Consider the following 115,343-nt stretch of genomic DNA (forward strand, 5'->3'; position numbering starts at 1 on the left):
TCTCTCTTATGAATTCGGGCAATTCTAGTATTAACAGATGCAGTAATATGTATAGCTAAATCAAATAATGGAACAAAGGGCTGATTAAAACTATCCATTGAACCTGCCATCACAAAATGAGTTCTTTTTGATATATCTGTCATTAATCTGTTAATCTTTTCTTCATGAGTATGCATAACAGTAAAAGGTTTATCTGTATCTTTTCTCCAAATATAATCATCTATATCAAAATACGGAAAGCCAAGCTTTTTTGCTGCCAATTTTCCTAATGTCGTTTTTCCAGAACCGGCTGAACCAAAAATAATAATTCCTCTTGACATTTCTTTTAACCTCCATAACTCAAATTTATTATTTACACTTTAGTTAATTCCAGGATATTTTGTAAATATTGCATTATTAAATTTTCAAAGAATACTACTATTAGTTAATTCGTTAAATCTACATATTCAGAATTATCTTCTCCTCTGACAATAATGTTAGTAGATTTACAATTATTTAATGCTTGAGGAATACAGGGTTTATAATATGGTATTTACGGATAAACTATATTTTAATAAAGGAGGTGTAGTATTGGATATTAAGAAAATTCTTGAAATCCTTATAATAGTTTTACAAGGTTTATCTATAACAATCATAGTTTGGGGCGTTTTTCTTTGCCTGATAAATTTTATTAAAGTGGAAATATCCATTAATAATAGATCAAATATAGTTCAAAAGATTACATCTGCAAAAAATTATTTAGGCTCTTATATATTATTAGGTCTGGAGATTTTAATAAGTGCAGATATTATAGATTCTATATTAAACCCTACTATGCATGATATTTTGAGACTAGCCGCTATAGTTATAATTAGAACAGTAATATCTTATTTCCTAAATAAAGAAATGAAAGCTACTGCAAATAATCAATCAAGTTAATTACTACGACCTAAAAATAAGCTATAGCATAATAAATCGAGTAGGATGAAAACAATTATTTTGTTTTCTGTCCTCTCGCACCATCGTACATACTGTTGGGCATACAGGTTCATTAGCATTTGTAATTCGCTTTTTAAATTATTATTCCTTCAAAGTGTCCTACTTCATATGTAATCAGCCCTTTTTCCTCTAGACTCTTAAGAGTCGCTGCACCCCTGGCAGAAGTAACTCCCAGTGCATTACTGATATTACTTGGAATCACATTTTCTTAATGCTTAGAAATATATTACAGAACAAAATTTTTACCATGCATGGAATCATTAACCTGCTTCTGCACATTTCTTTCGCGCGACTTATGCATTACATCCATAAAATCACTGGCTAAACTTTTGAAATCCACTAAAATATTACTTCTTCTATTGCTTCTTTACATATTGAAACTGCTTTATCTATTTGTTCTTCATTAATTATTAATGGCGGATTGAAATATAATACATTACCAAGTGGCCTTAATATTAATCCTTTATTTAATGCTCTCTTATATACTTCGTAACCCACCCTAAGTTCAGGATCATAAGATTCTTTTGTCTTTTTATCTTTTACAAGTTCCATTGCATTAATAAGTCCAATGTTTCTTATTTCGCCTATCTGTGGATGTTCCAGTAAAGCCTCCTTTAACTTTTTGTTTAAGTAACTTGCTCTTAAATTTGCTTTTTCTAAAATAGCTTCTTCCCTTAGAATTTTCTGAACTGCCAGTGCTGCTGAACATCCAAGAGGATTTCCACTGTACGTATGACTATGCATAAATGCTTTTCCTTTATTATAGTCATCATAAAATGCATTATAGATTTCATCTGTTGTAATTGTTATTGCCATAGGCATATAGCCTCCTGTCAATCCTTTTGATATACACATAATATCTGGACTGACACCTGCATGCTCAAATGCAAACATTTTCCCTGTCCTTCCAAAGCCAGTAGCAATTTCGTCTGAAATTAGAAGAACTTTATATTCATCGCATAATTTTCTCAATTTCTTTAAATATACAGGTGGATAAATTCTCATTCCTGCACTTCCCTGTAATAATGGTTCAACAATTATTGCGCAAGTTTCTTCTCCATATTTCTCAAAAGATTTTTCTGCATGTTCAAAACATTCTGCATTGCAACAATCTCTCGTTTTACCATATGGGCATCTATAGCAATCAGGCGCTTCCACACGAATTGTATCCATTAACATAGGCTTATAAATTTTTGCATATAAATCCATACTTCCAACAGACAATGCTCCAATAGTTTCTCCGTGGTATCCTTCACTTAAACACATAAATCTTGTTTTCTTTTTATTCCCTGTTTGATATTGGTATTGAAAACTCATTTTTAAGGCACACTCAACTGAAGCAGAACCATTATCTGAAAAATTAAATTTTGTAAGGCCCTTTGGAATAATTTTACTTAACTCTTCACAAAGTTTTATTGCTGGTTCATGAGAAAAATTAGCAAAAATAACATGTTCTAAATCCTCAAGCTGATTCTTAATATATTCATTTATTGTTGGATTGCAATGCCCAAGTAAATTACACCACCATGAGCTTACTATATCTATATATTCCTTGCCATCCTTATCATATAAATAAATGCCTTTTCCATGATCAATTATAATTGGCTTTAATTCTTCATAATCCTTCATCTGGGAGCATGGGTGCCAGATATATTTCAAATCTTTTTCAACTAAATTCATATTCATTCTCTTTTCTCTTTTATTTTTTATAATATACAAGTCCTAATTGATTTTCTGCATTAAATTAATGGACAATAAATAATTATATATAGCTTGTTCATTGCAACATATATAGTTTACTTTTCATATGTGATGCTTAATTACAGCTATGATTATGAAATAGTAGAATCCAGTCAACTATACGCAATTGTAAATCATACAAAAGTTTACTCATATATTTCTAATAATTTATTTATATCAATATTTAACTCTTCATCATTTTCTTTTACTAGTGCAATTACTGAAATTTCAGTAATTGCCTCTATCATTTTTTTATTATCTTCATGAAGTATATTACCTTCACTATAGCGGTTTAATATAATTCCTTTTATTGATATATTCCTGTTTTTCAAATATTCCACAGTAAGAACCACATGATTAATTGTGCCAAGTCCTGAATCTGCAATAATTAAAGTTGAAAGGCCTAATTCCTTTACTATATCTTCAAGCATGATTTTTTTATCATCATATCTTATAGGGCATACTATTCCACCACTACCCTCCATAGTTAAATAATCATACTTTGATAAAGAATTATTGAAATCTTCTATAACCTTATTCATTTCAACTGGATTTCCTTCTATTTGGGAAGCCAAATGTGGCGATACTGCTTCTTTATACACATATGATACTAGGTTGTCCATAGTTTCATTAATGTTAGCAATTTTATTTACATAATAAGCATCCCCTGGTATAAGCGCATTTTCTGTAACTTCTGCCCCACTCAATGCTGCTTTATAATACCCCGCATTATATCCTGCATCTCTTAATTTTTTTACTATAAGTCCTGTTACAAAAGTTTTTCCTATATCTGTTCCTGTTGCAGTAATAAAAATATTGTTACCCATTACAAATTTTCACCTCATATTCAAGTTTTTTAATTATTTTCCAGCATTTCTGCTAATAAAACTCAATATATACCTTTACTTTAGTATTGTCAACTATAATAACCATATAGGTTGACAATAATTCTATATTAGTTTATCTTTTAAGTTAAACATAGTAAATTATATCTTTAGTCTGTAGGAGAATTAAATTATGAATTATGTAATAGAAAAACTGCAAAAAATAAAAACAAAAGAATTATATAGAAAACTTAAATATATTGAAACAGCTCAATCTCCTAGAGTTAAAATGGGCGGAAAAGATTTTATACTTTTAGGTTCTAACAATTATTTAGGTCTTTGCGATGATTATAGATTAAAAAAAGCAGCCATTGATGCAATACATAAATATGGTGTTGGATCTGGAGGTTCTAGGCTAACTACGGGGAGTTATGATATACATAAAGAATTAGAAAAAAAAATTGCATCCTTTAAAGGTACTGAAGCAAGTTTAATTTTTAATACGGGTTATATGGCTAATGTAGGTATTATTTCAGCTATTTGTGATAGGAATTGGGTTATCTTTTGTGACAAACTGAATCATGCCAGTATTATTGATGGTTGTCGTTTAAGTGATGCAAAGCTTATTAGGTACAAACATTGTGATATGACTGATTTGTTATATAAAGTAAATAAGTACAAAAAAAATAATAGTTTGATTGTAACAGATGGTGTATTTAGTATGGATGGAGATATCGCTCCTCTTCCAGATATCGTAAAAATTGCAAAAGAAAATGATATTATAACGATGGTTGATGATGCTCATGCTACAGGTATTTTAGGTAAAAATGGATCAGGTACAGCCTCATATTTTAACTGTGATAATCAAATTAATATTATGATGGGAACATTAAGCAAATCTATTGCTTCTGAAGGTGGTTATGCAGCTGGCAGTAAAGATTTGATTGATTATCTAAAAAATTCTGCAAGAAGCTTTATTTATTCTACCGCTTTATCACCTGCTACAATTGCAGTTTCTATAAAATCGTTAGAAATTATTGAAAATGATGAAAAAAGAAGATCTAATTTATTAAAAATGTCAAATTGGCTTCAAAATGAACTTAGTATAGCAGGATTTAATGTATTAAAAACAAAAACTCCTATTATTCCAATTATGGTTGGACCTGCATATAAAGCTGTTGAATTTAGCAAAAACTTATTGAGAGAAGGTATATACATACCAGCTATCAGACCACCTTCTGTTCCTGAGGGTACAAGTCGTTTAAGAATTTCTCTAATGGCAACACATACACCCCAAGATTTAGAAGAAGCCTTGACAAAAATCAAATTAATTGGTAAAGATTTAAATATTATTGGAGGTCAAAATGACTAAACCTTATTTAATTATGCTGCCTGGCTGGGGAATGAACAGTCTTGTTTGGAATGAATTTGATAAATTACTATCTAATGATTTCGAATTAGTATTTATTGAATGGGATAATGTTTTTTCATTAAATCAATTTAAAGAAAAAGTAATAAACGTTATAGAACAAAAACAAATATCCACTTTTTCAATACTAGGATGGTCTTTAGGTTCATTAGTTGCTCAAGATATTGCATCAGATAACCTATTCAATATTAAAAACTTAATTTTAGTTGGCTGTACAAGCTCCTTTATTCAACATAACGAAAATGGATACAATATTGGATTGAATAAAAAAATTGTAGAAAGAATGAAATCCAAACTTTATAAAAATCCACAAGAAACACTGTATGATTTTTATGATGCTATGTTTTCAAAAGAAGAAAAACTAAAGAACTATAACAACGAATTTTTGCAAACAATGAAAAGTAATACTAAAAATCAATCAATAGATTCTTTATCATTAGGATTGGATTATTTAATACAAAAAGATTTAAGAACTAAATTATTCCGGATAAATGTTCCTTTATTAATAATCCAAGGTGAAGATGATAATATATGTCCTTTGAAGGGGGCTGAATATATAAAAAACATGTCAGCAAATTCAAATATAGAGATTATAAGAGCGGCTGGACATATTCCCTTTTTTACAAACCCTAATGTTTGTTACAATATCATATCCGAGTTCACATCAAAAAATATTTAATTATGGAAGGTATATATATGATTGATAAACAACAAGTAAAATTTCATTTTAGCAAAAACGCTTCAAATTATAATCAATATGCTCATATACAAAAAGAGATGAAAGATATTTTAATAAAGTTCATGCTGCAAAACAATAAAGATAATATTGAAATTAAAAATATTTTAGAGATTGGTTGTGGAACAGGATACCTAACATATGCTTTAACTGAGATTTTTCCTTCTGCACATATAACTGCTGTTGATATTGCACCAGGAATGATTGCTGAAATAAAATCCAAGTTCACAAATAATTCTGTAGATTTTATTTGTATTGATATAGAAGAAATGGAACTTAACAACACTTATGACATAGTCATTTCTAATGCTACATTTCAATGGTTTAATCACATGCCCACAACTATAAAAAAGCTATATACTGCATTAAATCCAAATGGTATGCTCTGCTTTTCTACATTTGGTGAATATACTTTTCGTGAATTGAATGAATGTTTTAATAAGGCAAAGCAAGCATTGTGCATAAAAGAGTCTATATATTCTGGACAACCTTTTTATAGTTTGAATGAGTTGACTACTTTATGCAAAAACGCAATAGAAACTAAGGCGAATAATAATGAGATTTTAATTGAAAGCAGAGAAATATTAAAATATGAGTACTTTAATAATTGTAAGAATTTTTTTTACTCCATTAAGAAAACTGGTGCTAACAATAGTAATAAAAGCAATAGAAGCACCTCACCAACTTTTATCAAAAAAGTAATTGATCTTTATAATGAAAATTTTCTAGAGAATAATAAAGTAAAATCTACTTATCATTGCTTGTTTTACAAAATTATAAAAAAATAATATATGTAAAGATAACGCTTTTATTCAGTAGTCACTTTCTTTAAGAACTGTACCTTTCTTATTTTTTGCCTGCTGCATTACAGTTATGTATAGATGATAAGATCGAAATAGAGTAACTTACGACAACACTACATAAGCATTGCCGTGAGTTTCATTGTGAAGACGAGCCACTTCGGACCACCATATAAAAACTGCACTTACTACTGATATAGTTCGCGTATCAGTAGTAAGTGCAAGTCTATTTTAGAAGTCTATTTTCCGTGGCCTATCCATTTAAATCTCCCTTTTACAATGAGATTTATGATTTGTAAATCAAATAACACATTCTGTAATACTGTATTATTTGACTTACAAAGATCATCCGCTATACTTCAGCAATCACCCTGCAATGAAACCCTGAAAATCTGCTTATATTTAATGGGAAAGTATATACTGTAAATGGTTTGTCATTGAACTAAGTTACCTCTAAAAGCTATTACATTCTACGCTATTAAAAAGTCGCCAAAGTTGTTCTACTATTATTGGTGCAGGGTATGGCTTTGAATTATATATCCACCATTCTAACACACCTACACCAGCTGATATTAAAAATTCTACTGAAATTTCTTTATTAGCTTTTTGTTCAGATAAATCTATACGGTTAATCAATCCCTCTTTAAATATTTCCTTCATACGCTTTCGAAAAACAGTACTTTCTTTAGTTGATAACATAGAGAAATAAAATTCATAATTGACTTCAATATGCTCAAAAATACGTATCAGGCTAGACTTAGATGTTATTTGTTCTACCTTATGGTCTTGGATACATGCCTTTGTTAATTGTGTTAAATAATAGTCCAAACACTTGTCCCTTAAATCATACTTATCAGTAAAATGGAGGTAAATTGTTCCTCGATTAACATTGGCTTTTTCTGCGATTTCACCAATAGTAATACTTTCTAAATCTTTTTCTAAAATAAGTATCATAAAAGCATCCATGATTGCCTGTTTAGATTTTTGAATTCGTCTATCCATCTTAATACTTCCTTTCACCATAATAATTAACATATTGAACGTAATTGTTGATTTTTCAACAAATCCCATACTATTACTTATTGAACTACCTAATTGTATCTGATAACATAAAATTACTCAACACACGTTGAATAAAAAACAATGTTAAGAAGGAGATAAATTATGAAAGCAATCGGTTTAACAGTTTTCGGTAACCCAGGTACATTTGAAGAAATAGATGTGAATTTACCAGATTTAAAAGACAATCAAGTACTTGTTGAAGTGAAGGCTTCATCAATTAATCCGGGTGATGAACCTCTACGTACGGGAGAAATATTTAAAAGCTCTGTTGGAGTACAATGGTCTGAGAAATTACCAATATTCCTTGGAAGTGATGTTGCTGGTATCGTAAAATCTATTGGAAAAAAGGTTACTCGGTTTAAAGTCAATGACCGTGTTATGGGATTAAATATCCATTCAGGGGCATATCAAGATTTCGTTGCAATAGATGAGGATCACCTTGCAAAATTTTCAGAAAATATATCATATGAAATCGCAGGTGCTGCGCCTACAATTACGTTAACGGCAAAACAAGCATTATTTGATCAGGGGAACCTTTTAAAAGGACAAAGAGTTTTAATTCAAGGTGGTGCTGGCGGTGTCGGTCATGTGGCTGTACAATTAGCCAAAAATCATGGTGCTTATGTTATAACGACTGCAAGAAAAAATAATCATGATTTTGTAAAAGCTTTAGGAGCAGATGAAATATACGATTACACTGAATTTGATATTGCAGATATAATCCACGAAAAAGTTGATTTGGTGATTGATACTGTTATGGAGGCATCCATTATTGAGAATAATGGTACGTTGGGTGAAGTTGGAAAAAAGAGTCTCTCAGTTATTAAAGATAATGGGAAATATGTATCAATCGTTTCCTTTGGAATAAATAGTTATCCAATGGAACGTAACATCAAAGCACACTTCTTCCAATCTAAACCAAACCACTCAGACTTTGAAAAAATCATGAATTGGATTGAACTGAAAGAACTACAAATTCATATAGATAAAATTTTTTCCCTATCTCCTCAAGGAATTAAAGAAGCATACATCAATAGTAAAAAGCAACCTAAAAAGGGAAGAATTTCAGTATTAAAAGTTCAAAAATAAGTAAAATGAGATAAGGGTGCAGATGAATAAAATTAAAATAGGATACCTTTTAATTAGATATCATGTTTTTCACTATATTTATATATAAATATATGAAATTAAAAAACTATTTTGAAATAACTTCTACCCCATCTTCTGTTACAAGAACTGTATGCTCCCATTGTGCTGAAAGAGATCCATCATCAGTCAATGCAGTCCATCCGTTATCTTCATCTATAAATATTTCATGGCTTCCAGCGTTTATCATCGGTTCAATTGTGAACACCATTCCAGGCGCCAAAACCATATCTGTTCCTCTTTTTCCAAAATGAAAAACAAATGGATCTTCATGAATATCTAACCCAACTCCATGTCCTCCAAATTCTCTAACTACTGAATAACCGTTACTTTCTGCATGTTCCTGAATTGCTGCTCCAATGTCTCCTAAAAATGCCCAAGGTTTAACTGCTTCAAGTCCTTTATTTAAACATTCTTTAGTTACTTGAACCAATTTCCTAGCTTCTTCACTTACTTCACCAATCATAAACATTCTTGATGCATCTGAATAATATCCATTTAATATAGTGGTTGCATCTACATTTACAATATCCCCATTTTTAAGGACAACATCATCACTTGGTATTCCATGACAGACCTCATTATTTATTGATACACAAATACTTTTTGGAAAGCCATCATAATTAAGATCAGCTGGAATTCCACCCTTTGATATTGTATAGTCATATGCTAATTTATCTATCTCCTCTGTTGTCATGCCTTCTTTGATGTTTTCGCCAATTAAGTCTAAAAGGCCATTATTAACCTCTGCACTCTTTCTTATTCCTTCAATCTGCTCTTTTGTTTTTATAAGATCTTTTGTTGGTACTATATGTCCTTTTCTTTTTAAGTCACTTAACTTTTTGTCAAATTCTAAATGACAATTTTTATATTTCAATCCGCTTTTACACCAACATAAATCATTTCTGTTTAATATCATAATATTACTCCTTGTTTTAACTATTTAATTGATCCTCCATGAAAATAACATTCATAAACTTTAATATTATCAAAATATATTTCCTCATGCCCTTGAAACCACTTAAATTCTCCATTTATAATGCAATGATATTTATACTGTCCATTTTGATAAATAATAGGACCTCTATATGGATTATCCTTAGTGACTAAACTCAAAGCTTCCTTTAAAAAATTGCCTGAAAATCTGTCATCCAAAACCCTTCCAGTATAATTCATTGACCAAAATGGAATATCATTTTGCCACAAACCTTCTTCCCCTGAAAATCTTTCTCCACCTAAATAGGTATCAATATATTTTAAGTTTTCTTCTACATATTCTAAATCATGAGAATTTGGCCTTGAAGATTTACACTCTGCCCCATTTCCAGCATATGTAGCTTTTTTAGCCCTACATAGAAAATCGATTATACTTTCATTTATATTATTAACTTTATTTTCTTCTATTGACAACCTACAATTTTCTTCATAATCATTGACCAATTTATCAATGCTTACTTTAAAGAACTCACTTAATGCAATTAATCTAGCTATATCTGGATAGGATTGCCCTACTTCCCATTTTGCAACTGATTGTCTTGATATGCCTAAAAATTCAGCTAATTTTTCTTGCGATAGACCTTTTGCTTTTCTAAGTGTTTGCAATTGTTCCTGAAAACTCATAGTTTAATCCCTCCTGGTATTAGTATACTTACAATATTATCATATTTCTACCACCTAAATATAACACAGTTGACAACTAAAAGTTGCATTTAGTAAAAAAGAACCTCATCCATTCGGACTTGATTCTTCAACCTTTTCTTTATTATCTATACTGACCTTTAAAGTATTATGTTATAATTTTCGTGCCTAATTCAATAAGTCTTTGTGGCTACAGACACTACCAACATATTTGTTAGCATGCATAGTTATTTTAAACTCTTATATACTAATTTTCCATTGTTGTCCATAATAGCTATAAATTCATCTTTAATTTTAATAAGCTTCCCTTCATATTCGGTTTTTTTACCGGTTGTAATATTCCTTACCTCTCCCTTAAGATTATCGTTAATTAATATTTCGCTTTCATCGCTAAAATACAAATCTTTTTTATCTACACTTAAATCAAGTGTTACTTTATTCCAAGTAGATGTATCTTCATCAACTTTACCATAAAATATACTTGATATTTTATCTCCATTAATTTCACCTATATATATTACATCTTTTTTATCAATGCCTAGAAGCGCTAATTTCTTATTCGAATTAAATATTAACTGTTTATTTGGACTTGTAATAAAGAATTTATCATTTATTTTATCTTCATATATTAGTCTATCTTCATGCGGTATTACTTGCATATTGCCTAAACTACTAGCTTTTATATCTATATTTGTAATATCATCATTCCTATCTATTCTATAGACTTTATTTTCTGAATTGCCATTATTCATATTTATATAAAACACATTTGTAAGTACTGATGTTGTCATATTATTTACCACCATATTTTTTTCATACTTACAGATTTCTTTCACCAAAGTCTTGGAAAAACTTGAAGGATTGTATGTTATAAGTTGTACTTTTTCTTTTCCATCTTTTTTTATATTTTCAACTACTGCAATTAAATCTCTGCCCTCTAACCATTTATAGTACATAATCGTTTCATTCTCTTTAGTATTTATTTCACTTACTTTCCCAGTTTTAGTATCTTGAATATACAGTTTTTTTTCCTTAAAATATGTTAAATACTTACCTCCATATGATAAATCAATATTCTCTGTATCACTTGGAATAGTTACATTAATACTATCTATACTATTTTTCTTTACTTCAACCTTTTTACTATTAAATTCTGATGAATTTTTAAATACAAAATTGTTTAATATATATAGTAAACTTATTTCTAACATTAAAGCCAACATTGCCCAAACAATTAATTTTTTCATTCCATTTTAAATCTCCTTAAATTTACTTAACAATAACTGCTGTCGGAATTGTTCTTTCACCCATACTGTTGGACGGTGTATTTCTAACTTCCCCATCATAATATAGTGTTGTAGACTTTCCACCATCTAAATTAATTGCATTAATGGCACCTAATTTATATATAACTTCCTGTACTTCCTTATATGTTGCTCCCAAACTAGTTAAACTTCGTCCATCTATAACCATAAGAATTATTGCACCATCTTCTCGCTGACCAATAGCTGTTCTTGGTGCTATTCCTCCATCTACTGTAATATTTGTCTCTTTTCCATTTACTACAAGTGTAGGTCCAAAACTTAACGCTTCTTGAACACCTAATTCTTTAAGTTGATTTTCTGAATACTTGCCTACAATTAATACCCCTTCTTTGGTTATTCCAAATAAATCTGTTTTACCATCCTTCTCCAGGCTATTCCATACTCTTTTCCCATCACTCATTACTATTCCATCTGGAAATGCCCCTGTACCCGTCCACTGAACTGAAGACTTGTCCACAAATGCACCTCCATTAACAGATGCAATCGCATCATTATTTTGGGCAATTTGAGATGTTGTTTCACCTTCTGTTTGCAATTTTGAGCTAACACCTATTTTTACTCTTGTTGGATCCTTTACAATAAGATAATATCCTTTATATTTAGGATTATCAGCTATCTCATAAAATTCAATACTATCATCTCTAATCTTTGATATCTTAACGTTGCTAATATTAGTTGTTTCATTTTCTGTGTCAGATGACGATTTACCTATAATACTGTTTATTTTCTCCTCTGATAAAAACAAAGTAGCCAAATATTGAGTATTCATTGTACCCATTGCTGACCCAACGAATGTTCTTTTTGCATTTTCAAAAGGTCCATATAAAAGTAAAAAAGGAAATGTGCATACAATAAAAACAAGTTCAAATATCGTAAAAAAAATCATGTTAGTAAAGCGTAACTTTTTCTTATTTTTTCTATTACTATTTGGTTTTGATATTACCCTTTCAGAATTCTTTTTATGTATTCCATATTTATTCATAATTAAGTATCCTTTCTATAAAATACACATATACTTTTAGTTTATTGCAAGTTAAGCAAATCAAAATAAAAATGTACAATAAAATTTGAATAGCTAATATAGCAAAAATTCTCTCTTTGGCATTCTGCATGTTAATATAATTAATGATTATATTAGATCTTAAATCTATTTCAATTCAAAAAGATATTCTGAGTCTATTGTATCTATTTCACTATTAGATGAATCATCTTTCCATTTATTTATTTCAACTCCAGTAATAAATTTATTATGGTCAGGGCTAAAAATAAATTGTCTTGAAACATTACATCCATCATCTTCATTATTTTTAAATATCTTATCTTTAATAACTATCTTATTTCCTTCTAACTTTCCATACATAGCTATATTTTCATTTCTTTCTTTTCCATCGCCAAGATACGTGAATGCTATAAACTCATTTTTTAAATCAACTGCATCAATTGATAAATTCTTATTATCAAAATTTATATCATATTTAGTTATCTCTTTATTATCAAAATCTAGCTTGTACCATCTTTCACTAAGATTACCACTTTTATTTTTTTCAACACACTCAACTAGTAATGACCCATCTTCAAACACCTTTTCAATTTTGGGCTCACTTAATTTCATTGATGATTTTTCTCCTGTTTCTAAATTTAACTTAGTGATTTGCTCTTCTTCTTGTATATAAATATTTTTACCTGTTAAATCAAACTTACAATCAAGTCCTATCCCATAGAAACTTGATTCGGTAGTATATTTTTTATTTTCTTTATAATTTAATATTGTATACTCTGCTGTACCCGACATCTCTTCTATCCCTTTTGCTGGCTTTAGATTAACTTTACTAATATACGATATATACTCTCCATTAATTAACCTTAAGTGAGCTTGAGATAATAAATCCGGCCTATATTTTATAGATTCCATACCTGGAATTTCGCCTTGAAATTCTTTACTAAAATCTAAAACCTCTTCAAGTTTTTCTTCCTTAGCATCATATATAAAAGCCTTTTCATCATTTCCAAGCAAGACTACTCCACTATCATCAAAGCCGCATATTCTAGTTATATTGCTATCATCTAATATTTCTATATTCTCTCCACTCTCCAAGTTATATTTGTACAAAATCACTTTTTTGTTTTTTATATTGTAAGCATCTTTATTAACTGTTAAAATATTCTCATCATCAATCCAAAATAATATTATTTTATTATCAAGCCCCTCTAATCTCTTCTGTAATACTGGTTCACTTCTAATTTTATTATCCTCACTTTTAACGAGAATATCATTTTTAACATTTTCTGAAAGCTTAATTTCTTTTGTATTAGTGCATGCACTTAATATTGTGGCTAAAGTAATTAATCCTATTAGAGTTGTTTTTGTTATATATTTCACTGTAATTCCTCCTAATAAAATTTAGGTCTTTCAAATATCAGCTAAATATTTTACTTTTAATTAAAATCTCTACTATGTAATACATACTAAAATATCTATTAGTTAATTCTAAAATATTTTTTACATATACATATATTACATACTAAATGTTTCAAACTTTGTGTAAGTTGTTACAAACATGTTAACTTTACTTTAATCTTCACGGTATTATCTGAAATATTCATTGTTATGTCTCCATTATGCTCCTCTACAATTAACTTACATATATACAATCCCAAGCCATTCCCCTCCAGGTCTGTAGAATTTTCACCCCTTATAAATGGTTCAAAGGCTTTTCCTTTAAAATCTGAATTTAGGTTACAGCTTTTATTTGAAATTTCTATGTTATAGAAACTATTCTTTTTATAGCCTGCAATCTCAATATCTCCATTTTCAATTGAATATTTATAAGCATTTTCAAGTAAATTTAATAAAAGACTTTTTATCTCGTCATATATGCCAAGAATAATACCTTCTTCAATATTTATTTTAACTCTTATACTATTATTATTTCTGATTTTCATTTCATCTGAAATTTCATTTAACATTTTCCCTATATTAAATTCACTTTTTTCTCTACTTAAAATTTGACCTCTTGATACCTCTAATATACTTGAAATCATGCTATTTAACTTGGCACTTTCTTTTTCAATTGAACTTACTGCTTGCTTTCTAAACTTTTCATTATGAAAATTTGTTTGAAGTAATTCTGCATACCCTGATATTGATGTTAAAGGCGTTTTTAATTCATGAGTAATGTTACAAAAAAAATCTCTCCTAGTTTTTTCTAAATGATGAGTTAGTTCTATCTGCTTTTTAATCTTTTTTCTCATTTTGTTGTATTCATAAGCTAAATCACTAATTTCATCTTTATTTTCATGTTCTAATACTTCATATCCATAATTACCATTGCATATTTCCCTAACCCCTTTTAATAGATTTTCTATAGGTCTTGTTGATTTTCCCATTATAAGATAAGTTAACATTAAAATTATAAGAAAGAAAAAGCTCTCTACTAATGTAAAGAGTAAATATATGTTTCTATTATTTGTTATTATCTCTTTATAGTCTCTAATAATTTCAACAATTCCAATGAATTCATCGTTTGAATAAAACGGATATGCAAAATATCCTTTATAATCATTATTTTCCTCACTAAAAAATATATATGCCTTATTTTCCTTCGCCTTATCAATATGCTCAATAATCTTTTTGTTAACTTCACCTTTTACATTTTGATATTGAAGCTGCCCCTTATCGTCATAAATACCTATTGTATAATTATTATTTTCAGATAAACTTATTGCTATTTTGGCACTATTACTTATGAAAGTTTTCTTATCTAAATTTTTACTATTAATCATAAAATATTCGTTAATAAAATTTGTAGTATTACTTTGCTGCATAGCCATATCATTTTTTATGGTATTATTACTACTATAATCAATAATATTTTTTACAACTATATTTAAAGTAACACCACCTAAAACTAATAAAGCACCTACTCTTATGGTTATTTTAGTTCTTAGTTTTTTATTTTTCATATAGCTACCTCATTTTATATCCAACACCAAATATTGTTTCTATGTATTTATTTCTATCGTCCTCAATCTTAGCTCTAAGTCTTCTAACATGTACATCTACAGTTCTAAGTTCTCCAAAATAGTCATAACTCCATATTTTATCTAGGAGCTCTTCTCTTGAGAAGACCTTTCCTTTATTAGTTGCTAGCAAATATAGAAGCTCATACTCCTTAGGTCTTAAACCTATTTCTGTATCATTCTTTATTACAGTTCGTCCATCTTGATCTATGTATATATCTTTTCCTATTTCTATTAAATTCTTTTCTTTTTCTAAATTTATTACTTTCTCTATTCTTTGAAGAGACTTATTAACTCTTGCAATTACCTCTTTTATATGAAACGGCTTAGTAATATAATCATCAGCACCTATTTCTAATCCTAATACCTTATCAACAATATCATTTTTAGCTGTAACCATAATTACTGGTATATCTCTTTCCTGTTGAATTTTTTTGCATACTTCAAATCCATTTATATCTGGTAGCATCAAATCTAAAAGTACTAAGTTAGGTTTAATTTCGCTATTTTTTTTTAAACCTTCTGTTCCATTCTTCCCGCTCTCTACTATAAATCCCTCTGCTTCAAGAGCAAAAATTAACATTTCCCTTATACTTTTATCATCTTCAATAACTAATATCTTGTTATTCTCCATATTTTCACCTCAGATTTAAATTATATTTTCATTTTACCATTAATTTGTCATAAAAGTATTTCCCTCTAAAATAAAATTGTCAATTATATATAAATTCTTACAATAAATACTTTTAAATTAACATTTTTCAAATTTTCATACATTAGCTTAGATTCATTTATACATCCTTATATACCATAAAACAATATAAAAAAGAATGTAGTGGATTTGTTTTACACAAATCTAGCTACATTCCTGAATTTTTATAAATTTTATATTGATTTCCTATACTATCCATAAAGCTTTTCTAGGATTTTATCCAACTAGATTTTCCCCATCCTTAAATGCTCTTAAAAACAACTCCTCTAACGCTTTTGAATCTGGAACAAGCTCAGCTCCACAAACGTGAATATTATCCTCTAATTTCCAGCCATATGTATTGAAGACATTAGTAACATATTTAATACCTTCTTCACCTACTTCAGGATTTGAATTAGCTTGAGTAAATATTGTTACTACCTTTTTACCTGGGTGTCTAGGTGTAATGGTATTTCCATCATGGTCAATCAATGGAAATGTACGGTCTAACCAAACTTTTGCTTGACCTGTAATTTGATAGTAGTAGATTGGACATCCAAATACAATAGCATCTGCTTCATTAATAGCCTCATACATTGGTTTAAGATAATCATTAATAGCACAACCATCATGGGTACGACAATAGAAGCAGCTTTGACATCCACGAATCCCAGCATCGTTTAAATCAAATTCTATAATTTCAGCACCTTTAGACTCAGCACCTTTTGCCACTTGTTCTAATAATTTTGAATTATATCCGTTCTTTCTTGGACTAGCATTAAAAATAACTACTTTTGACATTTAATATCTCTCCTTTTAAATACAAATATTCCTTAAGTTAGATTAACTCTCTACTTACCACATTTATTCTCCTTCATTTGATATTTACTCAAATAAAAGTACTTGGTATAATTATTGTACCTAAATAATTTTATATTAACAAGAACGCAGAATTTAATGATTAGGTATTATTTTTCTTACCTAGGGAGGAATAGATATGGCAAGCAAACAAGAATTAGAGAAATATTTAAATATAATAAAAGAATCAAATTTTAATGAAAAATGCCCTATAAAAGATGCATTGGAAGTAATCGGAGGCAAATGGAAACTGAATATATTAGGGCAGTTACTAAGAAAGGAAGTGTGTCGTTTTAATCAATTAAAAAGAGACATATCAGGAATAACAAATACAATGCTATCAAATTCATTACGTGAACTTGAGAATGATGAATTAATTATTAGAAATCAATATAATGAAATGCCTGTAAGAGTAGAATACACTTTAACTGATAGAGGAAGAAATCTGTTGCCATTACTTTATGAATTAACTATTTGGTGGGATGATTATAAAAATAATAAAGAAAATTCAAAATAATATATTGAAATAAAACAGGCTACATTTTGGAATTTATATCCGCAATGTAGCCTATCTTTACACATTCACTAAATAAAGCAGTCGTGTAATTCCTCAGATCTTATTTTTATCCTATAACTTCCTTTGCCATATTAATCATATCATCCTTGCTTAGTTCAGTATAATCCATATTAATAATGCAATAAGATATTCCATCTTCATACCACATAACTGATTGATCTTGACTAACCTTTATTTCATCTTTTTCACTTCCATATCCAATTTCAAGAAGCCCTTTATCTTGTAAGTCTTTTTCTTCATCTGTTGGTTTATACCCTTCTGGAACTGATTTGTATTGACTACTAGTATATATGATTTTAACTCCATTATATTCTACTTCAGAAGCATTTTTTCGCGTGCTTTCATAAAAAGATTTCTCATCTGTTTTTTCAGCTGACATATATAAAATCTGTCCTTTTTTAGAACCATCTTTTTTATAATCAAAATCTGCGCTCTTGTATTTTTCAGTAGCATCTCCTTTTTCATTACGAACTTCATTGTTTACATAATTAAATGTATCAAATTTAAATCCATTGTTAAAGGATTCAACATATTTAGGGGTAAAGCCAACAGACTCTTTTACTTTATCTTTACTTGGAAAAGTTTTAGTCTCAGTTAAACGAGATGATGAACTAAATATTCCAGAAAGATTAGTTGCTGCAACACATGTTACAGTTGTTGCAATAATGACCATTCCTGCAATTATGAATGTCTTTGGTTTTAATAATTTATGTTTCATAGTAAAAACTCCTTTATTATCTTTTTCTTTTAATATTTCATTTTTAATTTTGAAAAACATATTTTCAGGTAATGAAGCATCATCTGCTTTATGAATTAAGGCCTCTTTAATTTTTTGATCTATATTTTCATCAAAATTTTTATCCATCAAGTCCCACCCTCTTTAAATTTCTATGATTATATTCATCGTCACATTTAATTAAACTGCTTTTTAATTTTTTTCTTGCACTATGAAGCCTCGATTTGACTGTTCCTTCAAAGCACCCCATTACTTTTGCAATTTCGCTAACTGTAAGACCATTAAAATAATATAGAACTATTACTGTTTTTTGTTTTAAATCAAGTTTTTCAATTTCTGCATAAAGATTATTGTTTTGCTCTTTTCTTAAATATTGCTCTATAGAAGTATCAATACTTTTTTCATCTACCTTTTCAAAAATGTTATCAACTGGCAGTGATTTTTTATCCTTTTTCGCATATCTCCACGCAATTCTCGTAAGCATTTTAAAAAACCATGATTTAAAAAATTCAGGATTCTTAAGACTTTTTATATTGTTATAACAGCTTATGAATGCTTCTTGTACAATATCTTCACTTGTATACTTGCTACCTGTAATAAGATATGAGTATTTGAATGATTCATTTTTATATATTTCAAATAATTCACCTAATGCGTTCATATCACCAGACTGGATTTTTATGACAAGTTCTTCTTCAGACACTCTGCTCTCTCCCTTCGATTCTTATCGATGCATCTATATATTAGAGACATTAAGTTATCAATTGGTTCATTTTTAGAAAAAATTTTTATCGCTTCAATTTATACCATTGATATTCGTAATTTTATCAGGATTAACATCTTGCTATAAATAATAAATAGAGTAGCATATTGATCTATTATTTTCTAGTTGCCACTGTAGAAATTATGGTAAATTTAAGATGAAAAATTTGAAGAAATGGTATACAATACCATTGAGGACAAAATTACTTACAAAGTTTTACATACAAACTATAGTAAAGGAGATAGATATTTATGATAAATAAAAAATTGATCAAAACCCTCGGTCCTATATTTGGGATCATGACATTTATGTTAGCTTCCGGTATAACTTATACTCCAGCTTTTGCTGATGATACTATAGCAGCAACGGCACCTGCTACTACTTCAACCACTAGTGCCAGTGCTACTTATACTGATAATACAGCTACAACAATTAAAGATTATTCTATAGCTATAAATAAAAGTTCGGAAGAAAATGGGATTAAGGTGACTGTTAATAGTGCACTAGCTACAAAACATAATTTAAAAGTAACTCTTAAAATTGAAGGAATCACTGATCCTAAAGCAATTGAACATAATAATTCGCTTTTTGAAGTATCATATGGGGACAAAGATTACGGATTTAACTCTACCTCTTCTAGACAATATGCAGATGATAAAACTATGTTTTTAACCTTAGAAAAAACTAATTATGAAGGTGAATATCCTGAAAGTGGAAACTTAAGAGTTGATGTGGTCCTTTCAAACTATAAAGTTAATATTGGCATGGATGTACCTGTAGATTTCACTAATTCTATTAATAAAGTATTTACTAAAAATATTTCAGGAACAATACCTGAAATTAATTATACTTTAAAACAATTAGACTCAGATTCCATGGGGACAACCATAAGTTATACTCGTCCTAAACACTCTGAGGATAATATTGATGACAATAATGATTTTTGGCATTCACAAATATTAGTAAAAGTTGATAACAATTTTTATAAATTAGATTCTAGAGGCAGTAGCATTGGTGACGACGGAACAATTATTGGGCATTATGTATCTAAATTGCCAGCTTATGATACTGTTAAAAACGGAAAGGATATAAGTGTAATTCCAATACTTTATAAAGTGTCAATGGATCACCATGGCATCATATCCAATAGTAGTAATAAAAACACTACTACAGACTCTGTAAACAACTTAACTTATGAAAAAGAATTCAGCTCTTCTAAAGGATTGAAAGGTACAATATATAATGTTGAAAGAAATGATAATAGTGTAAAGGTATATTGCAAAGGCCAGTCTGAGTTAGAAAGTTTAATTATAGCAAGCAATATTTCTTTGAACTACAATCATGTTAAAGGACAAAATGATACTACTATTTATAATTACAATAGGTTTATAAGCTTTTATAAGGATCCAAAAGATTCCCTTGGCTACATTGTAGAATTTGATAATGTTGATAAAGATAAAGCTGCTGCTTTAAATATCAGTCCTATGATAAAAGAAATTAGTACGTACAAAATGAGTGATGAAATAAAACTATCAAATTAATGAACCCCATATTAAATTTATGAAAAATTGTATCAATATAAAAAATTATTAAAGTGAGGAGATTTTATGATAAACAAAAAAACAAATAGGTTATTAAGTTCAATGCTGGGAGCTGCTTTAATTGTTGGACTTATTCAAATGCCTGCTTTTGCTGTTGATAATGTACAAGCTCAATCAGCCTATGCAGTTAACTCTGGATTAATTGGAAATAACAATTCTGTTGAGCAGAATGGAGTCAAGATAACTCTAAACAGTGTGGCTGGAACAAAAAATGACCTCAAAGCTACAATCACAATACAAACCCCAACGCCTTTTGATAAAGATGACAGAGAAACAGCACGAGTTTTATTAAATTATGGCGACAATAAATTTAATGGTGGAGGTACGTCATTTAAACGTACAGATGACAAAACATTAGTTATAACCATTGAAGAGAAATTAAATAAATCTGTATTACCCGAAAAGGGTCCTTTAAGAATTGATGTAGTAATGCAAAAATACAAGGTTAATGTTGGATTAGATGCAAACGTTGATTTTTCAGACTCACTAAAAAATTCAATGGAAAAGGATTATTCAATTAAAATTCCTCAATTTGATTCTACATTTAATAAGTTAGAATCCGATATTTTGGGGACTCATCTTTCTTTCACTGAACCGGAAGAAACTTCTTTAACGGGAAATAATGATGTATTAACCGAACATTCCTTTATCTTAAAAGCTGGAGATAAAATGTATTCGTTGAGAAATTCTGATAGCTACTCATCTGACAGTGATAAAGATAACATGTCAATAGTAACTACTTATGAAGCAGAAGGAGCAACTTATGAAAAGATCAAAGATCAGACAGCTATAAGCTTAATCCCTGTAAGTTTGACTATTAACTTAAAGGATGAAAAAAACTTATATACAGAAGAACATAATGATAAAAACATGCAAACTATCAATAATGTAAGTTATGCAAAGACCTTTGATTTTTCTGATGGAAGTAAAGGCGAAATCTATAATATTCAAAGAGACGATAATAGCGTAAAAGTTTATCTAAAAGGAGTAAATGAAAAAGAAAGTTTATTAATGGCAAGCAGTTTGTTTATGGATTATAAAGATGAGAATAGTAAAAAAGATTATTATGATCGTGATTATTACGACGGTAACGAACGCACTACTTTCTATAAAGACTCTAATGATTCTTTAGGTTATATTGTTGAATTTAGTAATGTAAAAAAGGACGTAAATACTCAAATAAACTACGACCCAACTATAAGTTTGATTAATGCATTTACTGTTGGAGATGAGATCCAATTATCTAAGTAACTATATTAAAATTATAGTCTAAACTTAGGGACATGACAATTATTAAAACAGATAAAGCATCACTATAGATATTAAATTTATAGTGGTGCTTTATTTTATGAAGAATATTAAATTATTATTAAACACATAACTTCTTGTGTCTATCACTTTAAGAGACTCAAGAACAGCTTAATGATTCATTCCATGAACAAAGTGTTTAAAACTTTAGAAATAGATTTCTCAAATTTAGATTCTATTATATCTTATTAGAATTCTTTATTCTAAACTTTAAATTTATTTGCTTCCTCTATCATTTCATTAGTCATATCACTAAGAATTTGTGCAGAAGAAGCCACTTCTTCTGTTGAAGCATTCACTTCCTCTGATGATGCTGAAATTTCTTCTGCTGCTGCAGAAACTTCTACTGAAATTGAAGATAATCCATTTATTCTATTCAAAATGGCATTCTTATCATTTTCTATATTATCAGCAGAACTTTTAACTGTTTCAATTTTAGGAATTACTTCATCAACTGCTTGTATTATTTTCTTGAAAGATGCTATTGAATTATCTATAATTTTACCTTGATTTCTCATTTCATCATCCATAGTAGTCGATTCCTGAACTATAATATCAGCATTGTTAGATATTAAACTTATTAATTTACTAATATTTTCAGATGATTCTTTTGATTGTTCAGCAAGCTTTCTTATTTCATCAGCAACTACAGAAAATCCTCTTCCTGCTTCTCCTGCCCTAGCCGCTTCAATAGCAGCATTTAGTGCCAATAAATCTGTTTGTTCTGCAATACTATTTATAAGGCTTGTAATCTCATTTATTTCATTTATGTCTTTTCCAAGTGATATAACTTTACTATAAAACTCTTTAAATGAATTACTCACATTTATTACTGATTGATTTAATCCTTTCATTTCACTACTGCTATCATTTGCCATTAAACTTATTTCTCTAGAATTCGAATCTACAACTTGTATCTCTTTAACCATTCTTGATAACTTATTGCTAAATTCATCAAGAATATCTGTTATATTTATTAACTCTTCAGATTCATTACTTGTCCCTTTCGCAACTTCAGATATTGCTTCTGAGACATTTTGTGATACGCTTGCTATCTCTTCTGATATAGACGCTAAATTTTCTGATTGTGAATTAATATTTGAAGAATTTTCTTTTATTTTCTTAATCATTGTTCCTAAAGATTCTTGCATTGATTTCATTGCATTAGTCATAACACCAATTTCATCTTTTGAATTCAAATACCTAGTAGAAACTTCTTCACATAGATTACCTTCTGCTAGTAATTCCAAGTGCTTTGATGTAGACTTTATTCCCTTAGATATACTATTTGAAATTATGTATATTATACCAAGTCCAATTAATATGAATACTATAGATGATAATGCAACTGAAATCTCCAAAGTGCTTAATTCTGATAATATTTCATTTCTTGCTATTGTAACTGCTACAGACCAATTAGTTTCTTTTACTGGAGCATAACTTACAAATTTATCTACACCTTCATATTGATATTCACCCAACCCTGTTTCTCCAGAGATCATTTTCTTTTCAATATTTGCTAACCCCTGTAAATTAGCATCCTTTTCTGCTGCCTCAATTCCATTATACATTTGAGTAACTAAGTCCCTATTTTTATGGGCTATTACTACTCCACTGTTATTTATCATAAATGAAGCGCCTGTTTGCCCAAACTTAACTTGATCTGTTAAATCACTTAAGTCATTACCATCTTGTGATTCCGCTAATACTCCTACAATCTCATTATTGTATTTAATGGGAACTGCATATATAACTAGAAGAGTTCCATCAGTTTTATTTATTAACGGATCTGATACGCTCCTTGTACCACTCATAGCTTTCTTGAAATATTCCCTATCTTTTACATTGGCTGTTAATCCCAATGTATTTATAAGATTTCCATCTTTATCTATATAACTTAGTCTATTGCAGCCAGTCCTCTTAACTTCACCTGAAAGAATCGATAATTTGTCTTGTAATAAGCTATTAGGATTATTTATATCCGGTCTTGCAGCAATAGCCTCTAGTGAATTTAATTCTCCCTCAATTCTTCCTTGAATATTACTTGCAGTCTGCTCTGCAATTCTAGGTAAAGTCTTGTTTAAATTTGACTTTAATCCATTTAGCGAGCTTATAACAGAAACTATGCCTAATCCAATACATGCAATTCCTATTATCAGCCCAAAGAATACCGTTAATTTTGTTTTTATACTTCTCATAATATACCCCTTTACTAAAATTAATACTTAAATTTAAGATGATTAATCCTCTTTCATATCGATCTTAAATTCATATTTTATACAATTTTTGACCTAATAATATTATTGTAACATATTTTCATCAAAATTCGTATTATTATTATCATTGGTTTTCATGAAATATTTTGTTAATTTAAAACCACTCTCTATATTATGGGAAAAATATCTCTATACATGGTCGAATTCGCTCCCGCAAGTCATATTTCTTTAAATATTCTGTAGCAAGTCCTAAGATTTCTTATTATTTTTTAATAAAATTCATCATTACTGTTTTGATTTAATTCTAATTTACAGTTTTGATATGTATAGGGTTAAAATAAAAAGACTCTAGGTTTAAATCCCTGAGCCTTTTTGCTTATCTTTATATTTAATATTTTTATAACATTTGCATTCTTCTATTAATCATTATCATATGTATCTATAACTACACCTAATCCAATTTTTAATGTAATAAAATATTTATTGATCACTCAAACTTTATTCTTTTCCATTCACTTTCTCCTTAGTATCATAATTTCGAAATCCAACTTTCAGCTTCTGCAATATTCTTAAAAGTTCTAAAATTGTTTCCTTTGTTAGATTCCATTATCATTTCTTTAAATCTATCATTAAGTTTTTCTTCATCCTCTATAATAACTGCAACTTTTACATGATAGTTTATAAATTTTTGTAACGCCATACCTGCAAGTCTAGTCTTAAGATTGAAGAAATCTTCAGATAATACATTTGAATTAAGCATGATTGTATAAATGTCTTTTTCCATACAAATAGATATACAATCCACCACATCTTGCTCTGAAGAAAGTTTCCATACTTCAGAAGCAAATTCAATATACTTAACATTCTCTTTATTTACTACTCTATAATTCAAAACGTTCACTCTCCTCTACATATTAGTTTGTTCCACAAGCATAGAAATAGATTTTAGCATTTCTTCAATGAAGCTCACATTCCCCCATAATAAAACCCTTAACCTGTTTTCTTTTTCATCATATTTCATATTAATTGTTGATTTTCCCATTTTAGGGTCTTTACAATTCATTACTGCTATAAGAGTATTGGATATTCTAAAGTATTGTTCTTTATCCACATCATTTATATCAACAACAGTAGATACATTTATTTTTTGTTTTTCAGTTTCTTTAACGTCTCCATTAGTAAGAAAATCAATACTTGATTCATCACTAGTTTTTTTATTATTTATATTAACATTATTCTTTTCCATAAAAAGACTTAAATCATGACCAGAAATTCTCCATTGCTTTCCCACTTTACTTGCAGCAAGTTTTCCTTCTGTTATAAACTTTCTAATAGTTTTGTGATGCATACCTAATATTTCTGCTACTTTATCTATTGTATAAAATTGATTCTCCATAAAAAATCTACCCTTTCAAAATTAATCTATGGTCAAATTATAATAACTCTTTTTACTTACGTCAAGTATTTTATTATACTTTGTTATACTTTATTGCACTTTATTGAACTATCATATAAGAATCTCACTACATTCATGGCTTTTCTCAACTACAATTTAGTAAAATTTATATATACTGCAATTCACGATGCACATTTTACAATTACGGCTAAAATTCTTGTAATATTTTTATAATTATGATGAAGAATTAGTTTTGCAACATATACATAACTCTTTATATTCACAACATTTATCATAAACTTTCTTCTATAAACAAAATAATAAGAAGGAGAACCACATCCATAATCCGGACTTGGTTCTCCTCCATTACTTAAATATATTATTAAATTATCATTTATAAAATAACTAAATCTATATGCACTCGCTAAATCCTCACAAAGTAAGTAACCATAATTAAACTACTTTTTTGATTTTAAAAAATTGCTTATTTTAAGTTCAATTTTTCAATCGCCCACTCTGCCATTTCTCGTACCTTTGAATTACTATCATTACAAGCATACATTATATGTTCTCTATATTGCTCTTTATAGTCATTTACCATTACATTAATAGCATTAACTTTCCATTTCCAAACACTTGATTTATCTATATACCAAAACTTAGGCTGCATAACTTCTTCTAAAAATTTATAATCCATTCTAATTATTTTTTCTAGAGATATCTGTTCGCTTAACTCCTGCAAATTAGGAAATTCTTCTGTTTCCTGCCAACGATTTTTATTCATAGGACATGCATCTTGGCAGGCATCACAACCATAAACCCAATTTCCTATTTGTTCTCTATATTTTTCGCTAGTCATATCTCTTCCCATAAATGTAGTTACACAAGATACACATGCTATAGGATTCATTGTGTATGGTTTTGATAAAGAGGCTGAAGGGCAAGCTTTCATGCATAGATTACACTTATCAGAACAAGGTCTTACATTTGGTGTTTCTATAGCTTCTAATTCCTTATCAATAAGCCATGCCTCCAAATACACTGATGAGCCACTTTCAGTATAAAAGAAATTATTCTTTCGAACTATTCCAAGTCCAGCTTTCATAGCTGCAAAACGTAATGGTACAAGACCAAACCCTCTTTCAGTTTCCGCTCTAAGCCCTAAATCTTGCATATATTTTTCGAATTTTAAACTATCTTGAAAATCTTTAGAATTCTTATCTTTTCTTGCATCAACCAAATAGTATTTTGCAATCATGCCTTTTAAATGTTCTTGAATATGATATTTGCCATACCTTCTCACACATATTACAATTGATTTTGCCCAAGGATAAGTATCCTTCAATTGTGTAAAACGATATTGACCCTGATAAAAACCTTTAGACTCTGGAACACGTTCAACCCGTTCATCAAGTCTTTCTTTATAGCCATCTATATCAGATATTTTAATGATTCCACACTTTTCATATCCTAAATTTAATGCTGCACTTTTTATTTTATCTGCTAATAAAGTCATTTTCTCTACACCCTTTCTTAGGTTAGATAAAAGAATAATAAATTATATATGTTGCAATTGAATTTCTATATTTAACTCTTTATTGAGCTCTTTGTTTACTAGAATAATAAATGTAAGTTTATTATTGCAACATATATAGCATGCTTGTTTGTTATTTATTTCACATAACCTAATTAATGATTATAATTATTCTCTTTCAACTATTAAGGCAGTCCCTTGACCTCCACCAATGCACAATGTTGCAAGTCCTTTTTTTGCATCTCTTTTTTCCATAGCATGTAGCAAAGTTACTAAAATACGTGCTCCAGATGCACCAATAGGATGTCCAAGAGCTATGGCTCCCCCATTAACATTAACTTTATTCATGTCTAAATTTAAATCTCTAGCTATTGCTATACTTTGTGATGCATAAGCTTCATTTGCTTCGATTAAATCTAAATCCTCAGCTTTTAAATTGATTTTATCTAAAGCAGCTTTTGTTGCATAAAATGCACCATATCCCATTATTGCTGGGTCTAATCCTGCTGATCCATAAGAAGTGATTTTAGCAAGTGGTTTTATTCCTAGAGCTTTAGCTTTATCTGTACTCATAATTACTAATGCTGCTGCTCCATCATTTAATCCAGATGCATTTCCTGCTGTAACTGTACCATTTTCCTTAAAAATAGGTTTAAGCTTTTTTAATGCTTCTATAGTATTACCGAACCTAGGGAATTCATCTTGGTAAAATATTATTTCACCTTTTTTAGTTTTAATTACTACAGGAACTATTTCATCTTTAAATTCTCCACTCTTAATGGCTTTTTCAGCTTTTTGTTGTGATAAAAGTGAAAATTCATCTTGTTCTTCTCTTGTTACATTCCATTTCTCAGCCACGTTTTCTGCAGTTACTCCCATATGATAATCATTGAATGCATCCCATAAACCATCTTTTATCATTTCATCAATGAATTCTCCATGTCCCATTCTTTGGCCCCACCTTGCATTATCAAGTAAAAATGGTGCACTAGACATGTTTTCCATGCCACCAACTACGATAGCATCAGCGTCACCAGCTTTTATGATTTGAGCCGCTAAACTTATAGCTCTTAATCCTGAGCCGCAGACCTTATTAATTGTAAATGCAGGTATTTCTGCAGGTAGTCCAGCTTTCACAGCTGCTTGCCTTGCTGGGTTTTGTCCAAGGCCTGCTTGAAGCACATTTCCAAAGATAACTTCATTAATTTCCTCTGGTTTGATATTTGCTCTTTTAACAGCTTCTTTTATTACTATTGAACCTAATTCAACTGCTGGTACATCTTTTAAAGTCTTTCCATAAGCTCCTATTGCAGTTCTTACTGCACTTACTATTACTACATCTTTCATTTCTTATTCCTCCTATAATGAAAAGTTTACTTGTTATTTTTTTAACAAATTTTGATATAAAAATTCATTCTTATTAATGATTTAACAATGTTCATAAAACTTAATAATTTAATTTGCAGCTGCTCTATGACTTTATATTATCAGATGGTTATATATTTGTAAAATTGATATATTCGAATTGACAATTCGATTTTTTCAATATATCATTAAATTAATATAAAGATTGGAGTGAGATTAATGGATATCAGACATTTTAGAACCTTTAAAAGCATTATAGAAGAAGGTAATTTTTCAAATGCAGCGATGAAATTAGGATATACTCAATCTACTGTTACCTCACAAATTCAGCAGCTAGAGCAGGAACTATCAATCAAGTTATTCGAAAAAATTGGACGTAATATGGTATTAACTACTTTAGGAAAAGAATTAATACCATACGCCGATGAATTACTTAATACAGTTAAAAAGATTGAAAGCATTGGTAAATATGGTGATAACATTACAGGCGAATTAAAAATTGCTGTTGCAGAATCTTTAATGTCTTATAAATTACAAAATGTATTAGCTATGTTTAAAGAAAAAGCTCCTAATGTAAAACTTTCTATGGTTTCGCTCAATTGCTATGACATAAAAAATATGTTAGCTAGTGGTGAAGCAGATCTCGGTTTAATGTATAATGTTGGAAATAAAAATGAAATCTTAAATGCTGTTAGACTTTCTGATTTTGGTGTAGCTTTAGTATGTTCACCTCAATTTGAACACGAAAAATTAGATTTCAATACTCCTAACCAAAAAATAAATACAAGCCTTATCATTAATGAAGTTGAATCCATCTATAGAATAATACTTGAAAGTTATTTTTTTGATAAAAATATATCATTAGACAACACAATCGAACTTGGCAGCATTGAAGCAATAAAGAAATGTGTTGCAAGTAATCTTGGAATTTCGTTTTTGCCTCGTTTTACAGTAGAAGAGGAGCTTAATAATGGCAAATTGAAAGAACTCAAAGTAGGCGATTTAGATGCTAAAATCACAGCAATATATGCTTATCACAAGAATAAGTGGATTAGCCCTGCAATGTCTTTATTTATTGAATTGGTGAGAAAAGATTTTAATATTAAATAACTATTTCAATATAAAATTTTACCCACCAGAATATATGACTTTTCTGGTGGGTTCATTTCATCACTTAGGTGACACTTCAACTACGCATCGATTTTTTGATTCTTACAAATTTTATATTTTTCTTCTACTATATTATTTAAATCCTTTAGATACTTCCCCTAAATAGAGCCTATCATTATTAATAGTCGATCTAATTTACCATTCACGTTTTTTATTTTCTAGGTAGGTAATAATATCTTCTACATATCCATCATTAAACTCTTTTTCCGTTAATATATAATAATTATTTTTACTTATACCACCTATATCAACCTTGTCTTTTATATATGGAGATATTAAGAGTAATGTATCTTCATCCTGAATTAAATTTTTTAGGCTATCATATGTAGAATCAACATGAACTGCATAATCCATATTTTTTTCTTTCAATTTTTGATTTAACTTTTCCTTCAGAGTTTCCGAAAGAGATTTTTTAAAAATATTTAATCCTCTATCCATTCCAAAAGGATTAGGTCTAGCCCCTACTATTACTTTGGCGATGATAATAATATTTTTCAATTTTATTCCCCCGATATTTTCATATATACTATATAATACCATAAATTAAATTTAATTACATTATATTGATTTTTGATTAAGGGAAGACAACTCAAAAACTTAATAATTGCCTGATATTTAGAGAAACTTAATATAATTTTAATGTCTATTTATCAATTAATCCAAGTTCAATCATACTTTTTGCAGTTGCCACGATTGCCTCTTCTGCTGATCTTGGCTGCCAACCAAGTAACTTTTTAGCTTTTGCATTGCTGCAAGCTGTGTTTTGTCCTAAAAACGTTGCTGGCATGCGCAAATCCTTTTTAAAAATCGCCATAAATTTAATCATAAAATCCGGCAGCGCCTTAGTCGATACTTTTTTTGCTGTACTTCCTAAGTATCTCTGCAAAATTTTCGCTTCTTCTTTATATGTCAGATTTTCACCCGTAGTAGCAATAAATCGCTCTCCAGCAGCCTCTGGACATGTCATCGCAAGCAAATGTAATTCTGCAACGTCTCTCACATCAACGTAATCAAATCCGATATTTAAGAGGAATGGCATATCCCCCCTGAGCATCGCACGAATAATCTGATTGGAGTGAGAAAAATCCTGTCCAAGTACAGGTCCCATGACCGCCACAGGATTAACCGCAGAGAGTTCCATATTCTCTTTCTTTGCAAACTCCCAAGCCGCAAGCTCTGCCATAGTTTTTGAACGTTGGTATGCATCAATATTGCCTGACAAGTCAGTCCAATCTTCCTCTGTGAAAATCTCTGGATGAGATTTATGGCCTGCAAGCACTGCTCCTGAAGCAGAAGTTAGGACTACACGTTTAACACCTACCGCTTTCGCTGCCTTCATCACTCGCAATGTACCATCAACTGCCATTTTCACCATTTCATCATCATCATCAGGACGTGTGGCTGGTGTTGGTGATGCAACATGAATAACGTAAGTCGCATCAGTTGCAGCCTTCATCCAGTTTATATCACTTGTCAAATCTGTCTGTATAAACTCCAAATTTTCAAAATCAACTGCTCCACCTTGTGCAAGCATTAACTTAACCTCATCCTGACGTGACAATGTGCGAAGTGTTGTACGAACTCGATACCCCCGTTTCAGAAGCTTTAATATTATGTGTACGGCAATAAAGCCGCTTCCGCCTGTTACTAAAACTAATTCCTTTTCCATAATGAATTCCTCCTCACTAAGGTTTCACTTGTAACCTCTGTGCAATTAGAATATACTATTATCAAGATGAAATCAACACAAAAACGATCATATGTGACAATAAGGGAGGTATTGTAATGGCAGCAACAAATCACTCTCAAGCCATCAAAAAAGATACAAAGGATTTTATAACGACAGCTATTCTGCAATTGCTTGCAACAGAGAAGTTGTCAGAATTGACAGTTTCACAAGTTTGTAAACGGGCAGGGGTAAGCCGAATGGCTTTTTACCGAAACTTTAACGATCTCGAGCAGATTTTGTATGAATATTATCAGCCAAAGATTGCTGCTGTATTTTATACGATTCATCAGAATCCATCTTTCTCTGATAAATTTGATATCCAATTAAAGTTTTTCAACACCTTTAGTGATGATTTACTCTCATCTGTTGATCGTGGATATGAACCAATTATTCAACAGATTTTCATAGAAGAAATAAACAAATTTTATGCTCCTGATAGTGGTGAATACTGGACAACTTTCATGTCAGCAGGCGTTTATGCTGTTTGGCGAAAATGGTTTCTAGGTGGACAGCAAAAATCGCTCCAGGAAATAATGGAATTTTTTAAGCAATTTGATACATTAAAAAAGACTTTTTAAGGTTTCCGCTTTTATCACTTGTCGTACATTTTTATTAATTGTTGAGTAAATGACTTTTAGTGCTCAATCTTTTTATCAGATATAAATGCTAATTATTAATTTTTATCCATTTGCACAACATTGGAGTAATTATCCATAAATTTCTGCTATATTTAACCAATTATCAAAATTTTCATTATTATCTGTTTTACACAAAGATACTTATCACAAAAAGAAGAAGGATTCCCTCTGATGGGTTGTTCCTCCTTCTTCCTTATTATCCAAATCTCATTCACTTATTGTACGGTTCACCGTATCAGTAGTAAGCGATAACTCTTTAATTCTAATATTGTATTCATTCCTTTGTATGTTCTATCTATTATTTTAAGGAATATCAAAAAATCCTTAATGAGTTATCATCTCTTTAGTTACTTTTCAAGTTCTACCTCTCCTATTGATGATATTATTAATTTTAACTTATTAACATTATCATAAGAACTTAAAGAAAAGTTTGTAGCTATTATTGTCTTATTATCCTTTAATTCCATACTATAACCACTTGATTGATACTCTTTTCCGTTTTCATCTATTAACTTCATGTTTTTCGGACTAAATATATTTTCATCTTTATATTCCCCACCTACAGCAAAAGTTACATTAAAAGATGTTGAACTTGACTTAGCTGATATTATTTCTATTTTAGATGTATTGAATGGTTTTCTGTATAAATGTACAATTCAACATATAGCTAATATAGCCAGAGTGCTATCGCACCTTTTGGGGATTCTCCTCTTTTATTTCACTACACAACGTTATAAAGTTATCTATATATTCTGTTAGGTTCTTGTTTTTATGGTAAGAAACATAGAACTTCCTTGTAAAGTTACACTCTTCTAAATTTATTTTTGCGATTTTTCCGGTTTTCAATTCATCTTGTATTAAGTATTGAGACAAAAGTGCTATTCCTTTATTATGAATTACAGCTTCTTTTATAGAATCAATACTCTTGCAAATCCATGTAACATTAGGAATAATATGCGATTCATCAAAAATATCTTGAAGCATTTTTTGAGTTCTACTTCCAGGTTCACGGGATATTATTGGTTCTGAACGTAATTGCTTAATTCTAATTGTTTGTTCAGCAAGGGGATTTTCTGGGTAGCAAACAAGCATTAGTTTATCATCTAAAAAATCAATATATGTTAACTCGCTGCAAGGAGATTCCATTTGAATAATGGCTATATCCAAATCATATGATAATATCTTTTGTTCTATGTAGGAGCTATTTCCAATTTCAACTTGAATATTAACAGAAGGATAAAGGTTCTGGAATTTCTCTAATATTGGGTAAATCAATTTATGAGCAATTGTGGTACAAACCCCAATTCGTACTAGTCCTTGATAGGAAAGATTCCTCATTTTTAAGTTCATTTGCTCTAAATCATATAATAATTGTTTTGCATGGAAAAGTAATTCCTTTCCATTAGAAGTCAAATATAGTTTTTTAGATAATCGCTCAAATAACTTTGTATTGTATTCATTCTCCAGCGCTGATATTGACTGACTGATGGATGATGGCGATATATATAAATTTTGAGCTGCTTTACTCATGCTCATTTGAGTACAAACTTCTACAAATATTTCTAAATCACGAATTGTCAATTAAAGTCCCTCATTTCATATAGTTAAGTATTTACTAATCATTATATAATATTATTCATATTTTACAAAGTATTATAGAGGTGATAACCTAAAGACAAATAAGTGTCTTGATTAAAGGAGATGTAAATTATGCAAAAAATAATGATTGTTGTCATTGATGGGTGCTCTCCAGAATATTTTACTTTGGAAAATGCACCAAATATTTACGGTTTGTGTGAGCAAAAAGGATTCATAAAAAATATTTATGGTTCAGTTCCTACGGTAACCAACGTTAATCATGCTTCTATTCTGTCAGGACTTTGGCCAAATGAGACACAAATGGTAGGAAATTTCTTTTATAATCACATAACAGGAAAGTCTGGATTTATACAAGAGAAAGGCTTTATGAAATCTACTACAATATTACAGCACTTTAAAAGAATTGGTGGTAAAACTGCCTTATTGACGGTAAAAGGAAAAGTTCTTGAAGTATATGGAGAAGATGTTGATTTAGGTATAAGTGCTGAAAAGCCTGACCTCAACCTTTTAGAGCAGCTAGGCATTTCTATGCCGCCAAAAATACAAAGTGTAGAAAGTAGTAAATGGATTTTAGATGCAGCCTATACATGCATACAAAAAGAATCTCCTGAGATAGTGTACTGCACTACTAACGACTATATTATGCATCATTATGGCCCAAACTCTGAACAGGCTAAAAAGCAAATAAACGATATTGATAACTGCATCAAAAGAATATACGAATTAGACCCGACACGCCAGATTTATATTACTGCTGATCATGGAATGAATAAAAAAACTACTCTTGTAAATTTTCAAAATTTATCAGAACAAGCAGGTTTTCATGTTGTTTGCGTACCTCCAATGAAAGATAGATATATTGAAAACCACGCGTATCAGGAAGGTGGAACACTTTATGTATATTTGAAAAATGCAGATGATATGGAAAAGTATCTTCAATTTGTATCTGCTCAAATATCAGTTGACAAAATTTTGAACAAAAAAGAAGCTGCTGAACTTTATCATTTGCCAATAAATAGTATAGGAGACTACGTCATTTTTGCCTCTGAAGATTATGCATTTGCTGAAATTGAAGGTATTTATTTAAATGCTAAAGACATACGAACTCACGGCTCCCTTTATGAAAGGGAAATACCTTTAGCGGCAATTAACCCTGTTATGTCAAAAGAAAAGTATCAATTTAGTAAAGATATAACTTCAAATATTTTGCAATTGTTATCTAGGTAGCAGTGTAGACATTTTGCAAAGATTACTGGTATTGGAACCTTTGCATCAATAATATGCTTATATCTAAAAATGTATGCAGTGGAAAGTGCGTAGTAAATACACCTTTTACCTATTTTTATAGAGAAAATTAATACTAAATAGATCTTAACTTACTTTGACATTAAGAAGGACTATGTATATTATAACAATAAGCAAAATATGAAAATTTCTGAGATTTCTCCCGTAATATATGACGGAGAAGATGCCGGGATTGTAATTGCAAATATCAAACGGATTTTCTTCGAACAGGGTATAGAGCATGAAAGGTGGTTTAACAATGAAGATTCTTATAGTCGGATATTTTACTGAGACCTCAAAATCAAATATTGTAAGGCATTTTCCGGAAGACTGGGACATTGTAATTGTCCAGCCCGGAAAAGAAATGTTGCATCATATTGAAGATTGTCAGGTACTCATACCTGAACATATTAAAGTGGACCGCAGTCTGCTTTCTATAGCAAAAAAATTAAAGTTGGTACAGACAGGTGCAGGATTTGATAATGTAGATATCGATGCTTGCACGCAGTACGGCATTTGGGCCGCCAATGCTGCAGGAGTGAATGCACAAGCAGTTTCCGAGCACGTAATGGCGCTGATATTGTCTTATTATAAAAACATACCGTTTCTTGATGCTTTCATGAAGAATAAAATAGCTGAAAATGAATTGCAGTATACAGGAAGTGAATTAAAAGGCAAAACCATCGGGATTATAGGCTTTGGCGCCATCGGTAAAAAAGTAGCTGAGTTTTGTAGCGTTTTTGATATGAATGTTCTGGTTTATGCTAGAAATCCCGTTGTACAGCCTGACAGTTTTGTGGAAATGACGGATTTCGATACTCTTGTAGGCGCATCGGACATAGTAAGTGTACATGTAGCCTTGAATCAGCAAACAAAACAGCTGATCAACAAAGAGGTATTCAAGAAAATGAAGAATACTGCACTTTTTATCAATACAGCCCGCGGCGGGATTGTCAATGAAAGAGACTTGATAGATGCATTAAAAAACAAGGACATTTCAGGAGCATGCCTGGATGTGTTTGAATCTGAACCCCTTCCAATTGACAGTGAACTCCGAAATCTGAGAAATGTTATACTTACTCCTCATACAGCAGGCTTGCCTGATGGTCTCAAATTTCATAAAAAAAGATATGATTTCTTCGTAAATAATATAAAGCGTGTAGAGAATGGTGAAGAGCCTGTAAGCAAGCTAAATCAGTTATAGTTTTGATACAATAAAAATAAGAGCCCTCTATTCTACTTTGTATATGAGTGTTATATACTGAAAAGTAGATAGAATTATATAGCGTGATAGTTATAAAAGCTATAAAGCATTGATACTTTATAGCTTTTAAGACGTGAAATTCGTATAATGTTCACCAACTATTATGATATAATATCATAATATTCAGAGCTATCTGCTTTTTATCAAAAGTTTCTCTCTTTTCAGATTTTATTTTTATACTGGTTTTGTCCAATGCCATATCAAATAATAGGAATGTTTGTAAACTTTGTAATAAACAAAGAAAATGTAACCATAAACAGCACTAAGATATCAGTAAAAGACTCTAACGCTACTATGAATCATTAATTCCTAGTTTGATTAGATTTCTTTGTTTAGTGCTAATCTTCTTCCATTGCTTCCACCGTTTACATTAGTCAAATCTATTAACCTGAAAAAGTTTCAAATCTTCAGAAGCTGTTCCTAAATACAATTGACTAAGCATAATTCCGCCCAGTATAGCAAATAAAATACCATTTGCACCATAACCTAAGCAATACCATAATTTTTTATTGTTTGGATCCTTTCCTAAAAAGCCTAAATTATCTTGTGTTGATGCAAATGCTCCACAATACCTATAATCTATTTCTATATTCAAGTCCGGAAATAAATTTTTAAGTTTTTGTTCTAATTTATCATATTGTATTTCACATAATTTCTCATTAAATATGTCTGGCATAAAATTTATATCTTTTCCTCCAATTATTATCCGATTGTCATTAGTAGTCCTAAAATAATTGTATGGAACCTCATTATCTCTAATTACTACACCCTTATAGATTTCTCTAAGATTTTCTATTGGTTTTGTTACTATATTGAATGCTGTGGTTTTGATTCCAAATGCTCTTTTTGTAAAAAGTTGAGTATTATATCCTGCTGCGACTAATAAAATTTTACCTCTAACTTTATGCCCATACACGGTTTGTGATATAACTTCATTTTCAATGTAATTAATACATGTTACTTCTGAGTTTTCATATACTCTTAATCCTTTTTTACAACTTGAATCAAGTAATGCATGAGTAAATTTATATGGATCAAATTGCGCTCCTCCACCTTTGCTAAGCACTCCAGCCTTTACATCAAAAGAAAAAGGATTATTAGTTTCATCAATAAATTCTACCGGAAATCCAGCCTCATATCTAATCTTATATTCCTGCTCAATTTCCTTTCTCTCAATCTTTTTATCTGTATACAAGAAACTATCAGTTTTCTTAAAATCGCAGGTATTTCCATACTTATTTATAAATTCCTCTATTTCATCTAATGCTTTTATTCCTAATTTATATGACTTTATAACATTATCTATAGACGTATAGGCTTTTAATTCCATAGCCTTACTATCGAGTTCATATTGAAGAAGTGAAGTAGTTATACTAGTACTGCCATGAGCTATTCTTGATTTCTCTAGAATAACAGCATCAATATTATTTTTAGCAAAATAATACCCTAAAATTGCTCCAGTAACTCCCCCTCCAACTATTATAACCTCTGTATTAATATCTTCTGTTAGATACTCATATTGTTTTTTAAGTTTATTAATTCTTCTAAAGAAACATTCTCCCTGTACATACTGTATATTCATAATAACTATCTACTCCCTTAAGTTTTAACTAAATTATAATGAAATTATTATTTGCCAAAATACTTTTAATATGTATAACAATAAATTGATACACATGACGTCCAGCATCAGAAGTCATATTTCAAGCGATACTCATTTATATGCTCTTTTTAATGGAGTAGGTAGTTTTTTATAAAGAGTATGTCAATATAATATCCATTGAGGAGTAGAAGCATCGTCTCCCCAAAAAAACAAATAGCCTTAAACATTTTATATCAATGTGTAAGGCTATTTTAGCATTTGTTTTATATATCATTTAGTAAAACTCTCTATCGAAAGTAACGATACTCCTATAAGAAGGATTAATACTATATATAATATCTTGTATTTGAGCTTGCAGTTCTTTTTTTTCATTATCTTTAAAACTGGTCTTGTCCAATACCACATCAAATAATATGGTTTTTTCTTCATTTCCTCCAACAACTCTAAAATCATGCATAGATACTATACCATTTATTCCTTTAATCTTTTTATAAACTTCTTGTTTTAAGGCCACGATCTCAGGGCTGTCTGTATTAATTGGGTCCATATGAATAGAAAGATATACATTCATTCGTTTACCAATTTCCTTTTCAGCATCATCTATAACATCATGAAGTTCCATAATGGATATATTACTTGGAACCTCAGCATGCAAGGAAGCAATGTATCTACCTGGACCATAATTATGAATTACAAGATCGTGCACTCCGCATATATATTTATAACTTATTACACTGCTTTTTAATTCTTCTACAAATTCTTTTTCTGGTGCCTTACCAATTAAAGTACCAAGCATTTCTCTTCCAAGTTCTATACCTGAATGGAAAATAAAAAGAGATACAATGACTCCTATATATCCATCAATAGGAAAGGTTGTAAATCTTGTAATAAGCAACGAAAATGTAACCATAGACAGCACTAAGATATCAGTAAAGGATTCTAACGCTGATGCCTTAAGTGCAGATGAATCAATAGCATCACCTATATAATTTGTAAACCTGTTAAGAAAAACTTGTAATGGTATCGCACACAGCATGCAAATAAAACTTACTTTATTAAAAGGTATATTTACAGGATGTAAAACACGTAAAAATGAACTTCTTAAAAATTCAAATCCTACTACAAGTATGGCACCAGAAAATAAGAGCGCAGTTATATACTCTATTCTTCCATAACCAAAAGGATGCTTATCATCTGCCGGACGATTTGCAAGTTTAAAACTAAATATTGTAACTAACGAAGATAGTGCATCAGTCAGATTATGAAAAGCATCTGCTGTAATGGCTATACTGTTTAGAAATAAACCAATAACAATTTCTAAAACAAGAATAGAAGAATTTATTATTATCCCAACATTTCCTCCAAGAGTCCCGTAGGATTGTCTGACTGATTGACAATTTACATTTTTGTGGTCTTTCACAAATTTTCTTATTAAAAAATCGAAAATAAATTTCATATATTTCGCCTTCCATCATGTTATCTTATTTATTCCACGTATGTTTATATATGCGTTTAATCAATAAATTAACACTATAAACTAACTCCATAATCCAGCGTATTATTAAATTTTATACAACAAACTTACTTGTATGGGATTTTATATTAATAATAGTTATCAGCTTACTAACATTAAGAAGAATCTCTTAGTGATGCATATTAACTTTATTTAGTTTTATCAATTTCGTCGTTAAATGGGCGGCAAAAACCTCATTTATTACTGATGTGGTTCACCCTTAATTATCCTAAACCTTGTTTAGAAGTTTGTATCTTATTAAGTCGCATCAGCAACTTCCGATTATAGACATTATGAGTATCTCAAAATTCTACTTTCCTATTTTCTTTTCAAAGTATAATAAGGATAGCCTATCTATCTCCTCATAAATAGTCTATCCTCATTATACTGCAATTTTTTCAAATTACCCCCAATACATGTATAATATATTAATACAATTATTCATAGCTCTTGCTAGCATATGTAAGAATTAGTTATTGATTTGATTATTTAGTTTACAATAGTAATTTATTCCGCAATATGTTGAATATCAGATCAAACTAAAAGTTAATACAGAAGAAAAATATTATGATTTTGATCATTTGTAATATATATACATAAAAATACCGTAACTGAGAGAAACCTAATTTAAAATTGTTATATAATGTTTTACTTTTTTATTGTAATTATCGTTCAATGATTTCAAGTGTTAGAGTGAATCTATTCCACCTCATACCGTATCAAAACCCGAATAACTTTTCAGCATTCCCGTGAGCTATCTTTTGCATTCAGCCGCAGATTCACTCATATCTTTTACAGTTACAAGAGGATTTGTATACCGTTTTTTACGCAAGGTTATATTTTTATATTCAATTGCATTTTTCGGACACCAATTGATGCACGCAAGACATTGCTGGCATCGATCATTCCATTTCGGTCTCCCGTTGACGATTTCAATATTGTTTACTGGACATACCGATTTACAGCGTTCACAGCTTATGCAACGATTGTCAACCTGAAAGTTTTTTGCTTCGTTAATCAATTTGGAAGCCAATTTTTCTTTTTTGAAAAAAGAATATGGATGTACATGTTTCAATAAGGGTTTTTTCTCAATTCCTATCCGTTTACGTACTTTTATTATTCCAGCGATCTCTTTTACCTTTAGTTTTTCCTGTCTAAACAAATCGTCTCTCTTTGAATCGCTTGGAGGCTTTATCCCCAAAGGGTTGATGATATAGTTATACGGTAATAAAAGGTGAAAACCGGCAGCCAATTCAGTTCCCTGCTCGGACAAAAGATTTGAAAGTTGAGTTAAAGCATAACCTTGAAATGATCTACTGTTAACAACAGCAAAAATATACTTCGATTTGTTAAGTTGTAATTTTTTTATGAAATCCTGTACGATAACAGGCATAACCTGGTAATATAAAGGAAATACGAAACCTACGCATTCACCCGATACATCAATCTCAGATTCTTGTATCGCTTTAGGAATGGATATTATCCTAGCATCCCCTATTTCATCAGCAAGATCACGTGAAAGCATCAGACTGTTTCCAGTACCTGTAAAATAGAATATTGTTGTTCTCATGTTTTTAATCCCCTTCCTTGATTGTTTTAAACTTCAAAAACTAACGAATTATAAAATAGGAATTACATTTTTTATGTCTGCAGATTCAATAATTTAGTTACTTCATTCACAATCTCTTCATTAACTTTACAGAACAAAAACTTACCCCTTTTCTCGGTATAAATTAACTCAGCATTAGCCAATTCCTTAAGATGATGTGAAATAGTAGGAGCACCAATGTTAAAGCACTTCATGAAATGCGAAGCAAAGCATCCTTTTTCTTTTAACAAAGCATTTGCTTGAGGAATGGCATTACCAGTTATACCGAGACAGGTTGCAACAGCAAATAGGTATGTGTTGTCCTATTTCAACAGACTAGATTTGCTTAAAAAATCTGAAACCATGATCAGCAACCCCCACCCATAGGTCGGAAATACAAATCCTATACGTTCATAGCCGACAGGTAATTCAGTATCAACGCCTTTCTGAATCGCTGTAATTTCACAATCAGATAATTTCCGCCGCAATATGCATGCTGTTTCCCGTGCCAGTAAAAAAGTATATTCTATTCACTATTGTTACCTCCTGTCATCGTTTGATAGACATCTGTAACAAATTTATCAATTTTAGCCATGTCAGACGGACTTTTTTTATTTTTCATTAGCACTCCTGCTTGATCAATAAATCCAACCATTGAATGATAAAGTTCGATCCTTTTTAACAAATCCGCTTTCTTCTCACTCATAATATGCAATAACAATGGGCAATTGCTAATATTACGCTCACGTTTGAAATCTAATACCTCCTTTATTTCCAGCAAAGTGAAACCACTGAATTTCAAAACTTCTGTGTATTGAAGGTGGAGGACATCCTGCTCTGTATAGTAGCGGTATCTATTATTTGCCCGTTGAGGTACGACTAATCCAATTTGGTCATAATAACGCAAGGTAGCTTTGGGCAGTATAAGCATTTTTGATACTTCTTTAATGGTATATTCCTTCATACAAACCCTCCTTGTGACAATAATAACATTAAAGTATACTTGAATGTCAATAGCTGTTTCTATCAAAGGTGTAAAAATGCACCCCCTAAAATTCGGAAGAATAAATGAGTTATTCTGAGTCCAAGCTTAATATTGTTTCAGCTTCACTTAATTTTGTTAATTCAACACTTGTCCTCCATAAATTTTTCCTATTTTCTTTGTTATATAGGAGAGCTCTGAAGATTTTATTTCTCTTGTACCTTCAAAATATCTGCCTGTAGTAACTTTAAATTCAGAATTAATTACCAGCAATGCTAATGCTTTACCTGATATATTACATCATTAACATTTAGTAAAATTAAAGTTAAAATTGGAAAATAAATAATTATATCTAGATGTGCAGTTTATGTATATTTTATAAATAAGGACGATTTACCTGCAGTCATTACGACTGAAAATAAGGTAGTTTTTTCAGTATCCCATCTTTCTAAGCACGCAAGTACATATTGATTTATTACTTCTATCTCCCTTAACTTTTCCACTACATCCGGTAAATTCTCATCTATATTTTTAAGCCAACTACTTACTGCCATAGCCATTCCTCTTCAAGCAAATTCCCTTCGCTCATAAAAACCCCCGGAGTTTTTGTGGATTTAATAAGCTTTTATAATTCCAGCTTAATATCAATGCGGTTCCAGCCAAATAGCATAATATATCTTTCCAGTCACATGTAGAACCAATGATAACTCCAAGCACAGACTTCCTTCCAATTTTAAGAATATCAATCAGGTTAGCACCCTGTAAAAGCTCTATACAAACTCCAAATAAGAACAATCCCAATGGAAGATATAATATTGTAACTTTGTTGTCCTCCACCCAAAACATCCGTATAAATGTGTATAATAAAGGAATTATTAGCACATCTCCTCCATAATCACGAATAAAACCGTGATGCATAAATACTCCAATAAATATCTCAATTATCAGCAACATGACAAACATAATTATATATTTTATATGCTTTTTTATTATTCTCACCACTCTTTCATATTTACTGTAAACCAATTTTTATTCCTTATTTTTGTGGCAGATACTGCACTGCAATCCGATTTTCAGGATTCACATCACAGAAATACAGTACTATCAAAAACAGCCATTCTAATGGCTTCACAATAAAATACACCATATCTGCCATACATGAACAATGTATCATCTTCGCAATCGGAAATCCATAAGTATCATAAAAATGCCGGATATTCTTATGAAACATTGGTGTCCTCTCTTCCAGAATCTGCTCAAATGCATTATTACAGCCATCTGAAGTGGCTAAGTTTTCTATAATTTTAATGTTATCTAAATTATTAGATGATATGAATTGTAATATTAATGATTGGAAAAACCTTGGAAAAATTTTATTTTATGCTGCACTTCCTATGGGGTTAATTTTAATTCAAAAAGATATGGGAATGACAATGGTATGTTTCTTTATTATTTTAGGTATGATGTATATAGCTGGATTAGATGCGAAAATAATATTAAGTGGATTTACTACCATGGTATTGACCATTGCTCTTTTATATTCTAAACATTATGTACCGGTTGTGAAAAAAAATAGGTAGGCAAAATAATTACCCACCTACTACTCGATTGCCAAACTATAGCTGTTTTTCAGCAAATTCGCTTCGCTCATAACCCCCCCCGTTTTTTTGTGAAGGAAGAATAACTGAACTTGATACAGTTTGATTAATTAGGATACGGTGAATTAGGCATAACTTGAATACGTTCCAACAGTGACCACAATTGTTCTGCTATATCATTAGCTGGAATAGGTATTGATTCGATAATCCACCATTCTAGTAAACCAACAATAGCTGAAGACAGAAACTGTAACGTCACCTCTTTGTTCATATCTCGTTTTATGCTGCTGGCATCTATCACCTTACTAAGGTTACCTAGAATCACATCCATCATGAGGCTTCTGAAAGCAGGGATTCCTTTGTTAACTAACAAAGTAGTATATATGAAAGCATGTTGTTCCAAATACTCAAATGTGCGAATAATAAAGGATTTTGAAAGTAAAAGCGTAGTACCGTCGAGAGTCATGCAGCTTTCAAATAATTTTTTAAAATAAATATCAATACATTTATCCAGCAAATCAAATTTGTCAATGTAGTGCAAGTAAACGGTTCCTCGGCTAACATCTGCTCGATCTGCTATTTCATTAATTGTAATATCTTCAAATTCTTTCTCTGCGAGCAGTTGGATAAATGCTCCGATAATTGCTTTTTGTGTTTTTAGTATTCGTCTATCCATAAGACCCTCCTTAAGATATTATGTGATTTTTTCAATAAATTTAACTATACGCATTTTGCTATATGAAATATTTATTAGTTAATGAACGATAAATGAAATTTTGTTAATTAATGAACAATTGCAGTTATTTTAACAATTGAAGCGAACAAGTAACTTTGTTAATATCACATTATCAGACAATAGTTAATAAGTAAACAAGTGTTTATAAATTATTAATTGGCTGAAACAAACTTTAAAAATAGGAGGAATTTATTATGAAAGCAATTGTTTTAAAAGAGTACGGAATTCCAGCGGTTTTACAGGAACAAGAGATAGATGTACCAGTAATTACAGAAACACAGGTTCTAGTAGAAATGTATGCTGCTTCAATCAATCCAGCAGATTCTGTATTACGTTCTGGGGCTGTTAAGGATATTTTACCAGTTCAGTTGCCGTATGTTCTCGGTGCTGATCTTGCCGGTGTTGTCATTGAGGTTGGAAGTAAAGTAACCCATTTGAAACCTGGCGACCGTGTTATGGGTATTCCTACTAACAACGGTGGAGCCTATGCAGATTATGTAGCAATGGAAGAAAACGCACTTGCAATAATCCAACCCGGAATGTCTTTTCATGAAGCTGCTGCATTGCCAACGGTTGGTTTGACTGCCTGGCAGTCTTTGTTTAAGTATGCTAAACTACAACCTGGACAGCGTATTCTAATTCATGCAGGCGCTGGCGGTGTAGGACATATTGCTGTTCAGCTCGCTAAACAAGCAGGTGCATATGTGATTGCAACAGCCCGTGAATTTAACCATGAATTTGTGCGACAATTAGGTGCCGACGAGGTAATTGATTATACCACAACTGATTTTACAAAGGCTATAAATAGTTCTGTAGATATTGTACTAGATATGGTTATGGATAGATCAGCTACGGTTCTAGATGCAAAAATAGGTGAAACTGGGCGAAAAAGCTACTCTGTTTTGAAGGATGGAGGCACGCTCATTTCGCTGGTAGCCATGGCGATTAATGAACATCCACAAATTCGCGGAATTAAAGCTCAATTTGTTCATGCAGAACCAAACCACGATGATTTAGTGTCTATTCTTCAAAACGTCCATGACCAAAAATTGAAGGTTCATTTGAGCGGAATTTTCCCATTTACATCTCAAGGATTAGCCGAAGCGTACCGTGAGTGCGAAACAGATCCTAAGAGGGGTAAGGTAGTAATTCAGAGAAAGCAAGGTTAGGATTGTAAAAATCTAGTAAACCTTTTAATCCCTATGTACAAGATATTGTGATGCTGATGAACCACATCAGCATCATCAGGAAAAGTAAGCTGAATAGTTTTTGCCGTATGGCTTGCTGTATCCGAGAAGAAATTTCTTGTGCTCCAATCAAAATACCATCCAAGCCCGCGGCTTGGATGGTATTTTGATTCATACTTCATGTGTTGTGAATAATTCATGAGGGATCTTTTTATTTGGATCATATAAATTGACCATAAAATTATAGCATTATATAATTAAGCTATGGTTAAGTATTATTAGAAGTAATGCCCTAAGTGAACTAGGTTCTAACTTACTATCTCTTAAACGCAATCATATTAATTAAGTGTATTCAATAATATTTATTTTACATAAGGAGATTATTATGAACTATTTTAAATCTAATAAATAAGCCTGGGAAGAAGCATTTGAAAAGGGTGGTCTGAAGAGGTATGCGAAAGGTTGCAAAATGAAACATATCCATTCCTATAGTAAAATCACTGTTAAGCATCTTGCGGTACATAGCAATAATATCCTTTTCCAACACTTCTCCCATTGACTTCGTTTCTAGTGGGATTACTGGAATTCCTGCTTGAGCTGCCAGGTGTATATTTTGTTTCAATTCTGTGGCAATATTAAGTAACGTGCTTTCACTTTTTGCTGTCTCTATATCCCTCATACCCGTATTCTTACAAAATTTATCCCAATGTGACGATCTTGTACACGTATCCTTAACATACTATCAGTAATTATTTGTGTAATGACGATTATAGTTTAAACTTCTGCAATAACTCTGCATGGAAGCCCTGAAAAACCACTCATATTCACAGGAAAGGTATATGCTGTAAAAGCGTTGCTGTTTGTAGTTTCATAAAGCAAATCTAAATTATTTAAATTTTCGATTATAAATACTCCCCTATCAGCGCAGTATTGATCTATCCTTAAATGATTCTCAGGACCTTTTGCTCCTGCCATGTCCACACCTATAAAACTCACATTCTTACCAATCAAGGCATCAACTAGTTCATCTGATAATTCTATATAAGTTCCGAAATATTCCTTTGCCCCATATCCGAATTCATTTAATATTCCTGAATAAAAGATGATAAAATCATTGGGCTGAATAACACTTAGATCTATATCCTTTATTGTCACCTCTCCAGTTTTAATGTGCCTAATATCAAATACTATTCCTCTTGTAATGATTTTTTCTATGGAAAATTCCTTATCCCTAGCATCAAAATGAGTTCCTACATGCCCTGCCTTATCAAGATCAGTCCCAAAGGCCTGGGCTCCAAGACCTACCGCTTCTAAAACTTTTTTGTCTACTTTGCAACTTAAATCAATTTTCATACAAAAACCTCCATTCTAAAAATTTAATTTCTAAAAAATAATCTTACTTAATTAGACCAAACATAAATTAATTAATACATGTTACCATCTTTCTCTATATCCTTAAATGTATTATCTATCAGAGAGTTTATATCATTAAGAAATCCTAATATAATTACTTGTTCATCTTCAGTATATTTTTCCACAATAGATTTTTTATCTCTTTGGATTTTATCATGTAATTTTTTGTGAATCTTGTATATCCTTTGTCCTGATTCTGTTAACTTATAATATATTTTTTGTTTATTTCCAGTTTCCTGATATTTCTCAACAAGGTCCTGACTAAGTAATTTCTTACACATTTTTGTTATAGCACCTGTGGTCATCTCCAATTCATTGGAAATCTTAGTCACATTAGCATCTTCATTATCTCCTATTATAGAAATACAATGAATTTGAGAAATACTAAGTTCCCCATCAATATTAGGAGCAAATAATTCAGTGTTTTCTTGAATTTTCTTTAAAGAAAATATGATCTCATTTTCAATATTCATTATTAATCTCTCACTTTCTTCCCTGGAAGTAACTTAAGCATATCTCAATCTTTCTTCCATGTCAACAAGTTTTTAATTAAATTAAAATTATAATTCACTAGGTGACACTCTGTAAACTTGTCAACTTATTTTGCTCAATCTTCAAATTGAAACATTTCTTCAAAAATAAAACAGCCCAGGAGCATTTATACCTCTTGCTTCGGGCTGTTTTCGTCTTTACTTATGATACGGTTCTCCATAATTACTACAAATAGTACTTTTTCTTTTTATTTTTCAACTCGAAAAACATATTATGTAATTTTTAAAAGACGCTTATAATATTATTTTCCAAATTTTATATTGACAGCCTATATTTTCAGGATTACAATAAAAATGAATTTGAATTCAAATTCATTTTTGTTAAGGAGTGAATTTTTGTGGACAATATTATTTCAAGAAAAACAGAAGATAAAAAAGAATTAAAGAGAAAAGCAATCTTAAAAGCAGCTGCTGATGTTTTTTCCAAAAAGGGATATATAGACGCCTCTATAAAGGATATTACTAATGAAGCTTCTATATCTGTAGGTTCTTTTTATTCTTACTTTAACAACAAAGAAGAGATATTAATACAAATCTTTGATGAAATTTCAAATATGAGTATGAAAGCTGCTTCAGAAATTTCAAAAGCTTTAAAAGATAATGTAATCGAACAATTTACAAGTTCAATGACAAGTGCAATCTGTATATACGTAAAAAATAAAGAATTTGCCAAAATATTGTTTGTAAAATCTATGGGAATTAATGAATTATTTGAGAAGAAACGTTCAGAAATCCTAGACAGAACAACTGTTTATTTAAAAATGCTGTTAGAACATTTAAATCAAAAACATTTATGCGTTATAGATAATATAGAGATAACTTCAGTTCTTCTTACACATAGCATATTTGGGGTAATAACCAATTGGCTTGATGAAAGACTTAATTGTAGCATAAAAGATATGATTTTCTCTTTATGTACTTATCATCTCAGGGCTTTAAATATAGATTACACAGCTGAGAATATTAATAAATATATAGATAACGTTCTTACATCGGATTATAAAGAACTTCTTAACTAAAAAATTCAAATTATGGAGGTATAAAAAAATGGAACAATACAGATCAAAGGAAATTTACGCAGACTTTTACGAAAATGAGGGAAAACCATTAGCAGTTATTATGAGTGGAAGTGTACCTGGGCTTCCACCTAATATAAGTGATGATTTATTAAATTATTTAAAGCAGAATTTTAATCTTTTACTCTTAGCGTACTATGGAATCGGAGATCTTCCAAAGTCTCTAGAAATGGTTCCAGTGGAGTACTTTACAAAAGCTATAAACTTTATTAAAGAAAAACACAATGTACCTGACAATAAATTAATTATTATAGGTCAGTCTAAAGGAGGAGAAGCTGCTTTAGTGTTAACAAATTACATGAAATCTGCAATCACTATCGCCTGTGTTCCTAGTTCATATGTTTTTCAGGGCTTGCCGGAAGATCTTTTTAGCATCTACAAAGCACAGCCAAAAGCTTCATGGTCCTTTAATAATAAGGAATTACCATATATCAAATTTAATATTGATGAAGCTGCTATGGATGATGCAAAAAATAATAATTTTTGCAGATGTCATGAAATTTCCATAGAAAAGAATTTTAATCCAGATGCCGTAATAAATATAGATTCATATAAAGGTAAAGTACTGCTTATTTCATCTGGAAATGATTCATACTGGCCAAGTAAAAATATGTGCAATACTCTAGTTAAAAATAGCAAAAACAAAGATAATATTAAGCATATTTCCTTAAACTTAGAAGGCCATAGCTTCTTAAAGTATGATGAATCTGTAAAAGAAATAATAAACTATTTAAAGGCGAATGTACAATAACTTTAATAATCCATCCACTTTGCTTTTAGGAGTCTTAATGATTCTACATTTTTTAATAATGTCATAAATCTACAAAAAGAAAACCACCCGCTTAAATTTAACAGGTTGCTTTCTTTTTTATCAAAAGTGCCTCTCTTTTCAGATTTAATCTTTTATTTTGTCCTAGCCTATTTGAAAATATCCACCACAAACTTATTATCCGAGAACTTGAACTTTGCAAATTTAAAATTCTCCTCCCATTATTTTACCATTTCATCATATGTCATTTAGTAAAACTCTCTATCGAAAGTAATGATGCTCCTATAAGAAGGATTAATACTATATGTGATATCTTGTATTTGACCTTGTAGTTCTTTTTTTTCATTATCTTTAAAACTGGTCTTGTCCAATACCACATCAAAAATAACAATTTCTAGAACAAGAATAGAAGAATTTATTATTATCCCAACATTTCCTCCAAGAGTCCTGTAAGATTGTCTGACTGATTGAAAATTTACATTTTTGTGGTCTTTCACAAATTTTCTTATTAAAAAATCAAAAATAGATTTCATATATTTCGCCTTCCACCGTTTTATCTTATTTGCTCCACGTATGTTTATATATGCGTTTAATCAATAAATTAACACTGAAAACTAACTTAATAATCCAGTATATTATCAAATATTATACTGCAAAATTCCTTATACAGTATAATAAACAGCTCATATGCTAATGAGCTGTTTATCTTATTATATATTTAGAGCAAATGATAGGCAAAAAAACTCATTTATTTTCATGTGCCTTACTTTATTAAAACTAGGTAGTTATACAGACACAATATTTATTAATGCTGGTTTGCTACTACTTGATTCTTTTTTATTTTATTATTAAAAATAATGTATAGTATTGCTCCAGTTAAAAAGGTAATTATTTCTGTAATGGTCATAGACCATATAACACCATGCAATCCATAGAAATTATTCAATACTATTATGACAGGAATAAAAAGAATCCCTTGTGTAATTCCCATAATTGTTGATGGTATTCCTTGACCTGATGCTTGAAAAATTCCTGTAAATAATGTAGTAAATCCATTGAAAAGTGCGGAAATAAGCATGGCTGTCATGATATAAACTCCAACAGTTAATACTGATGAATCATTAGAAAACAGATGAATAATTACATTTCTAAAAATAAAAACTAAAGTAACAAATCCACCTGATAATCCTAAAATCCATAAAGCTGATTGTTTTATACTGTCTTTTAATCTGTTAAAGTTTTCATTAGAAAAATTATATGCAATTAAAGGGATAATTCCTAATGCGAGTCCCATTGCAAGGAATTCTGGTACTTGTACAAGTCTCAAGGCAATACCAAAACTAGCTACTACACTTTCTCCATATCTAATTGAATAATTATTCAAAAGAAGAGTTGTAATAATTAGAAAACCAGCTAGGAACAATTCAGAAACCCCAACTTTATATATCTCTATTTTATCTTTAAGAGAAATATTAAAATTCTTAATAAATCCTTTTAAATTCTCACTTTTTGTTTCCAAGTAGTAAATATAATAAATTGATGAAGCTATATTAGCTAAAATCATTGATAATGCTACTCCTACAACATCAAATCTAAATACTAGTATAAATAATGGGTCAAATATAAGACCAAAAATTGTACTTACAACCATTCCGAACATTGATTCTTTTGATGCTCCTTCTGCTCTCACAACTTGCTCCAATGCGAAGTTCATTATAATTGCAAAACCACCAATAAACATAGTTAAAGAATAACTTTTTGTATAATTAATAATAGCAGAAGTATCTGCTCCCAAAATCTTAACAATAGGATTAAGTGCTATAATAGCAATTATTCCAAGCAAAATTCCTATGATAATACTACTATAAAAAGAATATCCAGCTATCTTCTTAGCTTTATCTTTATCTTGTTTAGCAATAAGACGAGTTATAAATGTTCCGCCTCCAGCTCCTAACATATTTCCAAAAGCCATTAATATAGTGAAGATTGGTAGTCCTAAAGTGATAGCAGTTAACATATCTGTATTGTTTAATAGTCCAATAAAAAAAGCATTAATAACGTTATATATTGTACCTACTGACATACCGATCATCATAGGAATAGATAAATGTGCAATTGCCTTAGTAATCGGTGCACTTTCTAAATAATATTCGTTTGAAAATTTTTGTTTCATAATTTCATCCTCCATAATAAGTATTATTAGAATTCGTATTCTTAGAATTCTAAGTTTTTAGTTATAAGTTATTATATTAATAACTTATAGATTTCTATCTACTTTCAATAACAAAGCTAACAAAGTTTCCTTCTCTTGTTCCGTCAAGTTTGCAATAATATTTTCCTCTGCCTCAGCTACCAATTTATTAAAATCTTCTATGAGTTCAGCACCTTTAGGCAGTACATATATATATTTTTGTCTCTCATTTTCTTTAGGAATTCTTCTTTCAATATATCCTTTTTTCTCTAATCCTTGCAGCATACTTGTAATACTTGCTTCTGTACGTTGAAAGACTTTTGCCAAATCTTTTTGAATAATACCACTGTCTTGGTGTTCATAAATATAACCAATCATACGTCCTTGTTGAGAATTCAATCCTAACTTTTTTACTTTTTCATCAGAACTGAGTTTCATTTTTATCGCAATACTTCTAATTACTTCTGAATATGGTGTTTCTATCGAGTATTTAGAATTAGTCATTCAAATCCCTCCTAAATTTTACTTAGAATTCTAACTATTTATAGTTTAACAATTAGACTTTCAAGTGTCAATATTTATTTTTTATAATTATTTCTATATTTATAATATTTATTTTTTTACATGCTATCTTTTACTTATGATGCGTTTTTTCGCATCAGTATCAAGTGATAACACTGTTTTCTTTCTCACTTGTATAACTAATTCTTTTGTTTAAAATAGGAAGCACCGCTTAGATACTTCCCATCATTCTACTTTTAACTCTCACACCATAAAGGAATTTTATATCGAACCATAACTATTTATGTTTCCACTAATTAGAAATCTTTATTAATTCAATTCTTAAGTACTCTTTAAACTCATTAAATAATAATTCATTATCTGAGTTATTATTTATTTTGCCTTAATGTGAACCTTTATTTCTAAGTATTCTAATCTTATGTAGAACTTCCGAATCATTAAGGTTAATAATTGATTTTCTTTAAATTAATTATATTCTTAAACTAGGATAAACACTTCACTCATCCTCATTCCGTCGCCAACATGATAATTTTGCTATTATTTTATAGCTACAAGAATTAAGCTAATAATTAAACCTGAAATCATAAAATAACTTCCACTAATAACACCGTACAAAATTGGGCGAGGTATGTTCGGATTTATTCCGGTATTGACTGTCGTTGAAGCCAATAAACCAATTCCAACAACTCCACCAAAGATAATTGCATCAACAATGGATTCAATCCTGAAAGCGTAAATCAAAATGGCCATGGCCACTGTTGTAAGTAAACCACACACCAATGGACCAATAATAAATATGGGAGCTGGCTTTTCACTTTTACCTTCCTCTTTTCCTAGTGCAATAGAATAGGCCTTCCCAAAAATTGCAGTAAACCAAAATCCACCCACTAAGGAGTTTGCTATTGTTGCAAGCACAACTGCAATCCAATTAATTTCATGTATTATATTAAACATAATTTCCCCTCCTATTTGTTAAACAATCTACTTGCCTATTTTAGTTAATAAGTCGCCCATTATCATTCCATGATCCATACATCTTGTTTTGTTTTGTATTTTGTATAAACTTGTCCAACCTCTTCATAAATAATTCAGGTTGGTTTTTGACCTGTTGGATTGTGTCTATTCTCACTCTCCTATACAACTCAGAGAAATTCATAAAATTTTCATAAGCCAACATATCTTCTTTCAGCTTTTTCTCTATAACCTTATCAATTTTAAAAGAATTACTACTCATATCAGGCAGTACCTTTCTTCCTTCGTCAGTCATGAGTCCAAGTTCTTCAAGACGTCGTACACGTTCTTTATTTAATTCGGTCCATGAACTTTTCTTATTTCTAGGTGATAGTCGCTGAACAAGCTGATTTTCTGAATTTTTCTTCTTAATGCCATCAATCCATCCAAAACACAAAGCCTCTTCCACTACATCCAGGTATAATAATGTGTCTGCTTTTGTGGCAATGCTTATCACTACCCAGCAACATTTCTCAATATAGCAGTTATCTTGTAACCAACTACGTAACTCTTCTCTCGTTCTTATATTAAGTAAGTTTTCCATATTTATAATTAAACCACACCTTTCCTATTTGTATTAATTTCAATTATTTTCATTGACTAATTTCGCGATTTGATTACTTATTGTTAGTATATCAATGAAACCCTGTCAACTAATGTCATGATTTTAAATTAATCTCTGCATACCTATCTTTTTTTGATATAATGCTTATAAGGCTAAATTATGAGGTGAAATTTATGAAATCAAATAGACTTTTTGAAATATTAATGATATTACTTGATAAGAGAAAAGTAACTTCGACGGAATTAGCAAAAAAGTTTGAAGTGTCCGTACGTACTATTTATAGAGATGTTGAAACACTATCAACTTCAGGTATCCCAATCTATACTACCACTGGAAAAAATGGCGGTATACATTTAATGGAGAACTATGTATTAGATAGATCCGTGATTACAAATCAAGAACAGAACGATATACTCTTCGCTATACAATCTTTAGGCACTGTCCCAAATCTAAGCGAAAATGATATTTATAATAAGCTAGCTGTTATATTTAGTCAAAATGTAAATAATCAAGAAAATAATTGGCTGGAAGTTGATTTTTCTGGATGGCATAGCTCATCCACTAGAGAAGCTGAATTATTTCTTCAATTGAAAAAAGCAATAACTACCAAAAGGAGAATCCTTCTCCAATACATCAGTGACATGGGTCTTGAAAGTACACGTAATGTTGATCCACTTAGGCTATTGTTTAAATGCAAGGATTGGTATTTGTATGGCTATTGTAAAATAAGACATGATTTCAGATTATTTAAGCTGGTTAGAATAAATCACTGTGAAATTCTGCCTCAGAAAGCAGATACCTATAGTAATATTCCTAAACCGTACATAAATGACTATATCAGCCAGGAAACGTTGATTCATATGGATTTGCTGTTTAATATGAGTGCAGCTAGTAAAGTCTATGAAAACTTTAATCATCTGCTCATTTATCGGGAAAATGAAAATCAGTTAAGAGTATCTGGACAAATAGAGCAAAATCAATGGCTTTTAAATTTATTATTATCTTTTGGTTCAGATGTATTTGTTGTAAAACCGCTGAGTATTAGAGAAGATTTGATTAAACTCCATATGAAGGCCATTGATCATTTGCAAGATTAGCTAGTTCTTTAGTTTATTCATATGTTTATATGCAGAGTATTAATTATGATAAAATTTTTAGATAAGTTAAAGTCCCACTAGTGAGGGGGCTTTTGTTTTGTTAAATAGAATTTATTCTTCTATAGGTCAGGCTCCCAACTATAGTATATACTTAAAAATAGTTTTCTTACATATACTTATTAATTACAAAACCTATTTTATTTTTATGTTTAGTGAAATTTTACTTTTAGCTGCTTACCATATGCAGTATCCCAGCTATTATAAGGTAAATCATAAAAATCTAAATACATTTCATTAGCCTTAAGGAGTGTAAGTTCCGGAAAACTATAAATCGCTATTCCAGTTTTATTCGCTTCGGAAAGGTGGTATAAATACATAAACTTATCTTTTAATCTTGAGTTTGGCTTTTCTTTAAAATAATAAATCTTCTTATTTCCGTCTTTTACAACTTGTATATACACAAACCTAACTTCAAGTGACAAAGCTATTAGTCTGATATAAGTTGCTTTAAATACATAAATTGGTTTTAAAAAATATTGAGCCAATATCTAACTTATAAAAGTTATGGTATCGTTGGTAAATTCAATGTATAATGTAATAAGTTCTCAAGTTACTCAAATTATTTTTAATAGTTGACATTTATTACATAAAAAAGCGTAATGCATTAATAAACTCAGATGAAAGTTAGTTTAAGTTGATCATAGAATAATTGGTCGAACTAAAATACATAGATTATATCTGACATCTTTTTTACGAGGGGGACGAAGTAATGATAGTTGAGGATTGTAGTAAAGAGACTCTTATGCTTGAGTTGGTCAAGTTGAAAAAGAGGAATAAGGAACTAGAATTGCAATTGAAAGAAAAAAACCTTCCTAATTCTATTGAAATGAATGATATGGAATGCAGGTTCAATAAGAACACTCTTTTAGAAAGCCGGGCACAGCTTGAATCAGAGCTTGAAGATGCCAAACTTTTACAAAGTATAAGCATGGAGCTTGTTTCTGGTGGAGATATTCAATTATTATATGAAAGAATTATTGCTGCTGCAATGCAAATAATGCACTCGGATTACTCAACTCTGCAAGAATTGCATACTGAAGAAGACGGCGTTGGCAGGCTTAGAATTATAGCCCTTCGAGGATTTGACCCAGAAGATGCAAAATTTTGGGAATGGGTAGATGGCAAAACCGCCTGTACTACTTGCGCAGAAGCCTTACGAAGGGGACACCGAATCGTTGTGTCTAATATGGAAGAGTCAGATTTGCTAAAAGGTAGTGAAGACCTTAAGACATTTTTGGAAGTTGGCATTCATTCTGCCCAGTCAACTCCTCTAATTTCACGAAGTGGTAAAATGCTAGGAATGTTCTCCACTCACTGGAAAAAACCTCATGAGCCATTAGATCGTGAATTGAGACTTCTTGATGTGCTTGCTCGTCAAGCCGCTGATTTAATTGACCAAAGACAATACGAAGAAAGTCTTTGGAGATCAGAGAAGGAAAAAAGGGAAACCATTGAAGCTGCAATGAAGTTAAAGGATGAATTCCTCTATCTTATTACCCATGAATTCAAAACAGCAATTGCTGTTATTAGCTCAGCCCTTCAGACAATAGAAGCAGTGCTGAAAGATAGCATATCAGAAAGATTGGGTAGATACTTAAATGTTATAAAAGTGAATACAAATAGACAATTACGACTAGTGAATAATCTTCTTGACATTACACGATATAATTCTGGACATATTAAGCTGAATAATAATATTAGAGATATAGTTTCTATTACAAAATCCATCGTAAGCTCAATAGAAATATTCGCAAGACAAAAGCAGATCAACCTAAATTTTATGTCAAGCTTGATAAAGAAGGAAATTTATGTGGACGACGAGAAATTTGAACGTATAATATTAAACCTATTGTCAAACGCCTTAAAGTTTACACCAAGTGGTAAGGATGTACATGTGTCTCTTTCAATTACAAATCATAAAGGCAAAGAGTTTATTGATGTGAGTGTAAAGGATGAAGGAATAGGTATACCCGTTGATAAGCAAAGAGTTATCTTTGAACGTTTTGGGCAAGCTGATACAAGTCTCTCTCGAAGGGCAGAAGGTACTGGTTTAGGCTTGTACCTTGTAAATCTTTTAATAAAAGTAATGGGGGGAGAAATACTTTTAGACAGCGAACCAGGACAAGGAAGCACATTCACGGTGCTTTTACCTATAGAAGAACCAAGTGCGTTTGAAGAAAAAGACTTTTGTAATGCAAGTAGCCAGTTTATAAGCTACGACGAACGGGTTATCCAAGCTGCATCAATTGAATTTAGCGACATATATTTCGATTAATTGTAAACTATAAATTTAACCCATACATTATAGAATTTATAAAATAGAGGAGCAAATAAAAAAGAGCAGATTTGCTCTTTTTTATTACTTAATTTAGGAGCTGCTACCATCATTGGTTCTCCTAAAATAATTCTCATAAAAACCTCATTTACTTATGGTACGCTTCACCGTAACTATTGTAAATGAGGTACTTCTATTCTATTCCACTATATATATTCTACATAGCACTTAAAACAAAAATTCATTTTCCCAATCAAAATCACCAGACTCTTCATAAGATAATGGCCAATGACCACACCACTTAGGCACTTTAGGTTTTTCTACCCTATCTATACTTGGAGTATAAGGCTTTATATCTAAAATACTGCTATTGTTCATTGCATCAATATAAGTAATATAGATTCTGCTATTATCATAATCAATATGTGTTATTTCAGCTATGGATAATGCTATTGGATTCGGCCTTTGAGGTGACCTAGTTGAAAATACTCCTAACTTTTCAGGAGCTTTTTTATAAGGTTTATTTACTTCAATAACTGCTCTACTTTCATTATTATCACATTTATCAAACCACCAAAGTACGTCAATGTGAGAAAACTCTTCTAATCCCTGAAGCCCTTTTACATACTCTTTATTGATTTGAATAAACATCCCTTCTCTTTCCACATTAATTTTACCAATTTCTTTTAATTGCATAATATTTACCTCCTAGATATTTATCTTACATAAAAATAATAGACCCTCACATGATGTGAGAGTCAACAATTTTATTTTAATGGAATCTGTATTTCAGTAAGATATTCATCTGGATTGTTAGTGTCATTTTCACCTATATGACATATCTGTCTAGAAGGACTTTCTTCCATTTGTTCATTATAACTTTCAAGATAATATGCAAGCATTTCATATACCTTTGCTAAATTTTCATATTTCCCATAAACCATTGCATATGCCATTTTCTCTACTTCCTCTATTTCTCTATATATAAACTTGTCTTTGTTTTCTCCTAATTTATCTACAATAATCCCGACTTCAACATCTACATTTTCATCTTTATGTTCAATATCATGATACATTGCAACATTATTGTACATATCCTGCTTTATAGAAATTTTTTCTTTATTAATAAAATCACATAGCCTATTCCATAAAACTTTCTCATGAAAATAAGTTGGAATTATATCTCTAGTAGATAGCATCAGTATCTTGTCCACTTTCTTAAAACTTATACTACAATGTATTTCAAAATTCTTTTTTCCAATTTCATTTATTGCATTATTTATTTTTTCTATTCTCTGTTTTTCAATATCTATCCCTTTATTAATCTGCATTTTCTTTTTTTGTAATTCATCCACTATATTTAATTCTTTATGGCCTAATATAATTTCTTTTATTTCTGCTGATGAAAATTTTGTATCTCTCAATAAGATTACTTTTTGAAGCACTGATATCTGTTCAGCAGAATACATTCTATATCCTGTAAACAAATCAACATTTGCAGGTTTTAATATTCCGATTTCATCATAATATCTTAACATTCTAATTGAAACCTGAGTCAATTTTGAAAACTCTCCAATTTTAAACATAATATTCCCTCACCTTAACTAACTACCAATATATAAATAATCCTCACTAAAAATTGTTTTTTGCCTATTCCTCAAATTTGTTTCTAATTGTATTATAACATATTTTGTAAATATACTATTACTTATAATACAGTATTTTCACCTATAAAAATATCCTTAGGCAAGCTATCTGCATCAATGCCTAAGTCTATAAACCTCATTTACTTATGATACGGTTCACCCTTCATTATCCTAAGCTTTCTTTATAAATTAAAAATTTTATTTAGTTACATTAAATTACCCATTGCAGACATTGCTATAATACTTTCTTCTAAATATAGAACAATCCAATCTATAATCATAGACAAGACTTCTAATTATCCAGAGCATCTATTCTTTCGCCAAAGGTTTATCTCTTTATAGATTACATCTTGATTTCCTCATTAATAATTCCACCATGAACTCCACAATTTTATTATCTACTCAAAATTTTTTCTCTCTCAACATAAAAATCTGTTTTCATATCATAAAAGCAAATTCACAATAACTTTTTTAATTCCACGCCTCAAACCCGCATTATACAAGCATATTCTTCAGAATATTAGAATATCAGAATATATATTCTTAACAATATAAGAATGTTATATATGTTGCAATTCACAATTTACAATTACGACTAAAATTCTTGCAATATTTTCAGAATTATGATGAAGAATTATTTTTGCAACATATATATGTTACAGATTGTGTTAATTCCTGCGTTTCTTTTTTATAGAGCCTATTATTGAATATCTAATAATGATATCTAGAATCTCATTTTCATTATGAATAAATAAAATAATATACGGGGCAATGCAATAACAGATAGTATTGCAATTGCAGTATGTACTTTTTTCTCATCTCGTAATATAAATAAGAAAAACTTATATCCTAAAATACCAATGAATCCACCCAAACAATTTAGAATTATGTCATCAATGTCTGATGCCCCAATGCCAAAAATCCCCTGAATAATTTCAACAAACAAACTTACTATAAATACAAACAACAAATTGGTTATTGCTCTTTTATTATTTTTGAATAATAACAAATATGCACCAAGAGGAATAAATATAGCTATATTTCCAACCACATTACCAAAAGCGAATTTTTTTATAGAGGCAGAGCTACTAAATATATATTCCTTTATACTATAAAAAGGAATGAGATTGATTGACCTATGCTCCAAATTAGAGATTCTTGATAAAAACAATATTTTAATTAATAAAAGTATGTAGCAAATGAAAACACCATATAAAAAGAATGTTTTGATCCGTTCTCGTTTATTCATAATTACCTCCTCAAAGTGGAAAATGAATACTCAAAGCTTTTATCTCTCTAAGTATTCATTTTTTACAAGATTATTACTATATATATGTTGCAATGCACAATGCACAATTACGGCTAAAATTCTCACACTATTTTTAGAATTATGATGAAGAATTATTTTTGCAACATATATTTTTTTATTCTAATTTAGTTCGTTATATTTTAACATAACCCAATTTACTTAATAGCTAATTTCATTTATTTGTAATAATCATTTAAGACTTTTATACTCTTATCTTAAATCTTATATATAAAAACTTAAGTTATCTATTTAAATTTAATCTCTAATTGTGTTTAATTTATGAAGAATATACTCTTTCTTATTCAATGGATCATAAGTTGTTTTTTGACGTGCTTTTTTAAAATCTGCTGGAACTTCCTTATATCCATAAACTTTTGTTATAAACATCCCTTTACCTTGTGTATATGAAGCTATTTTCATTTTATATTCTTTTGAATTTTCTACTGGAATTAATCCTTTTATTGAAAATTCATCCTCTATAACAACAGGATTATCAAAAGTTGCCCTCATAGTTTCCAAATCCCAAATAGCCTTACTTAAAACATTTTGAGGAATCCTTAATTCAAACTCGTGTAATGGCTCTAATAAAACAGTTTGTGCTTCAAATAATGCTTCCATAAATATCATAGGTGTCACATTCCTAAAATCTGCTGGAGTACTGACTGGACTGAAAAATTCACCACAGGTAAGTGTAACTTTTGCATCCGTAACTTCCCATCCAAACAGCCCTTGTTTGCTGGTCTTAATAACTGCCTCTTCGATTGCATTTTGAAAAGATTTTGGCAATGATCCTACTGAAACATTAGAAATATACTTAAGTCCTTCACCTCTTCCCAAGGGTTCTATTTTTAAGCCTACTGTTGCATAAAAAGGATTTAATTCTTCATTCATATGCATTATTGCTGTTCCAACACCTTTAGGTGCTTCCTTATAGATTGTCTGAATATTTGAAAATTCTACTTTTATTCCATAGAAATCATATATTATAGAACTCAGTATTTCCATTTGAACTTCACCAAATAAATTAACATGAATTTCTTTATCTAAATCGTTCATCTCTAATTGTAATAACGGGTCTTCCTCTGAAAGAAATGTTAGTGCCCTAAATAGCTCAGTATTTTTTTCTTTATCTATTGCAGAAATAGTTGTTTTTAGTGTTGGTTTAGCCATAGATATATTTTTAACTTTATTATTTGAAATTCCAATTATATCCCCAACTTGGAAGCTTGCAAGTCCATATAAAATCCCTATATCCCCTGCTTCTATCAGCTGCACCTCAGTAACTTTCCCATTTTCTAAGCTATTAATTTTCTTTACCTTTTCTACTATCTCCTTATTAGGAACTTGAATTTTATCTCTTACAGATATTTTTCCTTTAAATAATCTTACATAAACCTTCTTCTCGTTGGTATTTGTCCTCTCGATTTTAAATACCACTCCAGATAAATCATCTTCAGAATCACCATTTGCGCATGGAAAATAACTGCAAATTCCATCTAATAAATCTTCAATTCCAAGACCAATCCCCGCTGCACCACAAAATACTGGATATAAACCTCCTTCTTTTGCATATGATACAAACTTTTCATGTAATTCTTCTTTTTTAATTTCCATACCACTAATATATTTTTCCAGAAAACCTTCATCTAAGTCTGATAAAACATCAATAACATTGTCATTTATCATACCTGAATCAGATAGATTTTTTATATAAACATCTTTACTTCCTTCATCATATGCTTCTTGTAATTTAACTACTTTATTGGACATATTCTTCTTTATCTCTTCTAGTACTTTATTAGAATTTGCTCCAACTCTATCTAATTTATTTATAAAAATTATTGTTGGAATGTTCAACTGCTTTAAGGTATTAAATAATATTCTTGTTTGCGATTGAATCCCCTCTACTCCTGATATAACTATTATTGCTCCATCTAAAATACTTAATGAGCGTTCAACTTCTGAAATAAAATCTACATGACCTGGTGTATCAACAATATTTACTTTAACATCATTCCAAGTGAAAGATGCGGTCGACGATTTAATAGTAATTCCTCTTTTACGTTCAAGCTCCATAGAATCTGTCTGTGTATTACCTAAATCAACTCTTCCAACTGATTTTATAGCTCCACTACAATATAATAGATTTTCTGTTATAGTTGTTTTCCCAGCATCTACGTGTGCAACGATTCCTATATTAATTATTTTCTTCATAATCGCCACCTCCTACTCTATCAGCCACCTTTTTATCCATTCTCATAGAAAAAATATAAAGCGCTAATACTGGTGTTACTAATAACGAAGTACATGCTATACCAGCACTTACTGAAATATTTGTAGCTATAATTCCTATAATTGGTCCGCCTAAAATTTGACCTAAAGAATTTATTTGTCCATTCATAGAAAGGACAGTAGCTCTAGCCTTATCATCTATATGTCCATTAAGCCATGCGTTGAATATAGGCTCATTTGTAGCTCTAAAAGTATTAGTTGCTAAATAAGCTATTAACATTAAGTTAAAATTTTTCGTAACAGCAAATATAAACATAAATAATATATAAAATATATTTATACCTAGCAGAAGATTTCCATTATGCTTCTTATTATCATCAAGCCTCTTTGACATAAAATGCATAACTATAGCGCTTAATACCAGTCCTGCAATTCCAAAAATACCAAACCAAGTTACTGGATTAAGATTCCAAAGCTTAGGAAGCATAGTATCTTGCAGGAAATGTGCACTAGAAAGTCTATCATACCCTTCACTTGATAATCCATAAAACAAAGTTACAGAAAGTAAAATCATAATTATAGATTTACTTTTTATAAATTTAAGGCCAGACTTAAAAGTATATCCCATCTTTTTAAATGTATTTAAATCATCTGGAGCAGCTGGCTTAAAGTTATTTTCAGGCATATTTATTCCTAAAAATACTGAAAAAATCATAAACAAAACGCCGCTAATTATAATAGGCAGTCTTATAGAAAAATTAGCTATTATAGTACTTAGTACTATTCCAATAACTGAAGCTATTTGTCCTATTTGTGCTCCCTTCATATAAATTCGATCCAAATCCATAGCTTTTTCTTCTTCCGCAATCCATGCTTCAAGAGATCCGCTGATGAAAGTAGCGCCTAATCCCCATACAATCTGTGCTGCTAGTACAAAAATAAAACTTGAAATAGATCCTTCTAAAATAAAGCCGAGTCCTGTCAAAACTACACCTATAATAATGGATAGTTTACGACTATAAACATCTGCAACTATACCTGTAGGAATTTCAAATATAAAACATGCCGTTTCTAAAGTAGTTCCAACAAGTATAAGCTGAAGTGGATTTAAATGAACATTTTCAATGTGATATACTATCATAACTGTTGCTGTTAACGAAAAACACATTGCAGTAATAGCTGAAAATAATAAATAAATTTTATATGCTGAAAGTTTGTTAACCATTAATAATCACCATCCTAGTATTTCTTAAAAAATTTGTCTTCCTTTTGCAATCTTCAATTTTAAATATATAAATTTTCATAATATTCTCCTTAAAAATAAATAAAAAGGCCGCAAATGAACATAACAATTCATTTACAGCCTTATAATCATACAACCTAAATACAAACATGAAATATACAACTTTAATTTATCTGATGTCTAGCCACTGTAACACTCCACGCACTTGTGAAAGCGACTATGCCAAATTAAAAGCTCACAGAGAAAGTTCGAGAAACCAAATGTTAAATTTGGACTCTCACTTTTTGGAATATCTGCTTTTCTTTAAGCGTGGGATAACATTGGCACGACCCTAGACTAGGTACCCCTTGAGGGTACATTGTGACCCTTGAGGTTATAAGTTCAACTAAGATTCAGATGGGGATCAACCCCCACCTGAATCAAGTTTCACTTGATATAACTTATGACTAAATTATACAAATTAAAATCTTATAACATATCTATAAATGTAGCAAAAATAGGCATAAAAATACCGTGTCTAGAACACGGCTTCCTATTTTACGGATAAAGACGTAACATGCTCATTATAATACCGATCATTTTTAGAGTACACAAATAAACATGGCAATATCAAAATTTTCATTAATTGATTATACCACAAGTAAAACTTGAGTTATTCAAGCTTTTTTTCATATACTTTTTAAAATAATCCTTATTCAGTTAGTTTAGTTTAAAACTACCTCTTTGCGCATATTTACATCACCTTTACATTTATATTTTTTTCATGTTTATATTTTAGTATAGTTACATCATATATGAATTTTGATTTTTTTTCAATGCTTTTATTTTTTAGGCTATATTAAATAATAGTGTTGATAATGAAGCATATTATGAATAGAACTCATTCGGTGAGTTCTATTCATTTTCTATAACTTCAAAATATACTCTTTACCCTCGTATAAGTTTTCTCCACCATTACATTCATATGGTATGTTCCTAATATATAAAAATCCCAACTTGTCCAATATTTTACCAGAAGCAGGATTTTCTTCTGCATGTCTCCCCATTATTTCTTTTATCCCTAAATCTTCTTTATCAAATTTTATAACTTCCTACATTGCTTCTGTTGTGTAGTCAAAGCCCCATGCTTTTTTACCCAAATTATATGCTATCTCAAATTTCTCATACTCTTCTTCAACATAAATTAGTCCAGTTCCAAGCAAATGACCTGTTTCCATTAATCATTATTAATTTCATGAAGTTACCCATTTTCAGTAAGTTCTCAAATATATTACACTGGTAATATACCACATATTTATCCATTAACTAACAAAACACTTTCTTTACAACAATAGAAATAAGTGCTAATATTAATGTATCGATAATAATTATCAATTAATAACAATTATAAATTTAAGGATATAAATAATAACAGTATTTTAGATAAATTAATAAATAAATAAGGAGGTTTTTATTATGAATTATAATATTCTTATTGGAGGCGCTGCAGGTCAAGGCGTTGATACCACTGCTTCCATACTTGAAAAATTGTTAAAAAAGTCAGGATATAGTGTTTTTACTGTAAAAGATTTGATGTCTAGAGTAAGAGGCGGTCATAATTTTTCACTTATACGTTTCGGAAATGAAGAAGTGCTTTCCCATACTTATGAAGTTGATGGAATTATTGCATTAAACGAAGATACTGCTGAACTTCATAAAGATAAGCTAAAGGAAAATGGTTTTATATTGGGTGACTCTAATTTTGATATTGATGATGATAGAGCTATAAAAGTTCCTATGAAGAAAATAGCTAAAGAACTTGGAAATCCTAAGGTTACTGGTACCATTGCTGTTGGTGCAGCTATAAAGCTTTTTGGAATTGAAAATACAAATATAGAAGAAGCTCTAAAATCATCAGTAAAAGAAAGATTTTTAGAGGTTAATATAAAAGCTGCTATGAGAGGTTACGATAGTGTAGAATCTAAATTTAGCTCTCAACCTGGGAGCTTCTCAGATTATTTGATATTAAACGGTAATACTTCTTTAGCTTTAGGAGCTATAGCTACAGGATTAAAATTCTATTCTGCTTATCCTATGTCTCCTTCTACATCAATTCTAGAATATCTCGCATCGATTTCACAAAAAGCAGATGTGCTAGTTGAGCAAGCAGAGGATGAAATCGCAGCAATAAATATGGCTATAGGAGCTTCTTTTGCAGGAGCAAGAGCTATGACCGGAACTTCTGGAGGGGGATTTTGCTTAAAGGTTGAGGCCCTTGGACTATCTGGTATGGCCGAAATACCTTTAGTAGTCGTTGATGTTCAAAGACCAGGCCCTACTACTGGACTTCCAACTAGAACAGAACAAAGCGATCTTAAGTTTGTCATTTCTGCATCACAAGGTGAATTTCCAAGAATGGTTATAGCCATACGTACGATTGAAGATGCATTTTATCAGACTATTAGGGCTTTCAACATGGCAGAGAAATACCAAATTCCAGTAATAATCTTAAGTGACCAATACTTAGGTGATGGTATAGCTTCTGTTAAGCCTTTCGATTTAAATAGAGTTAAAGTTTATAAACCTGCTGAAGTAAATATAAAAGATGGAGAATATTTAAGATATAAAATAACTGAAGATGGTGTATCTCCAAGACTTATTCCAGGAAAAACAAAAAACTTTGTAACAGCAGATAGTGATGAACATGATGAAATGGGTAAGATTACTGAATCTGCAGAAGTAAGAAATGAGATGATGGATAAGCGTATGAGAAAACTTAGTAATTTAAAACTTGATTTAGAAGAACCAGAATTTTTTGGTGATGAAAATTGTGATAATTTGCTTCTAGGCTGGGGATCTACCTATGGTGTTATAAAGGAAGCAGTAAAATTGTTAAATGGAAGAAATGTTGGCAGTTTTGGAGCCCTTTTATTTGGAGATGTGTATCCATTACCTCAAAAAAAACTTAATGAAAAGGCTAAAGTGGCTAAAAAAATTATTGATATAGAACAAAATGCTACTAGTCAATTAGCTGATCTTATAAGAGAACAAACAGGAATAAACTGCGATTATAAAATTTCGAAATATGATGGTAGACAAATATCTGCAAATGAAATTGTAGATAGAATTATAAAGGAGGTTTAAGATATGAGTGAACAATTTCGTACTTACGAAACAGCTTGGTGCCCAGGCTGTGGTAATTTTAATATATTAGAAAGTTTAAAAAGAGCGTTAACTGAATTAGGAAAGGACCCTTATGAAGTTTTAATGGTTGCAGGAATTGGCCAAGCCGCTAAGTTGCCTCAATATATAAGTGCTAATAGTTTCTGTGGTTTACACGGTAGAGCAATACCTGCTGCAGTTGCTGCTAAAATGGCAAATGATAATCTAACAGTTATAGTAGATTCTGGCGATGGTGATACCTATGGAGAAGGTGGAAATCATTTTATCCATAATATAAGAAGGAACACTAATATAACTCATTTTGTTCATGATAACCAAATATATGGTCTTACAAAAGGTCAAGCCTCTCCTACTTCTGGAATAGGTCTAGTAACTGGGGCTCAAACTACTGGAAATATCAATGCCCCATTAAATCCTGTAGCTTTAGCTATAACACTTGGAGCAGGCTTTGTTGCCAGAGCCTTTAGTGGAGATATGGATCAGCTTGTTTCAATTATGAAGGAAGCAATTTCTTATAAAGGATATGCTATGGTGGATATTTTTCAACCTTGCGTAACTTTTAATCATATTAACACTTTCTCCTTCTATAAAAATAGAGTTTATTCTTTAGATGAAAATTACGACCCTAGCAATAAACTTGCTGCACTAGAAAAAGCAATGGAGTTTGGAGATAAGATTCCAACTGGAATTCTATATAGAGAAGATAAGGAAAGCTTTAGTGAAAGAAATGTTGTTTTAAATAAAGGTACAGCTCTTATTGACAGACCTTTCAATCCTTCTATTATAGAAGAACTTACTTCTCAGCTTGTATAATTTAATTTATAGTTATGAGCATTAAAGATTATTTCAGCAAACAAACTTGATATAAAAGAGCAATAACAAATTTGTTATTGCTCTTTTATCCTTTTTGAATAATTATAAAATATAACCAAAGGAATAAAACTAATTTCACTTATTTGACCTATTTAATAATTTAATTTTCAAAAAAAGAAGCTGATAGCGGTTGTCTTTCTGTAAATCTTTTAAAGCTATGTTTAGGATATCCTATCATTACAACTCCTGTTATCTTCTTTTTCTCTGGAATATTAAAAATCTTGTACATTGGCGAATTATCACTACGAGCACAAATTTCAAATACTCCTGCCCAACATGATCCAAGCCCAAGAGATGGCGCATATAATTCAAGATATGACAATGAGAAAATTGAATTTTCTCTACCATTACGAAAATCTTCATCAGCCAAAGTTAAAATTATACTAGGTGAATCTCTTAAAATAGTGTCAACTTTATTATTCTTGTAGCCGCTAATCATTCCTGCTAATACCTTACTCAAAGTTTCATTATTTTCAAACCAGTTAATGCATTCATCAACTGCTAATTGAATTGTTTTTTTATCATCTACTATTAGATATGATATACCTTGTGAATTACTTGCAGTTGGGGCTAAATGTGCAACATCAACAAGTTGCAATAACTTTTCTCTTTCAACTGGTATATTCTTATATGAACGAATAGATCTTCGTGATCTAATAAAATTCTTTGCTTCTTCTGGATTTAGCTTTTTGATTTCTCCTACCTCGCTTTGCATAGATAATGGGGATTTCTTATTATCTATAGCTTCTTTTGGACATACAGCCACACAATGACCACATTCTATACATGCATTAGGATTGACTTCTTTTGGACCATTAGCTTCTAGTTTTAATACTCCTGTTGGACATTCCACCACGCACATTCCACATTTTATACATTTTTCTTCATTTAAAGTTATTAAACTCATTTTTATTCACTCCTTATTAATTTTTGCAATCGCATAATGATACGAATACACTTAATTTTTATTTAATTTATAATACATGTTAAAAAATTTTTCCCAAAACTTGCTTCTTCCCATTAATTTTTCCTTTTAAATCATGTCCAGTAATTTCCCATAAATGTATCACGTCTTATTATCACCTCCTTTAGCCATGCTTAGTATCTTTTTGAGAACAATCATTCTAATTGATCTAAAAAAAATTATGTATTAAATAAATCAGAAAATCTACTATATCATGGGCTTTTCTTTGTTATCTAAATTTCTTGTATTATTGATTTGACTGGTTCTTATACTTTTCTACTATGTAAAAGGGCTCAGCGGAACATAAACAGTTTTGAGAACGCTCATTCTAATTAATGTAAAGAAATTATTTATTTAATAAATTCATAAAAAAATCTGCTATACGATGTAATTTTTCTTTGCTCGCTGACATTCTTAACTGCACACGAATTCCAAGCAATGTATTTTGAAGTATTTCTGATAAAACTTCTGGATCATAATCACAAGAAAATTCACCTGTTTGTTGTCCTTTTCGAACAAGATCAACAAGTAGTTGTTCTGTTTGCATAAATATATTTTCTATTTTTTCTTCTATCTCTTTATCCCTAAGAGCCATCTCCGTTGCTGAATTTACAATTAAGCAACCCCATTGTTTATCTTCATATCCTTCAATCGTAAAATCAAAGATAAATTTTATAGCTTGTTTTACTGTTTCAGCATGTAAAATTCCAGACTGCATTTTGTTTTTTATTAATTCTGCATAAAAATCTACGGTTTTTAAAAATAATGTGTGCTTATCACCGAAGGTGTCATATAAACTTCTACGATGGATCCCCATATGCTCTACTAAATCGTTCAAAGATGTCTTTTCGTAGCCCTGTTTCCAAAATAATTCCATTGCTTTCTGAAGAACTACATTTTCATCAAATTCTCTGCTTCGTCCCATCAAGTTCCCTCCTTTATAGAATTAATATTAACATTTTGAGAACGAACGATCAAGAATTATTTACATACTTATCATGCCTATATTTTCCCACATTACATGATGGAGGCAAAGCGCACCTGACCTCCAATCAGCAATCTAATTATTGTAAATTCATTACCCACTTATGATGCGTTTCACCATATCAATAGCAAATGATACCACTTTTTCTTAATGTATTAAATTACTTATAACTGTAAAAATCCAAAGGAAACATTTATATTAAGTGTTTCCTTTGGATATATTTTTGAATATAGCTTACTCTATGCTTATAGTTTTATCAAGAAGAATTGAATCTCCAACTTCCTCATATCCATCATCTGAATTTTTAATAGTTTCCTTTTGCTCTAGTTTATCCTTATATATAATAACTCTTAAACTCTTACAATCCTTAGATAAAGCACCGAAATAATTTATTTTTTTATTTCCATCAAGTGATCTCCCGCTATCAGGTTTAAGGTTTCTATTTTTATCATCAATTACTTTCATATTATAATGCTCATTATCTGGATTAGTACTATTTATTACTACACTAAATGGTGTAACCTTAATAGAATCTATTGAAAATCCATTATCTGTTTTATAATTAATATCTATATTTTTACTTATAGATTTATCTACTTTAACTGGCACCTTAAATGCCCAATTTCCATTAAAAATTTGATTTTTAGGATTATTATAAAAAACAGGTATCGTTAATGAAGTAATTTTAACTTCAAAGTCAAAGTTATCAGGAATTTCTTTACCTAATGAATTTAGATAATATTTTTTCATACCTATAAATGTATGTTCATCTATGAACTTTCCATCTAATCCAGAAACCTTACCCATAACTAATTCATTATCAGAAAAATTCACCTTATGATATGCTTCATTTTCTAAAAGTTGATCACTATCTAGTGGCTCATTTCCATTTAACTCATACTTAAAAGATTCCTTACTTTCAACTTTATATGCTACATATAATCCTTCTCCATCACATAAAATATCTGATAAGGTAACCTTTATTCCATTATCTGATACAACTTCATTTAATGATGCAGCATATTTAGAGTAATCTGCTGGAGACTCAACATTTTTCTCAATTACTTTAAATATACTTCCGATTATAGGCAGTTTTTCAGCTAAAGCTGGATTTATAGCTCCCACGGTAAATACAAAACTAATGCTTGCTGCTGCAATAGTAATACGTTTTATTATAGTATTTTGTTTTTTATTAATTTTAATATTCTTAAATACTTGCTTCTTAATTTCTTTTATATCTTTTGAAGTTACTTCAATATCATCTAATTCAAGCTCTTCTTCTAAAATATTCACATTGTTGAGTATCTCTAATAATTCCTTTTCATTAATTAATTCGCTTGTGCAAGAATCTTTCGTCGCATCCATCATATCATCTCCCTTTTTACTTTAGATAACATTTTTTCCTTTAGGCGTTTTCTTCCGCGCCACAATCTGTTATCAACAGCTTGTCTAGTTAGCTCTAAAGATTTAGCTATTTTCTCAATAGATTCCTCCAAGAAATATCTCCTAATAAAAATCTCGGAATCTATTGTTCCAAGTTCCTTAATTATCTTTATAATTTCATCCTTATTTTCTGATGCCAATATATACTCTTCTGTGTCATTAAGGGCAGTAGTATTATAATGATTTATATTTTGAATATTATAATTTTTAATTAGCTTTTTTCTATAATCGATCGCTTTATACTTTGAAATTGCAATAATCCATGATTTGAAGCTAGCTTTCTGATTATCATAAGTTTTTATATTATACCAAACTGCTGTAAATACATCACTTACACACTCCTGAATGGATTCTTTATCTCCAAATGAATTTAAAATATTATAAATGATTTTATAGACTAACTTTCCATAGTTATCAATTGCATAATCCAAAGCATCAGAATTCCTATTTTTAATTTCTTCTGCTAGGTTTTGTTCCCCTACTTTCAATTCTTCACCTCATTTTAACCTCTATTATGTCTGAAATAATACTTTCCAGACGTCTGATTTTCATATCAATTATTAAATACTGCTTAATTACAAATAATCTCCCACATATTCAAAAAGTTTTACTTTTAGTTATTAAAAAACTTTATAGTAAATTAACTATAATATATTTTATAAATGATCTTTTTGCTTTTTTCTTTATTAAATCGTATATAAAGTCCTGTACTTACATAACTTTCCATAATTCTTCTTCTAGAAACAAAAGAAGAAGAACCTTCATCATCTCTATCTGGACTTGGTTCTCCTCCGTTACTTAAGTACATTATTAAGTTATAATATATATTAAGCTCTATTTACCACATATAATATCTACATTCATTATTTATTTTCTTACCAATCTTTTAACGATATCAACTACTAAATTACAGTTTAGCAATATCACTTACTACAATAAGCAAATCTAAAAGAATTACCAGAATTATTGTAAAAGATGTAAAAAATCTTAACATTATCCCCTTTTCCATTTTATTATTTTCCAGCCACTCTTTAATATAATCTTTATAATAAACAAAAGCCATTATTAATATTATTGTAGAAATTACAATAACAATTATGCTAATAATATTTACTGTATTTTCACTCACATGAGAATTGATATCCGAAAGTACTTGAACACAAGTATTATTTAACATATGTAATAGGATAGTTAGTTTTATTGAATATTCTGTAGCTAGATATCCTAAGATTATACCAATTATTATTGCCATGAATACTTGATAAAAGTTACCATGCATTAGTCCAAATAATATTCCCGAAGCTAATATAGCAAAACGTCTTCCATATTTCTCAAGACTCCTAAGAACCGCGCCTCTATAAATAAATTCTTCAATAATCGGTCCTATTATACAGCTATACATTATCATTGATATTACTGGTTGATTGATGTCTTTTAAAATGTCTAAAGCAGAATTTGCGCTAAACCCAATTGTATTTAATCCCCATTCTAACCCATCCGTAAATAATCCCAATAAATTGTTAGCTGCAAATAAAATAATAAAGCTTATAGTCACAATTTTTAATGTAAATTTTCTATTTACCACTTTAAGATCATATTGAAAAAATTTCTTTCCTCTATAAACTAAAATTGGTATAAATGCAATTAAAACTACTAAAATACTACTTGTCCCTTGAAAGCTAGGCTTATTAAATATATTATCAATTTGTTCATCACTTATATTGGAATTCTTTATTATTTCAATTACTGCAACCCCTATACCTAATGCAATTATAATTCCATATAGAAGTAATTCTTTTAAAATTAAAGCAATTCCAAGTTTATTAAAATCCTTCTTCATTAATTTTTTAATAGCCTTAGCCTCATTATTATTAATCATTTAATTCACTCCCATTTTCTTGTTTGATTTTCTTTTATTTATCTAATCCAATATTACTATTATAAAAAGATTCTCTTCTAAATTATTACGTGAATTGTATAAATTATGGAGTGAAATGATAAATGCATAAGTTACCGGTGGTAATTTGTTACTTTCTAATATGCATTATTAGCCAAAACAATCTCAAGTTCAAACAAGTCATCAGCGACCTTAATTTTAAAATCACCATTATATTCATTAACAGCAGCCCTTATATTTTCTAATCCAAAGCCATGATTTTTTTCATCCACTTTACTTGTTTTTATTATATTTTTATTTGTTATTTTTAATTTTCCTTTTACTGAATTTGTAAAACTTAAAACAAGAAAATTCCTACTATTTTTAATTTCTATTTTTATTTTTCTCATAGAAGTTTCTTCAATTTTTATACAAGCTTCAATAGCGTTATCTATTGCATTTGCAAATATAGTACATATATGAACAGGTTTAATTAAAAGACTTTCGCAAAATACTCCTTCTAATTCGAATGAAATGTTATTTCTTTCCACAATTGAATATTTTTCATTAATAATCGAATCTGCAATGGAATTTCCAGTATTAAAAATAGTGTCCACTGTGATTATGCTATCCTGTAAGTTTTTTATATAATCATTCAATTCATTATACTTCCCCTTACTGCATAAATCACTTAGGCATATCAAGTGATTTTTCATATCATGCTTTAGACGTCTTGTCTCTTTTTGAGAGTTTTTATAGGCTTCAAAATGCTGAAGCTGTATTTCCATATAGTATTCATTTAGTTTACTAATATTTTTATAATGCCTAGCTGACTTACTCTTTATAATAGAAATAACAGTAGTCACATCCATTGCAATAGTAACAAGATCGACAATTATAAAAATAAGCTTATCTGTTACTTTGTCAAATATAATATTTTTTTGTAATTCTTCACTAGCTATTACTATTATTAAAGATAATATATTGGCAGATGTTATTGAAAATACATCCCACTTGTTAAGTTTAAAAAAATAATTTATTCCTATTTTACGATTAATTACGATTATCAAAATAACATCTAATAAAGTTCCCAAGTATATAGCTGAGTTTTCTAACCAAACAAAAATAGATATAGTACAAAATATACTATATAGCAATGATACCATCAATCCTGGAAGCAGCATAATGAATACAGTCGGAACAATATATATTATCTTTTTAAAGCCACTAGCTCCATAGGATAAAAAGATAATTATTATTGTGAAGATAATCATTAAAATTAAAGACTGCTCTCCTTCAAACATTGACTTTTCTACAATTCTAATTAAAACCTGACTTAAAGCACAACATATCCATACTTTTTTCTTTAAATTGATTTCGTTGCAAAATAAAAATTTTATTACATATAAAAATGCCATAATGTCTAATGTGCTGCTAACAGATTCTAGTATAAAGTTTAATACTTGCATTTACCACCTCTCCTACTTTGCAGTTCTCTTAATATATAAATATAAGTTTTCTTTAAATTTTTTATACTTTAATCTGCTAATTAATATTAGTTCATTATTTTCTAGAGTTACTCCTTTAGTATCAAACTTCTTTACATAACTCAAATTAACAAGATATCCTCTATGAGTACGAAAAAATCCATCTTCCTTCAATTCTTTCTCAAAATCGTTTAAATTACGCCTTTCGATATAACAGCTATCAGAGGCGTGAATATATATTTCTTTATCATGAGCCTCTATATACCTGATGTCTTTTATCTTCAATAAAACATCAGTATCTCTTTGATGAACAAGAATTCTTCTTGAGCTTGACATTTGCCTCTTTATACTCTCAATAGCTTCTATTAGCTTATTCTCTTGAATAGGTTTCGTCAAAAAACGAAATGCAGAAACCTCATATCCAGCTGCTGCATATTCATTATGGCTTGTTAAAAATATTATTGGTATATCAGTATCTATCTTACGAATTTCCTCAGCAGTCTTTATACCATCAAGCCTATTCATTTCAATATCTAAAAAGATCACATCATAATTAGATTGTCCTCTTTCGTATAATTTTAAAAATTCTTCTCCAGATGAAAAACTATTAATAACAATATCTAGATCTTTATATCTTTCTTCTATAAGTTGTACTATTTTCTCTCTAAATAGTACCTCATCATCGCATACAGCTATACGCAATTTACCACATCCTTTTTTAACTCTTGTATTTAGATAAATTCAAAAGGCAATTTGACTTTTCCCCTTGTTTTACAAAAAATATATACATCGAAAATAATCAGCTCTGCTGCATATGATGAAGTCTTATGGTAACTTTGGAGCCGCTATCCATTTTTACCTACATTATTGATCTTTATTTATTCTTCTTCTAATCACAATAATAAATTTTCACCATAATTTTCCTCAACATTTATTATTTTACCACATTGTGTAATTCAAACAAAACTCTAAGCAAAGCTTAATTACACTAACATTGCGTTATTTAATTTTCATAAATTAAAATACCCCCTTTATACAAACAGTTTTATTATTTAACTGTCTACTATAAAGAGAGCATATCAATTTACTTAACACCTTTTTTATATTGTCCTTGACATAGGTCTCAGATTAAATCTATCATCATCGACAAGTCTTCTAATTATTCAGAGCCATCTATTTTTTTATCAAAAGTTTCTCCCATTTTAGATCTTATTTCGATTTGTCCTTTACCCATTTGAAAAATCCACCGTAATTTTATTATCCGCTCAAAACTTTCATCTCCAAATATGAAGATCTGTTTTTCTGTCGCAAAATCAAATAAAAATCCAAGGCTTTTTTAAATATATAGCCTTCAAGCCCCCATTATTTCAGTATATTCTTCAGAATATTAGAATATATATTGTAGTATTGCGTAATACTTGTACAACAAAAAATACCACAAATTCATTTTATTGAATAATGCGGTATCCTGATTTATTATTTCATTAAGTTTAACATCACTTCAATATTCTACTAATAAGAGAGACAATGGAATTTTTGATTTTTCCCATATGCACTTTATAATAATAATTTTCTTTACTATCCAACCATCCCTTATCACTCCAAAATTTAAAATCAGCAGAACTTTGTGGTGCCTTTGAAAATGCCCTTTGCTGTATTTTGAAAGTTAAAAGTTTAATAAACGATGGCTTTATAACCTCTGTATTAATTATTTTGCTGTAGAACAAATCCACTTGTTTATTCAATTTTTTCATTTCCTTCATTGACTTTATATTATCCTTTTCATGCAGTGGAGCATAAGTTAATCCAACTTTTGTACAGGTTATAAATCCCATTGTGCCAATTATAAAGGATAATATACTTCCCACAACTCCTAATCCCACCGCACCCGTTGATATTACTACCATCGCCTTCTTCCCATGAAAATCAGGTCGGTGACATCTATAAGCAAAACGATCTAGAAAGTTCTTCATAATCCAGGATACATTGTAAGTATATACTGGCGATCCAAATATTACAGCATCTGATTGTTTCATTTTAAATTCAAGGTCATTCCTATCGTCATTTAGCGGGCAGTTTTCTTCGCCTTTTTCAATGCATATAAAGCAACCTTTGCAGGTATTAATATCGGCCTTACCTAATTGCACATATTCAAATTCAATTGTATTATTCTTTTCTACTAATTTTTGTTCAATTAGTTTAACAGTCTTATAAGTATTACCGTTGATTCTGGGACTCCCAATTATAGCCAATATATTCATATCTCTTTCCCCCAAATATTTCACTCATTAATAATTTTACAATTTGTAAGACAATTAAATTTCGTCCAAATATATTTTCATTATAACATATTTTGTAAATACCACATTATTCAATTTTCAAAGATCATTATTTTCATTAATTACTACTTACTTTCTACATATTGTGTATTTCAAAAATTCATTTAGGGAATTTTTCGTGTACAAATATGGGCATGTGGTCTAAAATAGAGCCTTCGATTAAGTTTTGCATAGTAGGGGGGAATATAAATTTAAATCTGTTTTCATTCGTCCCTTTTTAGAATTACGATGTATTTTAAGTATAAAAAAAATACCACGCTCTATTCTTGATTACGAAATAGTGTGATATTCTAATTTACTATTATATTTTCAGACATAATAACTTCTATGAATTACTCTACAAACTTACTTTCCTTTACCTTTATTAATAGCAAATATACTACAAAAAATAGCTGCGCATATTGCAAACCAAAGTGCATTACTAATTTTAAATTCGCCCCTCAAATTTAAATTTGCCTTTTAGTTAATTATATCATATTTTGTAAATATCAAACTATTCAGTTTTCCAAGATCATGTTTTTTTATTTACTACATCAAATCTACCTATTAAGTAAATGATCTGAGTTTATTTTAAATATAGTTCTGGATTTAATGATATTTCTTTTACATCTGAAAAAAATAGTGAGCAATGATATCCATCAGCAACTGCATGATGAACCTGAATGGTTACTGGCATGATAATTTTATTACCCTCTTCAAAAAATTTTCCCCATGTTACCATTGGAAACAGAAAAGAGCTACTTCCTTCATTGTTTACATTAAACGATGTGTAATCAAACCAAGGCAGGCATGAAACAATAAAAAAATTATTTTGAAATTTTGTTGTAAAATTGGCATCCTGTTTGTAATTGTTTAAAGCATTTTCCATGTCTCCATAAAAGCTTAAAAATTTATTATTAAATGGTGTATACAAATCACTCATTACTTTAGTCTTATCATTTAATACAGAATAACTTGTACCAATTTCATCAAAGAATCCTAATCTACCTTCCTCATCAAATGCCATTTTAAATTCTTGATAACTATTTATAACCTTTGAAACAACCCATGTAAAAGTTGGATAAAATCGTAACTCGTTAGTTTTTATGTAATTATAAAGATTTGTAATCTCAATATCAACAGTTATACTGTATGTACATTTTGCATTATTAAAGAAATGATTAAAACATTCTTTTCTAGCCCAAGTATTCATATTGATTATATTAAATCTCATATTTTATTTTCTCCTTGTATTTAATTTTTACATTCGTATTTTTTATATTTCAAGATTACGAAACCTATTATTTTATAGTCTTCCCCTTTAAATCATTTACCATTATAAATTAATTATAGCATAAACTGTAAGTCACATTATTCAGTTTTAAGGGAGCATATCTTTTATTTTCTATTCATAATATACATATTGAATATTTTTATTGTACTTTCACATAATAATTTTAGGTGCTTAATATGCTCTAAAATATATGAAAGAAGGCTTATCAAATGAAAAAATTTATATATATTCTTTCTACCTTTCTTCTTTTATCATTTACTTTTAATACAGTAAATGTAGCAGCTCAACCAAAAATGTATTCCCAAGGCTTTTATACTATGAAAGATTTAAATTTAAGTGAAAATGTTAGTTATAAAGTTCAGAACAATCAGCCTTATGTTGAAGGACTATTAATAATTCTTGATTCTGATAAAAAGATACAGCAACTTTTACGAATACCAGCTAACGCCACTCAAATTCCTATGATACCTCTTAAATATGACTATAAATTTATAATATATAATAATGTTCTTTTGTCTTTCTCTTAAAATAGACTTTTGTAGCATCCTTTTTAATTCTATATCAAAACTTAAGCTTCTTAAATGAGTCTTTTTCATAACTTATATTTATAAGAGGTACAATATCCGCAGATTTGGCTTCGATACAATTTCCTAGAGAAGAACAAAATCGCAACTTCACTCTGAATATTGCGACCTCTATAATTTTTTATTTAGTTTTTTCTTAATAACTGCTTTTTTTTGCTCATAAGTTTTGAATTAAATTCTAAATTTCTTTTATATGAATAATAGCAAAAACTCATCCCCAAAAACTCTGCCGTTATTAAAATAGATATTAGCTCTATAATTGAAACAATTTTTTTATAAACAAAATAGTAGTAAATAGATGGTAAGCAGGAAATCCCCCCTATTACTATAAATACACAAACAAAAGCTAGTAATGCACTTTTTTGTTTTATTCCAATTAGATAAATAAAAACAAATCTAGAAATAGTACCAATAACGCCTCCAATAATTGAAAACATAATTAATTCTTCTATAATTCCTGCATTTATATTCTTAACAATCATTTGAGTCATTCCAACAACTATTCCAAGGAGCATGGATATAATAAGATTAAATAAAAAATCCTTTAAATTCTGTTTCATTATTTACACACCTCACAATCCGAGATATTGCTTAAAGTTATTTAGATATTTTCTTGTAACATATACTTCTTCATCCATATCTATAAGCTTTAATATAAGCTTGCTGTTAAACCATGAAATTATTCTATCTACTTTCACTATATTTACAACAAAGCATTTACTTACTCTTATGAAACCTTTTGCTTCCAATCTTTCTTCAAGTTCATAAAGCTTTTCTTTTACTTTATACTTTTTATCCTTCGTCATGCAAAAGACCTCATTTCCCATAGCTTCGAAATAATATATCTCATCATAATTTAATACTTTAAGCTCATCCTCATCACATCTTCCTGTGATTATATTTTTAGCTTCTTCTTTGCTGCCTGAAATAGAATCTAAATAACCAATCAAAATATTTATGGTTTCTATATCAAAATATATCCCTATTTTGCCGCTCTTTAAATCAAATCCTTTTTCAATTAAACATACATCAGCATTTTCATTAATCTTTATTTTGCGATTTGTAAGGATTTCTTCCAGCATTCTTTTTAGATTTTCGCTGCAAATTAAATCTAACTCCATGTAATTTCCCCTTTTGCTTTAAACTTCGAGCAATGCCTTTTTGAGAAGGATATATTCAAAACTTAAACTCTATCCTCTTGGGGATGTTCAAAAAAATATACATAGCATCTTTGACTTGTTATTTTCCTTCACATCCCCTACCTTAAACTTCAGGCAATACCCCTGGAATTATAATTGATAGCATAATTCCTAAAATCACCAGCCCATTCATAATTGTAATAGTCATAATATTATGTCCTGATAATTCTATAATAGCATTAATTGAATAAATTACAGCCCATATTTTTGTTATTACTATATTAACTTCTATAAATAAAGTAGATTTTCCAAATTCCTTTTCATATCCCCTTCTAGCATCATACATTGTATAAGGTTTTCCCAGCATAATTGAAATAAAGCCTGTTAATGCTAATACTATATATGAAGTTAAATATTTATATTCCATAACGGAATTAATTCCTAAATAAAAATATAATATATTAGAAATAGTAAAATAAGCTACTAGTACTATCGACATGATTCCTATATTTTTATTAATTATATCTCTTATAAAAAGCATCAGTATAGAAGCAAATCCCAAAACGAGGCATAAATTACTCGAAATACTCCAAAAGAGCATTAAAGGCAGAAAACTTAATGTTACATTTAAAAATGCTTTTGAACTACTACCCATTATTTTTTCCTCTATCTTTCTCAAGTGCCTTTTTATGACCTGTGATCATGAAATCAACCATATTTTTCTGTACATGCTCCTTGAATTTTTTTCTTTTCATAAGATATCTCATAACTTTCCCTTGAGCTTTTTCTTTTAAAGGAACTTTTTTAATTAGCCTATTTTTCTTATAGTATTTATAATCTTCTAAGAAAATAGCTCCTAGCCCTCCTTCTATTGCATCTGCGAATAGTTTACTTCCAGCTATATTTAAAAATGTTTCAGGCTTGAAATAGTTTCTTTCAGAATAATTTATACTCATTTTAGCAAAAGCATATATTTGATTATCTATAAGAGAGTTATCTTCAGCTTCATCAGTGACAAATCCGATTAAATTGCCCCCCTGTGTATGAAACTCTAATATCTGTCTTAAATTTTGATCTTCACTTAATTTCCCTGAAATTATATATCCTATGTGTTTACCTCTGAATATAGGAACATGGTTATAGCGAAAACTTCTATCATAAATAAGCTTAAAACGTGAAGATAAATATCTATCTTTTATACTTCCTGCAAAAATGATTATATCTGCATTATTAATGATATGGTCTAAAAACTCCCTATAACCATCTTTACCATCATAAACACACTTATTTTCAGCAGCGCATTTGCAGCAGCCAAGACATGGCCCTTTTATATCAACATCATTAAGATTAAGGATTTCTACAGAACTCTTTATACAACTTTTATATTTATCAATCATCTCATTAAGATTAGTATCTTTTTTAGCTGCATCTGTAATTATAATTATTCTTTTATTTGTATCAATTACTTTGTCTGTTACTCCTGCACTATATTCAAAGTTACTTTTACTCACTGAATTATACAATTTACTAGTTGTTAAACCTTCATTTGCAAAATCAAGTAAATTTTCAAAAAACACTTTAAGCTCTTTTCTTCTATTTTCCTTAGTTAAATCCTGCATCTCATGAGATAAATATTCCACATAATTCATGCCTAAATCTTCAGAAATTGCTCTGATATAATTATGTGCATGAATATCTGCATAATGAATAGACGTAGAAAATGCAGCAGTATACTTATCCTTAAAGTAACTTTCAAATTTATTTTCAAATATAAGTTCAATAAATCTCTTATAATTAGAATTCACTAAGGCATGATATAGTGGAAATGCCCATATAACTGCATCTGCTTCCTGAACCTTTATACATAAAGCTTTTAGCTTTTCAGCATCTTCTTCATAACTTTTTACTTCTTTAACAATATGGATATACTGAAATTCATGTTTTTCATAATTTTGTTCCAAATACTTCATTGATTGCATTGTAACACTTTTCTCAAACTTCGGACTCCCATTTAAAACAACTATTTTCATAACCAATACCTCCGTTTTTTTATATTTTCATTCTATTAGAAAACATGAATTAAAACCATAGATTTTGCTTAAGATGCAATTTAAATTAAATAAGATGCAAAATAGAACCTCTACTCAATCCATTTTGGGTATTTTATTCACTGGTGAAATCCCCGGAACTTATGCCTTTATAGGGGGATTAATTGTACTTACAGCTATAAGTCTAAGAGAATTATGTATAAAAAAATAGTACTTTATGCTCTTATACATAATTCCACTTCAATTTACCTCCTCAATTAGTTGCTGATAGAATTAGTATATAAAATTTCGCATATTTACAGAGCTTATCATCAAACTTCCTCTAACAACAAAGCAAGAAAGAGAACCCCCTCCATCTGGACTTGGTTCTCTATTGTTACTTATTTAATTCTTTTCTCTATAATTTTTTCCATTATAATCTATTATCATTTCATATTTTTTTATAATCTTATACTTTAATTTATCTTAATAAAGTAAGTATTTAGTTATTTTAGCCTTATACCCGCTAACTTAATTAAATGTATAGCATTTCTAGTAGTTGATGCTCCTTCTCGAATTTTATAATCAAATTTTAATTCATCATTTAAATAATACTCTTTAAAATGATAATTTTTAATCTTAGAATATGTATTTTCTAAATCGCATAATTCTAAATCATGAGTAGAAATTAAACCTGATCCTCCATCTGAACCTAATTGCTTTATTAATGCCGTAGCACCATCATGTCTATCAATAGAATTAGTTCCCTTAAATAATTCATCTAAAATAAAGAATACTTTTCTATTTTCTTGTACCTCTTCAACTATTCTCTTTATTCTTAATATTTCAGCGTAAAAGGATGATATATTATTTTCTAAATTATCACTTGTTCGCATACAAGTAAAAATCTGCATTAATGAACATTCAAACTTTTTCGCGCACACTGGAGCTCCAATATAGCTTAATATTAAATTTATACCTATAGTTCTTAAAAATGTACTTTTCCCAGACATGTTTGAACCTGTTATTAGTAAAATATTTTTATTTTTATCAATTGTAATATCGTTACACACTCTTTTTTTACTTAAAAGTGGATGGCCAAGCTTCTCAGCCTTTATTATATAATTATTATCTGAAATTAAAGGCATAGCCCACTCTGGATTATCATAAACAATACTTGAAATGCTATTTAGTGCTTCAAATTCTCCTACAACATCAAGCCACTTTTTTAAATCTTTGCCTGATTTAATCCTCCATTTTTCAAATTTTATCATGCACTGATAATCCCATAACAGCAATATGTTAAATATTATAAAGAATGCATTGTTCCTGTTAGATATTTTATCATATATATTAGATAATTTTTTTACTGCATCTGCTGCATTTTCATCTTTGGATATCAACAAATTATTTTTTAACTGTTTCAAATGATTACTATTAAAATCCTTTTCTATAATTAAATTTAATAATTTAAAGTATATGTTTATATTATTTCTATATTTATAAATTTTCTCAAAAGCAGCACTTCTACTTTTTGAATCTATAAAAAAAATTGTTAATTGGACAGGTAGCATAATGCACACTAACTTAAAGTCTACTAAAGAAGTAAAGCAACTTAAAGTTATTAATAACACTGTAATGCATGGTAATAATCTAGCCAGCAGAATAAGCCATTTCTTAGTATATAATTCATTTCTAGCGTTTGACCATTCATATAATTCTTCTATATTAATACATTTATTAGAAATAATCATGCCTTCTGCTTCAAATAGTTGTCTCCACTCTAAAGAATTTGCTAGTTCCTGCAAAGATTTTTGCGTTTCCTTTATATCAAAAGGACTTTTTAATGGATTTATAAGCGTATTTTTTAAAGTTTGCCTCCCCATAAATGTTTTACTGGCATTAATCCATTGAAACAAAGAATTCTTCCCGAAAACATCTAAATCATTAGAATAACAATGTTCTTCATTTTTAAATTCGCTGCCATCATCCTCAAAACTATTCCACTCTCCACTTAATCTCTTTATAGCTTTTTCGTTTATATCTTTTAAAGCTATTGAATACTTTCTTTTATTTATTTCCTTATCGTGATTAATAACCAAATAAGTAAAAATAAGTAATTGTAAAATAAACACTCCTATGCCTATTAAATAACTCTTAATAGTAAAAGTATAATATGTTACACTTAAACCAATAATTAAGGTAACAATTCTTAAATACGCTATAATTCTTATTGATTTATCTTGCTCTTTAATTAAGTTAGCATATGTTTTCAAATTATTAACGTAATTAGTATATACACTACTCAATGTTTTTTCTCCAATCATATTTTATATATTTTGTTTTAATATAGATTAAAGAATTTAGCAATTCTTATATAAATGATATCTATATAAATTAACTATTACAAATCAATTATAACATATTTTGTAAATAGCGAAGTATATTCAATTTCTTTGTAGTATTGTTAAACAACAATCATTAAATTTACCAATTATTAGTTACAACTTTAGAACTTCATATCACTCTCTTATTATCTCTGGATGTTCATAAACTTCGTCAGGATTCATCCCAATTCTAAATCCGTCATTTAGTTTTTCAATTTCTACCATATCTTCTTTACTTATTGCAAAATTAAATATATCTAAATTTTCCTTTATCCTTGTTAATGTTGTTGATTTAGGAATAGTCACAACCCCCATCTGTAAATCCCATCTCAACACGATTTGAGATATTGTTCTTTGATATTTTTTTGCAACCTCTTGTAAAAGTGGAATCTGAAACACTAATCCCCTCATTAAAGTTGACCATGCTTCTAACTGAATATTATATTTTTTACTGAATTCCATCAAGTCCTTTTGAACTAGCCTTGGATGAAATTCTATTTGGTGAACCTCTTAACTCTTTCATCTTTTAAAAATGCCTTTATCTTTTCTTTCATATTTAATTTCTCCTGTTCCTTATAATAAAGGCAATAAATTTTGTACTATAAGATTAAGCAAAAAGCTATACATAACAGTTAAACTATTTATAAACTAGAATTTTTTCTCATTAAACAAAAAACAGTCATATCAATGAATCTTTAGCTAGCAGTAACTTCTACAAAGTCATGTACTAAAGCCTTTGATACGACTATTCTTTCTTAATTTTCATATATAAACAATTTACAATTAAAAATAGATCAATTAGAATTATGACATTGATAATTTTGCCATGGTTTTTTATAAAGAACTGATATTCTAATCGTTGTTTACATACATTTTAATATACCACTTTTTCAAATTACAACTATAATGCTCCCATATCTCTAGCAATATAAAGAGAAGGATATTTAGTATTGAAATTTAGTTCGCTTTTAATACGCGCTGTATCTAATATCATATCCCATTGGTTAAAACTTGGCCACCCACCATTTGGAGATACCCGCTCTGATTCCCCTTGTAGCTTATAAAACTCACCTACAGTAATAGGGTTATCATCAGCAACATTATATATACGCCCCCCAATACCAGGTGTACTAGCAGCAAGCAGTAATGCTTGACTGACATCTTGATGATGCACTACTGACATCGCTTTTGAAGGGTTCCAGTTACTTAGAAACGGTAAAATTTCTTGAATGTGTGGGTCATTATCACCATAAACAAATCCTAGTCTCATAATACGAATATCTAGTCCTTGTTCATGATATAATCCAAGTAGAGCTTTTTCTGCAGCCATTTTTGTTTTAGGATATAATGCCGTTGCTGTAAGAACATCATCTTCCATACATGGTCTATTTACTAGAGAATTGTTATATACATTGCCTGTGCTTGTAAAAACAAATCTTGTGACACCTGCATCTAATGCTGCTTTAGCGAGTGTAATAGTTGCATCTATATTGATGGCTTTAGCCATTTCTTCACTAATACCACCTCGAAATTGAGCTGCTATATGTACAACAGCATCAACACCTCGTACGGCTTCAATTAGATTTTCATTATCTAAAAGATCTCCTAATACTACTTCTGCCCCATGTTCTTTTAAAGTGGATGCACCTTCTAAATTTCTTACGAGAATACGAACTTCATGGCCTTGCTTAAGTAAATACGGTACAAATCGACTTCCAACCTTACCTGTTGCCCCTGTTACAAATATTTTCATAAATTAATTCACTCCCATCTAAATAGTTTTGTTCATCAGTTATTTTTATGTTATATTGCTAATATATCAGAGTTAAAATAATTCAACCATATTGTGGTTATCCTACGATTGAGAGTAGTAGGATAGGAGGAGGAAAATAAATGAAAGAAATTACATTACAGCAGTCGTTAGGTGAATTTTTGCGTGCAATTAGAGAACGCCTTACGCCAGAGCAGGTTGGATTACCTTCACATGGACGTCGCCGCACGCCTGGACTTCGTCGTGAAGAAGTGGCTCAGCTTGCTAATGTGGGAGTTTCTTGGTACACATCTATAGAACAAGGAAAAGATGTACACCCTTCTTATCAAATATTAGAAAGCTTGGCTACTGCCTTAAGATTATCCGAAGATGAACGCCGATATCTTTTTTTATTATCTAAATCTGATGAGATAGAAGAATCAAAAATTTATAAAGAAATTAGTACAGGATTAGAAAGAACTGTTTTCGCATTAGAACCTAATCCTGCATATATAATGGATAAATACTGGGATGTATTATTATGGAATCGTGCAGCAGAATTTTTATTTCGATTTCCTTCATATTCTACCAGCATAGATTCAAAACCAAACATATTACATCAATTTTTAATTGATCCATTCAAAAAAGAAATTAATCCAGATTGGGAAGAACGAGCTAAAATCATGATTGCAAGATTTAGAGCAGATTGTGCTAGGTATCCCCAGGATGCAAGATTAAATGAAATGATTGAGAAATTTAAGCAAGAAAATGAATTCTTCAGCAAATGGTGGCCTCGTTATGAAGTTAAAACTGTTACTGATTGTCATAAATTATGGAATCACCCTGAGATTGGAGAATTGGAATTTGAACATGTGAATTTGCAAGTATCAAACTGTCCTGATTTTAAATTGATGATTTATACTGCTTCACCTTCTACATTAGAAAAGCTTAAACAAAAAATATATTCTATCAAATGAATAATACATCATAATTGACAGCTCAATCATAAAAGATACTTTACATTATTAATTTACTGTGTAGATCAGTTTCGCACATTTCCTTAATAAATACGCAAAAGCCACTTTCCTTCTGCGTATTTATTTCAATCTGATTTTAAGCTTTAAATCTAAGTTTGCAATTGTTTCGCTGCAAATTTAAAATTCTTCACTACACTTAAATTTAAATTAAAAACATAAGAGCAAACCATAAATGTTATTTCAACACAATGCTTAATATCTAGTAAATATGACGCTTCTCCTTTTGCGTAATTATCTAAAATATTTTCAATTGATGCTTTTATTGATGACAGGCAATTTTTATTATTTAGAGGATTTTTAAACTTATCTTTTAATACCTCAAAATTTTCTAATAAATATTTTTGCAAATCACGTTCATATTTAATGTGAGATGCAATATTCCCCACTGATCCAGATTTATGAGCATTGCAACAAAAATCACATAAATAATGAATGATTATTCCTAGTTCCAGTGAAGAATATGCATTAAAATTTTTAACTGAAATAAGCTTTTCTAGCTTATTTATCACATAGTCAAATGATTTCTGCCTATAATGAGGGTGGGTCTTGACATGCCAGCTTTGATCAACCATAATTAAGCCGAATTTAAACATAAAATTTGAAAATCCTTGAGGTATCATTTTAATATTATTACTAAATGCAAGTTCCGCCAGTTTAACATGAGTTCTAACTTTCATAATAAAATTCTCCAATCTATTATTAATTTTTAGTTAAAAAGCTATTTATAGATACCCAATATATAATTCAGACTTATGTTATACCTTACCAAAATTATAAATACTTTGATTCTAAAAAACTATGAAGATATTTCTGGAATTTCTATACTGAAACTTTTTCATATTGGTTTTGCTTTATAAGTATATCTTTATAGACTTGTTCTACAATGCACGCAAAATGTTCAGATGAAAATTTTCTTGTTGATTCCATAGCACTAGCAGATAATCTTTCTCTTTTTAGCTCATTATAAAGAATTGAATCTAACTTTATAATAAGATCTTCTTGATTATAAAACATGTATCCATTTATATTATCTTTCAATACCCCCTCTAAGCATTTATCTGCTTTTGCTACTACAGGCAGCCCTGATGCTAGGGCCTCAATATAAGTAAGACCTTGAGTTTCGCTTTGAGATGCACTTACAAAAACGTCACCTATTTGATAATACACATGAATTTCATTCCATGGTCTTTCCCCTGAAAAAATCACCTTATTATCTATTTCTAATTCCTTTGCCTTATTTTCCAAAACACTCTTCTCTGGTCCATCACCAATAAGAAGAAACTTAACATCTTCTCTATCACTTAAATAAGATTTCATCGCCACTAAGATCTCCTCAATATTTTTTTCTTTTGATATCCTGCCAATATAAAGTAAAATCTTATCTTTTTCTTTAATTCCTAAGTTTTTGCGTAATTCTTGTACCATTTTAAGATTGTGATTTTGTTTAGAAAACTTATTAAGCTCTATTCCAGTAGGAATAATAGAAATATCCTTTTTTAACTTATACGATAGAAGTAACTCCTTCACCTTTCTTGTAGGAACAATCACTTTATCTGCTGAGCTGCAAAATTTAATACTTAATTTCCTTACTGCCATTTTTGCAATAGGATCAAATACTTCAAGCTTTGCTATATAGTGAGTATAATCTTCATATATAGTATGATAAGTGTGCACAAAAGGAATATTTAATTCCTTAGCCATAGCTCTTCCAAAAATACCAAGTGAAAATTCTGTATGAGTATGAATAACGTTAAGCCCTAACTTTTTTATAAATTTCGATAAACGTGGATTATAGAAAATTCCAACACGCCTAGCGCTAATAAAAGGAATACTTGGCACTCTATATACATTTTTTTCTTCACTATCTGCCTTAGGATCTGTGGTTGTAAACACATAAACTTTATGACCTCTCATTTCAAGATTCCTTTTTAACATCAATACAGAAGTTGCTACCCCGTTAATTTGTGGATAATACGTGTCCGTAAAAAGCCCTATTTTCATTTTCGTCACTCCTCATATCACACTCTCTTATAACCATAGTATAGGAAAGAAAGTTAAAATAGAAGCAAATCAATGTTAAACTATTTATAAACTACTGTAAATTTTTTTTACTATATCCATGCAGCAAAAAAAGCAGTTTCTATACTTTCTAAGAAACTGCTCTGATCGACTACTATATTAAATCCATTAAAAGAATTAAACCTTAAAAATGGAATTTATACTATTCTATTCTTTAGCATTATATATTTCATACTTATGTAAAGAAAACATTAAAAATTTGGTTGCTATATATGTTGTAATAATAAATTTACATTTAAATCTCCATTAAGCCAAGCACTCAATTAAGACTAAAATTTAGAAATTTAATTGCAACATATATATTATAAATTATTAAAGGTAACTAAATCTAATTTAGAATCAGTTACCTTCTGAATTTCTCTATAATTATAAGTTTAAAATAAATTTTACTTAAATATTATCAAACATTAGTTTTTTAAACTGCTAAACCTCTTCTTTTAGCGTATAACCTAAAAACTATTTCTTCAACAAATGAGAATAAGCTAGTAGTTATAAAATATATTCCTAAAGCAATAGGAGCTTTAAAAGTAACTAATCCACTTATTACAGTTGTTATTATGATGTTGGTTTTGCTTAGTTTTGCCTGAGCTTTTACTCTAAGAAAAGGTATATACGGTAATATGTTTGGACTAAGCATTGAAACTGCATATATTGCAGGTACTATAAATAGACTATCTGACATCTTTAAGCTAACAACCCAAGGTATAAGCGCAGTTCCAACCTGCATAGGCATATTTAAAATCACTCTATACAAATTAAAAACTATAGGTATCTGAAGTAAACTTGATAAAATACCTATCATTCCCCTTGCATTTTGCTTAAAGTACTTTTGAGTCTCAATTTCTAGCTTTTCCTTATTATTTTTATATTTTTCTTTTATTTCTTCAATACCCTTAGAAAACTCTTGCTGACTATACATGCTTAACTTTTGCTTAAATGATATTGGCATAAGAATCAGCTTAACCAATATAGTTAATAGTATAATTGCTATTCCTAAGTCTCCTGTAATATTAAAAAAATAATTAAGTGATAAGTTTAATAAATTTGAAATGATGTTCATATTATTCCTCCTAAAATTTAAAATAAATAAAAAACACCATTTCATTTAAAACTGTACTCAATACCGCCAAATATAATATTTTTCATATGATATATAATCATTTATTATCATAAATCTTGAATAATCCAAGTATTTAATATAAATCCTACTTACAACATTATAATTTAACTTTTTTCTACATTTTCTTAAATATGTAATTGTGCAAGTAATAATACTTATAAGAAACACCAAAACAAAAAATAAATGCATAGTATTCATTAACTCTGCTCTCATAAAATTACCTCACGAAATTCTATATATGCATCTAGTATATCACTTTAGAATTTATTTACAATAATTTCAATTTATGAACCTAAATTTTTCTTTTAATTGTTTAATAATTTATTTTAAAATTGATTCCAAGTTCTTTTCCATAATGTATTTATTTTCTCTATCATCTATTTTATAACTTTCCCATCAGCTACTCCCATATATTTTAGCTGTTACTGGTAAACCTACCACCACCTTACACTTTAGTTTTTATCTTTTTCTACTCATGAATAAGAGCTTTTTGAACCACCAGTCTAACCGCCAGTATTATTTATACAAAAAAAAATCCCCCAAAATGATTCTGGAGAACTCCTTATCTTTTAAATAGAAAACATATTATTAAATTCTGTAAAAATCCTTGAATTCCTTTGATGTTTATTCTCTTTTCACCTTTATTTTGTTCATAGTACGTTGATTTATAAATGGAAGTTTTACCACACCCATTAACTCCTGCAAATATTGTATATGTTGGCATACTATTTACCTATGACCTTTTCTGCTTCTTTTTGAAGCACTAAATTAGAAAGCATAGCATAAAAATCCTGCTCTTCTTTAGATTTAGCTTTTTTAAACAAATCCATTAAATCATTATAAGAATAGTTTAAAAATATATCATATAATTTTTCATTATTATTTTTCATTTCAATATACCTCCATAAAAATACGTTAGTATTAAAAAAACACTTTTCATATTTATATTATACCCTAGCTTCATAATATAAGAATAGTATGTTCTCATATTTTTTAACAAAATCTAATTTTGCTAAATAGTACATACCTCTAATTTCAAGAACATTAAGCTTGTGAATATCCAACGCAAAACTTTATAAGCTTTTAATGCGATTTCTTCATTTAACCGGTAATCTTACTTCAAAGATAGTTCTTTTATCATCACTATAAGCTTTTATCGTTCCTTGATGCAACTCTATAATATTTTTTGTGATAGCTAGCCCTAATCCAGAACCACCTATATCGCTATTTCTTGATTTTTCTACCCTATAGAATCTATCAAATATATATGGCAAATCTATTGCTGATATCGATTGACCATAGTTTATAACTTGAACTACTGCCATATTCTCTTCCATTTTTGTTGTTACATCAACATAAAAACCATCTCTTCCATACTTAATTGCATTGGACATCAAATTTTCAAATGCTCTAACTAGTTTTCCTGCGTCTGCATTTACTATTAGCTTATCCTCAGAAAAGTTGATTCTTGATTGCATTTCTGCATTTTTAAATTGATATTCAAAATACGCAACTACCTGACCTAATAATTCTACTAAATTAATATCAACCTTATCTAAATTAATGGTGTTATTTTGCATTTTAGTGAGTTCAAACAAGTCATTAATAAGTAAATTCAATGCTTTTGCTTTTTCAAATGCTATATTAGCATAATATCTTAGTCTTACTTCATCTTTATACTTATCAGCATCAATTATTTCCAAATAACCTATTATAGACGTTAATGGAGTCCTTAAATCATGAGAAACATTAGTTATCAAGTCATTTTTAGTTTGTTGAGCTTTTCTTTCTACTATTGTTATCTCTTTAAGCTGCCTTGAGATATTATTAATATTTTCTGCTAAATTCCTAATATCATTTTCTCCATCAACTTCTATTAATCTGTCCAAATCACCACTCGCCATCATTTCAGTTTGATCTATAATAGCTACCAAACTTTTAGTTTTTCTATAAGTAATGAGTAAATATACTCCTACAAATAATGAAATTCCAGAAATCACATAGGTTGCACCTTCAAACATTACAGAGTCAATGAGTCTTCGAAATTTAAAAATATAATTAATGAGTTGAATTTTAGTATTTAAATATAAATATATTAATATTCTACTAACTACCATTAAACTTATATAAGTTAATAATAACGTGGTTACAATCTCACCTAATGGTGACAGCCAATATTTATAGAATCTTTTATTTTTCAATTTTATATCCAACTCCCCATATAGTATGAATTATCTTATTTCCTTCCATATGATGTTCTATTTTATCCCTTAATCTGCTCATATGTACCATAACAGTATTATTAGATTGATAATATCTTTCCTTCCATACCTTTTCAAAAATATCCTCCGCGCTAAAAACTCTTCCTCTATTTGTAGCTAACAGATATAATATTTCAAACTCTCTAGCTGTTAGATCTACTTCTTTATCATCTATAGTCACCTTATGCTTACTCTTATCTATAACCATTGATTCAATTCTTATTAGATCCTCTGAAACTTGCATTTTTAAATTTAAAAAATATGATCTTCTCATTAATGCCTTCACTCTAACTATAAGTTCCAATTGGTTAAAAGGCTTGCATACATAGTCATCTGCACCAGTCATAATCCCTTGAATCTTATCCATATCTTCTGATTTTGCACTTAGCATAAGAATTGGTATGTTATACTTTTCCCTTACCCTTCTGCAAACCTCCAGACCATCCATGTGGGGCATCATTATATCTAAAACTATCAGATGAATTTCTTCTTTCTCCAAAATATCTAAGGCTTCCTCTCCACAGCTTGCCTTAAATACATTGTATCCTTCATTTCTAAGATTTATTTCTAGCAAATTTCTTATTTCTTTTTCATCATCTACTACAAGAATATTATTCATTTATTCCTCCATTTTTATAATTATTTTTGTAAGTATTCCTCTAATGTAATTCCATTATCATGAATATACTTAGCAGCTTCCTTACCTACATATCTAATATGCCATGGTTCATATTCAATTCCTGTTACACTTTTCTTTCCATAAGGATATCTTATAATAAAACCAAATCTATAGCAATTTTTTGCAAGCCAATCTGCCTCCTTAGTTCCCTTTGCAAAATATCCATTTTTATTAGTAATATCAATGCACAGCCCTGTTTGATGCTCACTAAATCCAGGTTTAGCTACATATGCATCTGCAAGCTTTTTCCCTTGAGATATCACTCGATTTTCATAAACATCTTCTTGTGACTTATAAGATCTATAACCCGAATTACCAAGTAATATTATCCCGTCTTTTTTAGCCGCATTTACTAACTCTTCTAATGGCTTTACAACAGTTCCTGCTACGTGTTTTTCTTCATCATCTGACCCATTTGAAAATGGTATGTTGGGTATCCTAAGCCCTTCTGGTGTATAATTTCCACTTAATCCATGCTTCTCATTTACTAATAGTATTTTTTCACTCCCATTAGCAGTGTTTACTTCAACCAACTTGGCTTTGTCATTTGAACCATAATTACTTGTATTTCCTTCAATATACCAAAATCCGCAAATTATTATCATTATTATTATAAATCCCGATATCTTTTTATATACTTTTCTCATATCTTCTACTTCCTTTCAAATGTCATAATTTCATTGTAGAAGATAGACTTTACAAGAATTATAAATAAACCTTACGAAATCTTAAGTTTTTAAAAATTTAGTATTAGATACATTAATCTATTAATTAACCGACATTTTCCTAGCGTAATTTTATATTTTTATCAAGAGATTTCGATTCATATCTGCTATATATATCCAACTTTTTCAAAATCTAATTCATCATAATACTTCTGATTTAGCGTAATGATACATAAATATTCCTTCTCTGAAGCATCAAAAATAATGAGAATGTAATTACTCTTACATAAGCAATATTCATACTCTATCATTCCTTTCTTGACTAAAAAAATGCCAACACTATTCAAATAGCATTAGCATTTTTTATCATATACAAATTTAACAGAATATAAGATACTCAATCTTACTTACATAATATAATGTTTTGTGTAATTGTATCTAATTTAAATGAACAATTATACTATTAAATCAATCTTTATATTAGTTCCTTCATTTTAATTCCATAAAATTGTTTTATTAAAATACAATTTTCAATGTTAAAATATCTTCTTTAATTTCTGCTACTGCTTTAGCATTTATTCTTTCAGCTAATAGCTTCACAATTGAAAGGCCTAAACCTGTACTGCCAGAGCTTCTTGATTTATCAGCTGTATAAAACTTTTCAAATAATAAATTTACATCTATTTTTTTAGGATCTTCAATTTTATTGGCAAAGCAAAGCTCAACATGTTCCTTTTTCACTAGTGATATTTTGACATAACTTGAACCGTATTTCAATATATTTGATATTAAGTTTTGAACAATACGCTGTAGAATTATTTTATCTCCTTCAATAAATATTGTTGTATTTGGTAAATCAAAAATGGGCTCAATTCCAGCTTCTTTAAATGGCATTATATTTTGAAGCATGGCATCAGAAAGAAAATTATTCATATTAATCTTTTCTAAATTTATATGCATTCTATCATTTTCAATAATAGTTATTTCAAAAAAACTATTAATGAGATTATGTAAAATCTCAGATTTCTTTTTTATAATACTTATTTTTTCTTTTTGATTTTCCGACAATTCACTTTTTTCTAGTAATTGTAGATAACCAATTATGGAAGTAAGAGGGGTTCTTAAATCATGAGATATATTTGCGATAGAATCCTTAAGCTTTTGCTCATTTCTCAAAAATTCTATTCTTAGTTGCTTTTGAAGATTGATATTTCTATTAATATTACCTGCAAGATATTCAATATCTTTGTCAAGCAATGATACCTCTATCTTCTTTTCTGTTTTGCCTTCTGAAATATTTTCTAATTGTTTTCCTATACTTTTTATTTGAAGCTTTAAATGAAATATATAAGAAATTAATAAAATAATTACAATACTTAATATTAATATGATTATCATTATATCCATCCCTACACATTAAGTTTATTTTAGTTCACATTTACGAAATATATTATAACTTAACATTAGTATAAACCCTAATAAAATTATACCCTCTAAAGAAAATGATATAAATTCAAATGTTGAGTTATTGTTTAAAATCACTCTAAGCAAATTCATTGGATGCCTATATAATGGCAAATTCATACTTCTGGCAACAAATAAATATATAGCATTCATAAGAATTGTAATAACTGATACTATAATAGTTTTTAAATTATCTCTAAATATTACTCCAAAAAGTATTATTACAGAAAAAATAGCTAAATATAATAATGTTGTACAAATTAAAATTTTCATTAGTGTAATTACATTTACTCCACTTGGTGCATTAAAGCCATACTTTATAGTAACAGCGAATGCACCAGAAAAAGAATAGATAAGTATTGCCACAGTTGTAATTATAAGTATTGAGGCAGCTTTTGTAAAAAAAACAATACCTCTACTATTTCCAGATGCAACTTTAGTAATTAAAGTCCTATTTGAAAAACTTTTTCCTATTAGCAATGCTGGAAAAGCTGAAATTAACATGCAGGTTCCTGGAGCATCATGGAGCATTGCTATTAATGCTTCATATCCTCCCAAAGTTAAATTATAATAATTCATTTCTAAATCTCCATAACCTGAATATACTCCATAAACAATCGCAATTCCTATCATAAGCAAATAAATATTGTTATGGGTAGCCTCGTAAATTTCCATCTTTAATAATTTTTTCATTTATTACACTCCCTTTTATCGTAACTCTGCTTTTTTAAATAAAAAATATGATATGCTCAAGAAAAATAATATTATGCAAATACCAATTAGTCCTGCGTCTTTAAATTGATTTGGAATTAAAGGCCTATACAAGATAAGGCGTGCCTGTGCTAATGGTAGATACCTAAATATAGTTGTTCTTATATCATTTGTTGAATTTAATAAAGAGATATTTATAAAGTATATTCCAACTGAAATTCCTACTGTTTTACCAATATCTCTAAACATAAAAGCTATAAATATACTTACACTTGACATAGCCATCCCCAATAATGATGTTGTTATTATTGTTTTAGCTAAAATATTTCCCTCGTTCATAAAATATACCGCAGTATATCTATGTAAAATAATATTAAGAATTACATTTACAATTGGGCTAAACAAAATAACTAAATTAACTCCAATGAAATATGCTGACACCTTGCAAATAAATATTTGAAACCTGCTATGACCTGCACACACCCCGTTATTTATAGTCCTATCTCCAAAATCATTTCCAAAAGAAATTGCTCCAAGTAATATTGGAAACACCATTAATAAGCATGCATAGTAAAAGCTTACCCCTATATTTTCATATCCAGTTATAAATGTATGACTATCTGAAGTCATAGTAATTCCAAAAAGTGTACTCATGATAAACACTAACCAAAAGCTTTTACTTATGAATAATTTATAAACCTCAGTCCTAAAAAGATTAATCACATTTACCTCCCCCAATTCTTCTAATAAAGTAATCTTCAAGGCTATCTCCCGCTAAAAAAATTCCAGTTATTATTAAATTATTTCTTGATAATGCTACTGAAACAGATTTAATATCATCTAGATAATCATATAATCGAATTGTTTTATCTGGCATTACTTGAAAGTTTTTTGTATGAAGTTCCTCTTCTAATATAGTAGCTGCAAAAGATATATCATCTACATTGATTGCAATATGTTTTTTACACTTTTCATTAAGTTCCTCTTGAGTTAACGTTTCTAATATATTTCCATGAGAAATTATAATATAATGATTAGCAGTATGATAAAGTTCTTCTAAAATGTGGCTTGAGATTAAAATAGTCATTCCTTTTTCTTTATTTAATCTTTTAATAAGTTCTCTTATTTCAACAATTCCCACAGGATCAAGTCCATTTACAGGTTCATCTAAAATCAAAAACTCTGGATCATTGATCAGTGCTAGAGCAATTCCTAATCGCTGCTTCATTCCTAAAGAAAAATCCTTTGCTTTCTTTTTTCCTGTATCTTTTAATCCAACTAATTCTAAAGTATCTTCAATAACCCTTTTATCGGGAATTCCTCTTTGAATGCGTTGAATCTCTAAATTTTGATATGCTGTCATATTAGGATATAATGCAGGAGTTTCTACCATGCAACCTAATCGCTTTCTTTGTTCTTGTAATTTCTTTTCTCCAGTTTGTCCAAATAAGTAAAGTTCACCAGATGTGGGAAATGATAAGCCAGTGATAAGTCTTATTAAAGTTGTTTTTCCCGCACCATTTTGTCCAACAAAACCATATATATTTCCTTTTTCTAATTTTATATTTATATTATCCAAGGCTTGTGTATTTTTGTATTTCTTTGTTAAGTTTTTAGTTTCTAAAACATAAGTCATAATAACATCTCCTTTGCTTTTCTATACTCTTATTTTAAAAATCATACTTAAAGAAAATCTTAAACCAATTCTAAAGAAAACCTTAAATATTTTCTCCATAACAAAAAAGCAGGCTTTACTCCTGCTTATATATTTCTTTTTATTTATTATTGTAACTTATAACCCATTCCCCATATTGTTTCTATATATTCTTCATTGGGATTTGCGCTTTTAAGCTTATTTCTAATATTGCTTATATGTACATTTAGTGTATTATCTTCACTAAAATATTCTTCATTCCATATACTTTCAAATAAATTTGCCTTTGAAAAGACTTTTTGTGGATGACTTAATAATAAAAATAAAATACCATATTCCTTTGAAGTTAATACAAGTGTATTTCCGTTTACTATTACTTTCTTTTCCTCTTCATATAATGTAATATCTTTATAAGTTAAAATTGATTTTTTTATATTTGAATCTGAACTACAGCGCCTTAAATTACTCTCTACTCTTGCTAATATTTCATTTAAATCAAAAGGCTTGGTCACATAATCATCAGCACCTAAACGTAATAAATCTACCTTTGTATGTACCATATCCTTTGCTGATAATACGATGACAGGTATATTAGAAAAGCTGCGCAGTTCCCGTAAAATCTCATCTCCACTTTTATATGGCAGCATTAAATCTAAAATAACTAAATCATACGTTAAAGTTCTTAATTCTCTCATACCATCTATTCCAGTATTAGATATCTTTATTTCATATCCACTTTCCTTTAAAAATTCCTTAAGTAGATTACAAATTTCTAAATCATCTTCTATAATTGAAATCCTTTGTTGCATATCATCACCAACCAAATTACTACTTATTTAACTAAACCTGTATAATAAATTTAACTATAAACATAATAGTATCATTCTTTTAATATCGTTTCAAATCCATATTGGATTAAAATAGCGGATTTACCAAACGCTTAATTGTTATCTTTTATTTATTATATGGCTCATCTAATTAATGACAAGTAATTTAACACCCCTTCTTGAAAAAGCTTCAAATGCCGATGCAATTATTTTAGGCTCTCCAATATATCTGCATTCAGTTACTGGAGCCATGAGATCTTTTTTAGAAAAACTCATATTTCAATATTTAATTTATGACACTAACCATACAAGCCTTTTCCAAAGAAAAATACCAGCTGGATTTATTTATACGATGAATGTAACTAACGCGTAATTTAACGCTGGATACGAAGATGATCTTAAGTCTCTGAAAACATATATATAACCTTTAGATCCTTTGAATCCTTAGTTGTCAATGATACCTAACAATTCAATGATTATTCAAAATATGTTGCCACGTTATTTGATGATAAAAAAAGAGAATCACTCAATCTGAGTTTGATTCTCTTTAATTATTTTAATTTTTAAGTTGTAATTTGTATATCTATATTTACATTGTGCCGTATACTAAACCTGAAACTTCTGTATCATTTCATTTAAATCCTGAGCAAGACGTGTCTGCTCTTGAGCCGTTTTTGCTATCTCATCTGTTGCTCTATTAACTTCATCAATATTGTTTACTATTTCATCAGTTTCTTGTGAAGATTTTTGTGCTGTATCAGCCATACTCTCCACCGCTTTAGTAACCTGTTCCATTGTAATTGAAATTTCTTTAGTCATTTCAGCTATTTCATTTGACATTTTACTTACAAATTCTGCATCCTTATGATTTTCTTTTCCAATTTCAATCATATCTTGAAACTTAGGATTTACTCTTTCCTTCATGAAAGTTAGTACCTCATCACTATTGTTTGAAAGATTTCTAAATGCATCTTGAACTTTTAAAATTGTACTTTTTATAGATTCTACAGCATCTGAAGATTGTTCTGCAAGCCTTCTTACTTCTTCAGCAACTACTGAGAATCCTTTTCCATGTTCACCAGCCCTTGCCGCCTCTATCGCTGCATTTAGTGCTAATAGATTTGTCTGCTCTGATATCTCTGCAATAGTATCCGCCATAACTTTTATATTTTCTACTACTTGTCCTTCTTTTATTGCTTGAAGTATTTTTTCTTCTTTTTCACTAAACACCATTTCTATTTCTTTAATGGATTCCAAAGATCTATTTTGCATATCTTCTACTCTAGTTTTTGCAGCACTTGCATTATTACTTCCTTCTACTGCCTTATTGGTTAACACATTAATGCTTGCCTCAACTTCTTCTACTGAAGCGTTTATTTCTTCTGCCGCTGAGCTAGTTTCTTGAATACCAAAATTAATATTACCAATTCCAGAATTAATATTTTGAGACATTGCTGAAAATTCTTCAACTGTGGCAAATAATTCTTCACTCGCTGCACTCATATCTTGTGAATTGTTCATTATTTTCTTAATTAGATTTATTAAATCCTGCCTCATATGCTCAATTCCTCTAGACATATCTCCAATTTCATCTTTGCGTTTTAAATCTTTTTCTAATGTCTTTTCAGTAAAATTACCTTCTGATAAGTGTTTAAAGTGTGTCACTGCATTTGCTAATGGTTTTGATACCTTTTTATCTATGTATAAATAGATCGCTATCCCAACCAAGATTAACACGATAATAGAAGATATAATATTATTTATAACAAATTTTTTTATAAATAGCTGACTTTCAGCTTTACTTTTACCTGTAAATATAACTCCAACTGCCTCATTATTATCTCCAGTAATTGGCGAATAGTAAGCATCAAATTTACTTCCTAAAATATCAGCCTCTCCAGAATATACATTATTACTCAAAACAACTTTTGCAATTTTTTCATCAAGTTTAGTTCCAACAACCCTTTCACCATCTTTTGTTATACTTGTTGCAATTCTTACATCTCCCATAAAAACAGTAGCATCGCACCCAAATTTACTTTTAACATAATCTACTATATTATTAGAATCTAATCTATATCCTACAGACACAACTCCAATAATATCTCCATTTTCGTTCTTTACTGGTGCACCTGCTCTAGCTGCAAGTTTAATCTGAGTTCCACTTTCAACTTGAGAGTTTAATTTACCAGCAAGAGCATTTCTTACATTTGCCTGATTTAAAATGCTATCTCCCTTTTTATCTGGTTCATAAGATCTTATAATTACATTACCTTTTTCATCAGTTATTGTAACAAATTCTACATCTAAATCTTTTAATATATCTTTTAAATCATTAAAAATCTCCTGGTTATCTTTATTTTCAATTCCCTTTATTATTCTAGGATTTAAGGCCAATTGACTTCCAATACTTAAAGACTCATTTTTCAATTCCTTAATTTTTTCGCTTATTGTTTCATTAGCATTCATTACTTCCGTCTTATTGTTATGATCTGAATAAGAATTAAAGCTAATTGTACTGATAGCTATATTAGCACTAAACAGTAAAATTGTTAGTCCAAAAATAAATAAAATCAATTTGAACTTTATTGAATTAAATTTCATACTTATCCCCCTCCTGCCATCTAAAAAATTTTAACCTTCTCTAGGTGTTAAATCATATTAACTCTATACTCCTTGATTTCGTCATTAATTATCAAATTCCTTTTTTATTTCCTTTCCAAATATATATTTGTAAGTAATATTATCCCATAATCTATTTATAAATTTGATTTTATTATAAATTCATTGAGAATAAAAAAAGTCCCAAACCAAATTAAACTGTCCTTAACAAAGGGTACATTTTAAATAGGTTTGAGATTTTTTATAGTAAATTTATAAGAGTATTGTCTAAAAAATAAGAAAGTTTAAATATGAAATTGGATCTCTATATGATATTCTTTATTATTTTATAACAAAAGTCAGTGGTTCACCTTTATAAATAAAATCTATGCTCTTGTCATTTACTAAAATTGTACAAGAACGATTTTTAATAGATTGTTGGAAATCATAATCTGCTTTTCCAATAGTGAATTTACTTTCTTTGTCTTCCCATTTCATCAAAATCTTATTATAAATTCCTTTCTCATACTCATAACCATCACCACTATCTTCATAAAATTCAAATTCACAATCATCCCCAGGATAAATATGAATTTGAAATGATTTATCGCTCACTTGCTCCGCATATTGTAACCCTTCTTCCATTGGAATAATAGAACCTGCTCGTATAAATAATGGAATCTTATCTATTGGAGCGTCTGCTATTACATAGCTCCCCCCACTTAATCGTTCTTTCGTCCAAAAATCATACCAGTCAGCTCCTTTTGGCAAATAACATTTTCTTATTTTAGGTTCGTCAATTGACTTACTATTTGGCTCATAATACATCGGATTTGTAACAGGACATACTAATATAGAATCTCCACACATAAATTCGTCACTGATTTCTGTTGCTATTTCGTCATTACTAAAATCAAACAAAAGACTTCGAAGCATAGTATAATGATTTTGTGTTACTTTACCAGCCAAAGAATAGAAATATGGAATTAAGCTATATCTTAAATTTATAAACTTTTCAATGGCATCGTAAAACATTTCTCCCTTTTCTCCAAAGTTCCATATTTCTCTTGGGGTATCTGTTCCGTGAGATCGGAACATTGGTAAAAATGCACCATATTGAAACCATCTTACGTATAATTCACGATAAGCCAAATCATTTACACCATCATTATAATCTCCCTGCCAAAACCAAAGTGGGTTCGGGTTATTGTTGCAACCGCATCCTCTGTTTCTCCATTCACTTCCTACTGTAAAAAATGCTCCAATATCTAATGTCCAATAAGGTAAACCGCTCAAACATAAATTCAAACCTTCTGTAATTTGTTTTCTAAAAGTTCCCCAGGTTGCATTAGTATCACCTGACCACAAAACAACGCCATATTTTTGAGAGCCAATATAACCAGACCTTGCCAGATTAAGAACTCTTTTATCAGGCGATACCTTTCTTTGATTTTCAAAAATGCCTTTCTCATGCATTAATGCAAATAAATTAGCTTTAGCTGGGTCTAAAAACTTTTTATGCTCATTTCCCACTAACATAAATCGTTCCCAAGGTTCTCTAATTTTTTCTCCATTCCAATCTGGTCCACTAAATGGTTCCGTTGAATCACACCACCAAGCATCAAAGCCTCCCTTGTATAACTCTTTCTCTGCTTGTTCCCAGTACATTTTTCTAGCATCTTCATTAAAAGCATCATATGTAGAATTGTCTCCTAATAAATATTCAGCTTGTAAAAATTCTTCATAATCCTCTCCACCTACATTCATATTTGGCCAAATAGAAACCATAGTATGAGCATTTAAATCGTGAATTTCTTTATTTGCTTTACCTATATCAGGATATCTATTTTTATCTAATCGCTTATTCCCCCACAAACCTTCTTCCCAAGTATGCCAATCTTGTACAATACAATCTATCGGTACATTTCTTTTTCTATACTCCTTAACTACTTCAACTAATTCTTCTTGGTTTCTATATGTTTCTTTCGACTGAATATAACCAAGCGCCCATTTTGGCAGCATTGCAGCTCGTCCTGTCATTTTTCTAAAACCGCCTACAATATCATCGAGCTTTTCACCAAAAACAAAATAGTAATCTAATTGCTCTACTACATCTAAATAAACATACGCTCCTCTTGAATCATCATTAAAAGTCATCAATGATCCACAATCAAATAAAATACCATAATTTTTATTTGATACCAAACATGGAAACGGAGTTCTCATATTGTGCTGATATAAGTATTGATAGTTACCTCTATAGTTATAGATTCCTTCTTCTCCTTGTCCTAGTCCATGTATTGCTTCTTTTTCTTGCCACTCAAAGGATAATTTTGCTCTATATGCCATTCTATCAATATATGGTTTTAAATTTTCAACGAAGCTTCTTTCTCCATCAACAGTTTGTACTCTTTTAATAATAGCTTTTTCACCATTTGTAGAATATTTTTCAACTGGGATTGAAACAAGTTCCTTATCTCTTTCCTTTAGCAATATTTCATCATTCTTACCATTTTTCCATACAAATTTTCCTGTCTTCTTATTAATAGTTAAAGTAATTAATCCAGTCCTTAAAATAATAGTATCTTGTGTCTCTTCCACAACAAATTCATTTAATTTCTCTATTTCATAATTAATCCCAATAACTGATGAATTCTTTATATTTTTCTCTTTTGTATAAGTACATCGAACAATTTCTTTACCCACAGCAGATAACTGAATTATTCCATCTTCTAATTTCAAATTTACTATTCTGCCATCCTTATGATATCCTAAAATCTCCATTTAATCACCGCCCTCATTAACCTTTAACTGCTCCAGCTGTCATTCCTGAAACAATATACTTTTGACCTAATAAATAAACTACAATAACTGGCAAACTAGTTAGCATAATATCTGAACAAACTAAATTCCAATCTTTAAAATACATTCCAAAGAAATTATATACTGAAAGGGTCATTGGCCATTTTGAAGAACTACTTAAAAAGTATAATGGAGATACAAATTCATTCCATGTATTTAAAAAAGTAAGAACTACAACTGTTGCTAACGCTGGTTTTAATAGTGGAAATATAATATAGATAAATATCCTAATTGGAGAACATCCATCAATTACAGCTGCTTCATCTAATTCCACTGGAATTCTTGCTATAAACCCATGAAGGAGAAACACCGAAAACGGAAGCTGCATTGCAGTATATAGTAGAACTATTCCAAGCATTGAATTCATTAAGTGTAATGCAGACATTACTTTCATTAAGGCTACATAATTTATAGGCATTGTAATTCCTAATATAATAAACATGTAAATGATGCGATTTAATTTTGTTTTATTTCTACATAATACATAGGAAGCTGCTGCTGCTAAAATAGCACATAAGATTACACTTCCTATAGAATAAACACAACTATTAATAAAAGATGTTGCAAGCTTTCCTCTTTCTATTACTGTAGAAAAATTTTCAACTGGTACTGGAAATGTAGGAAGTTTCAGATTCATATCAGAAGCTGCTTTGCTAGTTTTAAGAGCATTAAATAGGATTAACACTAATGGTATAAGAGATATAATCGTTATAACCCATGCAATTCCATTAGAAAATATATTTTGTAATGTTTTTTTTATTCTCATTATTCCATCACCTCATTTTTAGTCATTATTTTAATCATAAAGACTCCAATAAATACCATGATTACAAACATAACAGATGATAATGCAGTACCAATAGCATACTGACCCATACCAAATTTTTTAAATACTATTGTATACAATACTTCCGTTGTAGATTTTCCTGGGCCACCATTTGTTAATACGTAAATCATATCGAATACTTTCAATCCATAAATTACATTTAATACTGTAGTAGTAGCTAATGTTGGGAGTATTAACGGAAATGTAATATATCGAAATTTTTGTAGTCCTGTTGCTCCATCAATATTAGCCGCTTCATAATATTCACTAGAGATAGATAAAATACCCGCTATAAAAATAGTCATAATGTATCCAATACCTCTCCAAACATCAACTGCAACTACGGATCCAAAAGCAAATTGTGGTGAAGTAAGCCATTGTTTTGCTAATGTATCTAAACCAATGCCTCTAAGAAAAACGTTTAGAATTCCTATCTTAGGATCAAGAATTGATGTAAAAATCATACCAATAATTAATGTAGATAACACAGATGGCATAAACATAACCCCTCTGTGAAAATTCAAGAATTTTATAGATTTTGTTAGCAATACTGCCAATAATAATCCTATAGCATTTTTTAATATTGTCGTAATTATTGTAAACCACAAGGTATTACCTAAAATCTTCATATAATTCTCATTGCCTGAAAATATTACTTTGAAATTATCAAATCCAACAAAATTTATTTTATCACTGTAAGCTGACCAGTCTGTAAAGGAATATGCAATGCCAATAATTCCCGGAATTACAAATAAGACTCCATAAATTATAAGTGCTCCCCATATAAAGTAACTCGGATATATTTTTTTCTTATTCATTTACACTTCTCCTTATTTTTATAGTACTGTAACCAGACAAGTATATCTGGTTACATAATTTAGAATTTTACTTCCAATCCTTATCCCCGGCAGCTTTTGCCTGATCTCCTCTATTTTTATCAATATTTTTTAGAAGTTCTTCTGGCCCCATCTCTCCAACTAACATTGCAGACATATCTTTGCCTATTTCCATCCATTGAGGATTTATATACTTGACTGCTGATTGTAATACAACAGCATTCTTAGGATATGATTTATAAAATTCTTTGACTGTATCAGTGTATTTAACTGGAGCATTACTGTATGGAAGCTTATTAAATTTAGAAACGTTTTCAGTTAGATAAGTAAGACTTTCATCTGATGCAAGAAAATCTAAATATTCTTGTGCTTCTTTAGCATGTTTAGATTTCGAATATATAAGTCTTGATGGTCCTACTGGATTAATATTTAATATTTGATTATCTGCTAAAGGAATCACAAAATATCCAATATCATCTACACTAAAACTAGAATCCGCTTTATTGACTTCTGCACCAAAACCTTGGTTAGCGATTGTCATTGCAAATTGGCCTGAAGCGATATTTTTTGGAGCATCAGCATATTTGTTAGACATATAATTGTCTCCCCAATATCCTAGTTTCACCATTTCATTAACTTGTCCTAAAATAGTTTCAAATGTTTTATTTCCTTCCAACTTTGCAGTATTATTATTCAATTTATCTACTAATCCCGAATCTGCTGTATCCGCTGCTAAAGCTATTTCTGGGAACCATAATGTGTGATGCCATCCATCTGAAACGCTTTCATAAATAGGAGTAACACCAGATGCCTTTATTTTCTCACATATGTTTTTAAATTCTTGATAATTCTTAGGAATTTGTAAGTTTAACTGTTTGAAAATCTTTTTATTATAACCAATTGCCCAGACAGATGATACATCTTGAATAGGTTCTCCATATAGTTTACCGTTTACAGTCAGCTCATTGGCAACTTCTTTATCTATATTTTTTGCCCAAGATGCACTTGTTAAATCCAACGCATTTTTTTCTGCATTAACTTGTGTCTCTAAATCAAACCTTCCAGCGTTTACAGCAAAAATATCAGTAGCTTCTCCAGAATTTAATTTTGTCATTAACAAGTTATTATATTGATCTGATGGAACAATTTGATAATCAATCTTGATTCCTGTTTTCTCAGTAAATTTTTTTGCTAAATTCAATTCAGCATCTTGAATCCAATCCTGACTTGCCATAAAAGAAATAGTAACGTCATTGTTCTTTGAACTAGATTCTGTAGTGCTAGTACTATTACCACAGCTTACTAATGACATAGTTAATCCGGCTAAAGTCACAACTGACAATAACTTTTTAAAATGTTTCATAATAATTCCTCCCAATTTATATATTATTGACTATTTGTTGCTATGGTTATATTATATATCTGTACTAAGCTGATTTTGAATGTTCATATCTCTCCTATTCCATGTATATTTTTGACTAAATTATTTATTGTAAGGATTGATTTCGCATGAAACTTTTGAAACAACGTAGCATATTAAAAACTCTCTTTATCCCATATACCATATTATTTATAATTATCTTTAATTTTCTTATGTTTTATTTTGTAATGAATGAATCTACTAAAATTAAAACAAATGCTCTTACAACTCTTAATAGTAATATAAAAAATATTAATAATAATTTAGATGTAGAGATTAATTCTTTAGATACTCTATCTCAAAATATCATCTATTCTAATTTAATCAAGGATCATTTTATTAAATATATAAATTATAATTCTGAATCTTTGTCCAATCTATCTGAACACCAAAAAATTGATAATATTCAGAACACAAAAATTTTATATGATTTATTGGTCACAATGATGGGACCTAACCATCCTATAGATCAGATTTATCTTTATGATTTGCATAATCTTGAATTAGGAGTTGGTTTAGATAATTCCTCTTCCTATATTTCAGTGAATAACAAAGCATGGTATGATGATGTTTTATCTTCTAAAGGCGGTAAGGTTATTTACTTTAATAAAGATGATCGACTAGGCAAATATTCACCTTATGAGGAAGGTCAGTATTTCCTTTCATTATATCGCGTTTACTATAATACTCTTAATGTTCCACAAGGAATTATTGAAGTTAAAAAGTCATTTAAAAATATTTTTACTATTATTAAAGATTTTAATAATGCTTATGGCAGTAATGTTTATATTTATTATAAAAATGGACAACCAATATATCCTATAAATCAAAGTTCATCTACAACTAATTATTATAATCTTATATCTACTAATGTCGATAAAAATATAAGCAATAATTTATTTAAATATAAAAATGAATATGTATTATTTGATACCTCTTCATATAGTGATTTCACTATTGTGGCAACAATAGACAACTCAAAACTCATGTCTCCTATTTATGAATATATCAAAACAAATGTAGTGCTATCGTTATTAATTACCTTTGCTACTGCAACATTATCTTATTTTATTGCAAAAATTATTACCACCCCATTGAATAAAATATATAATCAAGTTAGAGGTTTTCAGATAACTGACGATGCATCTACTAATTTTAAAGAAATAGATACACATATTACTGAATTAAATACTTTATTCAAAGCCTTTTTAAAAATGCAGCAAAAAGCAAAAATAGCAATGACAAATGAATTAATTCTTCAAAATCGTGAAATGCAGTCAAAAATGTTGGCTCTTCAATCACAGATGAATCCACATTTTCTATACAATGCCCTGTCAACCATCCAAGCTATGGCTGATGAACAAATGAATGAAGAAATAATAATAATGTGCCAAAGCATTTCAAGAATATTAAGATATATTTCATCAGACAGTCAACAATTAGTTAGTTTAACCGATGAAATAGCTCATACCATTGATTATCTTCAGTGTATGCAGATTCGCTATGATAACGATTTAACATATACCCTAAATATTCCTGATGAGATGCAAAACATTAAAATCCCAAAACTTTGTTTGCAGCTCATTGTAGAAAATGCAGTAAAATTCACTACGAAAACTGAGCTACCTTGGCATATTGATATTACAGGTTATGTAACTGATACTCACTGGGAAATGCAAATTAAAGATAGCGGAAGTGGATTTGCAGAAGACAATTTAAAACAATTGCAAGAAAAGATAGATTCAATCAACGCAAATGGAGTTCTTCCAAACTTAGAATTAAACGGAATGGGTCTTATGAATATTTATATTCGCTTTAAAATTTTATACAATGGAAAACAAATTTTTAGATTAATCAATAACACTCCAAATGGGGCGACTGTTATTATGGGAGGGATTAAATTATGACAAATAAGATTACTTTTTCTGCTATTGTTGTAGAGGATGAGAGATTAATTGCTAAAAACATAATTAAAAACATATATAGAGCTAATGAGAACTTTGAAGTCGTAGGAACTGCTAGTAATGGCAAAGAAGCATTAGAACTAATAGAATCCTTTCTTCCAAACATTGTGCTCACTGATATTTGCATGCCAGTAATGGATGGCCTTGAACTCTCCAAGTTCATTTTCGAAAAATATCCTTTTATCCATTGTGTAATAATTAGTGGACATAGTGATTTTTCCTATGCTAAAACTGCCATAAGATATGGGGTGTCCGACTATTTATTGAAACCTATTAATCTTGGGGAATTAACTACAACCTTAGATACAATAGAAAAAAATCTTCTGGCAAATCAAAATGATTTTAAAGTTGATGAGTTTTCTTACAAAAAACCTAATGAAATCGTGGAGCTTGTGACTGAATATATAAAAAATAATTACCATGAAACAATCGATCTAGCCGCACTTGCATCACATTTTGGATTTTCAATTTCTTACTTAACAAAAATATTCACTAAATACATGAATATGACTCCTTCAAAATTTATTAAAGAGTATCGTATTAATATTTCAAAACAATTATTATGGAATTTTTCTCTACCAATTAGCATAGTTGGTGAAAAAGTTGGCTATCCAGATCAATTCCACTTTAGTAAAACTTTTAAACAAATTACCGGCATGAGCCCATCTGACTATAGAGAGCAATTGAAATTAATAAATTAATGATATCTATGACCATCATAGGTACAGACGGAGTTATATATAATTAATATAGTGCCACGTGAAGAAAGGCAATAAACATTTTATCGATGTTTATTGCCTTAAATATTATCTCTATAGGAATTGACTTAAATTTATACTATTCCTCAATAGATATCTTATAACTACACTCAAATACTTTATCAGTCGATAGCGAGACCGTACCCTCTTTATTCCTAAATTCACCTGCAAAATCTTCATAATCAGCATGCCCAAACCATGGTTCTATACATAGAAATGGTGCACCAGTTTCAGGTGCCCAAATTCCTAAGTGCGGAAAGCCTTTAAATTCTATACTTAAAGACTTATCATGATTTTTTGATTTCAATGATATTTTATCAGATTTCAAATCATCAAATACTAAGACTCCATCTTTAAAGAGTTCGCTAGAAAGTGGTAATGTATCAGTATCTCTAAGACATTCTATCCTTTTACGCGAAAGATATGTATCCTTAGTTACCTCAATAATAGAACTTGTCTCTTTTTTATTAAATTGTAGATAACACTCCTCTAATTCTTCACCTTTCTCTATAGGACACATAAATGCTGGATGAGCGCCAATTGAGAATACTATATCCCTATCATCTAAATTTATTACTTTATATGTAACTATAATAGAATTTTCTTCTAATGTATATGTTACAAATAAAGAAAACCTATAAGGATAAATTTTTAATGTGTCCTCTGAGTAATTTAATCCAAAAGTTAGTGAATTATTACTTTCTATTAATAAGGTAAATTCAGATATTCTAGCAAGTCCATGTGCGGGTATTTCATATTGAATTCCATCAATTCTAAGTTTAGAATCAACCACCTTCCCAACTATAGGAAACAAATGTGGTGCATGATATTTCCAGTATTTCGCATCTCCATTCCAAAGATATTCTGTGCCTTCTTTTTGTCCTGTTATCGAATGTAACTCTGCACCATGAGTACTTGCTGTAATTTTTATTTTTGAATTTTCTATCGAATAAATCATATAAATCATCCTTTCATAGATATTAAACTTATGATATATTTAGTAAAAATTATGAGAGTTAGGTTATTAAGTCTCCCTAACTCTCACATCTATATATTAACTTAAGGGGGATATCATACGTAGGTCTTATCTAAATTTCTTCAACTGTTACCTTATTAAAAAGTTCGTTTACTATAGATTCACTTACAAATCCTGTTTCTTTTTCCATAGCATTTGCCGTTCCACAAGCTGAAGCAAATTTCAAAGTATCTTTAATATTATATTTTCTTTGTAGTGCCACTGCTATTCCTGCAACATAAGAATCGCCTGAACCTACAGGGTTTACAGCCTCAATCTTTGGCACATTTACTTTATAATACTTTCCTTCAAATCCAGCTATTGAACCGTCTTTTCCTAAGGATATAGCTACAAGTGGTATTCCTTTAGCTTGAAACTCCTTTATTTCCCTTATTGCATCTTCTACAGACTTAATTTTTCTTCCAGTTAGCGCTTCTATTTCATCTTTATTAGGTTTAATAAAGTATGGTTTGCCTTCAATACCTTCTCTTAAAAGATCACCACTTGTATCCAATAAAAATTTCTTACCTTGAGAATTAGCCATCTCCACTAATTTCCTATAGAAAATCTTAGGCACATTTTTAGGAACACTTCCAGAGGCTACAACAACACTCGCTTTTTCAATCAAGTCTATATATTTATCTAAGAAATTTTGTTGTTCAATTTCACTTACTTCTGGTCCTGGTTCGAGTATTTCTGTCTGAACATTATCATCAGTAATAAATGCTAAACAAGATCTAGTTTCTCCACTTATTTTTACAAAATCTTGTTTTATTCCATAGTTCTTAAGACTTTCTTCTATAAACTCACCAGATTTACCTCCAAGTAAACCTGTTGCTATACAATCTTCTTTTAAGATAGTTGCTACATTAGCTACATGTAAGCCCTTTCCTCCTGGTGTATTTTCTACATACCTTGCCCTCATTACTTGTCCTTTTTTTATATCATCTATTTCATATCTCTTATCTACAGAGGCATTAAGGTTTATAACTAATATCATCTTTTTTCTCCTCCATCTTGTATTAATTTTCTATTTCTTATAAAACAGAAATTAATATCTATTTGCGCTACCACAAACTTCAATCTTATGCTTCACTATCTTTTTCATAGCTTCTTTGCCTGGAGTCATATATTTTCTTGGATCACTTTCCTCTGGGTGTACCTCAAAAAACTCTTTTACAGCACTTGAAAATGGAATCTTTAAGTCTGTAGCAACATTTACTTTGCATATTCCAAGTGAAATAGCTTTTTTAACAAGCTCGTCCGGTACATCAGATGCTCCATGAAGTACTAGTGGAACACTTACTTTATTTCTGATTTCCTTTAACCTTTCAAAATCAAGTTTTGCTTCTCCTTTGTATAATCCATGTGCTGTTCCTATTGCAACAGCCAAAGAATCTACTCCAGTTCTCTCTACAAACTTCGCTGCATCATCAGGATTTGTATACATAGTATCTTTCTCATCTACGACTAAATCATCTTCTCTTCCGCCTAATTTTCCTAGTTCAGCTTCAACAGTTGTATCAAATTTATGAGCATAGTCTACTACCTCTTTTACAATTGCAATATTTTCTTCAAATTCATGTTTTGAAGCATCAATCATACATGATCTAAAACCAATATCTATATCTTTTTTGATTTCATTGACATCTTCAAAATGGTCTAAATGAATAGCTATTGGAATATCATATTTCCCTGCTGCAACTTCTGCCATCGCTTTTATATAATCTGGCCCTGCATAATCTGTAATTGTTGAAGGTGTTCCAGCTATAATTACAGGAGATCTCATTTCGTGTGCTGTTTCTACTACAACTTGTAGCGTCTCTAAATTATGAATATTAAAAGCAGGTACTGCATACCCATCCTTTTGTGCTTTTTTTAACATTTCTCTAGTTGATAATATCATTTTTACTCCTCCTCTTAATTTGAATATGTACAATTTTTTATATTAATATTTCTAATTTACATTTAAAAATTATATAATGAGCTTTAAGTTTCTAAGCGTTTTTTCTTATTTTACTTTCCAAAAGCGAAACGTTTAGCTTTAATGGTAAATTATATGTTTTTTTCATTATATATCAAAAACTTATTGCCTTCAAGTCTAATTTAATATCTTTCCTAAATCTTGAAAATGTATTTTTATGTCTAAATTTATCTTTCTTGCAATAAAATTATGATTATTAAAGACATTTTTCCATTTCTAATTCTTTAAACTAAATCTATCCAATTGCTCTTTTAATAGTTGTGATTGAGATGCTAACTCTTGGATTTCTGCTGCAACTTTTTGAGATGTATTTGAATTCATCTGAACCACAATAGATATTCTGTCTAACCCACTATTAATTTCACTTATTTCTACGGTTTGATTCTCAGAAGATATTGAAATTTCTTTAACTAAATTAGTTGTCTGTTCAATATTTGTGACTATATTTTGTAATGATTCAACGGTTTCTTGTGCTAAACTAGTTTCTTCATCTACAGCCTTTATAGATTTTCCAATTATTTGCGTTGTATTTTTAACTGCTTCTGAAGATTTTTCTGCTAATATCTTAACTTCATTTGCAACAACTGCAAAACCTTTACCTGCTTCACCTGCTCTTGCGGCTTCTATGGCGGCATTTAATGCAAGAAGATTTGTTTGTTTTGAAATATCCTCAATAGTATTTATTATATTAGCTATTTCCCTAGATGATTTATTCACTTCTTCCATTGACCTCATTAGTGTATTCATTCTCTTACTACCTTCAGCCACTATCTCTTTAGTCGTACTAGAAAAATTATTTGCTTGCTCTGCATTTTGTTCATTTTTTCTTGCTTTATCTAATATTTCATTAAAGCTAAAAGCTAATTTTTCTATAACATTGGCTTGTTCTATAGAGCCTTCTGAAAGAGTTTGAGTCGTTAATGCAATGCTCATAGAAGTACTTGCAACTAAATTGACAGCAGTATTGATATTGTTAAAAATATCATTTAATCTGTAAATAATTTTTTCTAATGAATCTCTCATTGGTATAAAATCACCTTTATACTCCATTTCAATATCAATATCTAATTTTCCATCTGATATATTTTCTAAGATCGAAGATAAATCTATTATATATGATTTTAGTGTTTTCACAGTTTCATTTAAATTTTTAACCATAATTCCAAGTTCATCTTCTGACACAAAAGTATCATCATCTTTTAGATTTCCTTGAGATATATCCGCGGATATCTTCATAACATGATATATACCTTTAATTATAATTTCTTGCATTATTTTAGCTACTAAAATTGCTGTTCCAAGTATGAATATCATCATTAATATATCTATTATGAAAACCACATTTTTATATTGGTTCGTTTGACTAACAAATTCGCTTGCTGTTTCCTCTGAAATCTTTGAAATATTAGTTAAGCAATCTAAAGCACCATCAATATTTTGCTTGTATGTACCTTTCATCATGCTTATTGCCTGATTATTGTTTTTTTCTAGAAGAGCTTCACTTATCTTATCCCTATATGCTTGTGAGGCACTCATATATACTTCAAATGAATCTATTAACTTTTTTTGCTCAGAAAACAAATTTCTGAGACTCTCTACTTTGCCATTAATTTTTTCAGCTTCATCATTCGCATTTGCCACATTATCTTTTATCTTTTGCGGATCTGTTTCTAACATAGCCTCATACATATTTTTATCCATTATCATAAAGTCATTTCTCATATCCCATATCATGTTAGTAACATTATATGGCCCATTATATAAAGTGTTAGTTTTATTTGCTACACTTCTTAAACTTATCAATGTTGTGATGACGCAAAGAATTGTTAGTGCAATAATCAACGAGAATCCTATTCCTATTTTTCTTTTAATAGGGTAATTCTCTAATTTTGCTTTAAATATCTTATACATTTGAATCAACGCTCCTCACAATCTGTTAAAATTGTCATCGGTAATAACATTATAATTTATCTGTGATTTCCTAAAAACAGTTTTCATGCAAGGTTATTCTTATAAATTTCAAATTTATATTTATGAGCTTTGGATGTGCATACTAAATTTATAGTCTGTGAGTATAGAGCATATCTTTACTATAAATTATAAATATTTTTATATAGAAAGCATTTATAATTCTGGTAAGTTATAACTTATCTATATTATCATGAACTACTCACAGACTATTCTAAATATTTTTTGTATTTCACTAAACTAAATTTCAAACTATTTTTCGTATTTCTCCGCAATGACTTTTAAAATATATTTTATTTATCGATTCAATACTACTTTAATGGATATAAAACTTTTTGTGATTCATCATCATTAAAGTTTTCTGGTGTTACAATAACACAACCTGTATCAACATTTTTTTCAATTTTTTCTCCATTTAAGCTTTTCATAATATTTTCTACTGCATCATATCCCATTGTATATGGTTTTTGAACAGCTGTAGCTTTTATAGTCTTATCTTGTAGTAAAGGAATAACATCATCTGATGAATCAAATCCAACTACAATAGCTTTTGAATTTGTTTCTTTAATTCCTCTTGCAACACCAACTAGTGATTGTTCATTAGCTCCATATATTGCTGTTATATCTGGATGTGCTGTTATTATATCTTGAGTAAGTGTCAATGCTTTAGCCTTATCACTATCGCAATATACTGTTTGAACAATTTCCATACCTGAGAACTCACCAATA

114 protein-coding genes and 2 pseudogenes (1 of these 116 running past the window's edge) are annotated in these 115,343 nt (G+C 29.6%); 25 read left to right on the top strand and 91 right to left on the bottom strand.

The window, feature by feature from the left end; translation table 11 throughout:
* Positions 1-320, bottom strand: a 320-nt coding sequence (locus tag T483_RS0103195; RefSeq protein ID WP_026884954.1) for an AAA family ATPase, incomplete at its 3' end; no start/stop codon positions are given.
* Between the two features lie 205 nt (positions 321-525).
* Here T483_RS0103195 and T483_RS0103200 point away from each other — a divergent pair.
* On the top strand, positions 526-918 hold the full coding sequence (locus T483_RS0103200) for a DUF1622 domain-containing protein (RefSeq protein ID WP_051560276.1): 393 nt from the start codon (positions 526-528) through the stop codon (positions 916-918).
* Positions 919-1,317: 399 nt separating this feature from the next.
* Here T483_RS0103200 and bioA read toward each other — a convergent pair whose 3' ends face one another.
* Both bioA and bioD read right to left on the bottom strand, forming a co-directional pair.
* A complete protein-coding gene (bioA, locus tag T483_RS0103205) occupies positions 1,318-2,658 on the bottom strand; it encodes an adenosylmethionine--8-amino-7-oxononanoate transaminase (RefSeq protein WP_026885534.1) in 1,341 nt (446 codons plus the stop codon).
* Between the two features lie 206 nt (positions 2,659-2,864).
* Complete coding sequence (bioD, locus tag T483_RS0103210; RefSeq protein ID WP_026885535.1) at positions 2,865-3,545, bottom strand: dethiobiotin synthase; 681 nt, start codon at positions 3,543-3,545, stop codon at positions 2,865-2,867.
* Between the two features lie 190 nt (positions 3,546-3,735).
* On the opposite strand from bioD, the gene bioF reads away from it, so the two are divergent.
* Genes bioF through bioC form a run of 3 tightly spaced genes read left to right on the top strand, consistent with a single transcriptional unit; the run spans position 3,736 to position 6,495 of the window.
* On the top strand, positions 3,736-4,914 hold the full coding sequence (gene bioF / locus T483_RS0103215) for an 8-amino-7-oxononanoate synthase (RefSeq protein ID WP_026885536.1): 1,179 nt from the start codon (positions 3,736-3,738) through the stop codon (positions 4,912-4,914).
* A complete protein-coding gene (locus T483_RS0103220) occupies positions 4,907-5,650 on the top strand; it encodes an alpha/beta fold hydrolase (RefSeq protein ID WP_026885537.1) in 744 nt (247 codons plus the stop codon). Before bioF ends, T483_RS0103220 begins: the two co-directional genes overlap by 8 nt.
* Positions 5,651-5,667: 17 nt before the next feature.
* Entirely contained in the window at positions 5,668-6,495 is an 828-nt protein-coding gene (gene bioC / locus T483_RS0103225; protein ID WP_026885538.1) for a malonyl-ACP O-methyltransferase BioC, read from the top strand.
* Positions 6,496-6,960: 465 nt separating this feature from the next.
* Here the strand turns inward: bioC and T483_RS0103230 are convergent, their stop codons facing one another.
* Positions 6,961-7,509, bottom strand: coding sequence for a TetR/AcrR family transcriptional regulator (locus T483_RS0103230; RefSeq protein ID WP_026885539.1), 549 nt, complete (start codon positions 7,507-7,509; stop codon positions 6,961-6,963).
* A 162-nt stretch (positions 7,510-7,671) separates the two neighbouring features.
* On the opposite strand from T483_RS0103230, the gene T483_RS0103235 reads away from it, so the two are divergent.
* Complete coding sequence (locus T483_RS0103235) at positions 7,672-8,658, top strand: NADP-dependent oxidoreductase (RefSeq protein ID WP_026885540.1); 987 nt, start codon at positions 7,672-7,674, stop codon at positions 8,656-8,658.
* 106 nt (positions 8,659-8,764) lie between these two features.
* Here T483_RS0103235 and T483_RS0103240 read toward each other — a convergent pair whose 3' ends face one another.
* The 8 genes from T483_RS0103240 to T483_RS0103275 all read right to left on the bottom strand — a co-directional run bounded on the left by T483_RS0103240 (position 8,765) and on the right by T483_RS0103275 (position 17,190).
* Complete coding sequence (locus T483_RS0103240; RefSeq protein ID WP_026885541.1) at positions 8,765-9,634, bottom strand: methionyl aminopeptidase; 870 nt, start codon at positions 9,632-9,634, stop codon at positions 8,765-8,767.
* 20 nt (positions 9,635-9,654) lie between these two features.
* Positions 9,655-10,335, bottom strand: coding sequence for a DUF5680 domain-containing protein (locus tag T483_RS0103245; protein WP_026885542.1), 681 nt, complete (start codon positions 10,333-10,335; stop codon positions 9,655-9,657).
* Between the two features lie 245 nt (positions 10,336-10,580).
* The gene (locus T483_RS0103250; protein WP_026885543.1) at positions 10,581-11,600 is read right to left on the bottom strand and encodes a hypothetical protein; all 1,020 of its coding nucleotides are present in this window, start codon (positions 11,598-11,600) and stop codon (positions 10,581-10,583) included.
* 22 nt (positions 11,601-11,622) lie between these two features.
* Positions 11,623-12,660 (bottom strand): phosphodiester glycosidase family protein, encoded by a 1,038-nt coding sequence (locus T483_RS0103255; RefSeq protein ID WP_026885544.1) that lies wholly within the window; start codon positions 12,658-12,660, stop codon positions 11,623-11,625.
* 165 nt (positions 12,661-12,825) lie between these two features.
* Positions 12,826-14,058: a hypothetical protein gene (locus T483_RS0103260; protein WP_026885545.1), complete on the bottom strand. Its 1,233-nt coding sequence runs from the start codon at positions 14,056-14,058 to the stop codon at positions 12,826-12,828.
* 170 nt (positions 14,059-14,228) lie between these two features.
* Positions 14,229-15,641, bottom strand: a complete 1,413-nt coding sequence (locus T483_RS0103265) for a HAMP domain-containing sensor histidine kinase (RefSeq protein WP_026885546.1) — start codon at positions 15,639-15,641, stop codon at positions 14,229-14,231.
* Positions 15,642-15,645: 4 nt separating this feature from the next.
* Entirely contained in the window at positions 15,646-16,332 is a 687-nt protein-coding gene (locus tag T483_RS0103270; protein ID WP_026885547.1) for a response regulator transcription factor, read from the bottom strand.
* A 294-nt stretch (positions 16,333-16,626) separates the two neighbouring features.
* Positions 16,627-17,190, bottom strand: a complete 564-nt coding sequence (locus T483_RS0103275; RefSeq protein WP_026885548.1) for a flavodoxin family protein — start codon at positions 17,188-17,190, stop codon at positions 16,627-16,629.
* A 196-nt stretch (positions 17,191-17,386) separates the two neighbouring features.
* Here T483_RS0103275 and T483_RS0103280 point away from each other — a divergent pair, with 196 nt between their 5' ends.
* Positions 17,387-17,764, top strand: a complete 378-nt coding sequence (locus tag T483_RS0103280; RefSeq protein ID WP_026885549.1) for a winged helix-turn-helix transcriptional regulator — start codon at positions 17,387-17,389, stop codon at positions 17,762-17,764.
* 106 nt (positions 17,765-17,870) lie between these two features.
* Here the strand turns inward: T483_RS0103280 and T483_RS0103285 are convergent, their stop codons facing one another.
* On the bottom strand, positions 17,871-18,689 hold the full coding sequence (locus T483_RS0103285; protein WP_026885550.1) for a hypothetical protein: 819 nt from the start codon (positions 18,687-18,689) through the stop codon (positions 17,871-17,873).
* Positions 18,682-19,263, bottom strand: coding sequence for an RNA polymerase sigma factor (locus T483_RS0103290; RefSeq protein WP_026885551.1), 582 nt, complete (start codon positions 19,261-19,263; stop codon positions 18,682-18,684). The genes T483_RS0103285 and T483_RS0103290 overlap by 8 nt, the downstream gene beginning before the upstream one ends.
* A 311-nt stretch (positions 19,264-19,574) precedes the next feature.
* Between T483_RS0103290 and T483_RS0103295 the strand changes: the two genes are divergently transcribed.
* The gene (locus T483_RS0103295) at positions 19,575-20,864 is read left to right on the top strand and encodes a DUF4179 domain-containing protein (protein WP_026885552.1); all 1,290 of its coding nucleotides are present in this window, start codon (positions 19,575-19,577) and stop codon (positions 20,862-20,864) included.
* 66 nt (positions 20,865-20,930) lie between these two features.
* Positions 20,931-22,175, top strand: coding sequence for a hypothetical protein (locus tag T483_RS0103300; RefSeq protein WP_026885553.1), 1,245 nt, complete (start codon positions 20,931-20,933; stop codon positions 22,173-22,175).
* 260 nt (positions 22,176-22,435) lie between these two features.
* On the opposite strand, the gene T483_RS0103305 is transcribed toward T483_RS0103300, so the two are convergent.
* From T483_RS0103305 to T483_RS0103325, 5 genes are all read right to left on the bottom strand, one after another.
* Positions 22,436-24,430 (bottom strand): methyl-accepting chemotaxis protein, encoded by a 1,995-nt coding sequence (locus T483_RS0103305; protein ID WP_026885554.1) that lies wholly within the window; start codon positions 24,428-24,430, stop codon positions 22,436-22,438.
* Positions 24,431-24,977: 547 nt separating this feature from the next.
* A complete protein-coding gene (locus T483_RS0103310; protein ID WP_026885555.1) occupies positions 24,978-25,340 on the bottom strand; it encodes a DUF4180 domain-containing protein in 363 nt (120 codons plus the stop codon).
* A 15-nt stretch (positions 25,341-25,355) separates the two neighbouring features.
* Complete coding sequence (locus tag T483_RS0103315) at positions 25,356-25,844, bottom strand: helix-turn-helix domain-containing protein (RefSeq protein WP_026885556.1); 489 nt, start codon at positions 25,842-25,844, stop codon at positions 25,356-25,358.
* A gap of 484 nt (positions 25,845-26,328) precedes the next feature.
* The gene (locus T483_RS0103320) at positions 26,329-27,360 is read right to left on the bottom strand and encodes an epoxyqueuosine reductase (RefSeq protein ID WP_026885557.1); all 1,032 of its coding nucleotides are present in this window, start codon (positions 27,358-27,360) and stop codon (positions 26,329-26,331) included.
* 186 nt (positions 27,361-27,546) lie between these two features.
* The gene (locus T483_RS0103325) at positions 27,547-28,725 is read right to left on the bottom strand and encodes an acetyl-CoA C-acetyltransferase (protein WP_026885558.1); all 1,179 of its coding nucleotides are present in this window, start codon (positions 28,723-28,725) and stop codon (positions 27,547-27,549) included.
* Positions 28,726-28,962: 237 nt separating this feature from the next.
* Here T483_RS0103325 and T483_RS0103330 point away from each other — a divergent pair, with 237 nt between their 5' ends.
* Positions 28,963-29,853 (top strand): LysR family transcriptional regulator, encoded by an 891-nt coding sequence (locus T483_RS0103330; RefSeq protein WP_026885559.1) that lies wholly within the window; start codon positions 28,963-28,965, stop codon positions 29,851-29,853.
* A gap of 195 nt (positions 29,854-30,048) precedes the next feature.
* Here T483_RS0103330 and T483_RS0103335 read toward each other — a convergent pair whose 3' ends face one another.
* Positions 30,049-30,411 (bottom strand): hypothetical protein, encoded by a 363-nt coding sequence (locus T483_RS0103335; protein WP_026885560.1) that lies wholly within the window; start codon positions 30,409-30,411, stop codon positions 30,049-30,051.
* A 145-nt stretch (positions 30,412-30,556) separates the two neighbouring features.
* Positions 30,557-31,582, bottom strand: coding sequence for an SDR family oxidoreductase (locus T483_RS0103340; protein WP_026885561.1), 1,026 nt, complete (start codon positions 31,580-31,582; stop codon positions 30,557-30,559).
* A gap of 116 nt (positions 31,583-31,698) precedes the next feature.
* Between T483_RS0103340 and T483_RS0103345 the strand changes: the two genes are divergently transcribed.
* Entirely contained in the window at positions 31,699-32,220 is a 522-nt protein-coding gene (locus T483_RS0103345) for a TetR/AcrR family transcriptional regulator (protein WP_026885562.1), read from the top strand.
* A 407-nt stretch (positions 32,221-32,627) separates the two neighbouring features.
* Here the strand turns inward: T483_RS0103345 and T483_RS31470 are convergent, their stop codons facing one another.
* Together T483_RS31470 and T483_RS0103355 are read right to left on the bottom strand one after the other, a co-directional pair.
* Positions 32,628-32,798, bottom strand: a complete 171-nt coding sequence (locus tag T483_RS31470) for a hypothetical protein (protein ID WP_196244840.1) — start codon at positions 32,796-32,798, stop codon at positions 32,628-32,630.
* 166 nt (positions 32,799-32,964) lie between these two features.
* Positions 32,965-33,861 carry a LysR substrate-binding domain-containing protein gene (locus T483_RS0103355; protein ID WP_026885564.1) on the bottom strand — a complete coding sequence of 299 codons (897 nt, stop codon included), beginning with the start codon at positions 33,859-33,861 and terminating at the stop codon, positions 32,965-32,967.
* Between the two features lie 129 nt (positions 33,862-33,990).
* On the opposite strand from T483_RS0103355, the gene T483_RS0103360 reads away from it, so the two are divergent.
* Together T483_RS0103360 and T483_RS0103365 are read left to right on the top strand one after the other, a co-directional pair.
* Complete coding sequence (locus tag T483_RS0103360; protein WP_026885565.1) at positions 33,991-35,106, top strand: alkaline phosphatase family protein; 1,116 nt, start codon at positions 33,991-33,993, stop codon at positions 35,104-35,106.
* A gap of 316 nt (positions 35,107-35,422) precedes the next feature.
* Positions 35,423-36,367, top strand: a complete 945-nt coding sequence (locus T483_RS0103365) for an NAD(P)-dependent oxidoreductase (protein ID WP_026885566.1) — start codon at positions 35,423-35,425, stop codon at positions 36,365-36,367.
* Between the two features lie 430 nt (positions 36,368-36,797).
* On the opposite strand, the gene T483_RS0103370 is transcribed toward T483_RS0103365, so the two are convergent.
* The 9 genes from T483_RS0103370 to T483_RS32005 all read right to left on the bottom strand — a co-directional run bounded on the left by T483_RS0103370 (position 36,798) and on the right by T483_RS32005 (position 43,344).
* Positions 36,798-38,009, bottom strand: a complete 1,212-nt coding sequence (locus tag T483_RS0103370) for an NAD(P)/FAD-dependent oxidoreductase (protein WP_026885567.1) — start codon at positions 38,007-38,009, stop codon at positions 36,798-36,800.
* Positions 38,010-38,304: 295 nt separating this feature from the next.
* Positions 38,305-39,486: a cation diffusion facilitator family transporter gene (locus tag T483_RS0103375; RefSeq protein ID WP_026885568.1), complete on the bottom strand. Its 1,182-nt coding sequence runs from the start codon at positions 39,484-39,486 to the stop codon at positions 38,305-38,307.
* Positions 39,487-40,297: 811 nt separating this feature from the next.
* On the bottom strand, positions 40,298-41,113 hold the full coding sequence (locus tag T483_RS0103380; RefSeq protein WP_026885569.1) for an EFR1 family ferrodoxin: 816 nt from the start codon (positions 41,111-41,113) through the stop codon (positions 40,298-40,300).
* A gap of 71 nt (positions 41,114-41,184) precedes the next feature.
* Positions 41,185-41,346, bottom strand: a complete 162-nt coding sequence (locus T483_RS28685; protein WP_035789966.1) for an ArsR/SmtB family transcription factor — start codon at positions 41,344-41,346, stop codon at positions 41,185-41,187.
* 311 nt (positions 41,347-41,657) lie between these two features.
* Positions 41,658-42,095 carry a MerR family transcriptional regulator gene (locus T483_RS30065; protein ID WP_051560279.1) on the bottom strand — a complete coding sequence of 146 codons (438 nt, stop codon included), beginning with the start codon at positions 42,093-42,095 and terminating at the stop codon, positions 41,658-41,660.
* 156 nt (positions 42,096-42,251) lie between these two features.
* Positions 42,252-42,386 carry a hypothetical protein gene (locus T483_RS32410; protein WP_278247395.1) on the bottom strand — a complete coding sequence of 45 codons (135 nt, stop codon included), beginning with the start codon at positions 42,384-42,386 and terminating at the stop codon, positions 42,252-42,254.
* 92 nt (positions 42,387-42,478) lie between these two features.
* The gene (locus T483_RS0103395; protein WP_026885570.1) at positions 42,479-42,667 is read right to left on the bottom strand and encodes a hypothetical protein; all 189 of its coding nucleotides are present in this window, start codon (positions 42,665-42,667) and stop codon (positions 42,479-42,481) included.
* 31 nt (positions 42,668-42,698) lie between these two features.
* A complete protein-coding gene (locus tag T483_RS0103400; RefSeq protein WP_242841791.1) occupies positions 42,699-43,139 on the bottom strand; it encodes a DUF2809 domain-containing protein in 441 nt (146 codons plus the stop codon).
* A 10-nt stretch (positions 43,140-43,149) separates the two neighbouring features.
* On the bottom strand, positions 43,150-43,344 hold the full coding sequence (locus T483_RS32005) for a DUF6688 family protein (RefSeq protein ID WP_026885572.1): 195 nt from the start codon (positions 43,342-43,344) through the stop codon (positions 43,150-43,152).
* Between the two features lie 76 nt (positions 43,345-43,420).
* Here T483_RS32005 and T483_RS0103410 point away from each other — a divergent pair, with 76 nt between their 5' ends.
* Positions 43,421-43,693 (top strand): FtsW/RodA/SpoVE family cell cycle protein, encoded by a 273-nt coding sequence (locus T483_RS0103410; RefSeq protein WP_026885573.1) that lies wholly within the window; start codon positions 43,421-43,423, stop codon positions 43,691-43,693.
* Positions 43,694-43,817: 124 nt separating this feature from the next.
* Here T483_RS0103410 and T483_RS0103415 read toward each other — a convergent pair whose 3' ends face one another.
* Positions 43,818-44,387: a TetR/AcrR family transcriptional regulator gene (locus T483_RS0103415; RefSeq protein WP_026885574.1), complete on the bottom strand. Its 570-nt coding sequence runs from the start codon at positions 44,385-44,387 to the stop codon at positions 43,818-43,820.
* Between the two features lie 254 nt (positions 44,388-44,641).
* Here T483_RS0103415 and T483_RS0103420 point away from each other — a divergent pair, with 254 nt between their 5' ends.
* Entirely contained in the window at positions 44,642-45,616 is a 975-nt protein-coding gene (locus tag T483_RS0103420; RefSeq protein ID WP_026885575.1) for an NADP-dependent oxidoreductase, read from the top strand.
* A gap of 385 nt (positions 45,617-46,001) precedes the next feature.
* Here T483_RS0103420 and T483_RS31475 read toward each other — a convergent pair whose 3' ends face one another.
* The 3 genes from T483_RS31475 to T483_RS0103435 form a co-directional block, all read right to left on the bottom strand.
* The gene (locus tag T483_RS31475; protein ID WP_026885576.1) at positions 46,002-46,313 is read right to left on the bottom strand and encodes a hypothetical protein; all 312 of its coding nucleotides are present in this window, start codon (positions 46,311-46,313) and stop codon (positions 46,002-46,004) included.
* Positions 46,314-46,408: 95 nt separating this feature from the next.
* On the bottom strand, positions 46,409-46,987 hold the full coding sequence (locus T483_RS0103430) for a cyclase family protein (protein WP_026885577.1): 579 nt from the start codon (positions 46,985-46,987) through the stop codon (positions 46,409-46,411).
* A 71-nt stretch (positions 46,988-47,058) separates the two neighbouring features.
* Positions 47,059-47,520 carry a MarR family transcriptional regulator gene (locus T483_RS0103435; RefSeq protein WP_026885578.1) on the bottom strand — a complete coding sequence of 154 codons (462 nt, stop codon included), beginning with the start codon at positions 47,518-47,520 and terminating at the stop codon, positions 47,059-47,061.
* A gap of 416 nt (positions 47,521-47,936) precedes the next feature.
* Here T483_RS0103435 and T483_RS0103440 point away from each other — a divergent pair, with 416 nt between their 5' ends.
* Positions 47,937-48,617, top strand: coding sequence for a TetR/AcrR family transcriptional regulator (locus T483_RS0103440; RefSeq protein WP_026885579.1), 681 nt, complete (start codon positions 47,937-47,939; stop codon positions 48,615-48,617).
* Positions 48,618-48,645: 28 nt separating this feature from the next.
* On the top strand, positions 48,646-49,425 hold the full coding sequence (locus T483_RS0103445; protein ID WP_026885580.1) for an acyl-CoA thioester hydrolase/BAAT C-terminal domain-containing protein: 780 nt from the start codon (positions 48,646-48,648) through the stop codon (positions 49,423-49,425).
* A gap of 266 nt (positions 49,426-49,691) precedes the next feature.
* Here the strand turns inward: T483_RS0103445 and T483_RS32010 are convergent, their stop codons facing one another.
* From T483_RS32010 to T483_RS0103470, 5 genes are all read right to left on the bottom strand, one after another.
* Complete coding sequence (locus T483_RS32010) at positions 49,692-49,976, bottom strand: hypothetical protein (RefSeq protein ID WP_026885581.1); 285 nt, start codon at positions 49,974-49,976, stop codon at positions 49,692-49,694.
* Positions 49,977-50,248: 272 nt separating this feature from the next.
* Entirely contained in the window at positions 50,249-51,616 is a 1,368-nt protein-coding gene (locus T483_RS0103455; protein WP_026885582.1) for an MATE family efflux transporter, read from the bottom strand.
* Positions 51,617-51,700: 84 nt separating this feature from the next.
* Positions 51,701-52,138, bottom strand: a complete 438-nt coding sequence (locus T483_RS0103460; protein ID WP_026885583.1) for a MarR family winged helix-turn-helix transcriptional regulator — start codon at positions 52,136-52,138, stop codon at positions 51,701-51,703.
* A gap of 555 nt (positions 52,139-52,693) precedes the next feature.
* On the bottom strand, positions 52,694-53,110 hold the full coding sequence (locus tag T483_RS0103465) for a DUF1761 domain-containing protein (RefSeq protein ID WP_026885584.1): 417 nt from the start codon (positions 53,108-53,110) through the stop codon (positions 52,694-52,696).
* Between the two features lie 40 nt (positions 53,111-53,150).
* Complete coding sequence (locus T483_RS0103470) at positions 53,151-53,576, bottom strand: YdeI/OmpD-associated family protein (protein WP_242841792.1); 426 nt, start codon at positions 53,574-53,576, stop codon at positions 53,151-53,153.
* A 329-nt stretch (positions 53,577-53,905) separates the two neighbouring features.
* Between T483_RS0103470 and T483_RS0103475 the strand changes: the two genes are divergently transcribed.
* A complete protein-coding gene (locus T483_RS0103475; protein WP_026885586.1) occupies positions 53,906-54,829 on the top strand; it encodes a helix-turn-helix transcriptional regulator in 924 nt (307 codons plus the stop codon).
* 209 nt (positions 54,830-55,038) lie between these two features.
* On the opposite strand, the gene T483_RS0103480 is transcribed toward T483_RS0103475, so the two are convergent.
* Positions 55,039-55,311, bottom strand: coding sequence for a hypothetical protein (locus T483_RS0103480; protein ID WP_207641429.1), 273 nt, complete (start codon positions 55,309-55,311; stop codon positions 55,039-55,041).
* A 287-nt stretch (positions 55,312-55,598) separates the two neighbouring features.
* Between T483_RS0103480 and T483_RS30070 the strand changes: the two genes are divergently transcribed.
* Positions 55,599-57,164: a GAF domain-containing sensor histidine kinase gene (locus T483_RS30070; RefSeq protein WP_051560281.1), complete on the top strand. Its 1,566-nt coding sequence runs from the start codon at positions 55,599-55,601 to the stop codon at positions 57,162-57,164.
* Here the strand turns inward: T483_RS30070 and T483_RS30880 are convergent.
* The 8 genes from T483_RS30880 to T483_RS32415 form a co-directional block, all read right to left on the bottom strand.
* Entirely contained in the window at positions 57,161-57,301 is a 141-nt protein-coding gene (locus T483_RS30880) for a hypothetical protein (RefSeq protein WP_155268448.1), read from the bottom strand. The genes T483_RS30070 and T483_RS30880 overlap by 4 nt on opposite strands.
* A 91-nt stretch (positions 57,302-57,392) precedes the next feature.
* The gene (gene tsaA / locus T483_RS0103495) at positions 57,393-57,860 is read right to left on the bottom strand and encodes a tRNA (N6-threonylcarbamoyladenosine(37)-N6)-methyltransferase TrmO (protein ID WP_026885588.1); all 468 of its coding nucleotides are present in this window, start codon (positions 57,858-57,860) and stop codon (positions 57,393-57,395) included.
* A gap of 71 nt (positions 57,861-57,931) precedes the next feature.
* On the bottom strand, positions 57,932-58,750 hold the full coding sequence (locus T483_RS0103500) for a MerR family transcriptional regulator (RefSeq protein ID WP_026885589.1): 819 nt from the start codon (positions 58,748-58,750) through the stop codon (positions 57,932-57,934).
* A 784-nt stretch (positions 58,751-59,534) separates the two neighbouring features.
* A complete protein-coding gene (locus T483_RS0103505; RefSeq protein ID WP_026885590.1) occupies positions 59,535-60,059 on the bottom strand; it encodes a VanZ family protein in 525 nt (174 codons plus the stop codon).
* A 315-nt stretch (positions 60,060-60,374) separates the two neighbouring features.
* A complete protein-coding gene (tet, locus tag T483_RS0103510) occupies positions 60,375-62,333 on the bottom strand; it encodes a tetracycline resistance ribosomal protection protein (protein WP_026885591.1) in 1,959 nt (652 codons plus the stop codon).
* Positions 62,317-63,576, bottom strand: a complete 1,260-nt coding sequence (tetA(P), locus tag T483_RS0103515; protein WP_026885592.1) for a tetracycline efflux MFS transporter TetA(P) — start codon at positions 63,574-63,576, stop codon at positions 62,317-62,319. Before tetA(P) ends, tet begins: the two co-directional genes overlap by 17 nt.
* A gap of 923 nt (positions 63,577-64,499) precedes the next feature.
* Entirely contained in the window at positions 64,500-64,640 is a 141-nt protein-coding gene (locus T483_RS30885; protein ID WP_155268449.1) for a hypothetical protein, read from the bottom strand.
* A gap of 45 nt (positions 64,641-64,685) precedes the next feature.
* Positions 64,686-64,811 (bottom strand): hypothetical protein, encoded by a 126-nt coding sequence (locus T483_RS32415; protein ID WP_278247397.1) that lies wholly within the window; start codon positions 64,809-64,811, stop codon positions 64,686-64,688.
* Between the two features lie 238 nt (positions 64,812-65,049).
* On the opposite strand from T483_RS32415, the gene T483_RS0103535 reads away from it, so the two are divergent.
* Both T483_RS0103535 and T483_RS0103540 read left to right on the top strand, forming a co-directional pair.
* The gene (locus tag T483_RS0103535) at positions 65,050-66,717 is read left to right on the top strand and encodes a 2-oxoacid:acceptor oxidoreductase subunit alpha (RefSeq protein ID WP_026885593.1); all 1,668 of its coding nucleotides are present in this window, start codon (positions 65,050-65,052) and stop codon (positions 66,715-66,717) included.
* A gap of 3 nt (positions 66,718-66,720) precedes the next feature.
* Positions 66,721-67,569: a 2-oxoacid:ferredoxin oxidoreductase subunit beta gene (locus T483_RS0103540; RefSeq protein ID WP_026885594.1), complete on the top strand. Its 849-nt coding sequence runs from the start codon at positions 66,721-66,723 to the stop codon at positions 67,567-67,569.
* Positions 67,570-67,729: 160 nt separating this feature from the next.
* On the opposite strand, the gene T483_RS0103545 is transcribed toward T483_RS0103540, so the two are convergent.
* The 10 genes from T483_RS0103545 to T483_RS0103595 form a co-directional block, all read right to left on the bottom strand.
* Positions 67,730-68,536 carry a nitroreductase family protein gene (locus T483_RS0103545; protein ID WP_026885595.1) on the bottom strand — a complete coding sequence of 269 codons (807 nt, stop codon included), beginning with the start codon at positions 68,534-68,536 and terminating at the stop codon, positions 67,730-67,732.
* Between the two features lie 403 nt (positions 68,537-68,939).
* The gene (locus T483_RS0103555; protein WP_026885596.1) at positions 68,940-69,518 is read right to left on the bottom strand and encodes a TetR/AcrR family transcriptional regulator; all 579 of its coding nucleotides are present in this window, start codon (positions 69,516-69,518) and stop codon (positions 68,940-68,942) included.
* 294 nt (positions 69,519-69,812) lie between these two features.
* The gene (locus T483_RS0103560) at positions 69,813-70,946 is read right to left on the bottom strand and encodes a DUF4179 domain-containing protein (RefSeq protein ID WP_242841793.1); all 1,134 of its coding nucleotides are present in this window, start codon (positions 70,944-70,946) and stop codon (positions 69,813-69,815) included.
* On the bottom strand, positions 70,943-71,509 hold the full coding sequence (locus tag T483_RS0103565; protein ID WP_026885598.1) for a sigma-70 family RNA polymerase sigma factor: 567 nt from the start codon (positions 71,507-71,509) through the stop codon (positions 70,943-70,945). The genes T483_RS0103560 and T483_RS0103565 overlap by 4 nt, the downstream gene beginning before the upstream one ends.
* A 152-nt stretch (positions 71,510-71,661) precedes the next feature.
* Positions 71,662-71,829, bottom strand: a complete 168-nt coding sequence (locus tag T483_RS31480) for a hypothetical protein (protein ID WP_196244841.1) — start codon at positions 71,827-71,829, stop codon at positions 71,662-71,664.
* A gap of 99 nt (positions 71,830-71,928) precedes the next feature.
* A complete protein-coding gene (locus T483_RS0103575) occupies positions 71,929-72,900 on the bottom strand; it encodes a CPBP family intramembrane glutamic endopeptidase (protein ID WP_026885599.1) in 972 nt (323 codons plus the stop codon).
* A gap of 155 nt (positions 72,901-73,055) precedes the next feature.
* Complete coding sequence (locus tag T483_RS0103580) at positions 73,056-74,366, bottom strand: sensor histidine kinase (RefSeq protein WP_026885600.1); 1,311 nt, start codon at positions 74,364-74,366, stop codon at positions 73,056-73,058.
* Positions 74,367-74,378: 12 nt separating this feature from the next.
* Positions 74,379-75,086 (bottom strand): LytR/AlgR family response regulator transcription factor, encoded by a 708-nt coding sequence (locus T483_RS0103585; RefSeq protein ID WP_026885601.1) that lies wholly within the window; start codon positions 75,084-75,086, stop codon positions 74,379-74,381.
* Positions 75,087-75,880: 794 nt separating this feature from the next.
* A complete protein-coding gene (locus tag T483_RS0103590) occupies positions 75,881-76,645 on the bottom strand; it encodes a flavodoxin family protein (protein WP_026885602.1) in 765 nt (254 codons plus the stop codon).
* 643 nt (positions 76,646-77,288) lie between these two features.
* On the bottom strand, positions 77,289-77,936 hold the full coding sequence (locus T483_RS0103595; RefSeq protein ID WP_026885603.1) for a CatA-like O-acetyltransferase: 648 nt from the start codon (positions 77,934-77,936) through the stop codon (positions 77,289-77,291).
* A gap of 269 nt (positions 77,937-78,205) precedes the next feature.
* Between T483_RS0103595 and T483_RS0103600 the strand changes: the two genes are divergently transcribed.
* A complete protein-coding gene (locus tag T483_RS0103600; RefSeq protein WP_026885604.1) occupies positions 78,206-78,523 on the top strand; it encodes a hypothetical protein in 318 nt (105 codons plus the stop codon).
* A 182-nt stretch (positions 78,524-78,705) separates the two neighbouring features.
* Here T483_RS0103600 and T483_RS0103605 read toward each other — a convergent pair whose 3' ends face one another.
* From T483_RS0103605 to T483_RS0103635, 7 genes and pseudogenes are all read right to left on the bottom strand, one after another.
* Positions 78,706-79,140: a hypothetical protein gene (locus T483_RS0103605; protein ID WP_026885605.1), complete on the bottom strand. Its 435-nt coding sequence runs from the start codon at positions 79,138-79,140 to the stop codon at positions 78,706-78,708.
* Between the two features lie 12 nt (positions 79,141-79,152).
* The gene (locus T483_RS0103610) at positions 79,153-79,701 is read right to left on the bottom strand and encodes a LytTR family DNA-binding domain-containing protein (RefSeq protein WP_017210326.1); all 549 of its coding nucleotides are present in this window, start codon (positions 79,699-79,701) and stop codon (positions 79,153-79,155) included.
* 142 nt (positions 79,702-79,843) lie between these two features.
* Complete coding sequence (locus T483_RS0103615; RefSeq protein ID WP_026885606.1) at positions 79,844-80,374, bottom strand: hypothetical protein; 531 nt, start codon at positions 80,372-80,374, stop codon at positions 79,844-79,846.
* Positions 80,367-81,749, bottom strand: a complete 1,383-nt coding sequence (locus tag T483_RS0103620) for an NAD(P)H-dependent oxidoreductase (RefSeq protein WP_026885607.1) — start codon at positions 81,747-81,749, stop codon at positions 80,367-80,369. Before T483_RS0103620 ends, T483_RS0103615 begins: the two co-directional genes overlap by 8 nt.
* A gap of 503 nt (positions 81,750-82,252) precedes the next feature.
* Positions 82,253-84,055, bottom strand: coding sequence for a MutS family DNA mismatch repair protein (locus T483_RS0103625; RefSeq protein WP_051560283.1), 1,803 nt, complete (start codon positions 84,053-84,055; stop codon positions 82,253-82,255).
* Between the two features lie 213 nt (positions 84,056-84,268).
* Positions 84,269-84,640: pseudogene (locus T483_RS28705) on the bottom strand (aldo/keto reductase); the annotation flags it as partial.
* A 394-nt stretch (positions 84,641-85,034) separates the two neighbouring features.
* Complete coding sequence (locus T483_RS0103635) at positions 85,035-85,886, bottom strand: NAD-dependent epimerase/dehydratase family protein (protein ID WP_026885609.1); 852 nt, start codon at positions 85,884-85,886, stop codon at positions 85,035-85,037.
* 140 nt (positions 85,887-86,026) lie between these two features.
* Between T483_RS0103635 and T483_RS0103640 the strand changes: the two genes are divergently transcribed.
* On the top strand, positions 86,027-86,860 hold the full coding sequence (locus tag T483_RS0103640) for a helix-turn-helix transcriptional regulator (protein WP_026885610.1): 834 nt from the start codon (positions 86,027-86,029) through the stop codon (positions 86,858-86,860).
* A 149-nt stretch (positions 86,861-87,009) separates the two neighbouring features.
* On the opposite strand, the gene T483_RS0103645 is transcribed toward T483_RS0103640, so the two are convergent.
* From T483_RS0103645 to T483_RS0103710, 14 genes and pseudogenes are all read right to left on the bottom strand, one after another.
* Positions 87,010-87,597 (bottom strand): zinc dependent phospholipase C family protein, encoded by a 588-nt coding sequence (locus T483_RS0103645; protein WP_026885611.1) that lies wholly within the window; start codon positions 87,595-87,597, stop codon positions 87,010-87,012.
* Positions 87,598-87,739: 142 nt separating this feature from the next.
* On the bottom strand, positions 87,740-88,921 hold the full coding sequence (locus tag T483_RS0103650; RefSeq protein WP_026885612.1) for a glycosyltransferase family 4 protein: 1,182 nt from the start codon (positions 88,919-88,921) through the stop codon (positions 87,740-87,742).
* Between the two features lie 493 nt (positions 88,922-89,414).
* A complete protein-coding gene (gene yidC, locus T483_RS0103655; RefSeq protein ID WP_026885613.1) occupies positions 89,415-90,059 on the bottom strand; it encodes a membrane protein insertase YidC in 645 nt (214 codons plus the stop codon).
* Positions 90,060-90,741: 682 nt separating this feature from the next.
* Positions 90,742-90,843, bottom strand: a pseudogene (locus T483_RS32015) (ATPase); the annotation flags it as partial.
* A gap of 1 nt (position 90,844) precedes the next feature.
* The gene (locus T483_RS31490) at positions 90,845-91,009 is read right to left on the bottom strand and encodes a hypothetical protein (RefSeq protein WP_168982543.1); all 165 of its coding nucleotides are present in this window, start codon (positions 91,007-91,009) and stop codon (positions 90,845-90,847) included.
* Between the two features lie 207 nt (positions 91,010-91,216).
* The gene (locus T483_RS0103675) at positions 91,217-92,320 is read right to left on the bottom strand and encodes a sensor histidine kinase (RefSeq protein ID WP_026885615.1); all 1,104 of its coding nucleotides are present in this window, start codon (positions 92,318-92,320) and stop codon (positions 91,217-91,219) included.
* Positions 92,310-92,999, bottom strand: a complete 690-nt coding sequence (locus T483_RS0103680) for a response regulator transcription factor (protein WP_023974520.1) — start codon at positions 92,997-92,999, stop codon at positions 92,310-92,312. The genes T483_RS0103675 and T483_RS0103680 overlap by 11 nt, the downstream gene beginning before the upstream one ends.
* Positions 93,000-93,019: 20 nt before the next feature.
* Positions 93,020-93,706, bottom strand: a complete 687-nt coding sequence (locus T483_RS0103685; protein ID WP_026885616.1) for a M15 family metallopeptidase — start codon at positions 93,704-93,706, stop codon at positions 93,020-93,022.
* Positions 93,707-93,891: 185 nt separating this feature from the next.
* Positions 93,892-94,035: a hypothetical protein gene (locus T483_RS30895; protein ID WP_155268450.1), complete on the bottom strand. Its 144-nt coding sequence runs from the start codon at positions 94,033-94,035 to the stop codon at positions 93,892-93,894.
* A 205-nt stretch (positions 94,036-94,240) separates the two neighbouring features.
* On the bottom strand, positions 94,241-95,122 hold the full coding sequence (locus T483_RS0103690) for a sensor histidine kinase (protein ID WP_026885617.1): 882 nt from the start codon (positions 95,120-95,122) through the stop codon (positions 94,241-94,243).
* Between the two features lie 24 nt (positions 95,123-95,146).
* Positions 95,147-95,881: an ABC transporter permease gene (locus T483_RS0103695; RefSeq protein WP_026885618.1), complete on the bottom strand. Its 735-nt coding sequence runs from the start codon at positions 95,879-95,881 to the stop codon at positions 95,147-95,149.
* A gap of 15 nt (positions 95,882-95,896) precedes the next feature.
* Complete coding sequence (locus tag T483_RS0103700) at positions 95,897-96,622, bottom strand: ABC transporter permease (protein ID WP_026885619.1); 726 nt, start codon at positions 96,620-96,622, stop codon at positions 95,897-95,899.
* A complete protein-coding gene (locus T483_RS0103705; RefSeq protein ID WP_026885620.1) occupies positions 96,615-97,535 on the bottom strand; it encodes an ABC transporter ATP-binding protein in 921 nt (306 codons plus the stop codon). Before T483_RS0103705 ends, T483_RS0103700 begins: the two co-directional genes overlap by 8 nt.
* 146 nt (positions 97,536-97,681) lie before the next feature.
* Positions 97,682-98,362: a response regulator transcription factor gene (locus tag T483_RS0103710; RefSeq protein WP_026885621.1), complete on the bottom strand. Its 681-nt coding sequence runs from the start codon at positions 98,360-98,362 to the stop codon at positions 97,682-97,684.
* 241 nt (positions 98,363-98,603) lie between these two features.
* On the opposite strand from T483_RS0103710, the gene T483_RS30345 reads away from it, so the two are divergent.
* A complete protein-coding gene (locus tag T483_RS30345; protein WP_242841802.1) occupies positions 98,604-98,753 on the top strand; it encodes a hypothetical protein in 150 nt (49 codons plus the stop codon).
* 233 nt (positions 98,754-98,986) lie between these two features.
* Here T483_RS30345 and T483_RS0103720 read toward each other — a convergent pair whose 3' ends face one another.
* The 5 genes from T483_RS0103720 to T483_RS0103740 all read right to left on the bottom strand — a co-directional run bounded on the left by T483_RS0103720 (position 98,987) and on the right by T483_RS0103740 (position 106,868).
* Positions 98,987-100,984, bottom strand: coding sequence for a methyl-accepting chemotaxis protein (locus tag T483_RS0103720; protein WP_026885622.1), 1,998 nt, complete (start codon positions 100,982-100,984; stop codon positions 98,987-98,989).
* Positions 100,985-101,323: 339 nt separating this feature from the next.
* Positions 101,324-103,765: a TIM-barrel domain-containing protein gene (locus T483_RS0103725; protein ID WP_026885623.1), complete on the bottom strand. Its 2,442-nt coding sequence runs from the start codon at positions 103,763-103,765 to the stop codon at positions 101,324-101,326.
* A 16-nt stretch (positions 103,766-103,781) separates the two neighbouring features.
* Positions 103,782-104,609 (bottom strand): carbohydrate ABC transporter permease, encoded by an 828-nt coding sequence (locus tag T483_RS0103730; protein WP_080696897.1) that lies wholly within the window; start codon positions 104,607-104,609, stop codon positions 103,782-103,784.
* On the bottom strand, positions 104,609-105,487 hold the full coding sequence (locus T483_RS0103735; protein ID WP_026885625.1) for a carbohydrate ABC transporter permease: 879 nt from the start codon (positions 105,485-105,487) through the stop codon (positions 104,609-104,611). Before T483_RS0103735 ends, T483_RS0103730 begins: the two co-directional genes overlap by 1 nt.
* A gap of 67 nt (positions 105,488-105,554) precedes the next feature.
* Positions 105,555-106,868: an ABC transporter substrate-binding protein gene (locus tag T483_RS0103740; RefSeq protein WP_026885626.1), complete on the bottom strand. Its 1,314-nt coding sequence runs from the start codon at positions 106,866-106,868 to the stop codon at positions 105,555-105,557.
* A gap of 146 nt (positions 106,869-107,014) precedes the next feature.
* Between T483_RS0103740 and T483_RS0103745 the strand changes: the two genes are divergently transcribed.
* Entirely contained in the window at positions 107,015-108,832 is a 1,818-nt protein-coding gene (locus tag T483_RS0103745; protein ID WP_026885627.1) for a sensor histidine kinase, read from the top strand.
* Positions 108,829-109,590 (top strand): response regulator transcription factor, encoded by a 762-nt coding sequence (locus tag T483_RS0103750; protein ID WP_026885628.1) that lies wholly within the window; start codon positions 108,829-108,831, stop codon positions 109,588-109,590. Before T483_RS0103745 ends, T483_RS0103750 begins: the two co-directional genes overlap by 4 nt.
* Before the next feature lie 136 nt (positions 109,591-109,726).
* On the opposite strand, the gene T483_RS0103755 is transcribed toward T483_RS0103750, so the two are convergent.
* From T483_RS0103755 to T483_RS0103775, 5 genes are all read right to left on the bottom strand, one after another.
* Complete coding sequence (locus T483_RS0103755; protein ID WP_026885629.1) at positions 109,727-110,605, bottom strand: aldose 1-epimerase family protein; 879 nt, start codon at positions 110,603-110,605, stop codon at positions 109,727-109,729.
* A gap of 130 nt (positions 110,606-110,735) precedes the next feature.
* Positions 110,736-111,662, bottom strand: coding sequence for a 1-phosphofructokinase family hexose kinase (locus T483_RS0103760; protein ID WP_026885630.1), 927 nt, complete (start codon positions 111,660-111,662; stop codon positions 110,736-110,738).
* Between the two features lie 51 nt (positions 111,663-111,713).
* Positions 111,714-112,568, bottom strand: a complete 855-nt coding sequence (locus T483_RS0103765) for a tagatose bisphosphate family class II aldolase (protein ID WP_026885631.1) — start codon at positions 112,566-112,568, stop codon at positions 111,714-111,716.
* A 294-nt stretch (positions 112,569-112,862) separates the two neighbouring features.
* Positions 112,863-114,557 carry a methyl-accepting chemotaxis protein gene (locus T483_RS0103770; protein ID WP_026885632.1) on the bottom strand — a complete coding sequence of 565 codons (1,695 nt, stop codon included), beginning with the start codon at positions 114,555-114,557 and terminating at the stop codon, positions 112,863-112,865.
* Between the two features lie 368 nt (positions 114,558-114,925).
* On the bottom strand, positions 114,926-115,343 hold the 3' portion of the coding sequence (locus tag T483_RS0103775; protein ID WP_051560284.1) for an ABC transporter substrate-binding protein. Its footprint extends 581 nt past the window's final position; the window shows 418 of its 999 coding nt (coding positions 582-999); its start codon lies beyond the right edge, outside the window; it ends in the stop codon at positions 114,926-114,928.

Origin of the sequence: Clostridium beijerinckii HUN142, assembly GCF_000621745.1 — a bacterium.
GTDB lineage: Bacteria > Bacillota > Clostridia > Clostridiales > Clostridiaceae > Clostridium > Clostridium beijerinckii_A.

Bases quoted from the DNA above. Each gene is read 5' to 3' on its own strand.
- T483_RS0103295 (WP_026885552.1), top strand. From the start codon at position 19,575: ATGATAAATAAAAAATTGATCAAAACCCTCGGTCCTATATTTGGGATC.
- T483_RS0103695 (WP_026885618.1), bottom strand. From the start codon at position 95,881: ATGAAAAAATTATTAAAGATGGAAATTTACGAGGCTACCCATAACAAT.
- T483_RS0103600 (WP_026885604.1), top strand. From the start codon at position 78,206: ATGAAAAAATTTATATATATTCTTTCTACCTTTCTTCTTTTATCATTT.
- T483_RS0103245 (WP_026885542.1), bottom strand. From the start codon at position 10,335: ATGAGTTTTCAGGAACAATTGCAAACACTTAGAAAAGCAAAAGGTCTA.
- T483_RS0103340 (WP_026885561.1), bottom strand. From the start codon at position 31,582: ATGGAAAAGGAATTAGTTTTAGTAACAGGCGGAAGCGGCTTTATTGCC.
- T483_RS0103770 (WP_026885632.1), bottom strand. From the start codon at position 114,557: ATGTATAAGATATTTAAAGCAAAATTAGAGAATTACCCTATTAAAAGA.
- T483_RS0103605 (WP_026885605.1), bottom strand. From the start codon at position 79,140: ATGAAACAGAATTTAAAGGATTTTTTATTTAATCTTATTATATCCATG.
- T483_RS0103410 (WP_026885573.1), top strand. From the start codon at position 43,421: ATGTTATCTAAATTATTAGATGATATGAATTGTAATATTAATGATTGG.
- T483_RS0103500 (WP_026885589.1), bottom strand. From the start codon at position 58,750: ATGTTTAAAATTGGAGAGTTTTCAAAATTGACTCAGGTTTCAATTAGA.
- T483_RS0103445 (WP_026885580.1), top strand. From the start codon at position 48,646: ATGGAACAATACAGATCAAAGGAAATTTACGCAGACTTTTACGAAAAT.
- T483_RS0103730 (WP_080696897.1), bottom strand. From the start codon at position 104,609: ATGAGAATAAAAAAAACATTACAAAATATATTTTCTAATGGAATTGCA.
- T483_RS0103645 (WP_026885611.1), bottom strand. From the start codon at position 87,597: ATGAAAGTTAGAACTCATGTTAAACTGGCGGAACTTGCATTTAGTAAT.
- T483_RS0103575 (WP_026885599.1), bottom strand. From the start codon at position 72,900: ATGATTAATAATAATGAGGCTAAGGCTATTAAAAAATTAATGAAGAAG.
- T483_RS32005 (WP_026885572.1), bottom strand. From the start codon at position 43,344: ATGTTTCATAAGAATATCCGGCATTTTTATGATACTTATGGATTTCCG.
- T483_RS31470 (WP_196244840.1), bottom strand. From the start codon at position 32,798: ATGAAGTTAATAGATGAAAACGGAAAAGAGTATCAATCAAGTGGTTAT.
- T483_RS0103275 (WP_026885548.1), bottom strand. From the start codon at position 17,190: ATGTCAAAAGTAGTTATTTTTAATGCTAGTCCAAGAAAGAACGGATAT.
- bioC (WP_026885538.1), top strand. From the start codon at position 5,668: ATGATTGATAAACAACAAGTAAAATTTCATTTTAGCAAAAACGCTTCA.
- bioA (WP_026885534.1), bottom strand. From the start codon at position 2,658: ATGAATTTAGTTGAAAAAGATTTGAAATATATCTGGCACCCATGCTCC.
- T483_RS0103540 (WP_026885594.1), top strand. From the start codon at position 66,721: ATGAGTGAACAATTTCGTACTTACGAAACAGCTTGGTGCCCAGGCTGT.
- T483_RS0103315 (WP_026885556.1), bottom strand. From the start codon at position 25,844: ATGGAGAATCAATTTTATACAATAGATAAAGTAGCAGAAATATTAGGT.
- T483_RS0103240 (WP_026885541.1), bottom strand. From the start codon at position 9,634: ATGATATTAAACAGAAATGATTTATGTTGGTGTAAAAGCGGATTGAAA.
- T483_RS0103230 (WP_026885539.1), bottom strand. From the start codon at position 7,509: ATGGATAGACGAATTCAAAAATCTAAACAGGCAATCATGGATGCTTTT.
- T483_RS0103250 (WP_026885543.1), bottom strand. From the start codon at position 11,600: ATGAAAAAATTAATTGTTTGGGCAATGTTGGCTTTAATGTTAGAAATA.
- yidC (WP_026885613.1), bottom strand. From the start codon at position 90,059: ATGAACATCATTTCAAATTTATTAAACTTATCACTTAATTATTTTTTT.
- T483_RS0103635 (WP_026885609.1), bottom strand. From the start codon at position 85,886: ATGAAAATATTTGTAACAGGGGCAACAGGTAAGGTTGGAAGTCGATTT.
- T483_RS0103360 (WP_026885565.1), top strand. From the start codon at position 33,991: ATGCAAAAAATAATGATTGTTGTCATTGATGGGTGCTCTCCAGAATAT.
- T483_RS0103285 (WP_026885550.1), bottom strand. From the start codon at position 18,689: ATGGATAAAAATTTTGATGAAAATATAGATCAAAAAATTAAAGAGGCC.
- T483_RS30880 (WP_155268448.1), bottom strand. From the start codon at position 57,301: ATGAGAATTATTTTAGGAGAACCAATGATGGTAGCAGCTCCTAAATTA.
- T483_RS0103705 (WP_026885620.1), bottom strand. From the start codon at position 97,535: ATGACTTATGTTTTAGAAACTAAAAACTTAACAAAGAAATACAAAAAT.
- T483_RS30895 (WP_155268450.1), bottom strand. From the start codon at position 94,035: ATGATAGAGTATGAATATTGCTTATGTAAGAGTAATTACATTCTCATT.
- T483_RS0103345 (WP_026885562.1), top strand. From the start codon at position 31,699: ATGGCAGCAACAAATCACTCTCAAGCCATCAAAAAAGATACAAAGGAT.
- T483_RS0103305 (WP_026885554.1), bottom strand. From the start codon at position 24,430: ATGAGAAGTATAAAAACAAAATTAACGGTATTCTTTGGGCTGATAATA.
- T483_RS0103370 (WP_026885567.1), bottom strand. From the start codon at position 38,009: ATGAATATACAGTATGTACAGGGAGAATGTTTCTTTAGAAGAATTAAT.
- T483_RS0103380 (WP_026885569.1), bottom strand. From the start codon at position 41,113: ATGAGAACAACAATATTCTATTTTACAGGTACTGGAAACAGTCTGATG.
- T483_RS0103420 (WP_026885575.1), top strand. From the start codon at position 44,642: ATGAAAGCAATTGTTTTAAAAGAGTACGGAATTCCAGCGGTTTTACAG.
- tsaA (WP_026885588.1), bottom strand. From the start codon at position 57,860: ATGCAATTAAAAGAAATTGGTAAAATTAATGTGGAAAGAGAAGGGATG.
- T483_RS0103685 (WP_026885616.1), bottom strand. From the start codon at position 93,706: ATGAGAAAAGTATATAAAAAGATATCGGGATTTATAATAATAATGATA.
- T483_RS0103545 (WP_026885595.1), bottom strand. From the start codon at position 68,536: ATGAGTTTAATAACTTTAAATGAAGAAAAATGTATAAAATGTGGAATG.
- T483_RS0103720 (WP_026885622.1), bottom strand. From the start codon at position 100,984: ATGAAATTTAATTCAATAAAGTTCAAATTGATTTTATTTATTTTTGGA.
- T483_RS0103560 (WP_242841793.1), bottom strand. From the start codon at position 70,946: ATGATGGATGCGACGAAAGATTCTTGCACAAGCGAATTAATTAATGAA.
- T483_RS0103365 (WP_026885566.1), top strand. From the start codon at position 35,423: ATGAAGATTCTTATAGTCGGATATTTTACTGAGACCTCAAAATCAAAT.
- bioD (WP_026885535.1), bottom strand. From the start codon at position 3,545: ATGGGTAACAATATTTTTATTACTGCAACAGGAACAGATATAGGAAAA.
- T483_RS0103735 (WP_026885625.1), bottom strand. From the start codon at position 105,487: ATGAATAAGAAAAAAATATATCCGAGTTACTTTATATGGGGAGCACTT.
- T483_RS0103220 (WP_026885537.1), top strand. From the start codon at position 4,907: ATGACTAAACCTTATTTAATTATGCTGCCTGGCTGGGGAATGAACAGT.
- T483_RS31480 (WP_196244841.1), bottom strand. From the start codon at position 71,829: ATGTACTTAAGTAACGGAGGAGAACCAAGTCCAGATAGAGATGATGAA.
- T483_RS32415 (WP_278247397.1), bottom strand. From the start codon at position 64,811: ATGGAAACAGGTCATTTGCTTGGAACTGGACTAATTTATGTTGAAGAA.
- T483_RS0103535 (WP_026885593.1), top strand. From the start codon at position 65,050: ATGAATTATAATATTCTTATTGGAGGCGCTGCAGGTCAAGGCGTTGAT.
- tet (WP_026885591.1), bottom strand. From the start codon at position 62,333: ATGAAGAAAATAATTAATATAGGAATCGTTGCACACGTAGATGCTGGG.
- T483_RS0103580 (WP_026885600.1), bottom strand. From the start codon at position 74,366: ATGCAAGTATTAAACTTTATACTAGAATCTGTTAGCAGCACATTAGAC.
- bioF (WP_026885536.1), top strand. From the start codon at position 3,736: ATGAATTATGTAATAGAAAAACTGCAAAAAATAAAAACAAAAGAATTA.
- T483_RS0103325 (WP_026885558.1), bottom strand. From the start codon at position 28,725: ATGAAAGATGTAGTAATAGTAAGTGCAGTAAGAACTGCAATAGGAGCT.
- T483_RS31475 (WP_026885576.1), bottom strand. From the start codon at position 46,313: ATGAGGGATATAGAGACAGCAAAAAGTGAAAGCACGTTACTTAATATT.
- T483_RS0103760 (WP_026885630.1), bottom strand. From the start codon at position 111,662: ATGATATTAGTTATAAACCTTAATGCCTCTGTAGATAAGAGATATGAA.
- T483_RS0103650 (WP_026885612.1), bottom strand. From the start codon at position 88,921: ATGAAAATAGGGCTTTTTACGGACACGTATTATCCACAAATTAACGGG.
- T483_RS0103460 (WP_026885583.1), bottom strand. From the start codon at position 52,138: ATGACTAATTCTAAATACTCGATAGAAACACCATATTCAGAAGTAATT.
- T483_RS30070 (WP_051560281.1), top strand. From the start codon at position 55,599: ATGATAGTTGAGGATTGTAGTAAAGAGACTCTTATGCTTGAGTTGGTC.
- T483_RS0103265 (WP_026885546.1), bottom strand. From the start codon at position 15,641: ATGAAAAATAAAAAACTAAGAACTAAAATAACCATAAGAGTAGGTGCT.
- T483_RS0103725 (WP_026885623.1), bottom strand. From the start codon at position 103,765: ATGGAGATTTTAGGATATCATAAGGATGGCAGAATAGTAAATTTGAAA.
- T483_RS0103710 (WP_026885621.1), bottom strand. From the start codon at position 98,362: ATGCAACAAAGGATTTCAATTATAGAAGATGATTTAGAAATTTGTAAT.
- T483_RS30065 (WP_051560279.1), bottom strand. From the start codon at position 42,095: ATGAAGGAATATACCATTAAAGAAGTATCAAAAATGCTTATACTGCCC.
- T483_RS0103235 (WP_026885540.1), top strand. From the start codon at position 7,672: ATGAAAGCAATCGGTTTAACAGTTTTCGGTAACCCAGGTACATTTGAA.
- T483_RS0103680 (WP_023974520.1), bottom strand. From the start codon at position 92,999: ATGAATAATATTCTTGTAGTAGATGATGAAAAAGAAATAAGAAATTTG.
- T483_RS0103690 (WP_026885617.1), bottom strand. From the start codon at position 95,122: ATGATAATCATATTAATATTAAGTATTGTAATTATTTTATTAATTTCT.
- T483_RS0103320 (WP_026885557.1), bottom strand. From the start codon at position 27,360: ATGACTTTATTAGCAGATAAAATAAAAAGTGCAGCATTAAATTTAGGA.
- T483_RS28685 (WP_035789966.1), bottom strand. From the start codon at position 41,346: ATGAAGTGCTTTAACATTGGTGCTCCTACTATTTCACATCATCTTAAG.
- T483_RS0103750 (WP_026885628.1), top strand. From the start codon at position 108,829: ATGACAAATAAGATTACTTTTTCTGCTATTGTTGTAGAGGATGAGAGA.
- T483_RS0103620 (WP_026885607.1), bottom strand. From the start codon at position 81,749: ATGAAAATAGTTGTTTTAAATGGGAGTCCGAAGTTTGAGAAAAGTGTT.
- T483_RS0103595 (WP_026885603.1), bottom strand. From the start codon at position 77,936: ATGAGATTTAATATAATCAATATGAATACTTGGGCTAGAAAAGAATGT.
- T483_RS0103755 (WP_026885629.1), bottom strand. From the start codon at position 110,605: ATGATTTATTCGATAGAAAATTCAAAAATAAAAATTACAGCAAGTACT.
- T483_RS0103270 (WP_026885547.1), bottom strand. From the start codon at position 16,332: ATGGAGAATAACAAGATATTAGTTATTGAAGATGATAAAAGTATAAGG.
- T483_RS0103740 (WP_026885626.1), bottom strand. From the start codon at position 106,868: ATGAAACATTTTAAAAAGTTATTGTCAGTTGTGACTTTAGCCGGATTA.
- T483_RS0103395 (WP_026885570.1), bottom strand. From the start codon at position 42,667: ATGGCAGTAAGTAGTTGGCTTAAAAATATAGATGAGAATTTACCGGAT.
- T483_RS0103415 (WP_026885574.1), bottom strand. From the start codon at position 44,387: ATGGATAGACGAATACTAAAAACACAAAAAGCAATTATCGGAGCATTT.
- T483_RS0103615 (WP_026885606.1), bottom strand. From the start codon at position 80,374: ATGGGTAGTAGTTCAAAAGCATTTTTAAATGTAACATTAAGTTTTCTG.
- T483_RS0103505 (WP_026885590.1), bottom strand. From the start codon at position 60,059: ATGAATAAACGAGAACGGATCAAAACATTCTTTTTATATGGTGTTTTC.
- T483_RS0103640 (WP_026885610.1), top strand. From the start codon at position 86,027: ATGAAAGAAATTACATTACAGCAGTCGTTAGGTGAATTTTTGCGTGCA.
- T483_RS30885 (WP_155268449.1), bottom strand. From the start codon at position 64,640: ATGGGGAGACATGCAGAAGAAAATCCTGCTTCTGGTAAAATATTGGAC.
- T483_RS31490 (WP_168982543.1), bottom strand. From the start codon at position 91,009: ATGAAAAATAATAATGAAAAATTATATGATATATTTTTAAACTATTCT.
- T483_RS0103435 (WP_026885578.1), bottom strand. From the start codon at position 47,520: ATGAATATTGAAAATGAGATCATATTTTCTTTAAAGAAAATTCAAGAA.
- T483_RS0103555 (WP_026885596.1), bottom strand. From the start codon at position 69,518: ATGGGACGAAGCAGAGAATTTGATGAAAATGTAGTTCTTCAGAAAGCA.
- T483_RS0103375 (WP_026885568.1), bottom strand. From the start codon at position 39,486: ATGAAATTTATTTTCGATTTTTTAATAAGAAAATTTGTGAAAGACCAC.
- T483_RS0103590 (WP_026885602.1), bottom strand. From the start codon at position 76,645: ATGAATATATTGGCTATAATTGGGAGTCCCAGAATCAACGGTAATACT.
- T483_RS0103475 (WP_026885586.1), top strand. From the start codon at position 53,906: ATGAAATCAAATAGACTTTTTGAAATATTAATGATATTACTTGATAAG.
- T483_RS0103330 (WP_026885559.1), top strand. From the start codon at position 28,963: ATGGATATCAGACATTTTAGAACCTTTAAAAGCATTATAGAAGAAGGT.
- T483_RS32010 (WP_026885581.1), bottom strand. From the start codon at position 49,976: ATGAAATCTATTTTTGATTTTTTAATAAGAAAATTTGTGAAAGACCAC.
- T483_RS0103200 (WP_051560276.1), top strand. From the start codon at position 526: ATGGTATTTACGGATAAACTATATTTTAATAAAGGAGGTGTAGTATTG.
- T483_RS0103745 (WP_026885627.1), top strand. From the start codon at position 107,015: ATGAAACTTTTGAAACAACGTAGCATATTAAAAACTCTCTTTATCCCA.
- T483_RS0103255 (WP_026885544.1), bottom strand. From the start codon at position 12,660: ATGAATAAATATGGAATACATAAAAAGAATTCTGAAAGGGTAATATCA.
- T483_RS0103300 (WP_026885553.1), top strand. From the start codon at position 20,931: ATGATAAACAAAAAAACAAATAGGTTATTAAGTTCAATGCTGGGAGCT.
- T483_RS0103465 (WP_026885584.1), bottom strand. From the start codon at position 53,110: ATGTTTAATATAATACATGAAATTAATTGGATTGCAGTTGTGCTTGCA.
- T483_RS0103765 (WP_026885631.1), bottom strand. From the start codon at position 112,568: ATGATATTATCAACTAGAGAAATGTTAAAAAAAGCACAAAAGGATGGG.
- T483_RS0103430 (WP_026885577.1), bottom strand. From the start codon at position 46,987: ATGAAAATTGATTTAAGTTGCAAAGTAGACAAAAAAGTTTTAGAAGCG.
- T483_RS0103280 (WP_026885549.1), top strand. From the start codon at position 17,387: ATGGCAAGCAAACAAGAATTAGAGAAATATTTAAATATAATAAAAGAA.
- T483_RS0103610 (WP_017210326.1), bottom strand. From the start codon at position 79,701: ATGGAGTTAGATTTAATTTGCAGCGAAAATCTAAAAAGAATGCTGGAA.
- T483_RS0103455 (WP_026885582.1), bottom strand. From the start codon at position 51,616: ATGAAACAAAAATTTTCAAACGAATATTATTTAGAAAGTGCACCGATT.